This is a genomic window from Janthinobacterium sp. 75 (assembly GCF_004365495.1).
Lineage (GTDB): Bacteria > Pseudomonadota > Gammaproteobacteria > Burkholderiales > Burkholderiaceae_D > Janthinobacterium.
Genome location: NZ_SORD01000001.1, coordinates 4,503,844 through 4,618,495, shown reverse-complemented (window position 1 = coordinate 4,618,495; position 114,652 = coordinate 4,503,844). Strand labels below are relative to the sequence as shown.

98 protein-coding genes and 2 tRNA genes (1 of these 100 cut by a window edge) are annotated in these 114,652 nt (G+C 63.0%); 71 read left to right on the top strand and 29 right to left on the bottom strand.

Annotated features, from left to right (window positions below):
* Positions 1–29 precede the first annotated feature (29 nt).
* The 6 genes from C8C89_RS20980 to C8C89_RS20955 all read left to right on the top strand — a co-directional run bounded on the left by C8C89_RS20980 (position 30) and on the right by C8C89_RS20955 (position 7,199).
* Positions 30–941: a patatin-like phospholipase family protein gene (locus tag C8C89_RS20980; protein WP_101480717.1), complete on the top strand. Its 912-nt coding sequence runs from the start codon at positions 30–32 to the stop codon at positions 939–941.
* A 59-nt stretch (positions 942–1,000) separates the two neighbouring features.
* Entirely contained in the window at positions 1,001–1,405 is a 405-nt protein-coding gene (locus C8C89_RS20975; RefSeq protein ID WP_034757420.1) for a heme-binding protein, read from the top strand.
* Positions 1,406–1,700: 295 nt separating this feature from the next.
* Positions 1,701–2,879 (top strand): glutamine-hydrolyzing carbamoyl-phosphate synthase small subunit, encoded by a 1,179-nt coding sequence (carA, locus tag C8C89_RS20970; RefSeq protein WP_101480718.1) that lies wholly within the window; start codon positions 1,701–1,703, stop codon positions 2,877–2,879.
* On the top strand, positions 2,872–6,111 hold the full coding sequence (gene carB, locus C8C89_RS20965; protein WP_101480719.1) for a carbamoyl-phosphate synthase large subunit: 3,240 nt from the start codon (positions 2,872–2,874) through the stop codon (positions 6,109–6,111). The genes carA and carB overlap by 8 nt, the downstream gene beginning before the upstream one ends.
* A gap of 168 nt (positions 6,112–6,279) precedes the next feature.
* Positions 6,280–6,756 carry a transcription elongation factor GreA gene (gene greA, locus C8C89_RS20960; RefSeq protein WP_010397233.1) on the top strand — a complete coding sequence of 159 codons (477 nt, stop codon included), beginning with the start codon at positions 6,280–6,282 and terminating at the stop codon, positions 6,754–6,756.
* Positions 6,756–7,199 (top strand): DUF4149 domain-containing protein, encoded by a 444-nt coding sequence (locus tag C8C89_RS20955; RefSeq protein ID WP_208327802.1) that lies wholly within the window; start codon positions 6,756–6,758, stop codon positions 7,197–7,199. The genes greA and C8C89_RS20955 overlap by 1 nt, the downstream gene beginning before the upstream one ends.
* A gap of 194 nt (positions 7,200–7,393) precedes the next feature.
* Here the strand turns inward: C8C89_RS20955 and C8C89_RS20950 are convergent, their stop codons facing one another.
* Entirely contained in the window at positions 7,394–7,864 is a 471-nt protein-coding gene (locus C8C89_RS20950) for a YhbY family RNA-binding protein (protein ID WP_010397237.1), read from the bottom strand.
* Positions 7,865–7,906: 42 nt separating this feature from the next.
* Here C8C89_RS20950 and C8C89_RS20945 point away from each other — a divergent pair, with 42 nt between their 5' ends.
* The 6 genes from C8C89_RS20945 to C8C89_RS20920 all read left to right on the top strand — a co-directional run bounded on the left by C8C89_RS20945 (position 7,907) and on the right by C8C89_RS20920 (position 13,321).
* Complete coding sequence (locus C8C89_RS20945) at positions 7,907–8,590, top strand: RlmE family RNA methyltransferase (RefSeq protein WP_101480721.1); 684 nt, start codon at positions 7,907–7,909, stop codon at positions 8,588–8,590.
* Positions 8,591–8,793: 203 nt separating this feature from the next.
* Positions 8,794–10,677, top strand: coding sequence for an ATP-dependent zinc metalloprotease FtsH (gene ftsH / locus C8C89_RS20940; RefSeq protein ID WP_071077941.1), 1,884 nt, complete (start codon positions 8,794–8,796; stop codon positions 10,675–10,677).
* Between the two features lie 105 nt (positions 10,678–10,782).
* A complete protein-coding gene (gene folP / locus C8C89_RS20935; RefSeq protein WP_133992314.1) occupies positions 10,783–11,616 on the top strand; it encodes a dihydropteroate synthase in 834 nt (277 codons plus the stop codon).
* Between the two features lie 39 nt (positions 11,617–11,655).
* Positions 11,656–12,993, top strand: coding sequence for a phosphoglucosamine mutase (glmM, locus tag C8C89_RS20930; protein WP_133992312.1), 1,338 nt, complete (start codon positions 11,656–11,658; stop codon positions 12,991–12,993).
* 82 nt (positions 12,994–13,075) lie between these two features.
* A tRNA-Pro gene (locus tag C8C89_RS20925) sits at positions 13,076–13,152 on the top strand.
* Between the two features lie 94 nt (positions 13,153–13,246).
* Positions 13,247–13,321, top strand: a tRNA-Arg gene (locus C8C89_RS20920).
* A gap of 70 nt (positions 13,322–13,391) precedes the next feature.
* On the opposite strand, the gene C8C89_RS20915 is transcribed toward C8C89_RS20920, so the two are convergent.
* Together C8C89_RS20915 and C8C89_RS20910 are read right to left on the bottom strand one after the other, a co-directional pair.
* Entirely contained in the window at positions 13,392–13,571 is a 180-nt protein-coding gene (locus C8C89_RS20915) for a hypothetical protein (RefSeq protein ID WP_133992310.1), read from the bottom strand.
* 109 nt (positions 13,572–13,680) lie between these two features.
* Positions 13,681–14,259 (bottom strand): GbsR/MarR family transcriptional regulator, encoded by a 579-nt coding sequence (locus tag C8C89_RS20910; RefSeq protein ID WP_243858160.1) that lies wholly within the window; start codon positions 14,257–14,259, stop codon positions 13,681–13,683.
* A 117-nt stretch (positions 14,260–14,376) separates the two neighbouring features.
* On the opposite strand from C8C89_RS20910, the gene cydD reads away from it, so the two are divergent.
* The 5 genes from cydD (at position 14,377) to cydX (ending at position 20,771) form a co-directional block, all read left to right on the top strand.
* Complete coding sequence (cydD, locus tag C8C89_RS20905; protein WP_133992308.1) at positions 14,377–16,077, top strand: thiol reductant ABC exporter subunit CydD; 1,701 nt, start codon at positions 14,377–14,379, stop codon at positions 16,075–16,077.
* The gene (locus C8C89_RS20900) at positions 16,074–17,756 is read left to right on the top strand and encodes an ATP-binding cassette domain-containing protein (RefSeq protein WP_133992306.1); all 1,683 of its coding nucleotides are present in this window, start codon (positions 16,074–16,076) and stop codon (positions 17,754–17,756) included. The genes cydD and C8C89_RS20900 overlap by 4 nt, the downstream gene beginning before the upstream one ends.
* Before the next feature lie 120 nt (positions 17,757–17,876).
* Positions 17,877–19,454, top strand: a complete 1,578-nt coding sequence (locus C8C89_RS20895) for a cytochrome ubiquinol oxidase subunit I (RefSeq protein WP_101480728.1) — start codon at positions 17,877–17,879, stop codon at positions 19,452–19,454.
* A gap of 13 nt (positions 19,455–19,467) precedes the next feature.
* Complete coding sequence (gene cydB, locus C8C89_RS20890; RefSeq protein ID WP_133992304.1) at positions 19,468–20,622, top strand: cytochrome d ubiquinol oxidase subunit II; 1,155 nt, start codon at positions 19,468–19,470, stop codon at positions 20,620–20,622.
* A 23-nt stretch (positions 20,623–20,645) separates the two neighbouring features.
* The gene (gene cydX / locus C8C89_RS20885) at positions 20,646–20,771 is read left to right on the top strand and encodes a cytochrome bd-I oxidase subunit CydX (RefSeq protein WP_076570210.1); all 126 of its coding nucleotides are present in this window, start codon (positions 20,646–20,648) and stop codon (positions 20,769–20,771) included.
* Positions 20,772–20,834: 63 nt separating this feature from the next.
* Here cydX and C8C89_RS20880 read toward each other — a convergent pair whose 3' ends face one another.
* Both C8C89_RS20880 and C8C89_RS20875 read right to left on the bottom strand, forming a co-directional pair.
* Positions 20,835–21,047 (bottom strand): hypothetical protein, encoded by a 213-nt coding sequence (locus tag C8C89_RS20880; protein ID WP_133992302.1) that lies wholly within the window; start codon positions 21,045–21,047, stop codon positions 20,835–20,837.
* Between the two features lie 122 nt (positions 21,048–21,169).
* Positions 21,170–21,400 carry a hypothetical protein gene (locus tag C8C89_RS20875; RefSeq protein ID WP_101480731.1) on the bottom strand — a complete coding sequence of 77 codons (231 nt, stop codon included), beginning with the start codon at positions 21,398–21,400 and terminating at the stop codon, positions 21,170–21,172.
* A gap of 114 nt (positions 21,401–21,514) precedes the next feature.
* Between C8C89_RS20875 and C8C89_RS20870 the strand changes: the two genes are divergently transcribed.
* A complete protein-coding gene (locus C8C89_RS20870; protein WP_133992300.1) occupies positions 21,515–22,234 on the top strand; it encodes a hypothetical protein in 720 nt (239 codons plus the stop codon).
* Positions 22,235–22,236: 2 nt separating this feature from the next.
* Here the strand turns inward: C8C89_RS20870 and C8C89_RS20865 are convergent, their stop codons facing one another.
* Both C8C89_RS20865 and C8C89_RS20860 read right to left on the bottom strand, forming a co-directional pair.
* A complete protein-coding gene (locus C8C89_RS20865; protein WP_133992298.1) occupies positions 22,237–22,611 on the bottom strand; it encodes a DUF1294 domain-containing protein in 375 nt (124 codons plus the stop codon).
* A 59-nt stretch (positions 22,612–22,670) separates the two neighbouring features.
* Complete coding sequence (locus C8C89_RS20860) at positions 22,671–23,237, bottom strand: methylated-DNA--[protein]-cysteine S-methyltransferase (protein ID WP_101480734.1); 567 nt, start codon at positions 23,235–23,237, stop codon at positions 22,671–22,673.
* Between the two features lie 95 nt (positions 23,238–23,332).
* Here C8C89_RS20860 and C8C89_RS20855 point away from each other — a divergent pair, with 95 nt between their 5' ends.
* Positions 23,333–24,082: a nucleotidyltransferase domain-containing protein gene (locus tag C8C89_RS20855; protein WP_133992296.1), complete on the top strand. Its 750-nt coding sequence runs from the start codon at positions 23,333–23,335 to the stop codon at positions 24,080–24,082.
* On the opposite strand, the gene C8C89_RS20850 is transcribed toward C8C89_RS20855, so the two are convergent.
* Entirely contained in the window at positions 24,079–26,313 is a 2,235-nt protein-coding gene (locus C8C89_RS20850) for a TonB-dependent siderophore receptor (protein WP_133992294.1), read from the bottom strand. The two genes, C8C89_RS20855 and C8C89_RS20850, sit on opposite strands and share 4 nt — an antisense overlap.
* A gap of 72 nt (positions 26,314–26,385) precedes the next feature.
* On the opposite strand from C8C89_RS20850, the gene C8C89_RS20845 reads away from it, so the two are divergent.
* Positions 26,386–26,625, top strand: a complete 240-nt coding sequence (locus C8C89_RS20845) for a hypothetical protein (RefSeq protein WP_133992292.1) — start codon at positions 26,386–26,388, stop codon at positions 26,623–26,625.
* A 9-nt stretch (positions 26,626–26,634) separates the two neighbouring features.
* On the top strand, positions 26,635–27,483 hold the full coding sequence (locus C8C89_RS20840; RefSeq protein ID WP_133992290.1) for a hypothetical protein: 849 nt from the start codon (positions 26,635–26,637) through the stop codon (positions 27,481–27,483).
* Between the two features lie 3 nt (positions 27,484–27,486).
* On the opposite strand, the gene C8C89_RS20835 is transcribed toward C8C89_RS20840, so the two are convergent.
* From C8C89_RS20835 to C8C89_RS20825, 4 genes are all read right to left on the bottom strand, one after another.
* Complete coding sequence (locus C8C89_RS20835) at positions 27,487–27,885, bottom strand: hemerythrin family protein (RefSeq protein WP_101480738.1); 399 nt, start codon at positions 27,883–27,885, stop codon at positions 27,487–27,489.
* 249 nt (positions 27,886–28,134) lie between these two features.
* Entirely contained in the window at positions 28,135–28,290 is a 156-nt protein-coding gene (locus C8C89_RS27075) for a hypothetical protein (protein WP_160309290.1), read from the bottom strand.
* Between the two features lie 151 nt (positions 28,291–28,441).
* Positions 28,442–28,627, bottom strand: a complete 186-nt coding sequence (locus tag C8C89_RS20830) for a hypothetical protein (RefSeq protein ID WP_133992288.1) — start codon at positions 28,625–28,627, stop codon at positions 28,442–28,444.
* 127 nt (positions 28,628–28,754) lie between these two features.
* Positions 28,755–31,292 (bottom strand): sulfite reductase flavoprotein subunit alpha, encoded by a 2,538-nt coding sequence (locus C8C89_RS20825; RefSeq protein WP_133992285.1) that lies wholly within the window; start codon positions 31,290–31,292, stop codon positions 28,755–28,757.
* 244 nt (positions 31,293–31,536) lie between these two features.
* Between C8C89_RS20825 and C8C89_RS20820 the strand changes: the two genes are divergently transcribed.
* The 3 genes from C8C89_RS20820 to C8C89_RS20810 all read left to right on the top strand — a co-directional run bounded on the left by C8C89_RS20820 (position 31,537) and on the right by C8C89_RS20810 (position 35,066).
* Positions 31,537–32,637, top strand: a complete 1,101-nt coding sequence (locus C8C89_RS20820) for a branched-chain amino acid aminotransferase (RefSeq protein ID WP_101480740.1) — start codon at positions 31,537–31,539, stop codon at positions 32,635–32,637.
* A 197-nt stretch (positions 32,638–32,834) separates the two neighbouring features.
* Positions 32,835–33,551 (top strand): ribonuclease, encoded by a 717-nt coding sequence (locus C8C89_RS20815; RefSeq protein ID WP_133992283.1) that lies wholly within the window; start codon positions 32,835–32,837, stop codon positions 33,549–33,551.
* A gap of 102 nt (positions 33,552–33,653) precedes the next feature.
* Positions 33,654–35,066 carry an MFS transporter gene (locus tag C8C89_RS20810; protein WP_133992281.1) on the top strand — a complete coding sequence of 471 codons (1,413 nt, stop codon included), beginning with the start codon at positions 33,654–33,656 and terminating at the stop codon, positions 35,064–35,066.
* A 10-nt stretch (positions 35,067–35,076) separates the two neighbouring features.
* On the opposite strand, the gene C8C89_RS20805 is transcribed toward C8C89_RS20810, so the two are convergent.
* Entirely contained in the window at positions 35,077–36,711 is a 1,635-nt protein-coding gene (locus C8C89_RS20805) for an acyl-CoA synthetase (RefSeq protein WP_133992278.1), read from the bottom strand.
* Between the two features lie 126 nt (positions 36,712–36,837).
* On the opposite strand from C8C89_RS20805, the gene C8C89_RS20800 reads away from it, so the two are divergent.
* The 12 genes from C8C89_RS20800 to bla all read left to right on the top strand — a co-directional run bounded on the left by C8C89_RS20800 (position 36,838) and on the right by bla (position 48,114).
* On the top strand, positions 36,838–37,539 hold the full coding sequence (locus C8C89_RS20800) for a Crp/Fnr family transcriptional regulator (RefSeq protein ID WP_101480744.1): 702 nt from the start codon (positions 36,838–36,840) through the stop codon (positions 37,537–37,539).
* A gap of 62 nt (positions 37,540–37,601) precedes the next feature.
* Positions 37,602–38,225, top strand: a complete 624-nt coding sequence (locus C8C89_RS20795) for a hypothetical protein (protein ID WP_133992276.1) — start codon at positions 37,602–37,604, stop codon at positions 38,223–38,225.
* Positions 38,226–38,245: 20 nt separating this feature from the next.
* Entirely contained in the window at positions 38,246–38,632 is a 387-nt protein-coding gene (locus C8C89_RS20790) for a DUF2946 domain-containing protein (RefSeq protein ID WP_243858158.1), read from the top strand.
* 83 nt (positions 38,633–38,715) lie between these two features.
* The gene (locus C8C89_RS20785) at positions 38,716–39,312 is read left to right on the top strand and encodes an SCO family protein (protein WP_101480747.1); all 597 of its coding nucleotides are present in this window, start codon (positions 38,716–38,718) and stop codon (positions 39,310–39,312) included.
* A 19-nt stretch (positions 39,313–39,331) separates the two neighbouring features.
* Positions 39,332–39,808 carry a copper chaperone PCu(A)C gene (locus C8C89_RS20780; RefSeq protein ID WP_180338414.1) on the top strand — a complete coding sequence of 159 codons (477 nt, stop codon included), beginning with the start codon at positions 39,332–39,334 and terminating at the stop codon, positions 39,806–39,808.
* Positions 39,809–39,931: 123 nt separating this feature from the next.
* Positions 39,932–40,609: a CerR family C-terminal domain-containing protein gene (locus C8C89_RS20775; RefSeq protein ID WP_133992272.1), complete on the top strand. Its 678-nt coding sequence runs from the start codon at positions 39,932–39,934 to the stop codon at positions 40,607–40,609.
* Positions 40,606–41,814 (top strand): multidrug effflux MFS transporter, encoded by a 1,209-nt coding sequence (locus C8C89_RS20770; protein WP_133992270.1) that lies wholly within the window; start codon positions 40,606–40,608, stop codon positions 41,812–41,814. Before C8C89_RS20775 ends, C8C89_RS20770 begins: the two co-directional genes overlap by 4 nt.
* A 122-nt stretch (positions 41,815–41,936) precedes the next feature.
* Positions 41,937–43,283, top strand: coding sequence for a DUF3422 domain-containing protein (locus C8C89_RS20765; protein WP_101484470.1), 1,347 nt, complete (start codon positions 41,937–41,939; stop codon positions 43,281–43,283).
* A 104-nt stretch (positions 43,284–43,387) separates the two neighbouring features.
* Positions 43,388–44,878 carry a hypothetical protein gene (locus C8C89_RS20760; protein ID WP_208327743.1) on the top strand — a complete coding sequence of 497 codons (1,491 nt, stop codon included), beginning with the start codon at positions 43,388–43,390 and terminating at the stop codon, positions 44,876–44,878.
* Positions 44,879–44,941: 63 nt separating this feature from the next.
* On the top strand, positions 44,942–45,334 hold the full coding sequence (locus C8C89_RS20755; protein WP_101480751.1) for a BlaI/MecI/CopY family transcriptional regulator: 393 nt from the start codon (positions 44,942–44,944) through the stop codon (positions 45,332–45,334).
* Positions 45,331–47,091, top strand: a complete 1,761-nt coding sequence (locus C8C89_RS20750; RefSeq protein WP_101480752.1) for a M56 family metallopeptidase — start codon at positions 45,331–45,333, stop codon at positions 47,089–47,091. The genes C8C89_RS20755 and C8C89_RS20750 overlap by 4 nt, the downstream gene beginning before the upstream one ends.
* A 60-nt stretch (positions 47,092–47,151) precedes the next feature.
* Positions 47,152–48,114: a subclass B3 metallo-beta-lactamase gene (bla, locus tag C8C89_RS20745; RefSeq protein WP_243858155.1), complete on the top strand. Its 963-nt coding sequence runs from the start codon at positions 47,152–47,154 to the stop codon at positions 48,112–48,114.
* A 5-nt stretch (positions 48,115–48,119) separates the two neighbouring features.
* On the opposite strand, the gene C8C89_RS20740 is transcribed toward bla, so the two are convergent.
* On the bottom strand, positions 48,120–48,443 hold the full coding sequence (locus tag C8C89_RS20740; protein ID WP_208327742.1) for a tetratricopeptide repeat protein: 324 nt from the start codon (positions 48,441–48,443) through the stop codon (positions 48,120–48,122).
* A 73-nt stretch (positions 48,444–48,516) separates the two neighbouring features.
* Complete coding sequence (locus tag C8C89_RS20735; protein ID WP_101480753.1) at positions 48,517–49,503, bottom strand: zinc-dependent alcohol dehydrogenase family protein; 987 nt, start codon at positions 49,501–49,503, stop codon at positions 48,517–48,519.
* A 128-nt stretch (positions 49,504–49,631) separates the two neighbouring features.
* Here C8C89_RS20735 and C8C89_RS20730 point away from each other — a divergent pair, with 128 nt between their 5' ends.
* From C8C89_RS20730 to C8C89_RS20720, 3 genes are all read left to right on the top strand, one after another.
* Complete coding sequence (locus C8C89_RS20730) at positions 49,632–50,543, top strand: LysR family transcriptional regulator (RefSeq protein ID WP_133992264.1); 912 nt, start codon at positions 49,632–49,634, stop codon at positions 50,541–50,543.
* A 55-nt stretch (positions 50,544–50,598) separates the two neighbouring features.
* On the top strand, positions 50,599–52,704 hold the full coding sequence (locus C8C89_RS20725; protein ID WP_166674814.1) for a TonB-dependent siderophore receptor: 2,106 nt from the start codon (positions 50,599–50,601) through the stop codon (positions 52,702–52,704).
* A 147-nt stretch (positions 52,705–52,851) separates the two neighbouring features.
* Positions 52,852–54,021: a heparan-alpha-glucosaminide N-acetyltransferase domain-containing protein gene (locus tag C8C89_RS20720; RefSeq protein ID WP_133992262.1), complete on the top strand. Its 1,170-nt coding sequence runs from the start codon at positions 52,852–52,854 to the stop codon at positions 54,019–54,021.
* A 23-nt stretch (positions 54,022–54,044) separates the two neighbouring features.
* On the opposite strand, the gene C8C89_RS20715 is transcribed toward C8C89_RS20720, so the two are convergent.
* A complete protein-coding gene (locus C8C89_RS20715) occupies positions 54,045–54,575 on the bottom strand; it encodes an isochorismatase family protein (protein WP_133992260.1) in 531 nt (176 codons plus the stop codon).
* A 56-nt stretch (positions 54,576–54,631) separates the two neighbouring features.
* Positions 54,632–55,549 (bottom strand): LysR family transcriptional regulator, encoded by a 918-nt coding sequence (locus C8C89_RS20710; protein WP_133992258.1) that lies wholly within the window; start codon positions 55,547–55,549, stop codon positions 54,632–54,634.
* Positions 55,550–55,670: 121 nt separating this feature from the next.
* Between C8C89_RS20710 and C8C89_RS20705 the strand changes: the two genes are divergently transcribed.
* The 3 genes from C8C89_RS20705 (at position 55,671) to mmsB (ending at position 59,461) form a co-directional block, all read left to right on the top strand.
* A complete protein-coding gene (locus tag C8C89_RS20705; protein WP_101480758.1) occupies positions 55,671–56,888 on the top strand; it encodes an ABC transporter substrate-binding protein in 1,218 nt (405 codons plus the stop codon).
* 143 nt (positions 56,889–57,031) lie between these two features.
* A complete protein-coding gene (locus tag C8C89_RS20700; RefSeq protein WP_101480759.1) occupies positions 57,032–58,546 on the top strand; it encodes a CoA-acylating methylmalonate-semialdehyde dehydrogenase in 1,515 nt (504 codons plus the stop codon).
* A gap of 9 nt (positions 58,547–58,555) precedes the next feature.
* Positions 58,556–59,461, top strand: coding sequence for a 3-hydroxyisobutyrate dehydrogenase (gene mmsB, locus C8C89_RS20695; RefSeq protein WP_133992256.1), 906 nt, complete (start codon positions 58,556–58,558; stop codon positions 59,459–59,461).
* On the opposite strand, the gene C8C89_RS20690 is transcribed toward mmsB, so the two are convergent.
* On the bottom strand, positions 59,458–59,850 hold the full coding sequence (locus C8C89_RS20690; RefSeq protein ID WP_101480761.1) for a DUF1090 family protein: 393 nt from the start codon (positions 59,848–59,850) through the stop codon (positions 59,458–59,460). The genes mmsB and C8C89_RS20690 overlap by 4 nt on opposite strands.
* Before the next feature lie 136 nt (positions 59,851–59,986).
* Here C8C89_RS20690 and C8C89_RS20685 point away from each other — a divergent pair, with 136 nt between their 5' ends.
* The 5 genes from C8C89_RS20685 (at position 59,987) to C8C89_RS20665 (ending at position 65,893) form a co-directional block, all read left to right on the top strand.
* Positions 59,987–60,823 (top strand): tetratricopeptide repeat protein, encoded by an 837-nt coding sequence (locus tag C8C89_RS20685; protein ID WP_166674813.1) that lies wholly within the window; start codon positions 59,987–59,989, stop codon positions 60,821–60,823.
* Positions 60,820–61,821: a tetratricopeptide repeat protein gene (locus C8C89_RS20680; protein ID WP_133992252.1), complete on the top strand. Its 1,002-nt coding sequence runs from the start codon at positions 60,820–60,822 to the stop codon at positions 61,819–61,821. Before C8C89_RS20685 ends, C8C89_RS20680 begins: the two co-directional genes overlap by 4 nt.
* A gap of 68 nt (positions 61,822–61,889) precedes the next feature.
* The gene (locus C8C89_RS20675) at positions 61,890–63,104 is read left to right on the top strand and encodes an AGE family epimerase/isomerase (protein WP_101480764.1); all 1,215 of its coding nucleotides are present in this window, start codon (positions 61,890–61,892) and stop codon (positions 63,102–63,104) included.
* Entirely contained in the window at positions 63,101–64,021 is a 921-nt protein-coding gene (locus C8C89_RS20670; RefSeq protein WP_133992250.1) for a carbohydrate kinase, read from the top strand. Before C8C89_RS20675 ends, C8C89_RS20670 begins: the two co-directional genes overlap by 4 nt.
* Before the next feature lie 231 nt (positions 64,022–64,252).
* Positions 64,253–65,893 (top strand): sensor domain-containing diguanylate cyclase, encoded by a 1,641-nt coding sequence (locus tag C8C89_RS20665; protein WP_166674812.1) that lies wholly within the window; start codon positions 64,253–64,255, stop codon positions 65,891–65,893.
* A gap of 51 nt (positions 65,894–65,944) precedes the next feature.
* On the opposite strand, the gene C8C89_RS20660 is transcribed toward C8C89_RS20665, so the two are convergent.
* Together C8C89_RS20660 and C8C89_RS20655 are read right to left on the bottom strand one after the other, a co-directional pair.
* Positions 65,945–67,033, bottom strand: coding sequence for a LacI family DNA-binding transcriptional regulator (locus C8C89_RS20660; protein ID WP_133992246.1), 1,089 nt, complete (start codon positions 67,031–67,033; stop codon positions 65,945–65,947).
* A complete protein-coding gene (locus C8C89_RS20655) occupies positions 67,017–68,930 on the bottom strand; it encodes a glucokinase (RefSeq protein WP_133992244.1) in 1,914 nt (637 codons plus the stop codon). The genes C8C89_RS20660 and C8C89_RS20655 overlap by 17 nt, the downstream gene beginning before the upstream one ends.
* 345 nt (positions 68,931–69,275) lie before the next feature.
* On the opposite strand from C8C89_RS20655, the gene C8C89_RS20650 reads away from it, so the two are divergent.
* From C8C89_RS20650 to ugpC, 5 genes are all read left to right on the top strand, one after another.
* Positions 69,276–70,562 carry a carbohydrate porin gene (locus tag C8C89_RS20650; RefSeq protein ID WP_101480769.1) on the top strand — a complete coding sequence of 429 codons (1,287 nt, stop codon included), beginning with the start codon at positions 69,276–69,278 and terminating at the stop codon, positions 70,560–70,562.
* 315 nt (positions 70,563–70,877) lie between these two features.
* Positions 70,878–72,131, top strand: a complete 1,254-nt coding sequence (locus tag C8C89_RS20645) for an ABC transporter substrate-binding protein (RefSeq protein WP_035817882.1) — start codon at positions 70,878–70,880, stop codon at positions 72,129–72,131.
* A 115-nt stretch (positions 72,132–72,246) separates the two neighbouring features.
* A complete protein-coding gene (locus tag C8C89_RS20640; RefSeq protein ID WP_010397323.1) occupies positions 72,247–73,131 on the top strand; it encodes a sugar ABC transporter permease in 885 nt (294 codons plus the stop codon).
* On the top strand, positions 73,128–73,997 hold the full coding sequence (locus tag C8C89_RS20635; RefSeq protein WP_101480770.1) for a carbohydrate ABC transporter permease: 870 nt from the start codon (positions 73,128–73,130) through the stop codon (positions 73,995–73,997). The genes C8C89_RS20640 and C8C89_RS20635 overlap by 4 nt, the downstream gene beginning before the upstream one ends.
* A gap of 9 nt (positions 73,998–74,006) precedes the next feature.
* Positions 74,007–75,116 carry a sn-glycerol-3-phosphate ABC transporter ATP-binding protein UgpC gene (ugpC, locus tag C8C89_RS20630; RefSeq protein ID WP_101480771.1) on the top strand — a complete coding sequence of 370 codons (1,110 nt, stop codon included), beginning with the start codon at positions 74,007–74,009 and terminating at the stop codon, positions 75,114–75,116.
* 70 nt (positions 75,117–75,186) lie between these two features.
* Here the strand turns inward: ugpC and C8C89_RS20625 are convergent, their stop codons facing one another.
* From C8C89_RS20625 to C8C89_RS20605, 5 genes are all read right to left on the bottom strand, one after another.
* A complete protein-coding gene (locus C8C89_RS20625; RefSeq protein WP_166674811.1) occupies positions 75,187–76,215 on the bottom strand; it encodes a ParB/Srx family N-terminal domain-containing protein in 1,029 nt (342 codons plus the stop codon).
* 25 nt (positions 76,216–76,240) lie between these two features.
* Positions 76,241–77,458, bottom strand: a complete 1,218-nt coding sequence (locus C8C89_RS20620) for a hypothetical protein (RefSeq protein ID WP_208327741.1) — start codon at positions 77,456–77,458, stop codon at positions 76,241–76,243.
* A 121-nt stretch (positions 77,459–77,579) separates the two neighbouring features.
* The gene (locus C8C89_RS20615; protein WP_133992240.1) at positions 77,580–78,602 is read right to left on the bottom strand and encodes a Gfo/Idh/MocA family oxidoreductase; all 1,023 of its coding nucleotides are present in this window, start codon (positions 78,600–78,602) and stop codon (positions 77,580–77,582) included.
* A gap of 28 nt (positions 78,603–78,630) precedes the next feature.
* Positions 78,631–79,617 carry an inositol 2-dehydrogenase gene (iolG, locus tag C8C89_RS20610; RefSeq protein WP_133993582.1) on the bottom strand — a complete coding sequence of 329 codons (987 nt, stop codon included), beginning with the start codon at positions 79,615–79,617 and terminating at the stop codon, positions 78,631–78,633.
* Positions 79,610–80,476 (bottom strand): MurR/RpiR family transcriptional regulator, encoded by an 867-nt coding sequence (locus C8C89_RS20605; protein WP_071077880.1) that lies wholly within the window; start codon positions 80,474–80,476, stop codon positions 79,610–79,612. Before C8C89_RS20605 ends, iolG begins: the two co-directional genes overlap by 8 nt.
* 300 nt (positions 80,477–80,776) lie before the next feature.
* On the opposite strand from C8C89_RS20605, the gene C8C89_RS20600 reads away from it, so the two are divergent.
* From C8C89_RS20600 to cobA, 11 genes are all read left to right on the top strand, one after another.
* The gene (locus C8C89_RS20600) at positions 80,777–81,781 is read left to right on the top strand and encodes a sugar ABC transporter substrate-binding protein (protein WP_133993580.1); all 1,005 of its coding nucleotides are present in this window, start codon (positions 80,777–80,779) and stop codon (positions 81,779–81,781) included.
* 171 nt (positions 81,782–81,952) lie between these two features.
* Positions 81,953–83,074, top strand: a complete 1,122-nt coding sequence (locus C8C89_RS20595) for an ABC transporter permease (RefSeq protein WP_101484474.1) — start codon at positions 81,953–81,955, stop codon at positions 83,072–83,074.
* A gap of 3 nt (positions 83,075–83,077) precedes the next feature.
* Positions 83,078–83,863, top strand: coding sequence for an ATP-binding cassette domain-containing protein (locus C8C89_RS20590; RefSeq protein WP_101480775.1), 786 nt, complete (start codon positions 83,078–83,080; stop codon positions 83,861–83,863).
* An 8-nt stretch (positions 83,864–83,871) separates the two neighbouring features.
* Positions 83,872–85,818, top strand: a complete 1,947-nt coding sequence (iolC, locus tag C8C89_RS20585) for a 5-dehydro-2-deoxygluconokinase (RefSeq protein WP_133992238.1) — start codon at positions 83,872–83,874, stop codon at positions 85,816–85,818.
* A complete protein-coding gene (iolD, locus tag C8C89_RS20580; protein ID WP_133992236.1) occupies positions 85,815–87,644 on the top strand; it encodes a 3D-(3,5/4)-trihydroxycyclohexane-1,2-dione acylhydrolase (decyclizing) in 1,830 nt (609 codons plus the stop codon). The genes iolC and iolD overlap by 4 nt, the downstream gene beginning before the upstream one ends.
* Before the next feature lies 1 nt (position 87,645).
* A complete protein-coding gene (gene iolE / locus C8C89_RS20575) occupies positions 87,646–88,560 on the top strand; it encodes a myo-inosose-2 dehydratase (protein ID WP_133992234.1) in 915 nt (304 codons plus the stop codon).
* Positions 88,557–89,354, top strand: coding sequence for a 5-deoxy-glucuronate isomerase (gene iolB, locus C8C89_RS20570; protein WP_133992232.1), 798 nt, complete (start codon positions 88,557–88,559; stop codon positions 89,352–89,354). Before iolE ends, iolB begins: the two co-directional genes overlap by 4 nt.
* Before the next feature lie 14 nt (positions 89,355–89,368).
* A complete protein-coding gene (locus tag C8C89_RS20565; RefSeq protein WP_133992230.1) occupies positions 89,369–90,868 on the top strand; it encodes a CoA-acylating methylmalonate-semialdehyde dehydrogenase in 1,500 nt (499 codons plus the stop codon).
* 73 nt (positions 90,869–90,941) lie between these two features.
* Complete coding sequence (locus C8C89_RS20560) at positions 90,942–91,580, top strand: ANTAR domain-containing protein (protein WP_133992228.1); 639 nt, start codon at positions 90,942–90,944, stop codon at positions 91,578–91,580.
* Positions 91,581–91,749: 169 nt separating this feature from the next.
* The gene (locus tag C8C89_RS20555; protein WP_133992226.1) at positions 91,750–92,940 is read left to right on the top strand and encodes a CmpA/NrtA family ABC transporter substrate-binding protein; all 1,191 of its coding nucleotides are present in this window, start codon (positions 91,750–91,752) and stop codon (positions 92,938–92,940) included.
* A 14-nt stretch (positions 92,941–92,954) separates the two neighbouring features.
* Complete coding sequence (gene cobA, locus C8C89_RS20550; RefSeq protein WP_133992224.1) at positions 92,955–93,725, top strand: uroporphyrinogen-III C-methyltransferase; 771 nt, start codon at positions 92,955–92,957, stop codon at positions 93,723–93,725.
* A gap of 2 nt (positions 93,726–93,727) precedes the next feature.
* Here cobA and C8C89_RS20545 read toward each other — a convergent pair whose 3' ends face one another.
* Positions 93,728–94,729 (bottom strand): cyclase family protein, encoded by a 1,002-nt coding sequence (locus C8C89_RS20545; protein ID WP_133992222.1) that lies wholly within the window; start codon positions 94,727–94,729, stop codon positions 93,728–93,730.
* A gap of 108 nt (positions 94,730–94,837) precedes the next feature.
* On the opposite strand from C8C89_RS20545, the gene C8C89_RS20540 reads away from it, so the two are divergent.
* The 5 genes from C8C89_RS20540 (at position 94,838) to recD (ending at position 108,063) form a co-directional block, all read left to right on the top strand.
* The gene (locus C8C89_RS20540) at positions 94,838–95,728 is read left to right on the top strand and encodes a LysR family transcriptional regulator (RefSeq protein WP_133993578.1); all 891 of its coding nucleotides are present in this window, start codon (positions 94,838–94,840) and stop codon (positions 95,726–95,728) included.
* Positions 95,729–95,868: 140 nt separating this feature from the next.
* Complete coding sequence (locus C8C89_RS20535) at positions 95,869–98,907, top strand: CHASE domain-containing protein (RefSeq protein ID WP_133992220.1); 3,039 nt, start codon at positions 95,869–95,871, stop codon at positions 98,905–98,907.
* A 75-nt stretch (positions 98,908–98,982) separates the two neighbouring features.
* Positions 98,983–102,432, top strand: coding sequence for an exodeoxyribonuclease V subunit gamma (gene recC, locus C8C89_RS20530; protein WP_133992218.1), 3,450 nt, complete (start codon positions 98,983–98,985; stop codon positions 102,430–102,432).
* Positions 102,429–106,100, top strand: coding sequence for an exodeoxyribonuclease V subunit beta (recB, locus tag C8C89_RS20525; protein ID WP_133992216.1), 3,672 nt, complete (start codon positions 102,429–102,431; stop codon positions 106,098–106,100). Before recC ends, recB begins: the two co-directional genes overlap by 4 nt.
* Positions 106,090–108,063 carry an exodeoxyribonuclease V subunit alpha gene (gene recD, locus C8C89_RS20520; protein WP_243858153.1) on the top strand — a complete coding sequence of 658 codons (1,974 nt, stop codon included), beginning with the start codon at positions 106,090–106,092 and terminating at the stop codon, positions 108,061–108,063. The genes recB and recD overlap by 11 nt, the downstream gene beginning before the upstream one ends.
* Position 108,064: 1 nt before the next feature.
* Here the strand turns inward: recD and C8C89_RS20515 are convergent, their stop codons facing one another.
* A complete protein-coding gene (locus C8C89_RS20515; protein ID WP_101480788.1) occupies positions 108,065–108,727 on the bottom strand; it encodes a thiol:disulfide interchange protein DsbA/DsbL in 663 nt (220 codons plus the stop codon).
* A gap of 198 nt (positions 108,728–108,925) precedes the next feature.
* Between C8C89_RS20515 and C8C89_RS20510 the strand changes: the two genes are divergently transcribed.
* Positions 108,926–110,851, top strand: a complete 1,926-nt coding sequence (locus C8C89_RS20510) for a methyl-accepting chemotaxis protein (protein ID WP_133992214.1) — start codon at positions 108,926–108,928, stop codon at positions 110,849–110,851.
* Positions 110,852–110,879: 28 nt separating this feature from the next.
* Here the strand turns inward: C8C89_RS20510 and C8C89_RS20505 are convergent, their stop codons facing one another.
* Positions 110,880–111,779, bottom strand: coding sequence for a LysR substrate-binding domain-containing protein (locus tag C8C89_RS20505; RefSeq protein WP_101480790.1), 900 nt, complete (start codon positions 111,777–111,779; stop codon positions 110,880–110,882).
* Between the two features lie 120 nt (positions 111,780–111,899).
* Here C8C89_RS20505 and C8C89_RS20500 point away from each other — a divergent pair, with 120 nt between their 5' ends.
* On the top strand, positions 111,900–112,832 hold the full coding sequence (locus C8C89_RS20500) for a DMT family transporter (protein ID WP_101480791.1): 933 nt from the start codon (positions 111,900–111,902) through the stop codon (positions 112,830–112,832).
* On the opposite strand, the gene C8C89_RS20495 is transcribed toward C8C89_RS20500, so the two are convergent.
* Complete coding sequence (locus C8C89_RS20495; protein WP_035826880.1) at positions 112,833–113,711, bottom strand: serine hydrolase; 879 nt, start codon at positions 113,709–113,711, stop codon at positions 112,833–112,835.
* A 422-nt stretch (positions 113,712–114,133) separates the two neighbouring features.
* Between C8C89_RS20495 and C8C89_RS20490 the strand changes: the two genes are divergently transcribed.
* A protein-coding gene (locus C8C89_RS20490; protein WP_101480792.1) for a histidine kinase crosses the window boundary here: on the top strand, positions 114,134–114,652 show its beginning. It continues 744 nt past the right edge of the window; the window shows 519 of its 1,263 coding nt (coding positions 1–519); it begins with the start codon at positions 114,134–114,136; its stop codon lies beyond the right edge, outside the window.

The following is a 114,652-nucleotide window of genomic DNA, read 5'->3' as shown; positions in this document are numbered from 1 at the left end:
ACTGCCGCGCGCAGTTCTCTTCTGCCATTATGTTTCCTAAACGCCTGACCCTGCTTGCCCTGGCCGCCTTTGTGCTGGCCGGTTGCGATACCACCGCCCCGAAACCCGTACAAGTATTGACGCCACCCGAGCCCATCGTCGTGGCGCCGCGCAAGATCAAGATCGGCCTGGCGCTGGGTGGCGGCGCGGCACGCGGCTTTGCGCATATCGGGGTGATCAAGGCGCTCGAATCGCAGGGCATCCATGCCGACATTGTCACCGGCACCAGCGCCGGCAGCGTCGTGGGCGCCTTGTATGCGGCAGGCAACTCCGGCTTTGCCTTGCAAAAGATGGCCTTTGACATGGACGAGGCGGCCATTTCGGACTGGGCCTTGCCCCTGTTCGGCAAGTCGTCCGGCGTACTCAAAGGCGAAGCGCTGCAAAGCTATGTCAACAAGGCTGTCGGCGGCTTGCCCCTGGAAAAGCTGAAGATTCCGTTTGGCGTGGTGGCGACCGACCTGAAAAATGGCCAGCCGATCCTGTTCCAGCGTGGCAACACCGGCATGGCCGTGCGCGCCTCGTCGGCAGTGCCCGGTGTGTTCCAGCCCGTGACGATAGCCGGCCACACCTATGTCGATGGCGGCCTGGTCGCTCCCGTGCCCGTGCGCTTTGCGCGCGACATGGGCGCCGATTTCATTATCGCCGTGAATATCTCGTCGCAAACGGATACGCAAAAGGCCATCAGCTCGATGGAGGTGATCATGCAGACGTTTGCCATCATGGGCCAGCGCATCAACCAGTTCGAGCTCAAGGATGCGGACGTGGTGATCCAGCCCAGCCTGGGCACCATGAAGGGCAACGATTTTAACAGCCGCAACCAGGCCATTCTGGCGGGTGAGCAGGCGACGTTTGCCGTCATGGCGCAGCTCAAGCAAAAGCTGAAAGCCAAACGCGAGCAGTAAGCGATAGCGCTGCTGCGCATTTCGTATACAATTTTGATTCAACATAACAAGGATGCACCATGCAATCGAAACCGATTTTGACCCTGGACGACGTAAAGAAAATCGCTGCCGCCGCCGAAGCGGAAGCGGTCAAGAATAACTGGGCGGTCACGATCGCCATCGTCGATGACGGCGGCCACCTGCTGTGGCTGCAGCGCATGGATGGCGTGGCGCCGATCTCGTCGCACATTGCCCCATCGAAAGCCAAGACGGCGGCACTGGGCCGCCGCGAGTCGCGCATCTATGAAGAGATGATCAATGGCGGCCGAGTATCATTCCTGAGCGCGCCGGAAATCGACGGCTTGCTCGAGGGCGGCGTGCCCATCGTGTTTGATGGTCACTACGTGGGCGCCGTTGGCGTCTCGGGCGTCAAGTCGGCGGAAGACGCGCAAATCGCGAAAGCCGGTATTGCTGCGTTAGTGTAATTAATAGGCGCTATAGCCTTGCAAGCCGCCCCGCGCAAGCCGGGCGGCTTTTTTCATGGGGCGGTGGATTTATGCTGCTGTGCAAAAAAATGCCGGCCATTCCACATTTTCTTCCTTGTGGAAAAGCTTCCTTTTGGTTATAATTCAAAGGTTTAGCCAATCACACATATACCGTAGCGACTACCCATCCCCTCATTCAAAATGACCGTTGAAACACCCTGAGTGCATCTGGCTCGGGTATCTAGGCGGTCGGTCTGACGTGGCGCAGCTACGGTAACTTTATCAGGAGTTGCCCTTGCCGCCATTTTTTTCTGGCCCTGCCGTTCCAGCCATATTAGCGCTTGCTGATGGAACGATCTTTAAAGGTTTTTCGATCGGTGCCGCCGGTCATACCACGGGCGAGGTTGTTTTCAACACCTCCATGACCGGGTATCAGGAAATCCTTACCGACCCAAGCTATTGCCGCCAGATGGTCACCCTGACCTATCCGCATATCGGCAATACGGGCGTGAATCCGGAAGATGTCGAGTCTTCCAAGGTACACGCCGCTGGCCTCATCATCCGCGATCTGCCATTGCTGGCATCCAATTTCCGTTCCACCCTCTCCCTGTCCGATTACCTGAAAGCTGAAAATATCGTCGCCATCGCCGGCATCGATACACGCAAGCTTACGCGCATCCTGCGTGAAAAAGGTGCGCAGGGCGGCGCTATCCTGGTCGGTACGCAAGGCAACGAGCCATCCGCCGCGCAAGCGCTGGAACTGGCCCGTTCCTTCCCTGGCCTGGCCGGCATGGACCTGGCCAAGGTGGTATCAAGCAAGACTGCCTATGAATACCGCGAAACGGAATGGACCCTGGGTGCAGGCTATGGCCAGCTGGCGGACGCCGACGCGAAATACCACGTGGTCGCCTTCGACTACGGCGTCAAGCGCAACATCTTGCGCATGCTGACGGCACGCGGCTGCAAAGTCACCGTGCTGCCTGCGCAAGCGAGCGCTGCCGACGCCCTGGCTTTGAACCCGGACGGCATCTTCCTGTCGAACGGCCCCGGCGACCCGGAACCGTGCGATTACGCCATTGCGGCGACCAAGGAATTGATCGAGAAGGGTATCCCGACCTTCGGCATCTGCCTCGGCCACCAGATCATGGCGATCGCTTCCGGCGCGAAAACGTTGAAGATGAAGTTCGGCCACCACGGCGCCAACCACCCGGTACAAGACCTGGAAACCAAGCAAGTCTTGATTACCTCGCAAAACCACGGTTTCGCAGTCGACGCGGCAACCTTGCCTGCAAATTGCCGCGTGACCCATGAATCGCTGTTCGACGGCTCCCTGCAGGGCTTTGCCCGCACGGACAAGCCGGCCTTCTGCTTCCAGGGCCACCCTGAAGCGTCGCCGGGCCCGATGGATGTTGCTTACCTGTTTGACCGCTTCATCAACTTGATGGCTGCGGAGGAGAAAAAGAAAAATGCCTAAACGTTTAGATATTAAAAGTATTCTGATTATTGGCGCTGGCCCGATCGTGATCGGCCAGGCCTGCGAATTCGATTATTCCGGCGCGCAAGCGTGCAAGGCCCTGCGCGAAGAGGGCTATAAAGTCATCCTGGTCAACAGCAATCCTGCGACCATCATGACGGACCCGGAAATGGCCGACGTGACCTATATCGAACCGATCACCTGGTCGGTCGTTGAGCGCATCATCGCCAAGGAGCGTCCTGACGCCATCCTGCCGACGATGGGCGGCCAGACGGCGCTCAATTGCGCGCTGGACCTGTTCAACAATGGCGTGCTGGCAAAATACAACGTCGAGCTGATCGGTGCGTCGCCGGAAGCCATCGACAAGGCGGAAGACCGTTCCAAGTTCAAGGACGCGATGACCAAGATCGGCCTCGGTTCGGCCCGTTCCGGCGTGGCGCACTCGATGGAAGAATCGTGGGCCGTGCAGCGCACGCTGGGCTTCCCGACCATCATCCGTCCATCGTTCACCATGGGCGGTTCCGGCGGCGGCATCGCCTACAACGAAGAAGAATTCGAAACCATCTGCAAGCGCGGCCTGGAAGCCTCGCCGACGAAAGAGCTGCTGATCGAAGAATCGTTGCTGGGCTGGAAAGAGTACGAGATGGAAGTGGTGCGCGACAAGGCGGACAACTGCATCATCATTTGCTCGATCGAAAACCTTGATCCGATGGGCGTGCACACGGGCGACTCCATCACGGTGGCTCCTGCGCAAACCCTGACGGACAAGGAATACCAGATCATGCGCAATGCCTCCCTGGCAGTGCTGCGCGAGATCGGCGTCGACACGGGTGGCTCGAACGTGCAATTCTCGATCAACCCTGTCGATGGCCGCATGATCGTCATCGAGATGAATCCGCGCGTATCGCGTTCGTCGGCCCTGGCATCGAAAGCGACGGGTTTCCCGATCGCGAAAATCGCCGCCAAGCTGGCCGTCGGTTTCACCCTGGACGAGCTGCGCAATGAAATCACGGGCGGCGCCACGCCGGCCTCGTTCGAGCCGTCGATCGATTACGTCGTCACGAAGATCCCCCGTTTCACGTTCGAGAAATTCCCGACCGCCGACCACCACCTGACGACGCAGATGAAATCCGTCGGCGAAGTGATGGCCATAGGCCGTACCTTCCAGGAATCGTTCCAGAAAGCCTTGCGCGGCCTGGAAGTGGGCGTGGACGGCATGAATGAAAAGACCAAGGACCGCGAAAAGATCGAAGAAGAACTGGGCGAGCCCGGTCCTGAGCGCATCTGGTACGTGGGCGATGCGTTTGCCCAGGGTTTCACCCTGGAAGAAGTGCACAACCTGACCAAGATCGACCCATGGTTCCTGATACAGATCAAGGAAATCGTCGACCTGGAACTGTGGCTGGACACACAGAAGCTGGACAACCTGGACAAGAACACCCTGTACAAGTTGAAACAGAAGGGCTTCTCGGACCGTCGCCTGGGCTTCCTGCTGCAGACATCGGACACTGCCATCCGCGCCAAGCGTCACGAGTTGGGTATCCGTCCCGTCTACAAACGCGTCGACACCTGCGCGGCGGAATTCTCGACCGACACGGCGTACATGTATTCCACGTACGACGAAGAGTGCGAATCGAACCCGACCGACAAGAAAAAGATCATGGTGCTGGGCGGTGGCCCGAACCGTATCGGCCAGGGTATCGAGTTTGACTATTGCTGCGTCCACGCTGCCCTCGCCATGCGCGAAGACGGCTATGAAACCATCATGGTCAATTGCAACCCAGAAACGGTTTCGACCGACTACGATACCTCGGACCGCCTGTACTTCGAGTCCCTGACCCTGGAAGACGTGCTGGAAATCGTCGCCATCGAAAAACCGGTGGGCGTGATCGTGCAGTACGGCGGCCAGACGCCATTGAAACTGGCGCTGGATCTGGAAGCGAATGGCGTGCCTATCATCGGCACTTCGCCCGACATGATCGATGCGGCCGAAGACCGCGAGCGTTTCCAGCAAATGCTGCACAAGCTGGAACTGCGCCAGCCGCCTAACCGCACCGCGCGCACGGAAGCCGACGCTCTGGCGCTGGCGCAGGAAATCGGCTACCCGCTGGTCGTGCGTCCATCGTACGTGCTGGGCGGCCGCGCCATGGAAATCGTCCATGAGCAACGCGACCTCGAGCGCTACATGCGCGAAGCCGTCAAGGTATCGCACGATTCGCCCGTGTTGCTGGACCGCTTCCTGAACGACGCCATCGAGTGCGACGTCGATTGCATCTCCGACGGCGAAACCACCTTCATCGGCGGCGTGATGGAACACATCGAACAGGCTGGCGTGCACTCGGGCGACTCGGCTTGCTCCTTGCCACCGTACTCGCTGTCGCAAGAAACCATTGATGAGCTGAAACGCCAGACGGCGCTGATGGCCAAGGGCTTGAACGTGGTCGGTCTGATGAACGTGCAATTCGCGATCCAGAAACAAGAGATCGATGGCGAAATGAAAGACGTCGTCTTCGTGCTGGAAGTCAATCCACGCGCTTCGCGTACCGTGCCTTTCGTGTCGAAAGCCACCGGTTTGCAGCTGGCGAAGATCGCCGCCCGCTGCATGGTCGGTCAGTCGCTGGCTTCGCAAGGCATCACGCAGGAAGTCGTGCCGCCATACTTCAGTGTCAAGGAAGCCGTGTTCCCGTTCGTCAAGTTCCCGGGCGTGGACACCATCCTGGGCCCTGAAATGAAATCGACGGGCGAAGTCATGGGCGTGGGCCTGACGTTCGGCGAAGCGTTCGTGAAATCGCAACTGGGCGCCGGCGTGAACCTGCCAAAATCGGGCAAGGTCTTCATCAGCGTGAAAGCGTCGGACAAGCCGCGCGCCGTGCAAGTGGCGCGTGATCTGGTCGAGTCCGGTTTCACCGTGGTCGCCACCAAGGGTACCGCGGCCGTGATCGCTGCTGCCGGCATCGCCGTCACGCCAGTGAACAAGGTGATCGAAGGTCGTCCGCACATCGTCGACATGATCAAGAACCATGAAATCGTGCTGGTGATCAACACCGTGGAAGAAAAGCGCAGCGCCATCGTCGATTCGCGGGCCATCCGCACCTCGGCCCTGGCCTCGCGCGTAACGACCTACACGACCATCGCCGGTGCGGAAGCGGCCGTCGAAGGCATCCGTCACCTCGATGAGTTGCGTGTGTACGATTTGCAAGGCCTGCACAAGACCCTGCAGCAAGCTGAATAGTCCGCGTGTCATTTGCAGTGGCCGCCGTTAGGCGGTACACTGCATACTTATCAACCACAGAGTTCCGTGCAGAGCAGCGCGCGGCCTCTGTGGTTTTCACTTGGTAAGTCCGTTAAGCGCGACAAAACGCTGCAACGGCGCCGATAACTAGCAGATAGTAGAGATAACATGACCTCAGTCCCATTGACCAAATACGGCGCAGAACTTCTGAAGGAAGAGCTGCATCATTTGAAGACCAAGGAACGCCGCATCGTCATCGATGCGATCGCCGAAGCGCGCTCGCACGGAGATTTGTCGGAAAACGCCGAGTACGATGCCGCCAAGGAACGTCAGGCCTTCGTCGAAGGCCGTATCGCCGAGCTCGAAGGCAAGCTGGGCGCAGCGCAAATCATCGACCCGACCGCGCTCGACGCGGAGGGCCGCGTGGTGTTTGCCTCCACCGTGAACCTGGAAGACCTGGAATCGGGTCAGAAAGTCACTTACCAGATCGTGGGCCTCGATGAAGCCGACCTGAAAAAGAACAAAGTGTCCGTGACGTCCCCGATCGCCCGCGCGCTGATCGGCAAATACGCCGGCGACGTGGTGGAAGTGCAGGCGCCGTCCGGCCCGCGCGAATACGAAATCCTGGAAGTACTGTACATTTGATGCTGAACCGCGTGCGCCTCCTCGTTGCCACCCTGTGGGCGGGCAGCCTGTGGACCATCGGCTTCATCGTGGCGCCGACCCTGTTTGGCACCTTGAGCGACCGCGTGCTGGCTGGCAATATCGCCGGCAGCATGTTCCGCGCCGAGGCCTGGCTGTCCATCGCTTGTGCCTTGGTGTTGCTGGCCTTGCTGCAATGGGGCGCGGGCGCGCTGGAGCTGAAACGCCGGCGCCTGCTGGCCGCGCTGGTGCTGTCCATGCTGGTGTGCGCGCTGCTCAGCCATTTCGGCATCTCGCCCCTGATGGCTGAACTCAAGGCGCAAGCCCCGTCTGGCATCATGGACGAAGCCATGCGCAGCCGCTTCGGCATGCTGCATGGCGTGTCGACCCTGATCTTTGCCGTGCAAAGCTTGCTGGCGGGTGTGCTGATCTGGAAACAGCAGTAATCGCTGCCGTGCTTGTCGGATTACGCACTGCGCGCTAATCCGACCTACATGACAATACGTAGGTCGGACTAGCGAGGCCGTAGGCCACGCGTCATCCGACGCCGCAGCGGCAATAAAAAAGCGGAGCAGGGGATATCCCGTGCTCCGCTTCTTGTTTCAAGCCCGGCAGCCTTGCGGTTGCCGGGTGAACAGGCTTACTTGCTGCCCAGTGCGCTTTTCTTGGCGCTTTTCTGACGTGGCTTGGCACGCTTGATGGAACCGCCTTCGGTAACGCGCTCATTGCCCTTGATCATGACTTTCGTCACGCTGGGGCGCTTGGTGCCGCTGGCGCTGGCCTTGACGATGGTCACTTCGCGCATGCCTTTGCCGGCGCTGACCTTCTCCTTAACCACTTCTTTTTTCGGACGGTAGATTACCAGCAGTTTGCCAATATGTTGTACCGGGGCGGCGCCGAGATTGCCGCAAATCGTATCGTACATTCCGACGCGGGCTTCGCGGTCGTCGCCGAACACGCGGACTTTAATCAGGCCGTGCGAATCCAGGCCAAGGTCGATCTCTTTGAGGACAGCAGGTGTCAAGCCCGCTTCGCCAATGATGACGATAGGCTTCAGCGCGTGTGCTTCGGCGCGCAGTGCGCTGCGCTCTACGGGTGTAAGTTTTAGCATAATAATATTTAGTAATTCCCTTAAAAGCAGTATTCTACGCGAATGGCAAAGAAGAAATTAAACAAAAACTGGTTGCACGACCACATAAATGATCCTTATGTGAAGTTGGCGCAAAAAGAGGGCTACCGCGCCCGGGCAGCATACAAGCTCAAAGAAATCGATGAAGACGAAAAACTGATCAAACCTGGCCAGGTGATTGTCGACCTTGGTTGTACTCCAGGCAGCTGGGCCCAGTACACGCGGCGCAAGCTGGCTGGCAAGGACGGCGGCGGGGTCAATGGTACCCTGATTGGCCTGGACATGCTGGAAATGGAGCCGATCGCCGACTTCCACTTCATTCAGGGCGACTTCCGCGAGGCGCGCGTGCTGCGCCAACTGGAAGTGGTGTTGCAAGGGCGCAAGGTTGACGTGGTCCTGTCGGACATGGCGCCCAACCTGTCGGGCATCGCCACTGCGGACGCCGCGCGCATGGAACACCTGATCGACCTGGCCATCGAATTTTCGCAATTGCATTTGAAACCATCGGGCGTCTTGCTGGTGAAATGCTTCAAAGACATGGGTTTCAGCCAGATCGTGGAAAAATTCCGCGCTGAATTCAAGGTCGTGGTGCAGAAAAAGCCCAAGGCTAGCCGCGATAAATCGTCGGAAATCTTCCTGATGGGCCGTGGAATCAAGAATCCCCTGAAAAATGCCGTGCAAGAAGATGATTCCGCCCTTGATATTTAAGAGGGAATCCGCACATGGGAACGAGAAGTGCAGTAGCGTCTGATGGCATAAAAGCCTAAATTGTTTATACTGCATTTTTTTTGCGTGAACGCGGTTTTTTCGCGCGCACGGATCGGCGGGCTTTGGCACGGCCCGCTTATTGCGAGTAAAATCGTGTTTCTAGCTATTGGTAAAGAGATGCGCACTGCATCCAAGGAGTCTTCGTGAATAACATGTTTTCCAAATCTGCCATCTGGGTAGTCGTATTGCTGCTGTTGTTCATGCTGTTCAAGCAATTCGACAGTCATGGCGCCACAGGCGGCAGCAAGGCCATCGCTTATTCCGATTTGCTGGATGAAGTCAAAGCCAAGCGCGTCAAGGATGTCGTGATCGAAGGTTCGTCGATCACCGCCAAGCTGATGGACGACACCAAGGTGCGTACCACCGCCACCAGCCTCGACAAGGGCCTGATCGGCGACCTGCGCGACAATGGCGTGCATTTCGATGTGCGTCCGCCTGAGGAAGCGTCGTTCCTGCAAACTATTTTTGTATCCTGGTTCCCCATGCTGCTGTTGATCGGCGTCTGGGTGTTCTTCATGCGTCAGATGCAAGGCGGCGGCAAGGGCGGGGCATTCTCGTTCGGCAAGTCGAAGGCGCGCATGATGGATGAAGCCAGCAACACCGTCACCTTCGCCGATGTCGCCGGTTGCGATGAAGCGAAAGAAGAAGTCAATGAAGTGGTCGACTTCCTCAAGGATCCGAGCAAATTCCAGAAACTGGGCGGCCGCATTCCCCGCGGCGTGCTGATGGTCGGTCCTCCGGGCACGGGTAAAACCCTGCTGGCGCGCGCCATCGCCGGCGAAGCCAAGGTACCGTTCTTCTCGATTTCCGGTTCTGACTTCGTGGAAATGTTCGTCGGCGTGGGTGCTAGCCGTGTCCGCGACATGTTCGAGAACGCGAAAAAGCATTCGCCATGCATCATCTTCATCGATGAGATCGACGCTGTCGGTCGTCACCGCGGTGCCGGCATGGGCGGCGGCAATGACGAGCGCGAACAGACCTTGAACCAGTTGCTGGTCGAGATGGACGGTTTTGAAGCGAACTCCGGCGTGATCGTCGTGGCCGCCACCAACCGCGCCGACGTGCTCGACAAAGCTTTGCTGCGTCCGGGTCGTTTCGACCGCCAGGTCTCGGTCGGCTTGCCCGATATCCGCGGTCGCGAGCAGATCTTGAACGTGCACATGCGTAAAGTGCCTATCAGTACTGACGTGAAAGCCGATATTCTGGCCCGCGGCACCCCCGGTTTCTCGGGCGCCGACCTGGCCAATCTGGTCAACGAGGCAGCCCTGTTTGCCGCCCGTCGCAGCAAGCGCCTGGTGGAAATGGCTGACTTCGAAGATGCAAAAGACAAGATTTACATGGGTCCTGAGCGTAAGTCGATGATCATCCGCGAGGAAGAGCGTCGCAATACGGCTTACCATGAGTCCGGTCATGCGGTGGTGGCCAAGCTGCTGCCGAAGGCTGATCCCGTGCATAAAGTGACGATCATGCCGCGCGGCTGGGCCCTGGGCCTGACCTGGCAATTGCCGGAACACGACAACTTGTCCGCCTACAAGGACAAGATGCTGGAAGAAATTTCCATCCTGTTCGGTGGCCGCATCGCCGAAGAGATTTTCGTGGGACAAATGTCCACCGGCGCGTCGAACGACTTCTCGCGTGCCACCAAGCTGGCCCGTTCCATGGTGACCCGCTTCGGCATGTCCGACAGCATGGGCGTGATGGTCTACGAAGACAGCGAAAACGAAGGTTTCTTCGGTGGTGCCACCAAAACGATTTCGGAAGCGACCCAGCAAAAGGTCGATGCTGAAATCCGCAACATTCTCGACAAGCAATATGCTTTGGCGCGTACCTTGCTGGAAAGCAACCGCGACAAGGTCGAAATGATGACCAAAGCCTTGCTGGAATGGGAAACCATTGATGCAGAGCAAATCAATGACATCATGGCCGGCCTGGAGCCGCGTCCACCGAAAGTCATTCCACCACGCCGCAATGCGGGCGGTGATAGCGGCACAGGCGGCATTTCGCCTAACGTGACGGCGCCAGCCTGATAGCGACCACTGCTTGATCGGTGGCGTGAAATAAAAGGGTAAGGAGCAATCCTTGCCCTTTTTCGTTGCCGCAGCAGTTTTTTCCCGACGACTACAAAGATTCACATGCGACACTATTTGCAATTCGGCCGTTTCGGTTTCAACCTGCAGGGCACGCAGGCGCTGGTGATGGGTATCCTGAATATCACGCCCGATTCCTTTTCCGATGCCGGCCAGTACCAACACCTGGAATTTGCCCTCTCGCGCGCGGAGCAGATGATAGTCGACGGCGTCGACATCATCGATATTGGCGGCGAATCGAGCCGTCCCGGCGCGCTGCCGCTGCCGCTGCAGGACGAGCTGCAGCGCGTCATGCCGGTGCTGTACGCCTTGCGCGACTGCGGCAAGCCCCTGTCCGTCGATACATATAAACCCGAAGTGATGCGCGAAGCCATTCTGGCGGGTGCCGACATGATCAACGACATCAACGGTTTCCGCGCGCCGGGCGCCATAGCGGCCGTGCAGGATAGCGATTGCGCGCTGTGCATCATGCACATGCAAAACGTGCCAGTAACCATGCAAGCCCAGCCCCAATATGAGGATGTGGTGCGTGAAGTCATCGACTTCCTGCGCGAGCGCATAGCGACGATGACGGCCGCCGGCATAGACCGCGAGCGCCTGTGCGTCGATCCCGGCTTTGGCTTCGGCAAGACGGTGGAGCAGAACTATGCCTTGCTGCGCGCCACGCGCCAGTTGCGAAGCGAGCTGGACCTGCCCGTGCTGGCCGGCCTGTCGCGCAAATCGATGATAGGCGCCGTGACGGGGCGTCCCGTCGAGCAGCGCCTGGCGGGCAGCGTTGCCGGTGCGCTTGCTGCGGTAGCGCAAGGTGCGGAAATTATCCGCGTGCATGATGTCGCTGAAACCGTCGATGCACTGAAGGTCTGGCGCATGGCGCACTGAAGCTGTAAGATTCATTATAAACAACAAAAAGAGAAATATATGACGCGTAAATATTTTGGCACCGATGGTATTCGCGGCCTGGTGGGCACGGCCCCGATCACCCCCGATTTCGTCATGCGCCTCGGTTATGCGGCCGGCATGGTGCTGGCCAAGTCGCAGGGCGGCAAGGCGCGCCCGACTGTGCTGATCGGCAAGGACACGCGCATTTCCGGCTACATGCTGGAAGCGGCGCTGGAAGCTGGCCTGTCGGCGGCCGGCGTGGACGTGATGCTGGCCGGCCCCATGCCGACGCCGGCGATCGCCTACCTGACGCGGGCGCTGCGCCTGTCTGCCGGGGTGGTCATTTCCGCGTCGCACAATCCGTATCACGACAACGGTATCAAGTTCTTTTCCGGCCAGGGCACCAAGCTGCCCGACAGCGTGGAACTGGAAATCGAAGCGGCGCTCGACGAGCCCATGGCCTGCGTGCCATCCGACAAGCTGGGGCGCGCCAAGCGCCTGGACGATGCCCAGGGCCGCTACATCGAATTTTGCAAGAGCACCTTCCCGAACGAACTGGACTTGCGCGGCCTGAAGATCGTCGTCGATTGCGCGCATGGCGCCGCCTACCATATCGCGCCGCACGTGTTCCATGAGCTGGGCGCGGAAGTCATCGCCATCGGCAACAAGCCCGATGGCTTCAACATCAATGCGGGCTTTGGCGCCACGGCAACCAAGGCCATGGCCGAAGCCGTCGTCGAGCACGGTGCCGATCTCGGCATCGCCCTCGATGGCGACGCCGACCGGCTGATCATGTGCGACGCCACGGGGCGGCTGTATAACGGTGACGAGTTGTTGTATATCATGGTCAAGGACCGCCTGGCGACGGGCCCCGTGGCCGGCGCTGTAGGAACGTTGATGACTAACATGGCGCTGGAAGTGCTGTTCAAGCAGCAGGGCATCGGCTTTGCGCGCGCCAAGGTGGGCGACCGCTATGTGCTGGAAGTCATGAAGGAAAAGGGCTGGATACTGGGCGGCGAGGGCTCCGGCCATTTGCTGTGCCTGGACCGCCACACGACGGGAGACGGTATCGTCTCCGCGCTGCAAGTCTTGTCCGCGCTCAAACGCAGCGGCCAGAGCCTGCAGCAATGCCTGGCCGAACTGGTGCTGTTTCCGCAAACCCTGATCAACCTGCGCGTGGCGCCCGGTTTCGACTGGCAACAAAATGCCGCCATGGTGGCCGAGAAAGCATTGGTCGAGGCTGAGCTGGGCGACACAGGCCGCGTGCTGATCCGCGCTTCGGGCACCGAACCGCTGATCCGCGTGATGGTCGAGGCGAAAGATAAAGTGCAGGCCGAGAGCATGGCGCGCCGCATTGCCGATAAAGTCGCCGCGTGATAGGCAGGAACCGATAGTTATTTCCATCTAATTCGTCTATGGCAATTGACGAAATTGGGTGGGGGCGTTATTATCTTGTCTTCGGAGTGTGGCGCAGCCCGGTAGCGCACCTGGTTTGGGACCAGGGGGTCCAAGGTTCGAATCCTTGTACTCCGACCAAAGTCATAAGCGGGCTGTCAGAAATGACAGCCCGTTTTCTATTCCGCGCAGGCATTTCATTGCTAGCGCGCATGGATTAAAATACTGCACCTCTCCGCCCATCGTTCAACGGATAGGACAACGGTCTTCTAAACCGTGAATGGGGGTTCGATTCCCTCTGGGCGGACCAGTTTCATACTGGCCACGGCTTGCGCCATGCGGCCGCATCCTTCTCTCTTCCTGTCTATACGCACGCGGCCTTATGGCTGCGCAAACAGCACCACGCTCAGCAAATACAGCAGCGGCACCGCGCACAGCAGCGCAGACAATACGGACAATACTTTCTTGCTCGCCAGGCGTGCCAGGCGCAGCCTTTCACGCGCAGGCAAATGCTGGCGGATCAGGTCGCGCGCGCGTGGCTGGAATGGGGATTCATGCATGGAAGCTCCTTCGCAAGGGTGGCGGTGGTGCCAGCCAGCATAGCGAGAGAGGCATAAAGACGGTGTAAAGAGTCGGGCGCCGCGTGTATGCGGCGTGTAAACGCTGCGCTTATTTCTCGCTGTCGTCGGGACTCTTGCCAAACAGGCGGTCCTTGGCATTGAGCAGCTTTTGCACCTTGGCGCCCATTTTCATCAGTTGCGCCATCGATTCGGGCGACAGGCGCTGCAAGTCGTCGAACCAGGTGTTGGCCAGGTCGACCAGTTCATACATTTCGCGCATGCGCTCTTGCGCATACTGGTCCACGGGTTCCGTGGCCGGCGCCAGCAGCGATTCGCGCAGCACTGTCAGGGTGGGCGCCACTTCGCGGCGGCGGCGTTCGGCGGCCACCACGCGGAAGATTTGCCACACATCGCCCAGCGAGGAAAAATATTCGCGCCGGTCGCCGGGGATGCGCGACTGGCGGATCAAGCCCCAGCCCTGCAATTCCTTCAAACCGATGCTGACGTTCGAGCGTGAAAAACTCAGGTGTTCCGCGATTTCGTCCGCGTGCAAAGGAAGCTCCGAGACAAACAACAAGGCGTACACTTGTCCCACCGTACGGTTAAAGCCCCAGCGGCTGCCCATCTCGCCGAAATGGCTGACAAAGGTCAGGATCAGCGGCGTCATGTGGATATTTTGAGTTTTCATAATTATCTGAATTTTTTCACGCCACACCCGCAGGGTCAATTGATTTATGTCATGTTTCGCAGTATTATACAAAAAAACGAATTTACAGAAAATTCTGAAAACTCAAAAAGTTTAGAGATGCCTTCCACGCCACTATCCTTGCCCCGCTTTATTCTTCCCCGTGTTGCCAGCCTGGCGCAAGGTGGTGCCGCCTTGCTGTGGCTGCCGCAAGCGGCCTTGCTGGCCTGGGCCGTGCAAGCCATGCTCGACGGTGCGCCCTGGCGCGCGGCCCTACTGCCGGCCGCTGGCGTGCTGCTGCTGGGCGTGCTGCGCGCCGGCTGTGAAGCGTGGGGCGCGCGGCGCATGTATGCTGCGGCGCGCGAGCACCTGTCCAGCCTGCGCGGGCAAGTGGCGCAGGCGCTGGCGCGCCGTTCGCCGCTTGACCGCCAGCGCGCGCAGTCGGGCCAGGCGGCCAGCGTCATCGCCGAGCAGGCCGAAGCCATCGTGCCGTATCTGGTGCGCTACAAGCCCGCGCGCTGGAAGGTGATGCTTGTGCCCCTCGTGATCCTCTCCGTGGTGACGCCGCTGTCATGGATTGCCGCCTTGATCCTGCTCATCGCCGCGCCCCTGATTCCCGTCTTCATGGCCCTGGTGGGCATGGGCGCGCAAGCGGCCAGCCGCGCGCAGATGGTGGAAATGGGCAGCATGAACGCCTTTCTGCTGGACCGCCTGCGCGGTCTGGCCACCTTGCGCGCGCTCGATGCCGTCGACGCCACGGCCGCAAGGCTGGATGTCTCGTCGCAATCCGTGCGCCGGCGCACGATGGTGGTGCTGCGCATCGCCTTCCTGTCGTCCGCCGTGCTGGAATTGTTTTCCGCGCTGGGCGTGGCCATGGTGGCGGCGTTCATCGGTTTCTCCTTGTTGGGCAGCATCAATTTCGGTATCTGGGGTCGGGAACTGAGCCTGGGGCAGGGCTTGTTCATCCTGCTGCTGGCGCCCGCATTCTTCGAGCCGCTGCGCGAACTGGCCGCCGTCTGGCACGACAAGGCGGCCGGCGAAGCGGGCTTGGCCGGCTTGCACGACTTGGCGGGGGAGGGCGTGCCCTTGCCTGGCGCCGGGGTGGCAGTTGCTGCCGTTTCTGCCGCCGCCATGGCGGTGGCGCCACCTCCCGCCGTCGAGATCCATCAACTGCGCTTTGCCCACCCTGGCGAAGCGCCCGTGTTCGAGCAGTTCAAGCTGACTGTGCGCGCCGGCGAGCACGTGGCGCTGGTGGGCGCCAGCGGCGCCGGCAAGACCACCTTGCTGTCTTTGCTGGCCGGCTTGCTGCCCGTCAGCGGCGGCGAGATCCGCATCGGCGGCGTCCGGCTGAATGACAGCACCGTCAATACCTTGCGCCAGCGCATGGCCTGGATGGGCCAGCGTCCCCACGTGTTTGCCGCTTCCGTCAGCCAGAACGTGACTCTGGGCCGCGTCGGCGCAAATGCCGCGCACGTGACGCAGGCGCTGCACCTGGCCGATCTGGCCGCCGTGGCGCAGGCGCAGCCGGCCGTCATGCTCAGCGATGGCGGCCAGGGCTTGTCCGGCGGCGAGGCCGTGCGCCTTGCGCTGGCCCGCGTGGCTCTGCATCCGCACGCCGATTTGCTGCTGGTCGATGAACCGACGGCCCACCTGGACAGCGAAACGGCGGCACGCGTGACCGATGCCTTGCTGGAATTGGCCAAGGGCAAGACGATGATCGTCGCCACGCATGACCCCGTGCTGGCTGGCCGTTTGCAGCGCACGGTGCAGGTTGATGCGCAGGCGCAAGTGCAGGAGCATAAGGAAGAAGCGCGCGCATGAAAAATTCACTTGTAGCGAACCCTGTCCTGCGGCAATTGCTGCTGGCCCAGCCGGGCAAACTGATCGGTGGCGCCATGCTGGCGGCCCTGACGGCGGTGGCCGGCATGGCCTTGCTGGGCCTGTCCGGCTGGTTCATTACGGCCACCTCTATCGCTGGCTTGCACGCTTCGACGGCCGTGCTGTTCGATGTGTTCGGTCCTTCGGCCGGCATCCGCCTGCTGGCCATCGGCCGCACGGGGTCGCGCTATGCGGAGCGCCTCGTCACGCATGACGCCACATTCGCCGCGCTGGCCAGCATCCGCGTGCAGCTGTTCCGTGGCTGGTCGCGCCCGGAAGCGGCCAGCCGCTTGCTGCGCCAGCCGGCCAAACTGCTGTTCCGCCTGACGGCCGATATCGATGCGCTCGAAGCGCTGTACCTGCGCCTGCTGGTGCCAGCCTTCACGGCACTGTGCGCGGCCTTGCTTGCCGGCGTGGCGCTGGGCGCGATGCAGTGGCAGCTGGGCCTGGGCCTGGCTGCGTGGCTGCTGGCCGCCGGCGGGGGCATCAGCTGGCTGGTCGCGCGCGCTGCCCGCCGCCCAGCCATCGTGCGCTCGCGCGCCATCGAAAAACTGCGTTCCGGCACCATCGACCTGGTGGCGGGCCAGACGGACCTGGTCATGGCGGGGCGCATCGACGCCCAGTGCGCCGCGCTGGGGCAGATTGATCGCTCGCTGGCGCAAGCCGATTTCGCCCTGCAGCGCCTGGAGACGGCAGCTGGCGCCGCTTACGGCGTGGCCGGCAGCGTGACCCTGGCCGGCGTGCTGCTGGCCGTGGCCGCGCTGGTGCAGCAGCAGGCGCTGAACGTGCCGCTGGCAGCCCTGGCCCTGCTGATCGCCCTGACGGCCGTGGAGCCGTTTGCGGGACTGCGCCGTGGCGCCCTGGAAGCGGGCCGCATGCTGCTGGCCATGCGCCGCCTGGCGCCGCGGCTCGATGCTCAAGAGATCGCCGCTCTGCCGGTTGACAGCGCGCCGGGCTTGCGCCTGGAACATGTCAGCGCCGCGCATGCGGGCAGCAATGTCGCCATTTTGCATGACGTATCGCTGCACATCGCGGATGGCGAAAGAGTGGCCTTGATCGGTCCCAGCGGCGCGGGCAAGTCCACCTTGCTGGCCATCGCCGCGCGCGAGCTGGCGCCGTTGTCGGGCAAGGTGAGCGCGCCGCGCGCCTGCCTGTTTACCCAGAAAACGGAACTGTTCCAGGACAGCCTGCGCGATAACCTGCGCCTGGCCGACCCGTCCGCCAGCGATGCGCAGCTGTGGGCTGCGCTGCAATCTGCCGGCCTGGACGAGGAAGTGCGGGCTTTCGCGGGCGGCCTCGATACCTTGCTGGGCGAAGGCGGCCTGGGCTTGTCTGGCGGGCAGGCGCGGCGATTGGCACTGGCGCGATTGTTCCTGCACGAATCGACCTTGTGGCTGCTGGACGAAGCCACCGAGGCGCTCAATGCGCAGGTGGCAATCGATGTCCTGCAGCGCCTGCGCGCGCGCAGCGACGGACGTACCTTGCTGATCGCCACCCACTTGCGGCGCGAAGCGGCGCTGGCGGACCGGCTGGTCAGCCTGCGCGATGGCCGCGTCGTGGCTGACGCGCACCGTGGCACGCAAGCCTTCGAGGCGGCGCTGGCCGGCTTGCGCGGCGATTGAAGAAGAATAGGGGAGCCACAGGCGGCGCTGACTGACAATTTTACAACACCGGCGCCAAGCGGACTACAGCAGATAGATGCCAAGTTTACAATCACAGTAGGGACACACCAAGGAAATCATATGGACTTCGATATTGTCGCTTTATCCAGACTGCAGTTTGCGCTGACAGCTCTGTACCACTTTATATTCGTTCCGCTGACGATAGGCCTGTCAGTGATCCTCGCCATCATGGAGACGGTGTATGTGATGACGAACCGCCCCATCTGGCGCGACATGACCAAGTTCTGGGGTGTCTTGTTCGGCATTAACTTCGCCATGGGCGTGGCGACGGGCATCGTCATGGAATTCCAGTTCGGCATGAACTGGAGCTATTACAGCCATTATGTGGGCGACATTTTCGGCGCGCCGCTGGCCATCGAGGGCTTGATGGCCTTCTTCCTGGAAGCGACCTTCGTCGGCCTGTTCTTCTTCGGCTGGGACAAGCTGTCGAAGCGCGGCCACCTGGTCACGACCTGGCTGGTGGCCATCGGCTCGAACTTTTCCGCCCTGTGGATACTGATCGCCAACGGCTGGATGCAAAATCCCGTCGGCGCGGCCTTCAATCCACAGACTATGCGCATGGAAGTGACGGACTTCGGCGCCGTGCTGACAAATCCTGTAGCACAGGCGAAATTCGTGCACACCGTGTCGGCTGGCTATACGGCTGCGGCGATTTTCGTGCTGGGTATTTCCGCCTGGTATTTGCTGAAAGGCCGCCACGTGCAGCTGGCCAAGCGCTCGATGACGGTGGCTGCCTCGTTCGGCCTGGCCGCCGCGCTGTCGGTGGTGGTGCTCGGCGATGAAAGCGGCTACCTGTCGTCCGAACATCAAAAGATGAAGCTGGCCGCCATCGAAGCCATGTGGACCACGGAGCCGGCGCCTGCCGCCTTCACGGCCTTCGGCTTCCCTGACGCGAAAGCGCGCGAGACGCATTACGCCGTGCATATTCCGATGGTGATGGGCTTGATCGGCACGCGTTCGCTGACGACGGAAATCCCCGGCATCGAGCAATTGGTCGATCGCGGCGAGCTGCTGATCCAGGATGGCATCAAGGCGTATGACGCGCTGCAAACCATCCGCAGCGTGGCGCCAGGCAGCCCCGTGCCGCAAGAGGCGAAGGACATGTTCGAGTCGAAAGGCCAGTCCATGGGTTATGCCCTGTTGCTGAAACGCTATGTCGATGATCCGCGCCAGGCCACGCCCGAGCAGATCCGCAAGGCCGCGCTCGACACCGTGCCGCCCGTGGCGCCATTGTTCTGGTCCTTCCGCGTGATGGTTGGCCTGGGCATGTTCTTTATCTTGCTCACTGGCACGTTCTTCATCCTGTCGACGCGCCGCACCCTGGACAAGCACCGCTGGCTGCTGAAGCTGGCCGTATTCGCCATCCCGCTGCCGTGGGTGGCGATTGAAGCGGGCTGGATCGTGGCCGAAGTGGGCCGCCAGCCGTGGGTGATCGAAGGCGTGCTGCCAACGGCCGTGGCTGTCTCTAACCTGGGCGCTTCGACCCTCTTGATCACGATTGCCGGCTTTGCCGCCATCTACACCGTGCTCTTGGTTATTGAAATGAAGCTCATGCTCAAGGCCATCCGCAAGGGGCCGGAAGAGAAGGCGCCGGCCCCCGTGCCAGCGGCCGCAGCCATTCATACTCAACGCGCCTAAGGAGGGCCAGACCATGATTTTGCATGAAATGATTTCTTACGAAACCCTGCGCCTGATCTGGTGGCTGCTGATCGGCATCTTGCTGGTGGGCTTTGCCATCACGGACGGCTTCGACCTGGGCACGGGCATCTTGCTACCCTTCGCCGGCAAGACGGACCTGGAACGCCGGGTCATCATCAACAGTATCGGCCCCGTATGGGAAGGCAACCAGGTGTGGCTGATCCTCGGCGGCGGCGCCATCTTTGCCGCCTGGCCGCAGCTGTACGCCGTCTCGTTCTCGGGTTTTTACCTGGCCATGTTCGTCATCCTCGTGGCGCTGATCGTGCGTCCCGTGGCCTTCAAATTCCGCAGCAAGCGCGAAGACCCGCGTTGGCGTGCCCGCTGGGACGCGGCCCTGTTCGTGGGCGGCTTCGTACCGGCCCTGATCTGCGGCGTGGCGATAGGCAATGTGCTGCAGGGCGTGCCGTTCCGTTTCTCGCCAGACATGCACATCTTCTATGACGGCAGCTTCTTTGCGCTGCTCAACCCGTTCGCCTTGCTGTGCGGCCTCGTTTCGGTAGCCATGCTGGTGATGCACGGCGCCACCTGGCTGCAAGTGAAAACGGACGGTGCCGTGTCTGACCGTTCGCGCCGCTACGGCAGCGTGGCGGCGATTGCGACCGTCGCACTGTATGCACTGGCCGGCGTGGCCCTGTGGCTGTGGGTCGATGGCTACCGCGTCACCAGCGCCGTCGTCGTCGATGGCCCGTCGAACCCCATGCTGAAAACGGCGGAAGTGCACGTGGGCGCCTGGTTCCTCAACTTTGCCGCTCATCCGTGGACCTGGATCGCCCCTGCGGTGGGCCTGCTGGGCCCCTTGCTGGCCTTCGCCTTCCTGCGCGCGCGCCGCGAAGTGCCTGCCTTGCTGGCCAGCGCGGCCAGCATCGCCGGCATCATCCTCAGCGTGGGTGCGGCCATGTTCCCGTTCATCCTGCCATCGTCGATCGATCCGCGCGCCAGCCTGACGGTGTGGGATTCATCGTCCAGCCACATGACCCTGTTCATCATGCTGGTCGTAACGGCCGTCTTCATTCCCCTCATCGTGGCTTACACGACCTGGGTATATAGAGTGCTGTGGGGTAAGGTTGACGGCAAAGCCATCGAAGACGAAACCGGTCACGCTTACTAAGAATTAACGAAAAGGAAATAATTATGTGGTATTTCGCCTGGATACTGGGTCTTCCGCTGGCGGCGACGTTCGCCGTGCTCAATGCGATGTGGTATGAAGTTGCCGATGGCGACACGACGCCCGAGCAGTACCGCGACACGCCCAAATAGGCGCGTGTCGGCTTGACTGGCCCCGCCTGGCGCAAGCGTGCGCGGCGGGGCTTTTGCTTTCTATTAAAGCAAAATGAATTCGCCGCGGATGCGCAGCTTCATGCCGCGCGGGGCGTCGGCGCCCGCCGCCACGGCCCAGGCCGTGATCCATTGCGCGCAGCGTTGCCGCTCCGCCGCATCGTGCAAGCGCTGCAAGCGCGCATCGGCCTGGTCGATGCGTTGGGCCAGGTACAGGCGCTGGTTCATGGGATCCGTCTTTTTGCTGTAATGCTGCATGGCAATTCCTTTCCGCGTGGTAACTTCGTTTGCTCATGGCATAGCCATGTACGCGGGGGCGGGGCGTCTGGATTCAGTTCAGGCAAAAAAGCCACCGCAAGGGTGGCTGGTCGGGTGTGCTCTCAGGCTGGCGCCTTGCTGGCCGGTTTGGGGGTGGCAATGGCGATCGGGTCGCTGGCCGGAAAGCTTTCTTTCAGTGCTTCATCGAGCGCTTGTTCGGCATGGCTTTCGCTGGCCGGCGTGGGCGAATCGCGTTCTGGTGGCGGGGTGGGCGTGGTGGCGGCGTTGGTGCTCGAATGCATGGTAATCCCCTTGCGGTGGTGCGCCTCGCGGCCGGGATGACCATGGCGCATGCTGATGTTTCCAGCCTAGCACATCGCGCAAAAAGAGCGCGCCCGCTGCGCCTGCGGAAGGGAAGGATGACGGCGTCTGCTACACTGCGCTCCACATTTATCGACGGAACTGCCATGACTTCGAACTCCCTGCCGTACCGCGCCACCGCCTTTGACGCCTGTGCCTGGCTGGCGCAACAGACGGGCACCCCGTGGACCCTGGCGCGCCTGCTGGAGCAGGGCGGCTTGCCATACGTCTGGCTCGATTACAGCGACGAGTGGGCCGAACTTTTCCATGACGGCGTGACGCGCTACGCGGCGCCCGTCGTGTTCATCGGCGACAAGGAGCACCTGGCCTCGGGTGCAGACGATGTGTGGCTGCGCTTTACGCGCGACTCCGGCAATATCGCCATCGAACTGAAGGCACCGGGCTTGCGCGTGCCGGTAGATGGCTTGCATTTCCAGGAACGCGATCTGCTGCGTTTGCTCAAGGACTTGCAGCATCCGCAGCCGGCAGAGGCCGAGATTGACAAGGCGCCGGTGGTCTTGCCCAGCGCCTTGAAGGGCCTGGGACGCGAACAGATTTTGATTGCCTTTGCCGGCGTGGGCAAGGTCAATCTGGACCAGGGGCTGGCCAGTGGCGTAGGCATCTTTGGCGACGATGGCGCGCGCGTGCGCAAGAATTCGCGGGGCGGCAAGAACAGCCACCTGTGGCATCCGGTGACGTTGGCATTCGGCTTGCACGATGTGCATCGGGTGCCGATGGCGCACCTGAAGAAGGCGTTCGCCACGCAGCCCTTGCTGCGCGAATGGAAGGCGGACTGGCTGGAATCGCTGCGCCTGCTGGGCGAGTGAGCTTACAGCTCGATGGGCGCCACCTCGGTGCCGATGTCGGGCGCCGCGTAATGCATGCTGAAATACACGAAAGCGCCGATATTGAGGGCGACCGTGATCCAGAACAGGATGCGGAACGAGCGCTTGCTGGACTTGTGGCGCAGCCATTGCTGGGCCAGCACGGCCCCCGGCCAGCCGCATAGCAGTCCCAGCAGTAGCAAGGTGCGTTCCGAGGTGCGCCAGCGGCCCTGTTTGGCAGCCGACTTGTCGATCGCATAGGCAACGAAGCAGCTCAGGCTCAGCACGCCATACACGAGGGCGACCAGGGCGGGAATGTGGAAAAAGAACGTGGCCAGTAAATACAGAGCGACAAAGAACAGGATGACAAGGTAGGGCATAGGATGTGCAGACTTGAGCGGAGGGCGTGAGTATCCCACACGGGGAGCGATATTGCCGCCTAAAACAAACAGCCTTGTGCCGTATCCACATGCACGGCGCGGCGCCTGGCGTGGCCCGTCTTCAGCGCTTCGCGCTCGCTGGACAAGGAAATGCCTTCCAGTGCCAACAGGGTTGCCTTGGCATGCAGGCCGCCCGCAAAACCCGTCAGTTCGCCCGTGGCGCCGATGACGCGGTGGCAGGGGGCGATGATGGAAATGGGGTTCTTGCCGTTGGCGGCGCCCACGGCGCGCACGGCGGCGGGGCGGCCGATCTGGCGCGCGATCTCGCCATAGCTGCGGGTTTGGCCATACGGTATCGTCAGCAGCGCGCGCCAGACTTCTTGCTGGAATGGCGTACCGGAAAAATCGAGCGGCACATCAAAGCATTGCAGCGTGCCGGCAAAATAGGCGCGCAGCTGGCGTGCCGTTTCCTGCAGCACGGTGCAACCGTCATCGACGCGCATCTGGCCCAGGCGCACGCGGTTCGGCGTGTCGTTTTCCCACAGGATGGCGGCCAGCGCCGCCCCGCGCGCCACCAGGGTCAGCTCGCCCACGGGCGAGGGCACCACGAGGCAGTCGTATTCCATGTTTCTTCCTTGGATCAGATGGCGCCAGTGTAGCAGGATGGCGGCATGCCGCGTATTGCGTGTAGGATGGCGTTTTTCGGCACGGAGCACTTGCTGTGACAAACATTGCCACTTATGACGCCATCCGCGCGATTGCCTTGCGGCTGGTGCAGGAACACTACCCCACGGCCGTGGCGGCCATCATCGGCGGCTCGTTCGCCACGGGCCGGCAGACGCCCACTTCCGATATCGACTTGCTGCTGCTGTTCGAGCACGTCGATTGCGCCTGGCGCGACACCCTTGTCGCCGAGGGACGCACGGTGGAACTGTTCGGGCATGACCAGGGCACGTTCACGTACTTTTGCCAGGAAATGGATGCACCGGGCGGCACGGTGCCGCTGGCGATGATGGTGGTGGAAGGGGAAAATATCCTCACTGGCAGCGATGCCTACGCCCGGCTTCACGCGCTGGCGCAAGGCATCGTCGTGGCCGGGCCGCCCGTGCTCCAGCTCGACAATGTGCAGCGGCGCCGCTACGCCATCACCACCGGGCTGGAAGACCTGGTCGACAGTCGGCACCCGGGCGAGGCGCTGGCCATGGCTTGCCAGCTGTATCAAGCGCTGGCCGACCTGCACCTGCGCGCGGCCGGCGAATGGAGCGGCGGCGGCAAGCACCTGTTCCGCCGCCTGCAGGCATTCGACGCCGATGTCGCCGCCCAGCTCGATGGTGCCCTGCGCCTGGTTGCCAGCGACTTGCCTGCCGGCCAGCGCGCCTTCGAGCAGCTGAGCGCCGTCGTGCTGGCGCCCGTGGGCGGACCCTTGCTGGAAGGATTTACCTTGCCCGCACCCGCCCACTGGCGTGCTTAGAATACCGTGCGCACGGACAGGCTGATGTTGCGCGGCTCGCCCCAGAACACGCCGTCGAAGAAGCCCACGTTGCGGTAGTACTTTTTATCGAGCAAGTTATTCACGTTCAGCTGCACGCTGGCGTGGCTGTTGAGCGCGTAGCTGGCCATGGCGTTGACCAGCGCATAGCCCGCTTGCGGGATGTTGGTGATGGTTCCTGATGGCGGGCGGCCGTACCACGATTCGCTGTAGGTGGCGCTTTGCGCCGTCATGCTGGCGCCTGCTTTCAGGCCAGCCAGGCGGCCGTCGAAGCGGAAGCTGGTGGCCAGGCGCAGCAAATGGCGCGGTTGCGTGGTGGCGGCGCGGCGGCCATCGGCCTCGGCCGCGTGCAGATAGGTGTAGCCGCCGCTCGCTTCCCAGGCGGGCGTGATCTGGCCGGAGACGTCGAATTCCACGCCCTTGGCCGTGATGCCGGCGCCATTGGCCACCATGGCCTGGCCACCGTCGGGCAGCAAAAATCCTGGCGGCACGCTGCGGTCGAGTTCCGCCAGATTCTTTTTCTTCGTGTGAAACACGGCGGCCGACGCGTTCAGCTTGCCTTCATAGAATTCGCCCTTGATGCCCAGTTCCGCATTGTCGCCCGTTTCCGGCGCCAGGAACTGGTTGTTGCGGTCCTTGCTCGATTGCGGGTTGAACAGCTGCGTGAAGCTGGCGTAGGCCGAATATTGCTTGTTGATATCGAACACGGCGCCCACATACGGCGTGACTTCATTGCGCGTTTCCGTAAAGTCGCCGCTGCCCGTGTACACGCCTTGCGTATTGTAGTTGCGCGTATCCGTGCGGTAAGTGCTGCTGCGCGCGCCGATGATCACGTGCAGCGGGTCGGCCAGGCTCAAACGCGTGGCCACATAGCCGCCCGCCAGGCGCGTCACGGTTTCCGTGTGCGCGCCGTCCGGGTGGAAGACGGGGCGGGGGATGTTGCCCGTCCAGCTGCGGTAATCGGGGATAAAGGCCGGGTAATTGATTTCCGCCTCGCCGCCCAGCGAGCGGGCGCGCTGGTTGCCGCCGTTCCAGCCGGCGATGGCCGTATGCTTGCGTCCCAGCAAGGTGAACGGTCCGCTGGCGTAGACGTCGAAATTGTCGCTGGTATTCTTGCCCGCGCCCCAGGCGCCCGTCCACAGGCGCATGCCTGCACCGGTGGCCGGGTCGGGGTAACCCGCGCCCGCGTAGGCGACGGTGGTGCGGTTCGTGCTTTCCGTGCGCGCATAACCGAGGTGCATATTCCAGTTGCCGGGCAGGCGCTGGTCCAGCGACGTGAACAGCGTATGCTGCTTGTTGGCCCAGGTGCTCCATGGCGTCGTGAAACTGGTGTTGCGCGGCAAGTTGGCCAGGCTGCCATCCGCATTCCAATAGGGCACGGCACCCCAGGTGGCGCCTGTCGGCTTGTTGTCCTGGAAGTCGACGCCGGCCGTCAGCAGGGTGCCGGGACGCAAGTCCGCCTCGACGATGAGCATGCCGACTGTCTTGCGCTCGTGATACATATCCAGGTAGGAATCGCGTTTTTGCCAGGCCAGGGCCGTGCGTGCGCGCACGCTGCCTTCGGCGTTCAGCGGCGTGGACAGGTCGGCCTCGAAGCGCTGGTCATCCCAGCGTCCCATGATGAGTCCGGCGCTGGCCTGGAATTCCTTCGTCGGCCGCTTGCGTATCATGTTGATGGTGGCCGACGGATCGCCCGTGCCGCCCATCAGGCCGGTGGCGCCGCGCACGACTTCGATGCGGTCATACAGGATGGTGTCTTGCAGCGGCGCATTGCCGCCGCGCGCCATGCCGTCGATCTGGAGATTGTTGATGCCGAAGCCGCGCGCATAAAACGTCGTGCGCTCCGTGTCGTTCTGGCCTACCTGAATGCCCGTCGTCTGCGCCAGTGCCTGGTCCAGGCGCACAGCGCCCAGGTCGTCGAGCAACTGGCGTGTGATGATGCTGACCGATTGCGGCGTTTCGCGCAGGGACAGGTCCATGCGCGTGGCGCTGCGCGCTTCGCCTGCCGTGTACGATTGCGTGCCTTCCGTAGTCGCCGTCGACTGGCCCAGGACGGTGACGGCCGGCATGGTCACATCGGTCGCAGCGGCGTCGGTGGCCTGTGCCGGCAGGGCCACGCCGGCGGCAAGACTGAGCAGGCTGATGTGTAATAAACGGGGCAGGGGGCGCAAGGCGGGCTGGCGCGAAGTAGAGAGTTCGGTAGTCGATTGCATTATTTTCCTGGCATATTTTTAGTCGTGTTTTCCTATCTCGTCTGGCGAAGTGCGCAGTAGCTGGGGGATGGCATGACGCTGGCCCGTGGTCTGGCTTGGATAGCAGTTCCACCGCAAGGCCCGGCGCGAACGGGTAGTGGAAAAGAAGGGCGCGCGATTTCCGTCGCATTGCGAATAGGAATCATTATCAATATAGATGATATTTGCTACATAATCAAGCGAACGCACCAAAAGAGTGCAGGCAGGCCAGAAGCGGCGCATTGGCTGGCCTTCTGCGATAATGCGGGGCTGATAAAATATTTTCCTTATTGAAAGAAATGCATGCGTACATGGATCGCTTGTGCCGGATGGTTGTGTGTCGTGTCGCTGGGCCAGGCCCAGGAGCACGCGCCGCCGCCAGCTGTTCCCGCGCCGCTGCAGAGCGCCAGCATGCCGCCCGCCATTGATGCCGTGCCTGGCACATCTGCTGCGCCGACGCTGCCGACGGTGCCGGCGCCCGCAGAAGACGCCTTGCCCTCGCAAACGGTGACGATCACGGCCAACAGCGACGCCAAGGCGCCGCGCATCCGTTTCACGGCGTACCGCGAGAGTTATCTGACGGCCAGGAAGGTGTGGCAAGTGTCGAGCGGCAGTGTGGTCATGGCCCTGCGCCTGATTCCGGCCAAGCTGAGCGCCACCATCGACGATGTGCGCGTGGCCCTGCAAGGCAATGGCGCCCCTGTGCCGATCAAGGTGTCCGACGGCGGCGTGTTTGTCGTGCCGCTCAATGAGGACATTGCCGCGCAGGATGGCACGTTCCTGGTGAACAAGGGCAGGGGCGAACTGACGGCAAATATCGTGCTGCAGCCGTCCGTGGCGCGCGATGCGTGGAATGTCACGCGCGTGGGGCAAGTCCTGCGCGACGCGCGGCGCGCCGTGCGGGCCATCACGCCGTGGTACAAGCGGCCGTTCGCCAGCGATGTGCAATCGCTGGCGTTTTGCGCGGCCGAGCGGGGCAGCGCCTTGCAGTTGATGGATGGTGAACAGCTGATCGCTACCTTGCCCATGCACGAGCCGGCCGTCAACGACATCAACCAGCCCGTGTTTTGCAAGATTTTCGACGGCGAAGACAAATACCCGGGACACTACCGCGTGGTCTTGCCCGAGCAAGCCACGGTGCTGCTGCTGTAGTGTCTAGTTCGGCTGGCGCTGTACCAGCTCCAGGGCCGCCGCCAGGGCCAGGTCCATGGTGGCCTGATGAAAGATCAGCCATTGCGGCAAGAGCGATAGCGCATGGCGCCCCTGTTCCAGGTCGCCTTCATCGACGGCGGCCCACGCATGGTGCAATCCGCTGAGCACGCGCGCATGCTGTTCGCGGTGGTTGGCCAGCGAGGGAAAGGCGATTTGCTCCATCAAATCCTCCTCTTCGCGGAAATCGCGTTCGACGGCCGCAATCAGGTCGCGAAACGCCATGCTGAAATGCTGGTCGCTCAACTGCCCCAGCCGCGCAAGTTCTTGAAACAGCGCCTCATGCGCTTCGTCAATGGCGGGAACGCCCAGCGCCATCTCATCCTTCCAACCCGATATACCCATGCCGATGCTCCCGGTTAAGTCCGTCGCGATGTGGAGCGGACTGTTCCAGTGTGGGCGCAGCAAAGGTGGAAATCCATGATCTGGATCAAAAGTATGGCGAAGTGGAGAAAGTGTGGGCTACTGATCAATTTCAACAAAAAGTGGGGAACAAATTCCCACGTGCTACAAGGCGCTTTTGGAACGTGCATGCCACTAGCGAGCGCCGCTGAAAAACGCCGTCAGCAGCGCTTTCTCAGGCCCGCGTATTACTTAGTGCTTGGGCCAGTGGGCCCACAGGGCCTGCGCATCGACATTCGGCACCTGCAATTGCTGCCCGGCCGACAACTGCATGGTATCCCTCAACACGAGGGGGGCGAGCATCAAGGCCGACAGGGCAAGGCAGGCCAGCACTTTAAGCGTCAACATGGTCGTCTCCCGGTGTCCCGGTGGCGGCGCGGGGATGCGGCGCCTGCCGGTCACTTCCTTATGTACTACCATGCTTGCAGTTTAGTTCATCTGATTGTAATTTCAACTTATTGCTGTGATGCACCGCACCAGTTCGCCTATTGCCAGGGTCTTATTTTGCCTTGCGGCGGCGCCGCGGCTTGTCTGTTGGCGGAAGAAAGGAATCGAACCACACCTGCGTCAACTGCTGCGTATTTTTCGCCGCTTCACGCTTGACGGCGGCCGTGGCATGGCCGCGTGCCGTGCTGGCGATGCGGTTAGCGGCGCTCAGGTACATGCTCATCCAGGGGTTCTTCATGGCTAGTCTCGCAGAAAGTGGGTGGGGCGGCGCTTGTGCCGCGATGTCCCCACTCTAATCCGATGGCTGGCGCTGACTGTGCGCCCGCCCACATAGCCGGGCGGCGCCGGCAATGTGCTGAGGCAGATCAATACACGTCGCGGCGGTAGCGTCCGGCCGCCAGCAGGGCGTCGAGACCTTCCTGGCCCAGCACTTCTTGCAGTACAGCATCGATGCCAGCCGCCATGCCTTGCAGGCTGCCGCACACGTAGACGATGGCGCCTTGCGCAAGCCAGTCACGCAGTTCATCCGCGCAGGCGCGCAGGCGATCCTGCACATATTCACGTTTGCCACCTTCCTTGCCATCGCGCGAAAAGACGCGGTCCAGGCGTGCCAGGTGGCCAGTGTCGAGCCAGCCTTGCAACTCTTCGCCGCAGACGCTGTCAAAAGCTTGCTGGCGCTCGCCGAACAGCAGCCAGTTGCGTGCCAGCCCCGCCCGCCGGCGTGCGCGCAGGTGCGCCCGCAGGCCCGCCAGGCCGGAACCGTTGCCAATATAGATGCAGGGCACGTCGACCAGGGCGGGCGCGAAGGCGGGATTGGCTTGCAGGCGCAGGCGGATGGTGGCGCCCGGCGGCGCGAAGCGCGTCAGCCAGCCGGAACAGAGGCCAAAGCCCTGGTTGTCAATGCCCGCATGGCGTTCCTGGCGCACCAGCAACTGCAGTTCGCCGTCCGATGGCAGCGAAGCGAGCGAATAGCTGCGCGGCGCATATTGTGCAAAATGTGCGTCGCCCTCGCTGCCGTCCGCGTTGCACCCGATGATTTCGGCCAGCGCACCCGCTTCCCAGGTGGCTTCGGCCGGGCCTGTCAAGGTGATTTCATGCAGTTCGCCGCCCAGGCTGCCCGGGTTGAGCAGCACGCGGCGCAGCAAACGCCACTCGTCATATGACGCGTCTTCCTGCACGCCGATGGCGTCGATGGCGCTGCCGCTGCAGCGGGCCAGCGCTTGCGACCAGTCGGCCAGCGCGTTCGCGTCGTGTTTGTCGACTTCGATCAGGGGGAACAATGGCGTTGCGCCCAGCGTTTGCAACTGTTGCGCCAACGCATGGCCAAAGCCGCAGAAGGCGCTGTAATGGCGGTCGCCCAGGGCCAGCACACCCACTTGCAATCCAGCCAGCGGCGTGCCCGATGTTTGCTGCAACAGGCGCGCGAAGCGGCGCGTGCCGTCCGGCGCCTCGCCTTCGCCAAAGGTGCTGGCGACGATCAGGGCCCGTTCGTACTGGCGCAATTGTGCGGGATCAAAGCGGTCCAGCGATTGCACATCGACGGCCACGCCCGCCTGCTGCAGGGCGCGCGCGCTTTCCAGCGCCAGGCGCTCGGCCTGGCCCGACTGGCTGGCGTAGGCCACCAGGGTGACCAATCCAGTATTTTTCTTGCCCGTCGCGCCGGCGCCCAGCATGGCCCGCTGCGCCTGCACAGCCCGTTTTGCCTTGCGGCGGCCCAGGTACAGCATCCAGCCCGTGATGGCGAACAGGGGCAGGCCCAGGCTGGCCACGGTGACGATGATGCGGCCCGGCAAGCCGAAATACGTGCCCATGTGCAGCGGATAAATGATGTTGACGAGGCGCGCTCCCAGCGCCTGCTGGCTGTACGGGTCGTTTTCCGTGACCGTGCCATCGGCCGGCAGAATACTCATGCGGCTGCGCGCCCGCTCGTGCGGTGCATCGCTGGCCAGCCACGTGAATTGCACGGCTTCTCCGGAACGGGTGGGCAGGCGCACCGTGGCCAGGGTCCAGCCGGGGGCGTGCTGCTGGAAACTGCTCCAGGCCAGGCCGATGTCGACGGCGGGCGATTGCTCCTTGGGCGCGCCTTTCTTGCCTGGTGCTTGCGCCACCCGTGGGGGCTTGCCTGCCCAGGCGTCGATGTTGTCGCGCACCACGTCATAGCTCCAGTAAATGCCCGTCAGGGTCAGTGCCACGTAGACGAGCAGGCACCAGGTGCCGGCCACGGCGTGCAAGTTCCACAGGAAGGAGCGGCCTTTCAAGGCCGGGTCGACGGTCAGCCAGGTGCGCCAGTCCAGCGGGCGGCGCGGCCAGCGCAGGTACAGGCCGGACAGCGCCAGGCCGAGCAGGCACAGCGCCAGCGCGCCCGCCACTTGCCGGCCCGGATCGCGGGGCAGCAGCAGCCAGCGGTGCAATGACTCCGTCCACTCGAAAAAGCCCGCGCCCGCCAGCGCCGGCCGGGTGGCGCCCGTGTACGGATGTACATAGATGGACTCGCCACGCCGCTGGCCATTCTTCGGCATGAAGAACAGGCGCGGCGCGGCGCCTGCCTGCGCATACACGGTGATGGACGCCACGCGCTGGCCGTGTTCGGCTGCGGCAATGCTGCTCAGCTGGGCGGGCGTCAGCGGCGCGCGGGTTTCCACGGCCACATGGCGCACGCCGGGATTCATGATATCGAGCAATTCCTCCTTGAAGGCCAGGGTGGCCCCGCTCAGGCCGATGATCACCAGCACCGTGCCGGCCGTGATGCCGATGAACCAGTGCAGTTGAAACCAGACCTGCTTCCAGCTCCAGTGCCAGCGCCTTTGTTGCGGCGCGGCGGCAAGCGGGCGCTGCTGGCGGGTATCCGAAGCAGCGTCAGCGCTGGCGCGCAGCTGGGGTTGTGGAAGGGCGGAGGTCGTCATGGCGGCTTTCGATAGCGCTGCCATGCGGGGCGTCAGGCATGGCAGGGAAGAAGGAAGGCTGACATATTAACGCAAACGAGAATCATTCGCAAATGATGGTGTGCATTTTCGCGGGGCGGGGCCGTCGTCTTGCCCATCCTCCTGCCCATCCCTGTCTGGCCATCCTCCTGGCCATTCTCGTTTGCCTGATCGGGCGCCAGAGGCGCTACAATAGGGATACTGTTCACTAGTTACCATTGCTGCCATGACCACTTCCACACCGAATCTCGTCGTCACTCCATCCGCCCACCCCTTGTCCGACGCCGAGCGCGCCGCGCGCATGGTCAGTCCCGCCTTCGGCCGCATCTTCACGGACCACATGGTGGTAATTCCTTACCGTGATGGCAAGTGGCAGCAGGGCGAACTGAAGGCTTACGGCCCGCTGATGCTGGACCCGTCCGCCTCGTCCCTGCACTATGGCCAGGCCATTTTCGAAGGCTATAAAGCGTTTGCCCAGCCCGATGGCAGCATCAAGACATTCCGTCCAGAACAAAATGCCGCGCGTTTCAACCGTAGCGCCGCGCGCCTGGCCATGCCGGCCATCCCTGTCGAGCTGTTCCTGGAAGCGGGCGACGCGCTCATTTCCCAGGATCGCAACTGGGTGCCGAAGAACACGGGCGAGAGCCTGTACATGCGTCCGCTGATGATCGCCACCGATCCTTACCTGGGCGTGCGTCCATCGGAAGAATACCTGTTCGTGCTGTTCGCCTCGCCGGCCGGCGCCTATTTCCCGAAAGGCGTGAAGCCTGTCACCGTGTGGATCAGCGAAGACTTCGTGCGCGCCGCGCCGGGCGGCACCGGTGAAGCCAAGTGTGCAGGCAACTACGCGGCCAGCCTGATGGCCCAGTCGCAAGCACAAGAGAAGGGCTGCGACCAAGTCGTGTGGCTGGACGCCGTGCACCGTGAATTCATCGAAGAAATGGGCGGCATGAATTTGTTCTTCGTCTACAAGGATGGCGAGAAAATCACCGTCGTGACGCCGGAACTGACGGGCACCTTGCTGCCAGGCATTACCCGCCGCAGCCTGCTGGAAATGGCCAAAGACCTCGGCTATGCCACCGAAGAGCGTAAATTGTCCGTCCAGCAATGGCGCGACGACATCGCCTCGGGCCGCATGACGGAAGTGTTCGCCTGCGGCACGGCCGCCGTCATCACGCCCGTGGGCGTGGCCAAGGCTAACGGCTTTGAAATGACCATCAACAACAATGAAAACGGCGCCGTCACCCTGGCCCTGCGCGAAGCGCTGCTGGGCTTGCAGCATGGCACGGCTCCTGATACGCATGGCTGGATGCACACCGTTTGCTAATAGATGTCACCTGACCAAACCTACTGCGCGTCGCGCTTTGCGGCCGGCGATGCTCACCGTACTAGAGTACGGTTGCGCTTCTCGGCCACAAATCACTGACGCTCGCTACGGTTTTGTCAGGTGTCGTGACTGATGTTGTTCGTTTTGACCCCGCCGGCACTTTGTTGTCGGCGTTTTTACATCTTGAAGGAAATACGATGAAAATTCGCTCTGTCTTGCCCGCGCTGGCCGCCATTTTCCTCAGCCTGTCGGCCGGTGCCGTCCACGCGGCCGACGCCACCTGCGCCATTCCCCGCAACGTCAGCTACTACGATTACGACGTCAAGCCGTCGGACGAGAAAAACACCTGCTACAAGCAAAGCACGAACGTGCCCACTGATTCCTTCATCCTGGCGCTGTCGTGGTCGCCCGGTTTTTGCGACAGCCAGCGCCGCCGAGGCGAAGTGTCGAAAAAAGCCGCCTTCCAGTGCGCCGAGAGCAACCACTTCGGCTGGATCGTGCATGGCTTGTGGGCGCAGTCGGCCAATCCGGCCACCTGCGAGGATATTTCCGTGACGCCGCCGCGCAAGACGGAGCTGCATCCGCGTTACTGCAAGGGCAATCTGCCGAAGCTGGCGCCGTCCGAGATCTTGCCCTACATGTGCATGCAGCCCGGTGAAGCCTTGCTGCAGGGCGAATGGGAGAAGCATGGCGCCTGCGATTTCGCTACGGCCAAGGAATATTTCGAGAAAGAACGTGAATTGTTCCAGGCCTTGAAATTGCCGGACAGCACCATGCCAAAGAATGAGCTGTTCCAGTGGATGAAGCAGCACAACCCGCAACTGAAGGGCCGCTGGCTGGGCTATGAAAAGCACTCGGGCGAGTTGCGCATCTGTTATTCGAAAGAGTACAAGGTCATCGACTGCCAGAAGTGATGCAGGGGAATTGGCGGGCCTGCCCGGCAGAGTCCATCCATCCATGCTAGTGTCTTGCCTGCGGCGAGTTGCCGCGCACGCTAGGCATGACGAACAGGCAACATGATGAAGCAGAAAAACGGGGCGCAGCCCTTCCTCGTGGGCGAGGACGGCTTGCCGCCCGATGCCCGGTTATGGGCCATGCTGGCGCTGGCCATTGGTGTGGGCATGGCCTCGCTCGATACGGCGATCGCCAACACCGCCTTGCCGGCCATCGCCAGCGAGCTGCACACGACGCCGGCCGCTTCCGTCTGGATCGTGAATGTGTACCAGTTGGCCATGGTGGCGACCCTGCTGCCGTTTTCCGCCCTGGGCGAGATCGCCGGCTACCGTCGCGTGTTTATCTCCGGCATGTTTTTATTTACCCTGGCATCGCTCGCTTGCGCACTGGCCTGGTCCTTGCCGTCGCTGGTGGTAGCAAGGTTTTTTCAAGGCGTCGGCGCCAGCGCCATGATGAGCGTCAATACGGCGCTGCTGCGCGCCCTGTACCCTAAACATTTGCTGGGCCGCGCGTTCGGCAACAATGCGCTGGTGGTGGCTGTCGCGTTCGCCATCGGGCCCACGGCCGCCTCGCTGATCCTGGCGACGGCGTCGTGGCCGTGGCTGTTCGCCATCAATGTGCCGTTGGGCGTGATCGGCTTCTTCCTCGCCAGCCGCATGCTGCCGGCGACAAAACTCTCAGGGCACACGCTCGATGCGCGTACGGCGCTGTACAACGTGGGCGCCTTCGGCTTGCTCATTTTGCTGTTTGGCGATGCTGCCCATCACGCGTCCAGCGCCGTCCTGCTGCCGGAACTGGTGGCCGTGGCCGTGTTCTTTGTCTTGCTGCTGCGCCGCCAGGCGGGGCACGTGGCGCCCATGTTGCCCATCGACCTGTTTCGCCGCCCCCTGTTCCTGCTGTCATCGCTGACGGCCATCTGCACGTTTGCCGCGCAAGGACTGGCCTTCGTCTCGCTGCCATTCTATTTTGAAGTGACACTGGGCCGCTCACCCGTCGAGACGGGTTTTTTGATGACGCCTTGGGCCGTGCTGGTAGCCGTGATGGCGCCCGTGGCCGGGCGTTTGAGCGACCGTTATTCACCGGGCGTGCTGGGCGGCATCGGCCTTGCTGCGCTGGCCGGCGGCTTGCTGACATTGGTGTGGATACCGGCCCATCCGAGCGCTTTTGACATCGGCTGGCGCATGGCCTTGTGCGGCATCGGTTTCGGCTTTTTCCAGGCGCCCAATTTGAAAGCCATCATGGGCAGCGCGCCGCCCGAACGGGCTGGCGGCGCCAGCGGCGTGGTAGCCACGTCGCGCCTGATCGGACAGGCCACGGGCGCGGCGCTGGTCGCGTATTGTTTTACTGTTTCCGCCGCCAAGGGCACGACCTATGCGCTGTGCCTGGCGGCAGGATTCGCCGCCGTGGCCAGCATCGCCAGCTTTTCGCGCCTGGTGGTGGCGCAGCCGGCATGGCCGCAAGGCAGGCGCGACTGACGGGGTTGGGTCAGACGTCGATGGCCTTGTCTGACTGCATGCGCTTGCGCAACTCGAACTTCTGGATCTTGCCCGTCGAGGTGCGGGGCAGGGGGCCAAAATAAATGGCCTTCGGCACCTTGAAACCGGCCAGGTTGTTCTTGCAAAAGGCGATCAATTCCGCTTCCGTCACGGTGCCGCCTTCGCGCAGTTCGACGAAGGCGCATGGCGTCTCGCCCCATTTCTCGTCCGGCTGGGCGATGACTGCGGCGGCCAGCACCTGCGGGTGGTGGTACAGCGCATCTTCCACTTCCACGCTGGAAATATTCTCGCCTCCGGAAATGATAATGTCCTTGCTGCGGTCCTTCAGCTTGATATAGCCGTCCGGATACATGACGCCCAGATCGCCCGTGTGGAACCAGCCACCGGCGAATGCTTCCTGCGTCGCCCTTTCATTCTTCAGGTAACCCTTCATGCAGATGTTGCCTCGGAACATGATCTCGCCGATCTGCTCGCCGTCGGCCGCCACGTGCTGCATGGTTTCCGGGTCAATCACGGCGACCGCGCTTTGCAAATGGTAGCGCACGCCCTGGCGCGACTTTAATACCGCCCGCTCTTCCTGGCTCAAAGCCGCCCATTCGTCCTGCTCGGCGCAGATGGCGGCCGGGCCATATACTTCCGTCAAGCCATACGAGTGGATCAGATCAAAGCCCATGGCTTCGATCTTTGCCACCATGGCCGCTGGCGGCGGCGCGCCGGCCACCATGCCGCGCACTGACCAGTCGATTCCTTCGCGCCAGTTGGCGGGCGCGTTGGCCAGGGCTGCGTGCACGATGGGCGCCGCGCAATAGTGGGTGATGCGCAATTCGCGCATCAGGTCGAACACCAGTTTCGGCTCGAACTTGCGCAGGCACACGTTGACGCCGGCGCGCGCGGCGATGGTCCACGGGAAGCACCAGCCATTGCAGTGGAACATGGGCAAGGTCCACAGGTAGACGGCATGCTTGGGCATGTCCCACTCTAATATGTTTGACAGGGCATTCAGGGCCGCGCCCCGGTGATGGTAGACCACGCCTTTGGGGTCGCCCGTGGTGCCGGACGTGTAGTTGAGGGCGATGGCATCCCACTCATCTGCTGGCGGCTGCCAGTCGTAATCGGGGTCGCCGCTGGCCAGCAAGCTTTCGTAGTCGAGGTCGGAAAAAGCCTCCACTTCCGGTCCCAGCACGTCATTGACCTGGATCACGCGCAGACCCGGGATCTGCGCCGCCATCTGGCGCGCCAGCTCGGCAAACTCCGTGTCGGCCAGCAAGACTTTCGCCTGGCCGTGGCGCAGCATGAAGGTCAAGGAGGCCAGGTCGAGGCGGATATTCAGTGCGTTGAGGACGGCGCCGGCCATGGGCACGCCAAAGCTCGCTTCCACCATGGCGGGCGTGTTCGGCAGCATCACGGCCACCGTGTCGCCCGTGCCCACGCCCAGCTTGATGAGGCCGGAGGCCAGGCGGCGCGTGCGCGCATACGTTGTGCGCCAGGTCTGGCGCACGGCGCCATGTGCAATTGCCAGGCGATTGCCATATACTGCGGCTGCCCTGGCGATATAGTCGAGCGGGGTGAGGGCGGCGTAGTTGGCGCTGTTTTTGCCGAGGCCGGTGTTGAAATCAGGTGTCATGCTTGTCTCCTGGTAAATAATATTGGCACTGGAATTCTGTAGCTCCCTGTTTCGGGATTGATACCGGCAGCATAGCACCGGCACTTGGAAATCACTGTCATCTTAGTGACAGGTCTGAAAGATGGAATGGATAGCAACGATAGTGTAGACCGTGCGGTGCCTGAACTCGATAGCCACGACTGGTTCAAGGCCCTCGATACGCGGCATCAGGCTCTGTTGCGCGCCGGCAGCGTGCTCCGGCATTACGAGGCGGGCGCCTTCATCACGCGGCGCGGCGAACCGTCGGCGCACTGGATAGGCGTGCACACGGGTTTGATCAAGCTGGCCGTCTACAACGCCGATGGGCGCGGCGCCACGTTTTCCGGCGTGCCGGCGGGCGGCTGGTGCGGCGAGGGCAGCGTGCTCAAGCGCGAACTGCGCCGCTATGACGTGGTGGCCGTGCGCGCCGCGAACATCATCCTGGTGCCGGTGGAGCTGTTTCATCTTCTGCTGGCCGAAAGCTTGTCGTTCAATGCCTTCGTCATCCGCCAGCTGAACGAACGCATGGGCCAATTCATCGCCACCATCCAGAACCAGCGCCTGCTGGCCGTCGACGCGCAAGTGGCGCAAGCGATCGCGCAGCTGTTCCACCCCATGCTATACCCGCGCACCTCCAGCGTGCTTGAGCTGTCGCAGGAAGAAATCGGTTTGCTGACCGGCATTTCGCGCCAGAGGGTGAACCTGGCCCTGGGCCGTCTTGCCGAATTGAAGCTGATCAGCATTGCCTACCAATCCATCCGCGTGGTGGACCTGGACGGCTTGCGCCGCTACGGCGTGGCGTCGCTGTGATGACAGACTGTTTGCGCGATGTGTGGCATGCTAATGGCTTGTTCACCAGATTGACCTGACGCATGGCCCTCGTTTCCGATCATCCCTTGCACTTGCTGGGCTTGCGCTTTCCGCTCAGGCTGCGCGTGACCGTGCGCCAGGGTTTTGTAACCTTGCACAATGAAATCACCACCAAAAAACTGGGCAGCGGCGACAGCTTTGTCGTGCCCGCTTTCTTGCGCTTTGCCTGCGACGTGATGCCGGGGCGAGGCAAGCCGGCCGTGTTCACCCTGGCGCTGGAAGGCGACGCGCCGGAAGGCAGCCACGGCGGCGGCAAGCGCTGGAGCCAGGCGCTGGCGCAGCACATCTTTGATACGCCGCAAGGCAAATGGACGGCGGCGCGTCTGGCGGCCCTGTGGCAAGTGACGCCGCACAAGGCCAGGGCGCGCCTGTTTGCCGAGGGCGAGGCTTTGCTCAGCCTGGTGCGCGAACAGCGCCTGGCGCACGCGCTGCACACGGCGGCCCAAGCGGGCGCCGGTGGCGAAGGCGGCGAGCGCGACCTGGCGCAAGTGGCGGCCGGTTCCGGTTTCGCCTCGATCCCCGCGTTTTGCGACGCCTGCGTGGACGTGGCGGGCGTGCGCCCCAGCCTGTTCCTGCGGGGACAGGTGGGCGCGCTTGCGCAACGCGAAAGCCATACTCCGCTATAATCGGAGGCATGGGATCTTTATTGAAGCGCAAACAGTGGCATCTGTGGTTCGCCTGCCTGGCGATACTGCTCAATGCGCTGTCGCCGTCCCTGTCATATGCGTTTGCCTCGCTGCACGCGAACGCGAACAATGCCGCCGTCGAGATTTGCTCGGCCAGTGGCGCCGTCTACACGCAAGCGGACCTGGCGCCAGCCGTCAAATCCACCACCGATTCCGTTTTGCACCACATCGAGCACTGCCCGTTCTGCATGAGCCATGCGGGTAGTGTGGGCCTGCCGCCGCCGTCATCATCGCCGCTGGCCGTCATCACGGGCCACGACCACTATCCGCCCCTGTTCTACCAGGCGCCCCGGCCCCAGTTTGCGTGGCTGGGCGCCCGCCCGCGCGGCCCGCCCGCGCTGGCCTGAGCATCGCTGTTCTGCCTGCCGCACTGCGGCAGGGCATCTATCTCTTAATTTGTATTCACTATGCCCATTGGGCTGGAATTACCATGAAACGTCGTCTTTTCCTTCTCGCCGGCACGGCGGGACTGCTCACGCTTGCCGCTTGCGAACAAGCACCGAAACCCCATTACAACGGTCTGGACTTGACGGGAGGCGATTACAAGCCCGACTTCAAATTGAGCGGCCCCGATGGCAAGGTCTACACCCTGGCCGATTTCAAGGGCAAGTATGTGATGGTCTTCTTTGGCTTCACGCAATGCCCGGACGTGTGCCCGACTGCCCTGTCGCGCGCGCTGGAAATCCGCCAGAAACTGGGCGCCGATGGGGATAAACTGCAAGTGATCTTCATCAGCATCGACCCCGAGCGCGACACGCCCGAGTTGCTGGGCGAATACATGCGCGCCTTCGATCCCAGCTTCCTGGGCTTGCGCACGGACCCGCAGGCAACGGCGCAGACGGCCTTCAACTACAAGGTCTTTTACCGCCGCGTGCCCAGCGGCAGCTCGTACACGATGGACCACACGGCCATCAGCTATGTGCTCGATACCGAGGGGCGCATGCGCCTGGGCTTGAAACACCAGCTGACGGGCGACGAGTGCGTGCAAGACATCAAGACCCTGATGAAATCGAAATACACCTTATAACAACACCGAGGAAATAATCATGACCCATTTGAAAACCCTGCTGGCCACGGCCCTGACCGTGCTGTCTTTCTCCGCCGTCGCACAAAACAGTGTGCAGATTACCGACCCGTGGGTGCGCGCCACCGTGCCGCAGCAAAAAGCCACGGGCGCCTTCATGCAGATCACGGCACCGAAAGCCATGCGATTGCTGGAAGTGCGCTCGCCCGTGGCCGGCGTGGCGGAAATCCATGAAATGAGCATGACGGACAATATGATGCGCATGCGCCAGGTCAAGGAAATCGCCTTGCCGGCCGGCAAAGCCGTCGAACTGAAGCCGGGCGGCTACCACGTGATGCTGCTGGAACTCAAAGGGCAAGTAAAGGCGGGCGACAAGATCCCGCTGACCCTGGTGCTTGAGGGCGAGGACAAGCACCGCGAAACCATCGAAGTCAATGCCGTGGCACGTCCGCTGGGTGCGACCTCGACTTCACCCGCGATGCCCGCGATGAAACACTAACTCTGCCGCAATGCGCTTGAAAAGCCCGGTGCGCCGGGCTTTTTTGCGTCCATTTGAAAGTTAAACGGCTGTTTGATACAATGGAGGGCAATATTAAACAGCTGTTTAAATAATGGGAATGGCATGACGGAACAGATGGAAAACGATAAGGTCGGCGAACCGGCGCGTGCGCGTATCCTGCAGGCGGCGGCGGACCTGTTTGCCGAGGAGGGCTACAAGGCCGCGTCCGTGCGCAGGATATGCGAGGCGGCGAGGGTCAATGTGGCGATGGTCAATTACTATTTTCATAGCAAGGAAGAGCTGCACCTGGCCGCCTTCGACCATGCGCGCGAGCTGGCGCGGGCCTCGGCCGCCGACGTGGCGGCCGCCAGCGCGAGGGCGCAGCTGCCGCCTGTGGAACAGTTGCGCCTGGCCATCGAGGCGTTGGTGTCCGATATGCTGCGCTCGGGGTCGGCGTCGCTCTTCAGCCGCCTGGTGGCGCGCGAACTGATCGAACCGACGGCCGCCATCCACAAGCTGGCCGAACGTAATGTGCGCCCGCAGCATGCCTTGTTCACGGGTTTGATCCGTGGCGTGGTGGGGCCTTCCATGCCGGCGGACGTGGTGCAGAAATGCGTGTTCAGCGTGATCGGCCAGGCCGTGTTCTATGCCCGTTCGCGCATCGTGCATGAACTGGTGGTGCCGGAAATGACGTATGACGAGGCGGGCATCGCCAGCATCGCGCGCCATGTGTCGCAATTCTCGCTGGCGGCCCTGGCTGGCTTGCGCCGCCAGTGTGACGATGCGCAGGCGGGCGCATGAAGGCCCGCAACCTGACCCTGGTGCTGGCCGGCCTGGCCATGCTGGGCCCGTTCGCCACCGATACATTTTTGCCATCATTTCCCGCGATCGGCATGCATTTCGACGTCAGCAGCGTGCTGGTGCAGCAAACCCTGAGCGTCTACCTGGCCGCCTATGCCTTCATGACCTTGTTCTACGGCACCTTGTCCGACTCCTTCGGCCGCCGTCCCGTGATCCTCGCTTCCCTGCTGATCTTTGCCGTCGGCTCCATCGGCGCCGCGTTTGCGCCCAGCTTTGGCTGGCTGCTGTTCTTCCGTGGCATGCAGGGCGCCTCGGCGGGAGCGGGCAGGGTAGTCGGGCAAGCCATCGTGCGCGACACCCTGTCGGGCGCGGCCGCGCAAAAGATGCTGGCCAATATCATGATGGTGTTCGGCATCGCGCCCGCCATCGCCCCCATCATCGGCGGCTGGCTGCACGTGGCCTATGGCTGGCAATCAACGTTCGTGTTCACCTTTTCCGTCACGGTGCTGCTGGCGTTCGCTTGCCTGAAAGGCTTGCCGGAAAGTTTATCCGTCGAGCAACGCCAGCCTTTCCATCCAGGCAACATCGCGCGCAATTACTGGCTGGCGTTGCGCCACCGGGCATTTCTCTTGCGTTCGCTGGCCGTGGCCTTCGCCTTCGGCGGTTTCGCCCTGTACATCGCGTCCGCGCCGCATTTCATCCTGGAATTGCTGCGCCTGCCGGAAACGGCGTTTGGCTGGATGTTCATCCCCATGGTGGCCGGTTTGGTGCTGGGCTCGGCGCTGTCGGGCAAGCTGGCCCATGCTGTGAAAAGCACCGTGCTGGTGCGCTGGGGCTTGCTGGCCATGGCCGCCACGGGGGCGATCAACATAGGCTACAACCACTGGTTTAGCGCCAGCATCCCCTTTGCCGTCGTGCCGGTGATGCTATACGCCTTCGGCATGTCGCTGGCCTTGCCGGGCATGACCATGTCCACGCTCGACATTTTCCCGCAGATGCGGGGCCTGGCCGCCTCCTTGCAAAACTTCGTGCAAATGCTGGTGTTTGCGCTGGTGTCCGGTTTTGTCGCACCCTTGCTGTTCGACAGTGCCTTCAAGCTGGCGCTGGGACAGGCTTCGGCCGTGGCGCTGGCCGCCGTGTTCTGGTGGCTGGGCAGCCGCCAGGCGGCGGGGCAGGGCGCATCTGCCATTATTAAAACAATATGATAGGCCTTGGAAAATAGTGGCATGCTTCCTGCTTTGTTACACTGTGACAATCAGACCCGTGCTGCGGGCGCCAAAGCACGCGCGCGGGTCTAAGCAGTTTTGCAACTTTACCTTTGGCTATCATGCACTTGATTAACTCCAGTTTGAACCACGCCTTGCGCGTGCCGCTGGCTGCGGAAATCCACTCGCGGCCGTTTTTGCAGCTCGATGCCCCCGAGCTGATCACCCATCTGGCCGTCTACAAGGATGACAGCGCGGCACCGGGCGCGTCGAATATGGCGGCCCAGCACGCCACTTTGGCTGCCCTGTGCACGCATTTCGGCGTCACGCCCCCGACCACCGAAGCCAAGTATTTTTATTACGACTTTGGCCGTTTCCGCCTGAAATGGGAATGCCACACGGAATTTGCCACGTTTACCTTCGCCGAACATGGGGGCGCCGCCTTGCCGCTGGAGCAGGCGTTCGAGCGCATGCCGTTGGAACAGTTGCCGCAGCAATGGCTGGCGGGCTTGAAGGGCAAGCTGATGGTGGCCGCGCACGTGGTGCTGGAGCAGGCGACGGAGCCCGCCGAGATTTTCATGCAGGATTTGTCACGCGTATTCGAGGGCAATACCCTGGCCGGCAGCAAGGTGTTGCAGGGTGGCGAATTGTGGACGGACTTCACCATCCAGTCTGACGGCTTCAGCCGTTTCGTCATCCGCGATGCGGGCATGCGCTCGCAGCAGTCGGGCCGTTTGGTGCAGCGCGTGCTGGAAATCGAAACCTACCGCATGATGGCATTGCTGGGCTTGCCCTACGCCATGCAGGCGGCGCCATCCTTGAACGCCATCGAGAACGAACTGGCGACCTTGGCCGCCGCCATGGTAGACACCGATGACGCGCCGGGCCTGGCCAAGGGCGACGAGGGCCTTGCGGAGCAAGCCTTGCTTGACCGCATCACGCGCCTGGCGGCCCGCATTGAAAAGCTGTCACTTGACAATAGCTACCGTTTTTCTGCCTCGAAAGCCTACATGGGCCTGGTCAAGGCGCGCATCGAGGAATTGCGCGAAGTGCGCATCGAGGGTATTCCCACGGTCGAGGAATTCATGGATCGCCGCTTGACGCCCGCCATGAATACCTGCGAAGCGATGGCCAGCCGACAGGAAGCGATGGCGCAGCGTATCGCCAACACGAATGATTTGCTGCGCACGCGCGTGGGCATCGTGCAGGAATTGCAAAACCGGCAAATCCTGCAATCGATGAACGCCCGCGCGGCGCAGCAGCTGCAGCTGCAGCAAGCGGTGGAAGGCCTCTCCGTGGCGGCAATCTCGTATTACGTAATCGGCCTGTTCAGCTACACGGGCAAGGCGGCCAAGGTGATGGGCTTGCCCGTGAACCCTGAAATCCTCGTCGGCGCCCTGGTGCCCTTCGTGGCGGCCGGCGTCTGGCTGGGGCTGCGGCGCATGCACCACAAGCTGCACGCGCACTGAGCGGGACGACAGGGGGGCAACATTTTTGCTATCTTCCGGCATTCGACCGTCAGGTGTTCTGAAAAGGAAAATGCGTGCTACCGAATGTTGGAGATGTTTACTGTGTGTTTTCGTCCGAGCTGCAGCAATATGTGGCTTGCCAGGTCACCCGCATCAAGGATGCGTCCTCGTCCAGGCCGCTCGCTGCCGTGCTGGAGCTGGACTGGAGCGGTGACGCCTTGCCCGATGCGGCGGCCGTGCAAGCCATGCAGCCGCTTGTGTGCGACTATTTCTTCTGGAATAAGCGCCACGATCACTGCTATGCCACGGCGAATGTGCCGCCTGGACATACCCTCGTTGGCAATATCGCGCCGCTGGTCGATGTGGAAGTCAATAGCTACCGCAGCGGCTGGAACGTGGGGGATAGCGTTGTACGCCAACGCCGCTGGGAGCGCATCGATCCGGTGCGGCGCCAGCAGTTCAAGGCAGCGTCGCGCGAGCATGAAGTGACGCTCGGCGGCCAGGCCTTCCGGCAGGATGCGACGAAAATCAATGACAGCGTCTTGCAGGCGCTGGGCGACATGTCCGAGCTGGAGCAACTGCCTTGCCTGATGTCGATCGAGACTGGTGACGGCACGCAGGCATTGATGGAGTTTATCCAGGGCAATCCCTTCATCAATGAACTGCACTGGCAATCATCGACAGTGCATGTGCTCGATTTCAGCGGCAGCGGCCTGGAACGCCTGATCCTGCAGCCCGATGGCGTCACCAGCCTGGTCTTGAACAAAGGCTTGAGCCTTCTCGCGCTGCGCAGCGCGCCGTCGCCGTCGTTGCGCATCGACGATGGCGCGGATGGCCGCCATCTGACACTCCAGTGTACGCACGCGCTGCCGCCGTTCCACGGTCTCGACCGGCTGGGTGGCCTGTCGCTGGTGAGCATGAAAGAAGTTGATTTGGCACAAGTGGCACAGCGCTTTCCTCATCTGACGGCCTTGCGGATCTGGGGCAAGCCGGGGCTGGCGTCGCATATGAGCAGCCTTGCGCAGCTGACCCAGCTGCAAATGTTTACCACCTATGATCTGTTCGGTTTCAAGGCGGAGGACTTTCCTCTTGCCACACAATTGCCGAAGCTGGGAACCCTGAGGATGACCAGCTTGCCCGCCGATGCGGCCAAGGTCATCAAGGCCGGTTACAAGAAAGCGGCGGCGCTGGGACTGGACTTATCGGTGACCAAGGCGCGCAAGCCGGAATGGCTGGCTGAAAACCTGCTCAACCCCTTCCGCGACTGGGATGGCCGCGAGCATATTTCTCCCGCGTATGCGAAAAAGGCGGCACTGGCCTACAAGAACATGCTGGCCGTGACGCGCAGCATCGATGCCGCCATGGAGGCAACGGCCGCCACTGCGGCGCTGGAGGCCATGGTCGCCGCCTATGTGGACGCCTTCAACAAGATGGACCGGCGCTCTGGCATCATCGAGACGGTGGAACGCGAGGAAATTTACGTGGTGCTGGTGGCGTTGCTGGCTCAGCTGGTACAGCAGCTGGGAGAGCAGGGTGCGGCGCTCGTCGACGAAGCGGCCTTGCTGGAGTTGTTCGACCATTTGCGCGATTTTTAGCTCCTTTCGCTCTCTAGAAAAAAAGTTCTAGACAATCGATTCTAGAATGGGTATTCTGGCTGCATGTTAAAAAATACTTCCACCCCCCATCCCACGGCCGCCGAACTGGACTTGCTGCGCATCTTGTGGCAACGCGGTCCTTCCGACGCCCGGGCCGTGTACGACGCCCTGGCTGCAGAGCGTGCCGACGCCAGTTACGCCACCGTGCTGCGCCAGCTGCAATTGATGCATGGCAAGGGACTCTTGAGCCGCGATGAAAGCCAGCGGCCGCAGTTGTATGCCGCCGTCGACGCGCAGGAAAAGTTGCAAACCAGTTTGCTCAAGGATTTGATCGGCAAGGTGTTTTCCGGTTCCGGCAAGGCGCTGGTGCTGACGGCGCTGCGTGAACACGTGAGCGACGCGGAACGCCTGGAAATTGAAAAGGTACTGCGCAGCAAGGATGGCAAGGCGCCATGAACCTGGACATGCGCTTGGGCATAGAGTTGGGCAACCTTGTCCCGGCGCTGGGCTGGGTCTTGCTGTACTTTGTCTGGCAGGGCGTGATCGTCGGCGCCGTGTCCGCTGTCCTGCTCTGGCTGCTGCGCCACGCCAGCGCGCGCTGGCGCTATGCGGTCTGCGCGCTGGCGCTGCTGCTATGCCTGTGTATTCCCTTGCTTCATCTGCTTACTCTCCTGTCTGGCACATCGCTGGCCCAGTTGCCGATGGCCGCGCCGCCCGCCTGGCGCGCCGCGCTGCAAGCGTGGATGCCGGCCCTGGTGCTGGCCTGGAGCGCGGGCGTTGGGCTGATGAGCTTGCGCCTGTGCCTGGGCCTGGCATGGGTCGGCAAGCTGCGCCGCCAGGCAGTGGCCGCGCCGGCCATCTGGCAGACGCGCCTCGATGCGCTGGCGCTGCGCATGGGCTTGCGCGGCAGTCAGCAAGTGCCGCTGAAGCTGCACGCGGGACTGTCCAGCCCCGTGACCGTGGGTTTCTGGCGCCCCGTCATCCTGCTGCCAGCCGCCTTGCTAAGCGGCATGCCCGTCGCCCTGCTCGAGGCGCTGCTGGCGCATGAGCTGGCGCACGTGCGGCGCTGGGATTACCTGGTCAATCTGCTGCAAAGCGTGGCCGAGGCGCTGCTGTTCTTCCATCCAGTCGTCTGGTGGCTGTCGGCGCGCATGCGGGCCGAGCGCGAACAGGTGGCCGACGCCCTGGCTGCACAGGCACTGCAAGACCCGCAGCAGCTGGCCACGGCGCTGCATGCGCTGTCCTTGCACGCTGCCACGCCGAGCCAGCCCGGCTTGCTGATGTCGGCCCGGGGCGGAGCGCTGCTGACGCGCATCGAACGCCTGATGGCGCCCGGCCCCGACACGGCCGGCTGGAAACTGGCCGTGCCCGCCTTGCTGCTGGCCTGCGCCACCTTGCTGCTGCAGGTGCAGGGCAAGCCTGCCGTCAGCGGGGCGACCCTGGCCGAGGCCGCCGCCGGCATGCTGGCCTTGCCCGTCAGCGCGAAACATATGCTGGTGTTCGACGACGCCAGCGGCAAGGTATTGATGGCGAAAGATGCGGACGCCGTCGTGCCCATCGCTTCGATCACCAAGCTGATGACGGCCATGGTGGTGCTGGACGCGGGCCTCGACCCGGATGAACAGCTGCGCATCGTGCGCGCCGATGGCGACTCTTCGCTGCAGCGCCACAGCCTGCTGGCCGACGGCGTGGCCGTGTCGCGCGGCGCGCTGTTGCAACTGGCGCTGCTGCCGTCCGAAAACCGCGCCGCCGCCGCGCTGGCGCGCACCTATCCGGGTGGCAGTGCGGCGTTTCATCAGGCACTGCAGGCGAAGATCCACAGCCTGGGCCTGGTGCGCACCACCCTGACGGACCCGGTCGGCAGTTCTCCCGCGAATACCTCCACGGCCAGCGAGGTGGCCAAGATCGTGGCGGCCGCCGCGCGCTATCCGGACATTGCCCGCATCACTAGCCACCCGCAGGCCAGCGTGGCCGTCAATGGCAAGACGCGCACCCTGCACAACACGAATCCGCTGGTAGGCGGCAAGGGCTGGGACATTTTGCTGTCCAAGACGGGCAGCAGCCACGAGGCGGGCAGCTGCCTGACCATGCGCATGCGCAGCGGCGGCAAGCACGTCACCGTGGTGCTGCTGGACGCCGATGGCGCGCAGCGGCGCTCGCTCGACGCCGGACACATCCGCGACACCCTGGCCGACAGGACTGGCCGCATGTAGTGATACCCCCCCCGGGCGCGCCAGTGCGGGCGCCCTTCTTTTTACACTCTGGAGATGAAGATGACACTATTGGCGAAGTTGATGCTGGCTACGGTTGCGACCATGGCGGCAGGTACGGTGCAGGCGAAGACGCCGGCACCGGTGCAGGATAAACCGGTCAATTGCGATAATTGCAAAGAATGGAATGCGCCCGTCAAGCCGTTCAATATCCATGGCAACAGCTGGTATGTGGGCACGGCCGGTCTGTCCGCCGTGCTGGTGACGAGTCCGCAGGGCCATATCCTGCTCGACGGCGCGCTGCCGCAATCGGCACCCCTGATCATCGCCAGCATCAAGGCGCTGGGTTTTCGCATCGAGGACGTGAAATACATCCTCAATTCGCATGCCCATTGGGATCATGCGGGCGGCATCGCCGCGCTGCAGCGGGCCAGTGGCGCCACCGTCATGGCCAGCGCAGCGGCGGCCCCGGTGTTGCAAAGCGGCACCAATGGCAAAGATGATCCGCAGTACCAGGCCGATCCCGTCGTGCACGTTGCCAAGATAAGCAAGGTCAGCCTGGTGGGCGAGGGCGATACCGTCAAGGTGGGCCCTTTGACCTTGACGGCCCACATGACGCCGGGCCACACGCCCGGCGGCACGACATGGACCTGGACGTCGTGCGAAGGCCAGCGCTGCCTGGATGTGGTGTATGCGGATAGCCTGAACCCGTATGCCAGCGGCGATTTCCGCTATACGGGCAAAGGCGCGGGCAAGGGTGGCTCGCCTGACGTTTCGGCCTCGTTCGAAGCGAGCATCGCCAAGGTGGCTGCCTTGCCATGCGACATCATCATCCCCGTGCATCCGGGCACGACGGACGTGCTGGGCAAGGCGGCCAAGCGCAGCGGCACGGACAATCCCCTGATTGACGCCAACGCCTGCCGCGCCTATGCAGCCGAAGCGGGCGGCATGCTGGCCAAGCGCCTGGCGAAAGAACGGGGCGTTGCGTTACCAGCCGAAGCCAAAGACGCCGCGCACGCGCATTAATCGTTTTACTCTGCCGCCTGCTGCTGTTTTTGCAGGCGTTTCAGGAACACCGTCATTTCCTTGACGGCTTGCAGGTCGCCTTTCTGCTGGGCCACAGTCACGCCCGTTGTCCAGGCGGCCTGCGCTTCGTCCAGCCGGCCCAGCTGCTGCAAGGCCTTGCCCAGCAGTTTCCAGGCGGCGGAATAGCCCGCTTGCTGTTGCGTCGCCTGCGCCAAGTGCAGGGCTGCTTGCCCGGCGTCATGCTCTTTCAGACAGGCGTCGGCCAGGCCGAAGCGCAGCAGGGCGCTGTCGCGTCCCTGCGCCAGCAGTTTTTCCAGCTTTTCACGCATTCCCGGCCTCATCTTGATATGCAAGTATATTCTTGCATATTAACGCTTCGGCCTGCAAGTAACAAGCCGGCGTTCAATTGGCCACATCCACCACCAGCTTGCCGCGCGCGCTGCCATCGATTTGGGCTACATGCGCATCGTGCACCGTGCGCAAGCTAAAGCGGCGTGGATCAAGCCGCACCCGCAGCTTGCCCGCGTCGATCAGCTTGTTAGCTTCGCGCAAGATCGCGCCATGGCGCGCATGGCCCTCGCCGCTCAACAGGGGCAATAAGGTGAACACGCCCGAGTAGCTGGCCGCGCGCGCCGTCAGCGGGCTCAGGGCGAACGTGCCCCAGCCCAGGCAACTGACGACATGGCCACCATAAACCTTCGCTGCCCGGAAACTGGCGTCCAGGGTGGCGCCGCCCACCGTATCGTAGACGATGTCGAAGCCGGCGCCGCCCGTGTGTTCGGCCACGTAGTCATCCACCGTGCTGGTGCGGTAATCGATGAAGCGCGCGCCCAGCGCCTCGATGGCAGCGCGGCTGGCGGCGCTGCCCGTGGCATACACCGTGGCGCCAAAGGTGAGCGCGAGCTGCACGGCCATGTGCCCAACGCCGCCCGCGCCGCCATGCACCAGTACGGTGTCGCCCGCCTTCACATGGGCGCGGTCGACCAGCCCTTCCCAGGCCGTGATGAAAACGAGGGGCAGGGCGGCCGCTTCGCGCATGCTCAGCGCTGGCGGCACGGGCGCCAGCAGGGCAGCGTCGAAGACGCCGTACTCGGCTAGCGAGCCCTGGACACCTCCGATGCCGCCCGCCATGCCATAGACTGTTGCGCCAACGTGAAAAGTCGTCACGCCCTCGCCCACGGCCGCCACCGTGCCGGCCACGTCGATGCCGAGGATGGCGGGCAGGCGGGGCCGGGCGTGCGGGGCGGTGCCGGCGGCGATTTTCGTGTCCAGCGGATTGACGCCGCTGGCGGCGATGCGCACGAGGACTTGGCCGGGGCCGGGCTGTGGCAAGGGCAGGTTTGCTATGGTCATGGGGGCGGCAAAGGTGGTGAGGACGAGGGCTTGCATGGGGTTCTCCTGTGGTTGATGCCCCAGTCTAGGCGGCGACGGCACAAAGAAAAACGGGGCGCGGCCCGATGCACTATTTCAGTATCGTGGATAATCGCCGGCATCAAGGAGTTCACAGGGAGACAGAAATGGACAGGCTGGAAGCGATGCAGGTGTTTTGCGCGGTGGTCGAGGCGGGCGGCTTCAGCAAGGCAGCGCAGCGTCTGGGCATCTCGACCTCGTCCGTGACGAACCAGGTGGCGGCGCTGGAAAAGCATTTCGGCGTACGGCTCTTGCAGCGCACCACGCGCAGCATGTCGCTCACGGCTGAAGGCCTGCAGTGCCATGCGCAGGCGCGCCAGATGCTGGCCGACATGGCGGCGCTGGAAACGAGCCTGCTGCAGGCGGCCGCGCGGCCATCGGGCAGCTTGCGCGTGGATATGCCCAGCAGCATCAGCCGCAACCTGGTGGCGCCCGCCTTGCCCCGCTTTATCGCCGCCTATCCCGACATCGCCCTGCGCCTGACGGTCAGCGACCGCCTGGTCGACATGGTGGAAGAGGGCGTCGACGTCATGCTGCGCATCGGCGAGCCGCAGGATTCATCGCTGGTGGCGCGCAGCCTGCTGGCAATGGATTATCTGTGCTGCGCCTCGCCCGCCTTTGTCGCCCGGCATGGCATGCCGCAGTCGCCACAGGAACTGGATCAGTTTTCCTGTCTGCATTTCCTGTACCCGAAATCGCGCCAGGTGCGGCCCTGGCTGTTCCAGGACGGGGGCGCGGGTGAACCGTATGCCCACACGCCTGCGGCCACCCTGGCCTTCGACCATATCGAATCGATGATCGCCGCCGCCCAGGCCGGTTGTGGCATCGTCCAGGCGCTGTCCGTCTCCGTGCTGCAGCCGCTGCGCGAGGGCAGCCTCGTGCCAGTGTTACTGCCGTTTCGCACGCGGGGACCCGATTTGTGGGCGCTGTTCCACCCGCGCCAGCTGCGTGCGGCCAAGGTGCAAGTGTTCGTGGATTTTTTGGCGCAGATCTTCCGGGAAGGCTTTAATGGGAATTGATTATCAATTATAATGCAAGTCTATTGCATTAATTTGCGCTATTGTCAGGTATCCCATGTCCTTGTTTTCACGCCGCCCCGTGGCGCTCCTGCTGGCCGCTGCCAGCCCCTGGTCACTGGCAGTCGACAGCGCCGCTGCCGATTCCGCGCCGTCCGACGCTGTCGTCACCGTCAGTGCGCAGCGCCAGCATTACCGCAGCCTGTCCGCCACGGGCGCCACCAAGACGGATGCCTTGCTGATGGACTTGCCGCAAAGCGTGCGCGTGCTGAACAGCGACCTGCTGCGCGACGCGGGCGTGACGACACTGGCCGGTGCGCTGGACCTGGCCAGCGGCATCGCGAAGCAAAGCCCGCTGGGCGGCCTATGGGACAGCTACGCCATGCGCGGCTTCACGGGCGATCCGAATTTCGGTTCCGACTACATGGTCAACGGTTTCAGTTCCAGCCGGGGCTACAACGGCATGCGCGACGCCGGCAACACGCAGAACGTGGAAGTGCTGAAAGGCCCCGCTTCGGCCCTGTATGGCCGGGGCGAGCCGGGCGGTACCGTTAATATCACGACGAAAAAGCCGAAGTTCGCACCGGAATACAGCGCCGATGTTGCCCGCGGCAGCTTCCGCACGCGCCGCGCCGCGCTGGACTTGACGGGGCCCTTGAGCGAGACCATCGCCTACCGCCTGAACGCGGCGCATGAAGAAGGACACAGCTTCCGCGATACCTTGAAAGTCGAGCGCAGCCTGTTTTCTCCCTCCTTCCTCTGGCTGGTGGGCGAGCACACGACCGTGTCGTATGAAATCGAAGCGGTGCGGCAGCGCGCGCCGTTCGACCGGGGCGTGGTGGCCGTGAATGGCAAGCTGGGAGCCGTACCCGTCTCGCGCTTCCTGGGCGAACCGGACGACGGCCCCATGACGGTCAAGTCGCTGGGGCAGCAGCTATTTATCCACCACGCGCTGTCCGACGACTGGACGTTGCAGGCAGGTGCCTCTTATCGCGACAGTGCATTGAACGGCTATTCGACCGAGGCGAACAAGCTGCTGGCCGATGGCCACACCCTGAACCGCCAGCGCCGCCACCGCGATTTTTCGGCCACCGACGTGTCGGCCCGCGTTGAATTACTGGGCAAGTTCAGGACTGGCGCGCTGGCGCACGAGGTGCTGACCGGTGTCGACGCCTATCACTTCGACGACCATCGGGTACAGCTGCGGCGCAATCCATCGGCCGCCAATGCGTATGCCATCGATATTTTTGCGCCCGTGTATGGCGGCAAGGCCGCTCCGCTGGCCCTGTCCATCGACACGCAGGAAGGGCAACAGGCACGCGGCCTGTATGTGCAAGATCAACTGGACCTGGGCGCGCGGTGGAAGGCGCTGGTCGGCGTGCGCCGAGATACATACACGCAGGACGTCACGAACAATCGCCTGAACGTGAGCAACCGCCAGTCGCTGTCGGCCACCAGTCCCCGCGCGGGCCTCGTCTACCAGCCGTCAACAACATGGTCGCTGTATGCGAGCGTGGCCAAGGGCTTCCGGCCCAACAGCGGCATCAGCATAGACAACCAGGCCTTCCCTGCAGAGCGCAGCCGCTCGTATGAGCTGGGCGCGAAGCTGGATACGGGCAAACTGACGGGCACCGTGGCCGTGTACGACATCCGCAAGAGCAATGTGCTGACGACGAATCCCGCCAACACGGACTTCGCGATTGCAGCGGGCGAGGTGGGCAGCCGGGGCCTGGAACTGGACGTGTCGGGCGAAGTGGCGCGCCGCTTGCGCGTCTCGGGCGCCTATTCGTACACGGACGCCACCGTCACGCGCGGCGACAATACGATTTTGACGGGCAGCCGCTTCGCCAACGTGCCGCGCCACAGCGCCAACCTGCTGGCCACGCAGCAATTCGCGCTCGGTGCTGGCACGGCCAGCGTGGGCGGCGGGGTGCAGTACGTGGGCGAGCGCCTGGGCGACGTCGCCGTCAGCAGCAGCTTTACCCTGCCGGCCTATACGACGGCCAGGCTGCTTGCTTCCTATTCGCCGACTGCGAAGCTGCGCCTGGCTTTGAGCGTGGAAAACCTGTTCAACCGCAGCTACTATGCGAGTTCCTATAGCCAGCTGTGGGTGGCGCCGGGGGCGGAGCGCACGGTGACCCTGAATGCGCATTACAGGTTTTGATTTGCTAAATGCCGGGGCATTGTTTAGAACCATCAGCATAAAGCTGGGGTCAGACCCGACGGGTCTGACCCCGGATTTTTGCCTGTGCGGCAAGTGACGTCTACGACACTCCAACGCACCAAGGCACCAATACATAGACATAAACTAATGACTGTTTCCACATCCCTAAATTCCCCCGTCACCCTGCGCACCCGCATCGCCGTCATCGACGTCATGCGCGGCCTCGTCATGCTGATCATGCTGTTCGACCATGTGCGCGAAACGGTCTTCCTGCACCACCAGGTCGGCGACCCGATGGATGTGGCCAGCGTCGATCCGGCCCTGTTCTTCACGCGCCTGGCCGCGCACTTTTGCGCGCCCATGTTCGTCTTCCTGACGGGCTTGTCGGCCTGGCTGTATGCGCATCCGGCCGCCGGCCCCCGCAGCGCTGCCGGCTTTTTGTTCAAGCGGGGCTTGCTGCTGGTGGTGCTGGAACTGGTGTTCGTCAACTTCGCCTGGAGCGGGGCGTTTCCGCCAGCCGTGCTGTATTTGCAGGTGATCTGGGTCATCGGCCTGGCCATGATGGCGCTGGCCGTGCTGCACCGGTTGCCATTGAAAGTGCTGGCGCTGCTGGGCGTGGCGATTATCGCGGGACAGCATCTGTTGACTGGTTTGCGCGCGGAAGAGGGCAGCTTTGCTTATTATCTGCTGACGGTGCTGCTGCAACGTGCTTATCTGGTGGCGGACGGCGCCATGAAAATCAAGGTCAGCTATCCGCTGCTGCCGTGGATAGGCGTGATCGTGCTTGGTTATGCGGCCGGACCCCTGTATGCGCGCAGCCGTTCGCCGGAGGGGAGAAGACGCCTGCTGCTGGCGCTGGGCGGTGGCAGCTTGCTGCTGCTGGCCGTGCTGCGCGGCTTCAATCTGTATGGCGAAACCCTGCCGTGGGTGGCGGACGAGACGGCCGTGCGCACGGCCATGAGCGTGCTGAACTTCACCAAGTATCCGCCTTCGCTGGACTTTTTGCTGTTTACCCTGGGCCTGGGCCTGCTGGGCCTGGCCTGGCTGGAAAGCGTCGACAACTGGTTTACACGGGCTTGCGCCACCTTTGGCGGCGCGCCCATGTTTTATTATCTGCTGCACCTGTATCTGCTGCTGGCCATCGGCATCACCTTGACGGCGGTGCTGGGCGCCAATCATGGTGCCCGCTATGGCGTCGAACATATCTGGCAAGTGTGGCTGATCGCGCTGTCCCTGATGCCCTTGCTGTACTTTCCCTGCCGCGCGTTTGCTAATTACAAGCGCACGTCGAAGCAGGCGTGGGTGCGTTATTTCTAGGCTAGTCTATTGCGTGAGAATGGCTATTTGATCAGCGCCAGCACCTCGCGGAAACGCGGGTGCTTGCAGTCGCGCAGCCATTCAAAGGCCAGCATTTCCACCGTCACCAGATGGGCGCCCAGCTTGCCCAGGCGGGCCAGTGCCGCATCGCGGCTGGCGCCCTGGCGCGAACCGACGGCATCGATGGCGATGATCACCTCATACCCCAGCTCCAGCAGGCCGATGGCCGTCTGCAACATGCACACATGGGCTTCGCAACCCGTGACGACGATCTGTCTGCGCCCGGTGGGCAGTATGGCTTGCAAGCCGTCGGCACAGGCGCCGAAATGCGTCTTGTGCAAGGTCTGTTCGCACAGGGCGGCGATTTCTTCCACGTTCGGTCCCAGTCCCTGGCGGTTCTGTTCCGTGCCCAGCACGGGCACGTCGAGCAGGCGGGCGATCTTTGCCAGGCGCAGGTTCTGCGCCAGCACCAGGCCCGCATCGTGGATGGCCGGCATCAAGCGCCCTTGCAGGTCGACAATGACCAAAACAGCCTGGTTCGCATCCATCAGCATGGCATTCTCCTTTATTTACGCGGTAAGTGGCGACAGTGTAGCGCGCCGCAGCTTGCTTAAGCGGGCCAGCTGGGGCTGGCCGCGTCTCCCATCAGGTAGGCGTGATTGAGGTCGATGGCGGTACGCAGGTAATTCCACAGGGCGCTGACCCTGGCGATATTGCGCCGTTCGCTCGGTGAAATCATCCAGAAGGCGCGCAGCAAATCGATCTCGCCCTCGAGCACGGGTACCAGTTCGTTCGACTGCTGGGCCACGAAGCAGGGCAGGATCGCCAGCGCCTGGCCCGCGCGCGCCGCGTGGTATTGCGCGATCACGCTGGTGCTGCGAAACGCGCGCAGCGAATCGGGCGCCACATTGTCCATGTAGCGCAGCTCCGCGCTGAAGACCAGGTCGTCCACGTAGCCGATGATGGGGTGCTGCGCCAGTTGCGCCACGCTGGTAATGGGCGCGTGGCGCGCCAGGTAGGCCGGCGTGGCATACAGTTTCAAGCGGTAGTCGGACAGCTTCGTCACGACATACGGGCCAGAGAGGGGGCGCTCGATGGAAATGGCCACGTCCGCCTCGCGCTTGGACAGGCTGACGAAACGGGGTACGGCGATCAGGTCCACGCTGATGTGCGGGTATCTCCCGCAAAACTGCGCCAGGTGGGGCGCCAGCACGATGGCGCCGAAGCCCTCGGTAGCGCCCAGGCGCACCTGGCCCGACAGCAGGCGGTTATGTTCGCCCAGTTCCTCGGTGGCGGCAAACACCGTGCTTTCCATCGTTTCCGCGTATTCCATCAGGCGGTGGCCCTCGGGCGTCAGCTGGTAGCCCACGTAGTTGCGGTCGAAGAGCTGCGTGCCCACCTGCTCCTCGAACTTGCGCATGCGCCGCGACACGGTGGAATGGTCGATGCCCAGCTTTTTCGCCGCATCCACCAGGCCAGCGCTGCGCGTCAGTTCCAGGAAGACCCGTACATTGTCCCAATCGAGCATGGCAATCCCTCTCTGTGCATTTTTGCAAAGGAATTATGCATTAATTTCACTTGAGTGCATATTTTTACACATGCAGAATGCATCTAAACATATAAGAAAACCCATCCACCTGGAGACACGCATGAAAAAAACCGTACTGGCCATGGGCGCGCTGGCGCTTTCCCTTTCCTTTGGCGGCGCGCAGGCGCAGATTTCCGATGGCGTCGTCAAGGTCGGCATCCTGACCGACATGTCCGGCCCGTATTCGGCCATGGGCGGGCGCGGCTCCGTCGTCGCCAGCCAGATGGCCGTCGAAGATTGCCTGAAAGCCGAATGCAAGGGCATGAAGATCGAAATCCTCTCGGCCGACCACTTGAACAAGGCGGACATCGCCGCCTCCAAGGCGCGCGAATGGATAGACCGCGACAAGGTCGACGCCATCGCCGATCTCACCAACTCCTCGGTGGCCCTGTCCGTGCAAAAGCTGATGAAAGAGAAGGGCGGCATCGCCATGTTCAGCGGCCCTGCCACCGGGCGCCTGACGAACGAGGATTGCTCGCCGAACGGCTTCCACTGGATGTTCGATACCTATTCGCAGGCGGCCGGCACGGCGGCGGCACTGACTAAATTAGGGCAGAAATCGTGGTATTTCGTCACCGTCGATTATGCGTTCGGCCATTCGCTGGAAAAGGATGCCAGCGAAGTCGTCAAGCGCAATGGCGGCACGGTGCTGGGTGCCGTGCGTCATCCGCTCAACGCGTCCGATTTCTCGTCCTTCCTGGTGCAGGCGCAAGGCTCGAAAGCGCAGGTGATCGGCCTGGCCAATGGCGGCGCCGACACGGTATCCGCCATCAAGCAGGCGCGCGAATTCCGCATCGGCAGCGGCAAGGACCAACGGCTGGCCGCCTTGCTCGTATTCCTCTCCGACGTGCACGCGCTGGGGCTGGAAACGGCCCAGGGCCTGGTCTACGCGGACGGTTTTTACTGGGATTTTGATGACCGCAGCCGCGCCTTCGCCAAGCGTTTCGAGGCGCTCAACAAGGGCGCCAAGCCAACCATGGTGCAGGCGGGCGTGTATTCCAGCGTCTACCACTACCTGAAATCGGTGGCGGCCGCCAAGAGTGACGACTCGAAGATCGTCGCCCAGAAAATGCGCGAACTGCCCATCAAGGATGCCGTCATGAACAACGCCTCCATCCGTCCCGATGGCCGCGTCATCCACGACATGTATCTGGTGCAGGTGAAAACCCCGGCCGAATCGAAAGGCGCGTGGGATTACCTGAAGGTGCTGTCTACCATCCCCGCCGACCAGGCCTTCAAGCCTATGGATGCGGCCGCGTGCAACCTGGTCAAGAAATAATTTTCGGCTGAGCAGCAGAGGGCCGGGGTCAGTTCCTTCGGAATCGGAATTTCCCCCACTGGGGGAAATTCCCCCGGCGGGTCTGACCCCAGTACTCATTTGCTCAGCCGCACCCTATGAATATCGCACACCCGGAGCAAACCATGAACCAAGCACTCACCCAAGTCCCAAGCATCCCCCTGCATATCGGCGGCAAGCACCACGCTTCAATCAGCACCGAGTGGCGCGACGTCGTCAACCCGGCCACGCAGGAAATCGTCGCCAAGGTGCCGTTTTCCACGCCGGACGAAGTCAAGCTGGCCGTCGCCACGGCCAAGGAAGCATTCAAGACGTGGCGGCATACCCCGCTGGCCGCGCGCATGCGCATCATGCTCAAGTACCAGCACCTGATCCGCGAAAATATCGGCACTCTGGCCGCACTGATCACGCGTGAGCACGGCAAGACCCTGCCCGACGCGGAAGGGGAAGTCATGCGCGGCCTGGAAGTGGTGGAGCACGCGTGCTCGATCGCCACCCTGCAGCTGGGAGAAATTGCTGAAAACGCGGCCACCGGCGTCGATGTCTACAATATCTACCAGCCGCTGGGCGTGGGTGCCGGCATCACGGCCTTCAACTTCCCCGTCATGCTGCCGTGCTTCATGTTCCCCATCGCTATCGCCTGCGGCAATACTTTTGTCCTGAAACCGTCGGAGCAGGATCCGTCGTCGACCATGTACCTGGTCGAACTGATGTACCAGGCGGGCTTGCCGGCCGGCGTGCTGAACGTCGTGCATGGCGGTGCCGACGTCGTCAACATGCTGTGCGACCATCCCGACATCAAGGCCGTGTCCTTCATCGGCTCCACCCACGTGGGCACGCATGTGTACCGCCGCGCCAGCGAATCTGGCAAGCGCGCGCAATCGATGATGGGGGCGAAAAACCATTGCGTGGTGCTGGCCGACGCTAACAAGGAACAGGCGATCAATAACCTGATCGGCGCCGCCTTCGGCGCGGCCGGCCAGCGCTGCATGGCCAATTCCGTGGTGGTGCTGGTGGGCGAGGCGCGTTCCTGGCTGCCGGAAATCGTCGCCCGCTCGCAAGCGTTGAAAGTGGGGCCGGGCAGCGACCGCACGGCGGACCTGGGGCCGATGGTCTCGAAAGCGGCCATGCAGCGCGCCGAAAAGCTGATACAGGCGGGCGTGGACGAAGGCGCGGAATTGCTGCTGGACGGCCGTGGCCTCAAGGTGGCCGGCTACGAGGGCGGCAACTTCATGGGGCCGACGATTTTCTCGAAGGTGGCAGCATCGAATTCCGTCTACACGCAGGAAATCTTCGGCCCCGCCATGTGCGTCGTCGAGACGGAAACCCTGGACCAGGCCATCGCCTTCATCAACGCGAACCCGAACGGCAACGGCACCTCGATCTTCACCTCGTCCGGCTGGGCAGGGCGCAAATTCCAGAACGAGATCGACGTGGGGCAGGTGGGTATCAACGTTGCCATACCCGTCCCTGTCGCCTATTTCAGTTTTACGGGGTCGCGCGCGTCGAAACTGGGCGACCTGGGCCCGAACGGCAAGCAAGCCTTGTACTTCTGGACGCAGACCAAGACCGTCACGGCGCGCTGGTTCGCCCCGGACGACGGCGGCAGCGGCGTCAATACCACCATTTCGATGAAATAAGGGGCGGTGATGAGCGCAAACATCGTTTTTATCGGCCTCGGCAACATGGGGCTGCCCATGGCGCAGAACCTGGTGCGCGCCGGCCATGCGGTCACGGGCTTTGACTTGCTGCCGGCCAGCGTACGGCAGTTTGCCAATGGCGGCGGCCTGGTGTCCGATGACCAGGCGGCGGCGATCCAGGCGGCCGACATCGTCATTACCATGTTGCCTGCCAGCCGCCACGTGCTGGGTGCTTATTTGGGTAACCCTTTGGGTGGGACTGGCATCCTGGCGCAGGCGCGGCCCGGCACCCTGCTGATCGACTGCTCGACGATCTCCACCGAAGCGGCGCGCCAGGTGGGCCGCGCTGCGCGGGAGAAGGGCATGCCCATGCTGGATGCGCCCGTCTCGGGCGGCACGGCGGGCGCCACCAACGGCACCCTGACCTTCATGGTGGGCGGCGAAGAGTCCGCGCTGGCGGCGGCGCGACCCTACCTGGAGATCATGGGCAAGGCGATTTTCCACGCGGGCGGCTCGGGTTGCGGCCAGACGGTCAAGATCTGCAACAACATGCTGTTGGGCATACTCATGATCGGCACCAGCGAAGCGATACGCCTGGGCGTGGCCAATGGCCTGGACCCGAAGGTGGTGTCGGACGTGATGGCGAAAAGCTCGGGCCGCAACTGGACCCTGGAAGTGTACAACCCGTGCCCCGGCGTGGCGGAGAACGTGCCCGCGTCGCGTGGCTACACGGGCGGCTTTGGCGTCGACCTGATGCTGAAAGACCTGGGCCTGGCCGTGGAAAGCGCGCTGGCCAGCGGTGCGAGCGTGCCGCTGGGCGCCTTGTCGCGCAATTTATATAGTGTGCACAGCAAGGCGGGAGCGGGCGCGCTGGATTTTTCCAGCATTTATCAACTGCTGGGGGAGAAAGCTTAAGGCTGTTGTGCCTGCAGGGCGGCCAGATCCGCCCTGGCTTTTTCCAGCTTGCCTTCCAGCTTGGCGATCTTTTTCGGCTGTTTGTTCGCTTCCTGGGCCAGGCGCAGCGAACGCTCCGTCTGGTTCACCTTCGCCTGCGCCTTCAGCACCTTCTTGTTGTGACGTTCGACCAGCATGTTGTCGCGGCAGTGGGCGTTGACTTCGTCGAGCGCGCGCGTGAGGCCCGCGACCTTGTCGGACAAGCCCTGTTCCTGCGCCTGGCGCAATTCGCTGCGGATGCTTTCGCGCTTGGCGGCGCAGCCCGTCAGTTGGGTGTCGGCGGCGCTGGCAGTGGCGCTGGCGGCGAGGGCGACGAGCAAGGTCAAGGCGGTTTTCGATAGGCGATTCATGGCGTTCCTGGGGAGGTTGGTTTAGTTGATGCAATGTAAGCCTGCCGGCGTACCCTGTCAAACTTCCCGTGCAGTGCGCGCCTCCCGTGCGGGGCATCGGCTACCATGCGTATTTTCTTCCTCCCGACTCCCCCGCATGCACAAGAATTTGATTCCGCTGGCGCTGTTGCTGCCGCTGGCAGTCCTGGCGCAAACTTCCCCCACTTTGCTCGACCTGCAGTTGCTGGCCATCGAAGCGCGTGCCGATGCGCCGGCCAGGGACCCGGCCAATATCGCCGCATTTGCCGAGACACGGCGTGCTGCCGAAGCGGGCGATGTGGTGGCGCAGCTGGAACTGGCACGCAAGCTACAGCTGGGCGTCGGTGCGCCGCAAAGCACGGCGCAGTCGATGGCCTGGCTGCGCAAGTCGGCCGAAGGCGGCTATGCGCCGGCACAAGGAGACATGGGACTGGCCTATACCGTAGGCGGCAAGGTGCCCATCGACCGCGTGCAGGGCGAGTACTGGCTGCGCAAGGGCGTGGCGCAAGGCGACGTACTGGCGCAAACGATTCTGGCGCTGGAGTTCATCGACGGCGGCAGCAGTGCCGAAGAACAGGCGCTGGCCATCATCTGGCTGAAGGCGGCGGCAGAGCAGCACTTTGTTCCTGCCTACAATGCGCTGGGCGAGCGCCTGATGCGGGTGGCCACGGACGATGAACAGCGCAGCGAGGCCTTCGCCTGGTATGACAAGTCGGCGCGTGAAACGGATCCGGCGGGCATGCGCAACCTGGCCCGCGCGCACGAGCTGGGCCTGGGTGTGAAACAGTCGGACAAGTGGGCGCTGATCTGGTATGAACGGGCCGGATGGAGCGGCGACCTGCCCGCCATGCGGCGCATGATTGACGTGTATGTCAAAGGCGAACTGGGACAACAGGCGAATACCGAAGAGGCCGCCGAATGGCGCGGCAAGCTGGCTGAGAAGGAAAAGAAATGAAGACTATCCTGTTCATCTTGAGCCTGACGCTGGCGCAGCCCGTGCTGGCGCAGCAGGCATCCACCAAAGCACCGCGCCAGCATCCGGCGCTGGCCGAATTCGATATGTCCGGCCTCGATGACATGCGTGCGCGCGTGCAGGCCGTGATCAACCGCCCAGCCGACCTGTCGCCGGACAAGGTCGCCGCCTTCGAGAAGGCGCGTATCGCTGCCGAAGGGGGCGACACGGTCGCCCAGCTGGACCTGGCGCAACTGCTGCACGAAGGCGAGGGCACGCCGCGCGACCGCGACCTGGGTCTGGCGTGGATGCAGAAATCGGCGGAAGGCGGTTATGGTCCGGCGCAGGCTTTCCTGGGCGTGGCGTACACGCTGGGCCAGGGCATGGCAATCGACCGCAAGCTGGGCGAATACTGGTCGCGCAAGGGTGCAGCGCAAGGCGTGGAGCTGGCCAATTTCACGCTGGCCATGCACTTCGAAAACATCCGCAGCAGCGTGGAAGAACAGGCGCACGCGCTGCACTGGCTGAAGTTTTACGCCGAAAAGGGCTTCATCCCCGCCTACAATGAAATCGGCTACCGGCTGATGATGACGGCGCACGATGACGCGCAACGCAAGGAAGCATTTGGCTGGTACATGCAGGCGGCCAAGGTGCTCGACCCGCCCGGCTTGAACAATGTGGCCTACTCGTACGAAGTGGGGCAGGGCGTGCCGCAGAGCGACGAGGCGGCTTTGGGCTGGTACGAAATGGCTGCCATCGCGAAAAGTCCACCGGGCCAGACGGGCTTCGCGCGCCTGCTGGAGCAGGGCCGTGGCGGACCCACCCGGCAGGGGCCGGCGCCAGCGCCGTTCACGCTGTACCTGCTGGCCGCGAAGCAGGGCGATGTGGAAGCCATGGAACGGCTGGTCCAGGTGTACGCTAAGGGTGAACTGGGACAGCTGGCCGATCCCGCGCAGGCGGCGCTGTGGCGTGAAAAGCTCAGACTGGCCAAGACCCCCTGACTGGGCATGACGGAGTGGGGGCGGCATGCTATCATCATTGTTATCGATAACAATATGAAGAGACATTCATGAATCCCGATTTCCGCTCCAGGGAAATGCTCGAAAAGCATATCCTGCACACAATGCACTTTTATCACCCGCGCGCCATCGATGCGAGCGGCGGCTTTTATCACTTCTTCCGCGATGACGGCACGGTGTATGACGCCAGCACGCGCCACCTGGTCAGCAGTACGCGCTTCATCTTCAATTACGCCATGGCTTACCGCCGTTTCGGCGACGACGATTACCAGGCGGCCCTGCGCCACGGCGTGGCCTTTTTGCGCGACGTGCACCGCGATCCGGTCACGGGCGGCTATGCTTGGCAACTGAAATGGCAAGACGGCGGCAAGACGGTGGAAGACGGCGCCAACCACTGCTACGGCCTGGCCTTCGTGCTGCTCGCGTATGCGCACGCCTTGCAAGCGGGTATGCAGGAAGCACGCGCGTATCTGGACGAGACGTTCGAACTGATGGAGCAGCGCTTCTGGCTGCCCGAACACGGCCTGTATGCGGACGTGGCCAGCGCCGACTGGGCCACCCTGGACGGCTACCGGGGCCAGAACGCCAATATGCACGCCTGCGAAGCCATGCTGGCCGCGTTCGAGGCGACGGGCGAAGCGCGCTACCTGCATCGCGCCGAAACCCTGGCACACAATATCACCGTGCGCCAGGCCGGCCTGGCCAATGGCATGATCTGGGAGCACTACAAGTCCGACTGGTCGATCGACTGGGACTACAACCTGCACGACAAGAGCAATATCTTCCGCCCTTGGGGCTACCAGCCCGGCCACTTCACGGAATGGGCCAAGCTGCTGCTGATCATGGAGCGCCACGCCAAGTTCATGGCTGGCCCGTCCGACTGGCTGCTGCCGCGCGCGCGCGCCCTGTACGACACGGCGCTGGCCAAGGCCTGGGATGGCGTGCATGGCGGCATCCACTACGGCTTCGGCCCGCACGATGAAATCTGCGATGGCGACAAATACTTCTGGGTGCAGGCGGAAAGCTTTGCGGCCGCCGCCGTGCTGGCCGCGCGCACGGGCGACGACGCCTACTGGCGCAGCTACGACAAGATCTGGGACTACAGCTGGACGCATTTTGTCGACCATGAACACGGCGCCTGGTACCGCATTTTGACTCCGGAAAATCGCAAGATCAGCGACGAGAAAAGCCCGGCCGGCAAGGTCGATTACCACACCATGGGCGCCTGCCATGAAGTGCTGAACGTGATTGGTGGTGCCGCATGAACGCCACTTTCCCTCCTTTTGTTTCAGCCGGCGAAGCGCTGACGGATATGCTGCGCACGGGCGCGGATACCTGGAGCAGCCAGGTGGGCGGCTCGACCTGGAACGTGGCGCGCGTGATGGCGCGCCTGGGCGTGCCCAGTGCCTTTGCCGGCGCCGTCAGCCTCGACGTCTTCGGCGATGCGCTGGCAGCGGCCACCAAAGCGTCGGGCCTGGACATGCGCTTCTTGCAGCGCCGTGCGAAGTCGCCGCTGCTGGCCATCGTGCACGAACTGCATCCACCCACGTATTACTTCATCGGCGACGACAGCGCCGACCTGCATTTCGACGCGGCGCTCTTGCCGGCCGGCTGGATGCAGGGGGCGCAATGGGTGCATTTTGGCGGCATCAGCCTGGCGCGCGAACCGCTGGCGGGCAAGCTGGTGGCGCTGGCGCAGGAACTCAAGGCGGCTGGCGTGAAAATCAGCTATGACCCGAATTTCCGCGTCATGATGGATGAGCGCTACGACGCCACCCTGCGCCGCATGGTGGAACTGGCTGACGTCGTCAAAGTGTCGGACGAAGACCTGGCGGGCCTGTTTCGCCACGATGATATCGATGGCGCGTTTGCCGTGCTGCGCGGCTGGAATCCGCAAGCCACGTATCTGTATACGCGTGGCGCGCAGGGCGCCGCCCTGTACCAGGGCGAACAGACATGGCAGGCGGCGCCGCCCGTCATCGAGGTGGTCGACTCGGTGGGGGCGGGCGACGCCAGCATCGGCGGCTTGCTGTATAGCCTGATGTACCGGCCCGATGCCGATGGTGGCCAGCACTTGCGCTTCGCCGTCGCGGCCGGTGCGGGCGCCTGCCTGGCCGCTGGCGGCTCGCCGCCCTCCGTGCAATTGGTGGAATCCTTGCTGGAGCGCACTATATTGGGATGATGTGGGCATGGTGTGTGTATTCAGCAGCGCCAGTGCGCCCTTCTTGCAATAAAAGGCGTAAGATTTGCTTTCTTGCCATGTCAAGAGCCTGTCCCTGGAGTGCATTCATCTGCGGGGACAGGCTGCAAGTCATGGGCTGAAAAATATGCCGTTCCTCCCAGTGCCATGCATGGCGCTACCTGGCCGGATCTGTGCGCTTTACAGAGCATGGGCGCTGAGAAGGAAGTCCGCATGCATAAGGTCCGGAAATTTTTCAATCCCAGGAGCTTTAAATTCAAGATGGCTGTGCTTGTGGGCGTGCTGGTGCTGTGCGCGACGGGTTCTGTTGCGCTCACATCGCTCTCTGTCGCGCAAGGGCAGATGGCATCCGTCATCGGCAATCAGCAATATGCCTTGCTGGCCAGCGCGGCCGCATATATCGACGACGATTTGAATGCGAAGAAAGCACTGCTCAGGGTGCTGGCGGAAGGGCTACCCGCGGACGTGGTTGAACATCCGCAGCGCATGCAGGCATTTATTGAAAATCATCCAAGCCTGCGCGAGGAATTTTTCAATCTCGTCGCCTTTGATGCTACGGGAAAATTGATTGCCAGCATGAATGACCGGAGCGTGGTCGGCAAGCTCAATTTCGCCACGCGTGACTACTTTATCGATACCGTCAAATTCAGGGAGGGCGTGATATCGCGTCCATTCAGGAGCATGCTGTCGGGCAAGCCCATCGTGCTGGTAACCGAACCGATCTATGACGAAGCCGGTCAATTGCGGTATATCATCGCTGCCGGTATCAATTTGCAAAGCCCCACATTTTTCGGCCAGTGGGAGCAGCTCAAGCCGGGGAAGAGCGGCTATCTGTTCATGTTGACCCACGACGGCACGATCCTCCACCATCCTGACCCGGCGCGCGTCCTGAAGCGGGTGAGTGAGGAAAAGGGTGGGGCGACGCCTTCCACCGTGGCTGCATTGCGTGGATTCGACGGCTGGATGCAGGGTAAAACCAAGCTGGGCGTGCAGGCAATTATCACGTACAAGCATTTGCGCGCGGCAGATTGGATCATCGGCGCCGTCTACCCTGAAAGCGAGGCATTCACGCCGATCACCGATATTTATGCCAAAGTCATCATTGCTTCGTCAGGCGTCGCCTTGCTGGCCAGTTGTGCCGGCTGGTTCGCGGTGCTGCTGCTCTTGCGCCCCTTGGGCGATCTGGGCCGACATGTGGCGAACATACGCTCAGGCAATGCCGATATTGAGGTTTTTGATATCGCCCGCAAAGACGAATTCGGAAAGCTGAGCCGTGCATTCTATGCGCTGTCGCTGCAGAGGGAGGCTGCGGAGAGCAACCTCGCTGCTTTGGCGCGCACTGACATGCTGACCGGCCTGCACAACAGGCGCATGTTTGACGAGGCGCTGGCTGCGGCATTGACGCGTGCCCGGCGCGCTGGTATGGGCCTGGCGCTGGCTTATCTGGATATCGATTATTTTAAATCAATAAATGACACATATGGGCATGGCATCGGCGACCTGGTATTGATTGAATTTGCCAAACGGCTCAAAGCTTGCATCCGGGCCTCGGACACGGTGGCACGCCTTGCAGGCGATGAGTTTGTGATCATTTTTGAACAACTAACGGATCAGTCCGAACTCGCGATACTGGGCAAGAAAATCGTGCAAGAGATGGTTGTGCGCTTTGATTGCAGCGGTATCGGTCTGCATGTCGCCACCAGTGTCGGCCTGGCGTTCTGCGCCCGGGGCGATACGACGGAAGAGGCTTTATTGACGGCGGCCGATACGGCGCTCTACAAGGCAAAAAGCGCTGGCCGCAACGGTTATGCCATCACTTCGGTCGGCAGCCTCGCCTTGACCGAGGCGCTGTAGGGCCGGGTGCGCCGGCAAGGCGAGTGACTGGCATCGCCTGTTCTGGCAGCGTCAAGGCCTGCGCTGGCCTTTTTCCGCCGGCGGCGCAAATCTACCCGACGATGCCCGCTCTACCAGGGTAAATTCCATCAATCGATGCGTGGCCGGCACGGTTTCCCCCGCGCGGCGCTGGCGTATCTCTTCGATGACGAGATTGACGGCGGCGCGCGCCATATCGGCAATGGGCTGGTGGATGGTGGTCAGCTCGGGCCAGACGGTGCTGGCGACGGGTGTGTCGTCGAAGCCGCACACGCTCAATTGCGCCGGTACCTGCAAGCCCATGCCGTGCGCCACGGCCAGGGTGGCGGCGGCCATGTCATCGTTGCTGGCGAAGATGGCGCTGGGGTACGGTTGTTGCGCCAGCAACTGGCGTGCCGCGTCGAGACCCGAACGATAGGTAAAGTAACCTTGCGCCACCCTGTGCGGCGGCACCTGCAAGCCCGCTTCCCGCATGGCGTCCTCGAAGGCCTGGCGGCGTAGCAGGGCGGGCGTATGCGCCGGATCGCCTTCGATGAAGCCGATGTCGCGGTGGCCCAGCGCGAGCAGATGGCGCGTCATGGCCAGCGCGCCTTCGTAGTCGTCGATGCGCACGGCCGACACATCGGGCGAGGGGCGCGCCGTGGCAACGGCGATGGCGGGGATACCCATCTGATTCAGCTGCGCCAGCACTGCGGGCGAATCGCACAGGGGCGGCGGCACCAGGATGCCATCCACGCCGGCCGCCACCAGGCAGGCGATGCCGGCGCGCTGGCTGTCCAGGTCTTCGCAGCGCTCGAGCAGCAGCTGGCCGCCGCCCTGACGGCATTGATCCATGGCGCCGACCAGGAATTCACTGAGGAAGGCGGCGCTTGGGTTGCTGTATAGCAAGCCGATGCGCAGGGTGCCTGTGCGGGCCGCCCTGGCCGCCAGGTTGGGTTGATAGTGCAGGCTGGCGATCGCCGCCTCGACCTTGTCCCGCGTGGCCGTGCTGACGCTGGCGCGTCCGTTGATGACGCGCGATACCGTCATGGCCGACACGCCTGCCACGCGCGCCACGTCATGCACGGTCGCGCCGCTGGCGGTATCGGGGGCGGCGTGCGCCGCCTTATTCGAGGTGGCCACCGAATTTCAGCTTGCCGCTGATGCGCATGCCGTGCAATTGTCCCTCTTCCAGTTCGGCGGCGCTGGTGCGCTGCGCCGTGTCGCGCCGCGCCAGTCCCACCGACAGGATATCGAGCATCATCAGCTGCAGCAGCCGCACGATCATGGGCACGAAATTGAGGTTGCCCTCCGGGTGGTTCAGGGTCAGCAGCACGTCGGCCAGCTTGGCCAGCGGCGAACCGCTGGCGGTAATGGCCAGCACGCGCGCGCCGCAGCCCTGCGCCACCTTGACGGTGCGCAGCAGCTCGGGCAGGGCGCCCGAGCGGGAAATGACCAGCGCCACGTCGCCGGGCTTGAGCATGGCGGCGCTCATTTCCTGCGCCTGCGGATCGGCAAAGAAGCTGCTGATGATGCCCAGGTTGAGCAGCTTCTGCTGCATGTCATCGGCCACCACGCGGGCGCTGCCCACGGCCAGCAATTCCACGCGCTGCGCGCCGCGCAACAGTTCGATGGCAGCCGTCAGCGCCTTCACGTCGAGCATGTCGCGCAGTGCCAGCGCGGCCGAGGCGTTATTGCCCAGCACCTTGCGCGCCAGTTCGGCGTCGGAGTCCGAAATCTCCACATGGCAGTGGGCCACCGTGATGGCGCCGCCCGTCAGGCCGGAAGCGAGCTTCAATTTGAAGTCGGCCAGGCCCTGCACGCCGATCGAGCGGCAAAATCGCATCACGGTCGGCTGGCTGACGCCGACCCTTTGGGCGATCTCGGCGATCGGCAGGGTCAGCATGGCGTTTGGCTCCTTCAGCACCCAGTCGGCCACCTTGCATTCCGAGGGGCTCATGCGCCCGCGCGCCTGGCGTACGGATTCAAGCACGGGTGCGCCGGAATGGGCGCGCTTGAGCTTTTGCGCCAGGATGGCGGCGATGCCCAGAAAGGTCGGCAGTTCGGCTGTGATCAAGAAAGTGGGGATCTGCGCCAGGTATTCGTTCAGGCGGCCCTTTTGCTCGAAGCGGGCACGGAACTGCGACTGTTCGAACAGGGGCCCCAGGCGCGGCACGATGCCGCCGCCGATATAGATACCGCCCAGCGCACCGAGGGTCATGGCCACGTTGCCGGCGATGGAGCCAAGGATGGCGCAAAAGCAGTCCACCGCTTCGATGCAGACGTCGCATTCATTGTTCAGGGCACGGCTGGTGATGTCGGCTGCCAGCAGCGGTAGGGCATCGGGCTTGCCGGCGCGCTCTGACAGGGCGCGGTAGATCAGTTCCAGCCCGCGCCCGGAGGCGAGACGCTCGGCCGAGACGTGCGACAGCTCGCGCCAGGCGAAGGACAGCACGTCCATCTCGCGCTGGTCGCAGGGCGCGAAGCTGACGTGGCCGCCTTCGCTGCCCAGCGCGATCCAGCGGTCTTCGGCCGGAATCATGCCCGATACGCCCAGGCCCGTGCCCGAACCGAGCAGGCCGATGACGCTGTCGGCGCGCGCCATGCCGCCACCGATCTGCAGGCGCTGGTCGGGCCGCAGATAGGGCAGGGCCATGGCCAGCGCCGTGAAGTCATTCACCACCAGCAAAGTATCGAGGCCCAGCGCGGCGCGCATGGCCTCGATCGAGAAGAACCAGTGATGGTTCATCATGCGGATATTGTCGTCGTCGATGGGATTGGCGATGGCAATGGCCGCATGGCGCACGCGTGCCGAACCGGCGGCGCGCGCCTCGCTGCTATCCATATAGGCGGTGATGGCGTCGAGCAGCGAAGCATAGTCGTCGCAGGGCAGCACGGCTACCGCTTCCAGGTGGCCCTGGCGGGTTTCGAGCACGAAGCGGGCATTGGTGCCGCCGATGTCGGCCAGCAGGCGTGGCCCTTCACTGAAACGCTCCGCCGGATCGCTGCCTGCTACTTCCATTTTTTCATCAATTTTCATGGCGGTGCTTTGTCTCGTCTGCGTGCGCGGTCGTGGCGGCGCACTATCGTTATGGGCAAAAACCAAGGATTTTAATTCGTATACGTGCCGCGTGCCGAAAAATGCAGGGTGCCTGCGCAAATGCCTGTCCACTGTGCCAGATAGGTGGGCGGCAGTGGAAAAAACAGGGCAGTCAAGCCGCACATCAGTACGCAAATAAAGTGTCGCAGAGTAGTCGTAGGATTACAACATAATATGTTGATATTTGTTCGTAGTATAGTTACTATGTCCCTGCTGGAAAGAATTCTGGCCAGTACATTCGGCCACGAATGACTAGATAAAAAATAACTACTGAGGAGACTTACCATGCTGCATAGCACCATGTTGAAGGCCGTGTTGAAAACGCTGCCAGCTGCCATCGTCTTAGCCATCGCCAGCGGTTCCGCTGCCGCCGACCCAATGTACCCAAGTGATTCCGAAGGCTTCCATGGCTACCTGCGCGCTGGCGCCGGCAGCAATACATCGGGCGACGGCGGTTCGCAAGGCTGCTTCGGCCTGGGTGGCAATACCATGAAATACCGTCTGGGCAATGAGTGCGACGCCTACACGGAATTCGGCTACACCAAGTCCGTCGCCAAGTCCGGCGGCGTGAACTACCTGGCCACCATCTGGGTCAATGCCTACGCGCCAAATTCCGATTTCGGCGACAACAAGCTGGGCATCGTCAAGGCCTATGTCGAAGCGCAGGGACTCGATTTCCTGAACGGCGGCACGGCCTGGATCGGTAAGCGCTTCTACTACCGTCCTGACATCCACATGCTGGATCTGCAATACATCAACATGAACGGCACAGGCGCCGGCCTGGACCGCATTCCTGCAGGCCCGGGTAAATTCTCGTATGCCTTCTTCAAGGACAACGATATCAATACCGTGTCGCCGACCGGCGTCGTGAGCACCAAGTCTGCCGTGCGCCAGAACTTCATTTTCGGCGAAATTCCCGTCAATGAAAACGGCACGCTGGACCTGGCTGCGACCTACATCATCGGTGAAGGCAAGGACAACGACGCTTTTGGCCAGAAACACAATGGCTGGCAGTTGTCGGCATTCCACCGTCAAGGTAAAGTATTTGGCGGCGGCAATACCTTCGGCGTGCAATACGGCGTCGGTCCTGGCACCGGCAAGGGCGCGCAGTTCGGCGCTTCGGGCGACACCAATTTCGGTTCGGACGTGAAACGCACGCGCATCTTCAATGACATGGCGATCCAGCCGATGGCCAACTTCGGCATGGAATTCGTCGCCCTGTGGCAAAAAGACGAGTCGAATGCCACCGGTTCCTCGACCTGGACCTCGGTTGGCGTGCGTCCCGTGTACGCGTTCACCGACAACTTCAAGCTGGTGGGCGAACTGGGCACGGACCGCGTAACGCAAGCGGGCGGCCTGCCAGCCAAGCGTTTGACCAAGCTGACCATCGCACCGACGATTTCCGCCGGCCCTGGCCTGTGGTCGCGTCCTGAACTGCGCGCTTTCGTCACCTACGGCAAATGGAACGATGCGGCCACCGCGTCGGTCAACGCATCGAACAACGGCGGCCCGATCTATAACAACAATACCAGCGGCACGTCGTATGGCTTCCAGGTAGAAACCTGGTTCTAAACACCGAACCAAACCTGTTGCGCGGCGCGCTTTTCGGCCACACATGAGTGCCGCGCGCGACGGTTTTGTTCAGCGTTGATGTTTGTAAGTGCAGATCAACCTGGCGCATCCTTCGCGGATGTGTTTTTGGCGCCGCCCCGTGATATAAATACAATGTAAGCATGTCATGGATCACGGCGCCGTCTTTTCACTGATGATGATGCCCGTTTGCAAGCGGGTCTGAGCACAAGAGCGCCGGTACAGGCGCACTATCACCTTTTTCGGCCACCGTATGCCGAAGCCCCCTAAAAGCTTGATCAAAAAAGGAATGTGGAGATGAAACTGAAATTCAAGATTACCCAACTGGCCGCACTGACCACCCTGGCATTTGCCGGCAGCGCTTTTGCAACCGACGTGGAAGTGTTGCACTACTGGACCTCCGGCGGCGAAGCGAAGTCCGTGGGCCAGTTGCAGCAAATCGTGAAGGAAAGCGGCTTTGGCTGGAAAGACTTCGCCGTGGCTGGTGGCGCTGGCGAAAACGCCGCGACCGCGCTGAAAACCCGCGTCATTTCCGGCAACCCGCCAACGGCCGCTCAGATCAAGGGACCATCGATCCAGGAATGGGGCGCGGAAGGCGTGCTGGCCAATATCGATGATGCAGCCATTCCAGGCAAATGGGATGCCGTGCTGCCGAAAGTTGTCGCCGACATCATGAAATACAAGGGCCATTACGTTGCCGCCCCTGTCAACGTTCACCGCGTCAACTGGATGTGGGTGAATCCGGAAGTGCTGAAAAAGGCCGGCGTGGCCACCACCCCGACGACCTGGGATGCGTTCTTCGACGCGGCCGAGAAAATCAAGAAATCGGGCGGCATCGCGATTGCCCACGGCGGCCAGCCATGGCAGGACGCCACCGTGTTTGAATCCGTCGCGCTGGGCGTGGGCGGCACCGAATTCTACAAGAAGGCCATCCTCAAGCTGGACCAGAAGGAATTGACCGGCCCGACCATGCTCAAGGTGTTCGACACCCTGGGCAAGGTGAAGACCTACATCGACAAGGATGCGGCCGGCCGCGACTGGAACCTGGCCACTGCCATGGTCATCAACAACAAGGCCGGCTTCCAGTTCATGGGTGACTGGGCCAAGGGCGAGTTTACGGCTGCCGGCAAGGTGCCGGGCAAGGATTACCTGTGCGTGGCAGCGCCTGGCACGGACAAGGCCTATACCTTCAACATCGATTCGTTTGCCATGTTCACGCAAAAGGATGCGAATGCGAAGAAAGGGCAGATCGCCCTGGCCAACGCCATCATGAATCCGAAGTTCCAGTCGATCTTCAACCTGAACAAGGGTTCCATCCCCGTGCGTTCCGGCGTTTCCAAGGACAAGTTTGACGCTTGCGCCCTGAAATCGATGGAAGACATGGATGCCACCAACAAGACCGGCGGCCTGGTGCCATCGTTCGCCCACGGCATGGCGCTGCCATCGGCCACCCAAGGCGCCGTGACCGACGTCATCGCCAAGTTCATGAATACCAACATGAGCTCGAAAGACGCGGTTGCAGCTTTGGCCAAAGCGGCAAAAGTGAAGTAATCACGCCGGCGCCGGCACTCCCGCCGGCGCCCGCAGTATCGCATGCATCGCAGGCGCCCGCCCTGGCGTTCGTCCAGGCCGGCGCCACACGCAGTTTTACTTCTACGGCTGTCCTATGTCCATACGCAAGCAATTCGACCGATGGATACCGCAGATGGTGCTGGGCCCCACGCTCATCGCCAGCTTGGTATTTGTCTATGGTTTTATCTTTTTGACCGGTTGGCTGTCGCTGACCGAATCGCGGCTGATGCCGAACTACGAGTTCGCCGGCCTGGTGCAATACGTCGAGCTGTTCGACAATGAGCGCTGGTGGACCTCGCTCAAGAACCTCGGTATCTTTGGTGTCCTGTTCATCGGTTGCAGCATCGCCATCGGCCTGTTCCTGGCGATCCTGCTGGACCAGAAAATTCGCGCCGAAGGCGCGCTGCGCGCCATCTACCTGTATCCGATGGCGCTGTCCTTCATCGTCACCGGCACGGCCTGGAAATGGATGCTCAATCCCAGCCTGGGCCTGGAAAAAGTCATGCACGACTGGGGCTGGACGTCGTTTACCTTCGACTGGCTGGTGAACTCCGACATGGCCATCTACACGGTGGTGATCGCCGGCGTATGGCAATCGTCGGGCTTTGTCATGGCCCTCTTCCTGGCCGGCCTGCGCGGCATCGATGATGAAATCATCAAGGCGGCGCAAGTCGATGGCGCGTCCTTGCCGACGATCTACTGGCGCATCGTGATTCCCGCCATGCGTCCCGTGTTCTTCAGCGTGCTGCTGATCCTCGCGCATATCGCCATCAAGAGCTTCGACCTGGTCATCGCTTTGACCGCCGGCGGACCTGGCAATTCGTCGTCCGTGCCGGCCATCTTCATGTACCAGTTTTCCTTCACCCGCGGCCAGCTGGGCCTGGGCTCGGCATCGGCAATGATGATGCTGGCCACCATCGTGGCCGTGCTCGTGCCGCTGATGTACCTGGAAACGCGCAGCGCAAAGGCGATGAGATGACACCTACACGTAATAATCGCCTCACCCTCGGACGGGTGGTTGTATACCTGCTGCTGATTCTGTTTGCGGTGTACTACATCGTGCCCCTGTACGTGACCCTGTCGACGTCGTTCAAGTCGCTCGACGAGATCCGCAGCGGCAACCTGCTGGCCTTGCCGCACGTGTGGCAGTTCGAGTCCTGGTCCAAGGCCTGGTCTTCGGCCTGCACGGGCGTCACCTGCGACGGCATGCAGCCGTTCTTCTGGAACTCGATCAAGATGGTGATTCCCGCCGTGCTGATTTCGACCTTCCTGGGCGCCTTCAATGGCTATGTGTTCGCGCACTGGCGCTTCCGTGGTTCGGAAATCCTGTTTGCCGCCTTGCTGGTGGGCTGCTTCATTCCGTTCCAGGTGGTGATCCTGCCGATGGCGCGCCTGCTGGGTGAATTTGGCCTGGCCAATACCACCACGGGCCTCGTTTTCGTGCATGTGGTGTACGGCACGGCCTTCACGACCCTGTTCTTCCGTAACTACTATATCGGCGTACCGGAAGAACTGATCAAGGCAGCGCGCATCGACGGCGCCGGCTTCTTCCTGATCTTCCGCAAGATCGTGCTGCCGATTTCGGGTCCGATTTTCGTCGTCTGCATCATCTGGCAGTTCACGCAGATCTGGAACGACTTCCTGTTCGGTATCGTTTTCGCCAGCGGCGATTCGCAGCCGATCACTGTGGGCTTGAACAACCTGGTCAACACGTCCACGGGCGTGAAGGAATACAACGTCAACATGGCCGCCGCGGTGATTGCCGCGCTGCCGACCCTGCTGGTCTATCTGGTCGCAGGCCGTTATTTTGTGCGCGGTCTGACCGCAGGCGCAGTCAAAGGTTAAGGAAATAATATGTCCAGTTTATCGATACGCGGTATCCGCAAGGTGTACACGAATGGCGTCGAAGTCCTCAAGGGCATCGACATCGAGATCAAGGATGGCCAGTTCCTGATCCTCGTCGGCGGCTCCGGCTCCGGCAAATCGACCTTGCTCAACATGGTGGCCGGCCTGGAGAGCGTCACCTCGGGCGAAATCCTCATCGACGGCAAGGTCGTCAACGACCTGCCGCCGAAGGACCGCGACATCGCCATGGTGTTCCAGTCCTATGCACTGTATCCGTCGATGACGGTGCGCGAAAACATCGCGTTTGGTTTGAATGTGAAAAAAGTGCCGAAGGCCGAGCAGGAAGAAATCGTCGCCCGTGTCGCCGAAACCCTGCAGATCACGCACTTGCTCGACCGCCGTCCGGCGCAGTTGTCGGGCGGCCAGCGGCAGAGGGTCGCCATGGGGCGCGCCATTTCGCGCAAGCCCTCGCTGTTCCTGTTCGACGAACCGCTGTCGAACCTGGACGCCAAGCTGCGCGTGGAAATGCGCGCCGAGATCAAGCTGCTGCACCAGCGCCTGAAGGCCACCATCGTCTACGTCACGCATGACCAGATCGAGGCGATGACCATGGGCGACCTGATCGCCGTCATGAAGGATGGGGTGGTGCAGCAACTGGGCACGCCGCAGGAGATCTACGACAATCCGGCCAACCTGTTCGTGGCCGGTTTCATCGGCTCGCCATCGATGAACTTCATCACCGTCAAGCCTGTCATCGAGGGCAACGAGGTGTTTGTCGCCATCGAGAATGCGGGCAAGAGCATGCGCCTGGCCCTGCCATTTGCCGCCGACAAGCTGCGCAGCTATGCGGGCCGCGACGTGATCCTGGGCGTGCGCCCGGAGCAAATCACGGACATGAGCAGTGCGCACGGCGACGTAGGCCAGGAACTGGGCTGCCTGATCGACCTGGTCGAGCCAACCGGCCCCGATACCTTGCTGACGACGCGCCTGAACGGTGCTGCCGTGACTTGCCGCACGCATCCGCGCGAAGCCGTGCTGCCGGGGCAGACCATGCAACTGTCGTTCAACCTGTCGAAGGCGGCCATGTTTGATCCGGCCAATGGTGAACGCATCGCGTAAGCAGTATCTGCATAGATAACGGTCCGCCTGTCAGCTGACAGGCGGGCCGTTGTTGTTTACGCCGGCGCGCCTATTTGGCCAGCGATTGCTTGTACGCGATGGCGTAGCGCAGCTTGCCCGTCGGCGTGACCAGCTCGTCCAGCGCCCCCTGCTTGAACACACCCGTCCAGCCCAGCGTTTGCGCCGTCATGCCGCCGCTGACGATATCGGCCGCCTTCAGGCCCGCCATCGCCATCGATGCGCTCCTGATGGTGCCCATGTAGCTGCTGGCATCGCGCATGTCGGTCTTTGCCAGGTCAATGCCGGCCTGCTTGCGCAGCCAGTCTGCCCAGTAGAATTCGAGGAATTCCGTGGCCTTCGATGGCACCACGTAGCCGGCGTCGCGCGTGAAGTAGACGAGCGAGCGGTATGGGTCATTGTCCAGTGCTTTCAAGCCGATGGAGGCCGGCAGCTGGCTGGTATTGATGGCCTTGTTGCTGCCATCTTTCAGCCAGACCTTGTTTGCCTTCTTCATCTGCGTCCAGAACTCGTCTTCATTGAGCTTGCTGAAATTGTCCGTCACCTTGACCCACACTTTCAGCGTATGGTTCTGGCCATCGTCTGCATCCCAGAAAGTGGAAAACGTATGGTGGCCATCGGTCAGGTACAGGGTGCCGCGCGGGCCGATCACGACAGTCTTCATGTCATGCGGACGGCTGCCCACGGCCGCCTTGCAGCGGTAGGCGGCCGGTGGCGCGGCCAGGGTGGCGCCGGCCACATTGGCCGTGTTGGGCAAGACGTCGCCCTGGCCATTGGCTACACACAGGTCGGCGAACTTCTTTGGTTTGGCGATGTCGGCGATGTGCTTTTCTTCGGCGGCATAGCGTCCCAGCTTGTAATACACCTGGTCGTAGCCGATGGCCGGCTGGGTGGGATGCAGTTCATCGAGGCGCACCTGCAGAATGCGCGGATGCGCTGCGCTGCCCACCACGGTGGCCATCAGCGCTTGCTGGCGCGCGCCGAGCGCCGCTGCCGTGGCGACGGCCGCATCCCTGGCCCACGCCACATTGCTGAAGGACAGGGCCAGCAGCAGGGCGCTGGCAGTGTGCGTCGTGTGCATGCGACTCTCCATTATCGTTTGCGCCTCATTCCAGCAGCGCGCTGGGCACGCGCGGCGACGACATCAGGTCACGAAAGGCAGCCCAGTGCTCGGCACGCGTGGCGCCCTGGCGTTCGACATAGGCTTTCGCCATGTCCTGGCCCAGGTTGTAATTGATGACATAAGCACCCATGGCATCGTAGAACTGCAGGCGTTGCGCGGATTTTTCGGCCGGATACAGGCGCACATTGACCAGCCATTCCAGTGCTTCTTCGCGCGTGATGCTACCTTCGAGGTACTGGCGCGCGATGTCGTTGTCGGCGTAGCCGAGTTTGGCCAGCAGCGCATTGAGTTGCGCATAGCGGGGCGCCAGCGCGGGATCGAGGCCGGCCAGCGGGTACAGCACCTGCTGCTCGAAATTCAGTCGTTCCGCATCCGTAAAACTCAGTTCGATGCCGTAATTGGCCGTGCCTTCGGCGATCAAGGATTGCGGCGAATACAGCGGATAAATGCAGTACTCCATCCAGCCCTTGCCGCGCACCAGGTCGCGCTCCAGCAGCACATTGTAGACATGGTGGCCCGGATAAGCCTCGTGGCAACCGAGGTCGACCGCACGGTCTATATACACGGGCAAGTCCGTATTGATCTGGATCACGCTCTGGTAATTGCCCTTGTACCAGTTGTAGCCGCTCCAGGGTTTATCTGTCACAAATTCCAGCACGAAATCTTCGCCTTCGGGCAGGGCGATGTACTGCAAGGTGCGCTCGCGGCCCGCGCGGATGGCCGCATCCATGACGGCGCACAGCTTGTCCGCGGGAATGACGAGTTGCGCGCGCAAGGCGTTGACCCTGTCGCTCACCGTGCCGTCGCCGGGCAGCAGGGCATCGATCTGCGCCACCAGCCGTTCGTACCAGGCACGGTCGTGGTGCGGTGAGACAGCGTCGTACAGGCGCGTGCTTTCCGTATCGAAATCGAGGCGTGCGCCTTGCAGCATGTCCACCTTGGCCAGTACGGCTTGCAACTGCTTGCGCAGGTTGAGGGCGCGCAGGCAGTGTCCGTCAGCCAGCAGGGCCAGCGCTTCATGCGCAGCAGCCTTGATGTCGCTCAAACCCTGTTGCTGTTCGACCGCTTCAGCCTGCCAAACGGGCGGGCCGTAATAGGCGTCGACATACGAGGCATCGTGCTGGCCCATGGCCAGGACCAGCTTGACGTAGCGTTCGGCCACGTGGGAAAGAATAGGGGAATGGCTGTCGTTGATCGTCATGGCGGCGCGGCAAGGGCGGAAATGGTCAGGCGCTTATTGTATAGCGCAATGCCAGGGGCGGTTTCACTGATGGGCTGCGCCTGGCGGTGCAGCCCGTGCAACCATGTCCGCTGGCGGCCTCCTAGAACTCGACCGGGCGTCCTGCGCGCATCGCTTGCGTCATGGCCAGGCCGATGCGCGTCGCTTCTGTCGCGTCGTGCAAGGTCAATGACAGGATGCGCCGGCCCAGCGCCGCATCGGTAAACACCTGCGCCTCGATCAGAAAAGCGTCAGCGAAGCGGGCATAGAAGTCTGGCGTGCATTCATTGCGTACGCCATGCGCATCCGAGATTTCCACGCGGTTCAGGCGCGGATTGCTGCCTACGGCCAGGCGGCCGCCCGTGCCGAACACTTCCGTCAGGGTTTCATGGCCATGCGCCATGGTGCGCGACGCCATGAAGCTGGCCATGCTGCCATCGGCAAACTCGACCGTTGCCAGGCCATTGTCGACGTCGCCGTACGCCTGCAAGCCCGTGTGGATGGCGTTGGTGCCGCTCGCATACACGCGTTTGGGCACGGGGTTGCCCAGCAGCCAGCGCGCCAGGTCGATATCGTGCACGCTGCAATCGAGAAAGATGCCGCCGCTGGTGGGGGCGAAGCGCATGAAGGCGCCGCTGGGGTCGTTCTGGTCGCAGGTTTGCGAACGGACTAGATAGGGCTTGCCGATCAGGCCCTGGGCGATCTTTTGCTGCGCGTCATGGTAGCTGGCGTCGAAACGGCGCACGAAGCCGATCATGATGGTCAGCTGCGGATGGCGCGCCGCTTCCGCCTCTACTTTCAGGCAGTCGGCCAGGTCCAGCGACAGCGGCTTTTCGCAAAACACGTGCTTGCCTGCGCGCAGGGCGGCGATGATCTGCTCCGCATGCAGCGAGGTGGGCGTGACGAGGAACACGGCGTCCAGGCCGGGGTGGGCCAGCAGGGCATCATAGTCGGCATAGCCGGTGGTGACGCCCAGCTGGCTGGCCGCCCAGTCGAGTTCGGCCGGCACCGGGCTGCAGGCGGCCACCACCTCGGCGTTGGGCACGCGCTGCGCCAGGTTGATGGCGTGGCGCTGGCCCAGTCGGCCCAGGCCGACGATGCCGACTTTTAATGTTGGGGATGACATGGTGTCTCCAGATATTTTTATTATTGGTTTATAAGTTGACTACGCGCTGTTCGCGCCACGACAGCGTGGCCGCCTCGGCCAGTTCCAGTGCCTTCAAGCCATCATGGACGGTGGTGCGCAGCGGCGTGCCGTGGCTGAGGGCGTCAAAGAAATGCGCCATTTCCTGCGCGTATGCGACGCGATAACGTTCCAGGAAAAAATCTTCCGGCTTGTCCACGCTGACGTGGACAGCACCATACGCCGTCACTTCCGTCGGCTTGTGGTTGCCCGCCTGCAGCATGCCGGTACTGCCCAGCACTTCGAAGCGCTGGTCGTAGCCATACGCGGCACGGCGCGAGGCATTGATCTGGCACAAGCGTCCTTTCGCCGTGCGGATGGTGACGACGGCGGTGTCCAGGTCGCCCGCCTCGCCTATGGCCGGGTCGACCAGGCAGCTGCCCGTCGCGTGCACGCTGACGGCTTCATCGTCGAGTATCCAGCGGAAGATGTCGAAATCGTGGATCAGCATATCCTTGAAGATGCCGCCCGAGACCTTGATGTAGCTCACGGGGGGCGGGCCCGGATCGCGGCTGGTAACAATGAGCAGCTCCGGCGTGCCGATTTCGCCCGCTTCGATACGTGTCTTGACGGCATTGAAGGTGGGATCATAGCGGCGCTGAAAGCCCAGCATGCACATGACCTTGGCTTCCTTGACGGCGGCGGCGCAGGCGCGTGCCCGGTCTAGCGTCAGGTCGACGGGCTTTTCGCAAAAGATGGCCTTGCCAGCAGCGGCCGAGCGCAGTATCAGGTCCGCGTGCGTGTCCGTGCTGGAAGCGATGACGACGGCCTTGACGGCCGGGTCGGCCAGTGCCGCTTCCACGGTGGCACTGCTGCCGCCGTGCAGGCCGGCCAGCGCGGCGGCCGCTTCCTGGTTGACGTCAACCACGTACTTGAACTGTACGCCGGGTTGGGCGGCCAGATTGGCCGCGTGGATTTTGCCGATGCGTCCGGCGCCGAACAACGCTACTTCAATCATCATGTTCTCCTGGGGTGTGGATTTCTTCGATGTCGAGCTCTAATTTGTATGCCAGCGCGATGAATAGCGCCTGGCACAGGCAGATGGTGCTGGTCAGCGAGCGGAAAGCGAAGGCGCTGCCCTCGGTGACGGTCAACAGCGCGTCGGCGGCCCGCGCGAGCGGCGCCAGCTTGCTGTCGGTAATCACCAGTACCTTGGCGCCCTTGTCTTGCGCTGCCTTGATGCACTGCTGGGTTTCCTTGCCGTAAGGCGAGAAACTGATGGCGATCGCCACATCGCGTTCGCGCACGCTGCGCATCTGCTCGCGGTGCATGCCGCCCAGTCCGCTAATCAGGTGCACGCGCTTGTCCGTGTGTTCCAGCGCGTAGGCGATGTAGGAGGCGATCGGAAACGACCGGCGTACGCCGATCACATAAATATTTTCAGCCTTGAGCAGCAGGTTGACGGCCGCTTCCAGCTGCGCGTCGTCGAGGCCGGCGGCCAGGTCGTCGAGGCCGGCACGGCTGGCGCCGACGAATTCGCGCGTCAGGTCGCCTGCGCTGAGCGCGGCGTCGCGCGTGGAAATGAGCTTGCGGATGCGCTGCTGGTAGTCGGGCGTGGCGCCGGCCTGGTCTGTGTATGCCTGGCGGAACACATCTTGCATTTCACTGAAACCCGTGTAACCGAAGCGCTGCGCGAAACGTACGATGGCCGATGGCTGCACGTCGCAGGCGGTGGCGATATCGCTGATGCGCTCAAGCATCAGGCTGGCGCGGTGCTTTTCGATGTATTGGGCGATGACTTTCAACTGGCGCGACAGATTGTCGTACTCGGCGGCAATGTGCTGCATCAGCTGTTCGATGGGGGCGGTGGCTGCCATGTTGTTTCCTTTGTGCTCTATGTACTGACTGGGCCGCGATGGTCGATGCACGCGGCTGGTTCTGGCGAGAATTATAGGAGTGAATCCAGAAAATAGAAATGATTTTCTATTTAAATATATTTTGAAAATTTTATTGCATTTGTCTTTTTTGTGGCCTAAGCTGTGCGCAGTGCATCGGGTCTTGCCGGTTTTCCGGTTCCCCGCTGACACGCGACAAAAGCTGGCAACTATAAAAATTAATCCTTCAAGGAGACATTCATGCAAAGCAATAAGCGTAAGGGATTTCTGAAGAGCCTGGCCATGCTGGGCCTCGGCCTGGGACTGGGTCTGGGCATGAGCGCCAGCCACGCGGCGGGCGAGAAATTCGTGTTGATCAGCCATGCGCCTGATTCCGATTCCTGGTGGAATACGATTAAAAATTCCGTCAAGCAAGCAGGTGAAGACTTCAATGTCACCGTTGACTACCGCAACCCGCCGAATGGCGACCTGGCCGACATGGCGCGCCTGGTCGAGCAATCGGCAGCCCGCAACTACGACGGCGTGATCGTCAGCATCGCCGACTTCAGCGTGCTGCAAAAACCGCTGGGCCTTGTCGCCGCGAAGAAGATTCCGTTTGTCACGATTAATTCCGGCACCCTGGCGCAAAGCGAGCAGCTGGGCGCCGTGATGCACGTGGGCCAGCCTGAGTACGAGGCTGGCAAGGGTGCCGGCGAAAAAGCCAAGGCGGCCGGCATCAAGTCCTTCGTCTGTGTTAATCACTATGCGACGAATCCATCGTCGTTCGAGCGTTGCCGGGGATTTGCCGAGGCCATCGGCGTCGATTTCAAGGCCGCCACCCTGGATGTGGGCGAAGATCCCACCACCATCGAAAGCAAGTTGAGCGCCTATCTGCGCAACAACCCGAAAACCCAGGCCGTGCTGGCGCTGGGGCCCACCTCGGCCCACGCTTCGCTGAAAGCATTGGAAAAAATGGGCTTGAAGGGCAAGATGTGGTTCGCCACCTTTGACTTGTCCGATGAAATCTCGAAAGGCATCAAGGATGGCAGCATCCAGTTTGCCATCGACCAGCAACCCTACCTGCAAGGCTATATCCCCGTTGCCGTGCTGGCCATCATGAAGCAGGACAAGACCACGGACCTGGCCAAGGTACGCGAAAAGCTGATCAATAACGCCAAGTTCAAGGCGCGCCTGGCCGAATATGGCCTGGCACCGTCGTATGGCCCGCGCCATATCGGTTCCGGTCCTGGTTATGTCACCAAGGACAATATCGGCAAGGTGGAGAAATACGCCGGCCAGTTCCGCTAAGCCCCCGCTTTTCAATTCCACCAATACCTTAGTCGTTGTCCCCGCGCGCAGGCCATGCTTGCCGGCGCGCGGGTCCTGCCGCCCTGGAATGGTTGTTTAGGCTGGCAGGTTGCTATAAAACAAGGGAGACATAGCATGAGTACCGTGAAATTAAGCGTGAAGCAGGGTGGCATGGCCGCCTCGGGCACGCCGCCGCAAAAGCAGGGCGCCGATGAACGCGTGGGGCAGGTCAGCTGGCTCAAGCGGCTGTTCAGCCGCCCGGAATTCGCCTCGATCTCGGGCGCCATCCTGGTGTTCGCCTTCTTCATCCTGACGGCCGGCGACTCTGGCATGTTCAACCTCGACGGCGTGATCAACTGGGCGCAAGTGGCCGCCTACCTGGGCATCATCGCCATCGGCGCCTGCGTATTGATGATCGCCGGCGAATTCGACCTGTCGATCGGCTCCATGATCGGCTTTGCCGGCATGATGATCGCCATCCCTTCCGTCTACTTCCACTGGCCCGTGTGGGCCGCCATCCTGTTCGCCTTTGCCGGTTCGATGGCGCTGGGCTGGCTCAACGGCTACCTGGTCATCAAGACGCGCTTGCCGTCGTTTATCGTCACCCTGGCCTTTTTGTTCATCCTGCGCGGCCTGACCCTGGCCCTGTCCATCATGTTTGCCAACCGCACCATCGTCAGCGGCATCGGCGCGCTGGCCGCCGACGACTGGCTGGCCCTGACGCTGTTCCATGGCGAAGTGGGCACCTCGCTGTTCGCCTGGATGGCCAAGGCGGGCTGGATCACGGCGCTCGACAATGGCGCGCCATTGGTCAAGGGCATACCCAAGGTCATCGTCTGGTGGGCCGGCCTGGCGCTGGTGTCCGGCTTCGTCCTGGCCCGCACCCGCATCGGCAACTGGATTTTCGCCGTCGGCGGCGACGCCAACGCTGCCAAGAATGTGGGCGTGCCCGTGAAAACCATCAAGGTATCGCTGTTTGTCTTCACCGCTTTCTGCGCCTGTTTGTTTGCCACGCTGCAAGTATTTGACGTGGGATCGGCTGCCGCCGACCGCGGCATGCAGAAGGAATTCGAAGCCATCATCGCAGCCGTCATCGGCGGCGCCTTGCTGACGGGCGGCTACGGTTCCGTCGTCGGCGCCTGCTTCGGCGCGCTGATCTTTGGCGTGGTGCAGATCGGCATTACTTATACCAACATCAATTCGGACTGGTTCCGCGTCTTCCTCGGCGTCATGCTGCTGATCGCGGTACTGTTCAACAACTTTGTCCGTGCCCGCGTCACGGAAGCGAGATAAACCATGAGCGAATACATCCTTGCGCTGGAAAATATCAGCAAACGTTTCGGCTCCGTCATCGCCCTGCAAAACGTCACCCTGCGTTTGAAACCGGGCGAGGTGCATTGCCTGCTGGGCGACAACGGCGCCGGCAAGTCGACCCTGATCAAGACCCTGGCCGGCGTGCACCGGCCCACCAGCGGCGACTACCTGGTCGACGGCAAGAGCGTCAGCTTCAATTCGCCGAAAGAGGCGCTGGACCTGGGTGTGGCCACCGTCTACCAGGACCTGGCGCTGGTGCCATTGCTGTCCGTGGCGCGCAATTTCTTCATGGGGCGCGAGCCGATCAGGAAAATGTTCGGCGTGCTGCCCGTGATGGATATGGAGTACGCCGCCACCACGGCGCGCGACAAGCTGGCCGACATGGGCATCATGGTGCGCGACCCGCACCAGGCCGTGGGCACCATGTCGGGCGGCGAGCGGCAATGCCTGGCCATTGCCCGCGCCATTCACTTCGGCGCGCGCGTGCTGATCCTCGACGAGCCGACGGCCGCGCTGGGCGTGAAGCAGTCGTTCAATGTGCTGAAACTGATCTACAAGGCGCGCGAACGGGGCTTGTCCGTGATCTTTATTACCCACAATGTGCATCATGCCTATCCCGTGGGCGACTCGTTCACCCTCTTGAACCGGGGCAGGTCGCTGGGTACCTACACCAAGGAAACCGTTTCCAAGGACGAAGTACTCGACATGATGGCGGGCGGTGCGGAAATGCAAACGCTGATGGCTGAACTCGACGGTGTCACGATTTAAGGATAACCATGAATAACCCGACACAATTTGCCCAGGGCCGCGCGCTGGACGTGATTTGCCTGGGCCGCCTGGCGGTGGACCTGTATGCGCAGCAGATCGGCAGCACCCTGGAAGACGTGACGAGTTTCGCCAAGTACCTGGGCGGCTCGTCGGCGAATATCGCCTTCGGCACGGCCAGGCTGGGCTTGCAGTCCGCCATGCTGTCGAAGGTGGGCGACGACCACATGGGGCGTTTCCTTACCGATACCTTGTCGAAGGAAGGCTGCGACGTCAGCCATGTGGGCATCGACCGCGACCGCCTGACGGCCCTCGTCATGCTGGGCATCAAGGATAAAAACACCTTCCCCCTGATCTTCTACAGGGAAAATTGCGCCGACATGGCCATCGACGCGTCGTCGGTGGATGCGGCCTTCATTGCGTCGAGCAAAGCGCTCCTGATCACCGGCACGCATTTCTCTACGAGCGCCATGCACGCTGTCAGCACGCAAGCCCTGAAATTGGCCCGTGCCAACAACGTGCGCACCGTGCTCGACATCGATTACCGGCCCGTGCTGTGGGGCTTGTCGGGCAAGGCGGACGGCGAAACGCGTTTCGTTTCCAACGAAGGCGTGACCCGCCACCTGCAGGCGATCCTGCCGCAGTTCGACCTGATCGTCGGCACGGAAGAGGAATTCATGATCGCCGGCGGCGGTGCCGATATCATGGCCAGCTTGCGCGCCGTGCGGGCCGCCACCCTCGCCACACTGGTGGTCAAGCGGGGCCCGCTGGGCAGCGCTGTCATCGACACGACCATTCCGCACAGTCTCGACGAAGCGTACAACTACCGTGGCGTGCGCGTGGAAGTGCTGAACGTGCTGGGCGCCGGCGACGCTTTTCTTTCCGGCTTCTTGAAAGGCTGGCTGCGCGGCGAGGATTACGAGGCGTGCTGCCGCTATGCGAATGGCTGCGGCGCCCTCGTCGTGTCGCGCCACGGTTGCGCGCCGGCGATGCCGTCGCCAGTCGAGCTCGACTATTTCCTGGCCAATGCGGCGAAACTGACGCAGCCGGACCAGGATGCGACCCTGTCGCGCCTGCACCGCACGACTGTAGCGCGCAAGCAATGGGATGAGTTGTGCGTGTTTGCGTTTGATCATCGCACGCAGTTCTTTGAGCTGGCACAACAAACGGGCGCAGCCGAATCGCGTATCTCGGCTTTGAAGCAATTGATGGTGCAAGCCGTGGCCCAGACGGAAACGGCCTTGCAGCTGGCTGGCAAGACGGGCGTACTGATCGATGGCCGCTATGGTGTCGATGCGCTCAACGATGCGACGGGGCGGGGCTGGTGGATAGGCCGTCCCGTGGAATTGCCGGGATCTAATCCGCTGCAATTTGACTGGGGCCGTTCCATCGGTTCGCACCTGCTCAGCTGGCCAAAGGAACACGTGATCAAATGCCTGGTGCAGCTGCACCCCGATGATGCCGTGGAAAACCGGCTGGAACAGGAAGCGCAGATCAAGGCCCTGTATGACGCGGCGCAAGTGAGCGGTCACGAACTGTTGCTGGAAGTGATACCGTCGGACGCCTTGCCGCAGAGTGACGATACCGTCTTGCGCGCCGTCAAGCGCCTGTATAACCTGGGCATTTACCCCGAATGGTGGAAGCTGGAAAGCATGTCGGCCCGGCAATGGCAAGCCATCGATGCCCTGGTGCACGAGCGCGATCCCTATTGCCGTGGCGTCGTCTTGCTGGGCTTGAATGCTCCGATCGAAAAACTTGCCGCCAGTTTTGACCAAGCCAGTGCCAGCACGACCTGCCGCGGCTTCATGGTAGGACGCACCATCTTCCAGGAACCGAGCCGCCGCTGGCTGGCAGGCGAACTCGACGATGCGGGCCTGATTGCCGCAGTGCGCGCCAACTTCGAACAGCTTATTGGCCTGTGGCAGCGTACGCGCAAGCACCTGGAGCGTGCAGCATGAGCGCCACGATCAGATTGACCATGGCGCAGGCGCTGGTGCGCTACCTGGCTGCCTTGCGGGTGGAAGGGGGCGAACCATTATTTGGCGGCGCCTTCGCCATCTTTGGCCACGGCAATGTCGCTGGCCTGGGCGAAGCGCTGTACCAGTATCGCGACAGCTTTCCCACTTACCGCGCCCACAACGAACAGGCGATGGCGCACTCGGCTATTGCGTATGCGAAAGCCCACATGCGCCGGCGCATGATGGCCGTCACCAGCTCCATCGGCCCGGGCGCCACGAATCTGTTGACGGCCGCCGCCCTGGCGCATGTGAACCGCTTGCCCGTGCTCTTGCTGCCAGGCGACGTGTTCGTCTCTCGCGCACCGGACCCGGTGCTGCAGCAGCTGGAAGATGCCACGGATGGCAGCGTGTCGGTGAACGATGCCTTCAAACCGCTATCGCGCTATTTTGACCGCATCGTGTATCCGGAACAGTTGCTCACCGCCTTGCCACGCGCCATTGCCGCCTTGACGGACCCGGCCGCCTGCGGTCCCGTGACTTTGTCTCTGCCGCAAGACGTGCAAACGATGGCGTATGACTATCCGGCCGACTTTTTCGAGCCGAGAGTCGTGCGTTTCCGCGCCGTGCCGCCGGTGGAATCCGAACTGGAAGAAGCGGCGCTGCTATTGAAAAATGCGAAACAGCCGCTAATCGTGGCCGGTGGCGGTGTGCTGTACGGCAAGGCCAGCCCCGCCCTGCAGGCGTTCGCCGAGCGCCACGGCATTCCCGTGGCGGAAACCCAGGCGGGTAAAAGTTCCTTGCCGTGGGACCACCCTTTGCAGCTGGGCGCCATCGGCGTGACGGGCTCGCCCGCCGCGAACGCGCTGGCGGCGGACGCGGACGTGGTGCTGGCCATCGGCACGCGCCTGCAGGATTTCACGACCGGCTCGCATTCCCTGTTTGCGCAGGCGCAGTTGCTCAGCCTGAACGTCAACAGTTTTGACGCGCTGAAACGCCGTGGCCTGGGCTTGCAGGCGGACGCGACGCTGGGCTTGCAGGGACTGTCGCGGCTGCTGGGGAACTGGAACAGTGCGGGCCACTGGCTGGACCGTGCGCAGCAGGCGGGCAATGCCTGGCGCGCGACAGTTGCAGGCATCACCGGCCAGCGCGAGGTGGCGGGCTTGCCGTACGACGGTGAAGTCATCGGTGCCGTGCAGCGTTCATCCAGGGATTCCACCACCCGCGACATCGTCGTCTGCGCGGCAGGCACCTTGCCGGCCGAGCTGCACAAGCTGTGGCGCACCAGTACACCGGGCGGCTACCACATGGAATACGGCTATTCGTGCATGGGCTATGAAATCGCCGGCGGCCTCGGTGTCAAGATGGCCAAGCCGGATGCCGAGGTGATCGTCATGGTGGGCGATGGCAGCTATCTGATGATGAATTCGGAAATCGCCACTTCCGTCATGCTGGACAAAAAGCTGATTATTGTCGTGCTCGACAACCGCGGCTATGGCTGCATCAACCGCCTGCAGCAGGCGTGCGGCAATGCCTCGTTCAACAATATGTTGCCCGACAGCGCACCCGTGGTCGACTTCGCCCTGCATGCGCAATCGCTGGGCGCCTTGAGCGAACACGTGGACTCGATTGCTGAACTGGAACAAGCCATGCTGCGCGCCCGCGCCGCCTCGCGCACCTACCTGATTTGCATTAAGACGGACGACACGCGCACGACAGAAGAGGGTGGTTGCTGGTGGGAAGTGGCCGTGCCCGAGGTGTCCACCCAGCCAGGCGTGCAAGCTGCGCGCGCCCGTTATGAACTTGACCGCCTGAAACAAAGGAATTGAGATGAACACTTGGAATGTCAAGATCGGCATTAACCCGATCTCGTGGATGAACGACGATTTGCCAAGCCTGGGCGGCGAAACGCCCCTGGAGACAGCGCTGAAAGAGGGCGCCGAGATTGGCTACGTGGGTTTCGAGCTGGGCAACAAGTTTCCCAAGGATGCCCCCGCGCTGAATGCCGTGCTGCGCAAGTATGGCCTGGCGTGCGTGTCCGGCTGGTATTCGGGCCGGCTGGCGCACCGCTCGGTGGAAGAAGAGATCGCTTCCGTAGCCTCGCATTTACGCTTGCTTGCCGACAGCGGCGCCAGCGTCATGGTCTACGGCGAAGTGGCCGACGCTATCCAGGGCGAAGCCCGCCCCCTGTATAAACGTCCACGTTTCCAGACGCAGCAGCAATGGCAGGCATATGCGGACAAACTGACGGCCTTTGCCGCCCACCTGCTGGCGCATGGCGTGCGGCTGGCCTACCATCATCACATGGGTGCCTACGTGGAAACCCCGGCCGACGTGGATCAACTGATGGCCTTGACGGGGCCGGAAGTGGGCTTGTTGTTTGATACGGGTCATATCACGTTTGCCGGCGGCGACGCGGTGGCGGTGTTAAACAAGCATATCGATCGCATCTGCCACGTGCATTGCAAGGATGTGCGCCCCAACGTGGTGAAACTGGCCCGCAATGGCCACTGGAGTTTCCTGCAGGCTGTCATCAATGGCGCCTTCAGCGTGCCTGGCGACGGCTGCATCGACTTTCCGGCGATCCTGAGGCGTTTGTATCGGCACGGCTACGAGGGCTGGCTGGTGGTGGAGGCGGAGCAAGACCCGGCCGTCGCGCCCAGTTACCAGTACGCCAAGATGGGCCACGATTACCTGGCCCAGCTCGTCGGCGCCATTCCCCGCCTGGGCCGGGAGGCAGCATGAGCCCGCTGCTGGTCAAGGCGCGGCCTGGCGCCACCATCGTCGAGGTCACGCCCGAGTCGGCAGGCTGGACGCATGTGGGCTTTGCCGCGCACCGCCTGGCTGCAGGGGAACAGTTGCATCTGGACACGGGCAGCCGCGAGCTGTGCATCGTCGTATTGACGGGCACGGTCACCGTCCAGGCGGGCGAGCAGAGCTGGGAAGCCATCGGCGGGCGCGCCAGCGTCTTCGAGGACCGCTCGCCATATGCCGTGTATGTCCCCCTGGAGGCGAAGGTCAACATCACGGCGGTGGACGCCGCCGAAGTGGCCTTGTGCAGCGCGCCAGCCACAACGCACCGCCCGGCACGCCTGATCGAACCGGCCACCATGACGCGCTCCGTGCGCGGCAAGGGCGCCAATACCCGCTATGTGTGCGACATCCTGCCGCAGACGGCAGAGGCCGATGGCTTGCTGGTGGTGGAGGTGCTCACGCCGTCCGGCCACTCGTCCAGCTATCCGCCCCATAAACATGACAGCGACAACGTCCCGCTGGAAAGTTCACTGGAAGAAACGTATTACCACCGCCTCAATCCCGAGCAGGGCTTTGCGTACCAAAGAGTCTACACGGATGACCGCTCCATCGACGAGGCCATGGCAGTGGAAAACCACGACGTGGTGATGGTGCCCAGGGGTTACCACCCCGTGACCGTGCCGTATGGCTATGACGGCTATTACCTGAACGTGATGGCCGGCCCGAAACGCGTGTGGCATTTTAAAAACGACCCGGCCCATGAGTGGCTGATGAATACCAAATAATCGAGGATCCCGCTATGACAACGCAACAGATCGGCCACTTTATTGGTGGCAACCCCATGGCTTCGCGCTCCGAGCGTACGAGCGACGTCTTCAATCCCGCCACAGGCGCCGTCACGGCCAAGGTGTCGCTGGCGACTGCCGCCGAGCTGAACGCGGCCGTGGCCGCTGCCCACGCGGCCTTTCCCGCCTGGTCGCAAACCTCGCCCTTGCGCCGCGCGCGGGTCATGTTCAAATTCAAGGAATTGCTGGAAGAACATGCGGATCAATTGGCCGCCCTGATCACGGCCGAGCACGGCAAGGTGTTTACGGATGCCAAAGGGGAAGTGACGCGCGGCATCGAAGTAGTGGAATTTGCCTGCGGCATTCCGCAAATGATGAAGGGAGAGTACTCGGAACAGGTGGCTGGCGGCATCGACGCCTGGTCCATCCGCCAGGCGCTGGGCGTCTGCGTCGGCATCACGCCCTTCAACTTCCCTGTCATGGTGCCGATGTGGATGTTCCCCATGGCGATTGCCTGCGGCAATACCTTTGTCTTGAAACCGTCCGAGCGGGACCCGTCGGCCAGTCTGCTGCTGGCCCAGCTGTTGACAGACGCGGGCTTGCCGGACGGCGTTTTCAACGTGGTGCAGGGAGATAAGGAAGCGGTGGACGGCTTGCTGCACCACCCGGACGTGCGCGCCGTCAGTTTTGTCGGCTCCACGCCGATTGCCGAGTATATTTATGCCACCGGCTGCGCACAGGGCAAGCGCGTGCAAGCCTTGGGTGGCGCGAAAAATCACATGGTCGTCATGCCCGACGCGGATATCCCGCAAACGGTAGACGCCCTGATGGGCGCCGCCTTCGGTTCGGCGGGCGAGCGCTGCATGGCCATTTCTGTCGTCGTGGCGGTGGGCAATGTCGCCGATCAGCTGGTCGAAGCGCTGGTGCCGCGCATCGCGGCCTTGAAAATCACGCAGGGCATGGATTTACAAGCGGAAATGGGTCCTGTCGTCACGCAAGTGCACAAGGAAAAGATCGCCGGCTACATCGCCACGGGCGTCAAGGAAGGCGCCAGGCTGGTGGCCGACGGGCGCGGCTTCGTGCTGCCGGGCCATGAAAATGGCTTTTTCCTCGGCGGCAGCCTGTTCGACCATGTCACGCCGGAAATGACCATCTATAAAGAGGAAATCTTCGGCCCCGTGCTGTGCATCGTGCGCGTGCCCGATTTCGCCACGGCGCTCGATCTCGTCAATGCGCATGAATACGGCAATGGCACGGCGATCTACACGCGCGACGGCAACACGGCGCGCGAATACACGCACAGGGTGCAAGTTGGGATGGTCGGCGTCAACGTGCCCATCCCCGTGCCGATGGCCTTCCACAGCTTCGGCGGCTGGAAGCGCAGCCTGTTCGGCGACCACCACGCGCATGGCCCGGAATCGGTGCGCTTCTATACGAAGCAGAAGGCTGTGACGCAGCGCTGGCCAGCCTCCACGGCCGCCGGTGCCGAATTTGCCATGCCGACCCTGAAGTAAGGCATAGAGCGCCATCTGGTTCGCTTCTTGCTTACTGCAATGGTTAATTGTTTAGCCATTGCAGAATGCTCCCATGACGTCCAGCCGTACCCAGCCTTTGCGCATCGTTGTCGTCAACACCATCGTCGAGCACGGCGTGCACGCGGATTCGGCATTGGCTGCCCAGGTGCAGCGCGGCAATGCCTTGCGCATCGGCTTGCTGGAATCGGGCTTTGACATCGTCGCTTCCTTGCCAGCCGACCTCTACCTTCCCGAACGCATTGCGCAGCTGCAGCCTGACCTCATCATCATCGATGCCGAATCGGACGCGCGCGACGTGCTCGAGCACATCGTCATCGCCACGCGCGACGAGCGCCGCCCCATCGTCCTGTTTACGGAAGACGGCGCCACGGCCAGCATCGACGCGGCCATGGCGGCCGGCGTGTCCGCCTATATCGTGGCCGGCTTGCATGCCGAGCGCATCTTGCCCGTGCTGAACGTGGCGCTGGCGCGCTTCCGCCAGGAAGAAAAATTGCGCGCCGAATTGCTCGACACGCGGCACAAGCTGCTGGAACGCAAAGTGATCGAACGGGCCAAGGGCCTGTTGATGACGCATCAGGGCTTGACGGAAGAGCAGGCATACCAGCGCTTGCGCAGCATGGCCATGAACAAGAAACTGAAGCTGGCGGACATTGCCCAGCGCATCCTCGACGTGGAGGATTTGCTGGGATGACCCGTCCATTTCCTGACACATGCTGGTGCAGTGCACCATCGCGGTGCGTTGCCAGCCTTTCTGAACAGGGCGTATATTTGGCTCAGTCTAGGCACGGTCCTTGCTGCTGGACGGGGAGAGCCTTGCCCATGGTGGCGCGGAAAAACAGTATTTATCATCAAGGAATAGTATGACGGCGCAAGTGGGCAAAGAGGCAGGGCATGGCTCCCAGGTGATGCGGACCCTGTCGCCGGAAAAACAGACGCTACGCATCGGCTATCTGCCGCTGACCGATTGTGCCTCGCTGGTGATGGCCTCGAAGCTCGGCCTGGACGAGAAATATGGCATCAAGATCGAACTGAGACGCGAGATGTCGTGGGCCGGCGTGCGCGACAAATTGAACAACGGTGAACTCGACGCCGCCCACGTATTGTACGGACTCGCATATGGCGTGCAGATGGGCATCGGTGGGCAGCAGCGCGACATGGCCGTATTGATGAACCTCAATCATAGCGGCCAGGCCGTGACATTGTCTGCGGCGCTGGCGCGCGAGGGTGCCCACGATGGTCCCACTTTGGCGCGGCATATGCGCACCGTGGCGCGGCCTTTTGCGTTTGCGCATACTTTTCCGACCGGCAACCACGCGATGCTGCTGCAATACTGGCTGGCCGCGCATGGCATCGACCCGCTGCGCGACGCGCGCGTGATGACGGTGCCGCCATCGCAAATGGTGGCGTCCCTGCGCGCGGGCCAGATGGACGGTTTTTGCGCGGGCGAACCGTGGGGCTACAAGGCCATCGTCGACGGCGTGGGCGTGACGGCCGCCACCAGCGGCGCCATCTGGCCCGACCATCCGGGCAAGGTGCTGGGCACCAGCGCCGCATTTGCGCAGGCGCATCCGAACAGCTGCCGCGCCCTGATCGCCGCCGTGCTCGAGGCGGGGCGCTGGATCGACGCCAGCGATGCCAACCGGCTGGCCATGGCGGCCACCCTGGCCGAGCCCGCTTACTTGAATACACCGCAGGAAATGCTGGTACCGCGCATGCTGGGCCATTATCAGGATGGCCTGGGCAAGACCTGGGACGAGGCGCACTGTGTGAAGTTTTATCAGGGCGGCGCCGTCAATTTCCCCTACCTGTCCGACGGCATGTGGTTCATGACCCAGCACCGGCGCTGGGGCTTGCTGCGCGACGAGCCCGATTACCTGTCGGTGGCAAGGCAGGTGAACCGCATCGACCTGTATCGCCAGGCGGCGGAAATGACGGCCACGCCCTTGCCGCCATCTGCCCTGCGCAGCTCTACCCTGTGCGACGGCGTGGTGTGGGATGGCAGCGCGCCGGAAGCGTACGCGGCATCGTTTGCCATCGGCCATTTTTTCTGATTGGAGAGTGCATCATGGCACAACAGGGTAGCGTGACACTTGTCGGCGCGGGGCCAGGCGATCCGGACTTGCTGACGATCAAGGCCGTGAAGGCCATTGCACGGGCCGACGTGGTGCTGATCGACGACCTCGTCAACCCGGCCATCCTCGCGCATGCGGCACCTGGCGTGCGCGTGGTCGAGGTGGGCAAGCGGGGCGGCTGCGCGTCCACGCCGCAAGCCTTCATCGAGCGCCTGATGCTGGCCGAAGCCCGCGCCGGACTGCATGTGGTGCGCTTGAAAGGGGGCGACCCCTATCTGTTCGGGCGCGGCGGCGAAGAGCGCGCCTACCTGCACAGCCACGGCGTGGCCGTCGAGGTCATACCCGGTATCAGCAGCGGCCTGGCCGCGCCATCGGCCATCGGCGTGCCGCTGACGCACCGCAGCTGGAGCCAGGGCGCGATTTTCGTCACGGGCCACGGCAAGGATAGCGCCTCCGAACCGAACTGGGCGGCATTGGCACAAAGCGGCCTGACCCTGGTCATCTACATGGGCGTGGCGCGGGTGGCGGCCATCCAGGCGGGCTTGCTGGCAGGCGGCATGGCGCCGGGCACGCCGGTAGCCGTGGTGCAGTCGGCCAGCTTGCCGGCGCAGCGCCAGTTGCTGAGTACCTTGCACGCCTTGCCGCACGACTTGCTGGCGAGCGGCCTGGGCAGCCCCAGCATCATCGTCGTGGGCGACGTGGTGCGCTGCGCCGATGCCTGGGATGACCACGGCGCCGCTACCTTGCAGGCCGCTGCCGTCTGACCCTAGCGGATCGGCAGTGCCACTGGGCGGATGGGTGCCGCGTCGCCGCCGCGAAATTTCAGCGAGGCGCCGATGAAGGCAAACTGGTAGACCTTGTCGCGCGACAGCGCTTCCAGGTCGACCAGTTCCATGATGGGCGTGCCCTGCTGCGCCAGCAAATAGGTGTGCACGGGCAGGTAATTGCCCGCCACTTCGGAGGGGAACGCTTCGAAACTGAGGTTGTCCGCCCCCACCACCATGGCGCCGCCATCTTCCACGAGGAATTTCGCCGCATCGAGCGACAGGCCGGGGGGATTCGCCATGTACGCTTGCGCCTGCTCATAGTGCTGCATGCGGCCCGTGCGTATCAGCACCACGTCGCCCTTTTCCAGCGTGACCTTCTGATGCGCCAGCGCCGCGCGCAGGTCCTGCCGCGTCACCCGGTAATTGTCGGGCAGTTGTTGCAATCCCTTGGCCACGGCCACGTCGATCAGCACACCGCGTGCGACGATGGGCGGCAGCTTTTCAGCGCCTGTCACCGTCCAGCCCCGGTCACCCAGGTATTGCGCTTCCGTAAAACCATTCCAGATCTTGCCGTTCAGGCCGAAGTGGTTGAGCGCGTCGATATGCGTGCCCATGTGCGCATACATGGACACGGCCGAGCCAGTGTAACTGACGTGGCGGTTCATCTGTTCGCCCACTCGCATCGAGTCGGCCACCACATTGCCTTTCGGCGTGTGCGTCATCCACATCTGGTAGGGTGGATCGCCGGCCGCCTGCCAGCTGGGCATGCCGATATGGAAATCGACGGCCAGGTCATAGCTCTTGCCGCCATCGATGCGCGCCAGGACGGCGGTGCGCGAGGCCGGCGTCATCAGGTTCAGGCGGCCGATTTCGTCTTTCGGCCCCCAGGGGCTGATGCCCACTTCAGGCAGGGCGGCGGTGGCCGGCGTTGCCTGTGCTGTGCCGGCCAGGAGGGCCAGCAGCAGGGGCACGGTTGTTAACGGGGAAGGGACGGTGAACATGGGGTGCTCCTTGTGTCAGGTGAAGAAAGAAGCCAGCATCATATTGTTTTTCATTTGCATGATAATCAGCGATAAAATAATAAGATATTCAACTGCAAGGAAAGAATGATGGATGTCCTCGCGCACATGCGCGTGTTTCGCAAGGTGGTCGAGCGTGACAGCTTCAGCAAGGCGGCGCTGGACCTGAGCCAGTCGGCGGCGGCCATCAGCAAGCAAGTGCGCCAGTTGGAGGCGCGCTTGGGCATCGTGCTGCTGGTGCGCACCACGCGGCGCATGAGCTTGTCGGACGGCGGGCGCGCCTACTATGTGGAATGCTGCCGCCTGCTTGACGAGGTCGATGCGCTGGAACTGGCTACGCGCGGTAGCGTCGGCAAGGTGGCGGGGCGGCTGCGCGTGAATGCGCCGCTGTCGTTTGGCTTGAAAGTGCTGTCGCCGCTGCTGCCGGATTTCATGGCCCGCTATCCGGAAGTCAAGCTCGAACTGACGCTGGACGACCGCCTGCGCGACGTGGTGGGCGAGGGCTATGACGTGTCGCTGCGCATCCGCGCCGCGCTGGCCGATTCGTCCTTGGTGGCGCGCCGCCTGGGGGACGTCGAGCAGATGATTTGCGCGGCGCCCGCCTACCTGGCGCGGCGCGGCACGCCGCTGCGGGCGCTGGATCTGCATGACCACGATTGCCTGGCCTACCGCCTGGCCGACAGCCCCGGCGTCTGGCAGCTCGATGGCCCGGAAGGAGCGAGCAGCATCGTGCTGCCCGTACGTTTTTCCGCTGACAGCAGCCTGCTGCTGGCCGACATGCTGGTGGCGGGCATCGGCGTGGGCGCGCTGCCATCGTTCGTCGCCGCGCCGCTGCTGGCCAGCGGCGCCCTGGTGCGCGTGCTGCCGTCGCACGGCATGGCCAGGCGCGGCGTGTATGCCTTGACGCCCGACGGACGCCATGTGCAGGAAAAAGTGCGCGCCTTTTGCGACTTCCTGGCGGGGGTGCTGCAGACGGCATAGGGACGCGGTGTTTTCCAGGGCAACCATCGCGCACGCTTTTTTTCGTCCACAAGCGCGTCGGGCAGGGGCTTTGATAGTATCCTCGTACTTGCTGGGCTGCCTGCACGGCCCATTCGAGGAACCGGAATAAGCGATTGACAATGCACACTTTGAGCAAGGGCGGGGCGGGATCAGGCATCAGGATATGGGCAGGCGGCCTGCTGCTGGCGTTGGCGGTGGGCGGCGCCCTGTACGCTGGCGCGGCGCGCACGGTCAATGACGACGCCGAACAGCGTTTCGACAATCTCACGCATGACGCCCAGCATAGCCTGGCCACGCGGGTGAAAAGCTATGCCGACCTGCTGCGCGGCCTCGAAGCCCTGTTCCGCACCAGCGAGCATCTGACGCGCCGCCAGTTCCACGATTACGTGGCCGGCCTCGATATCGCGCGCCAGTTTCCCGCCATCGAATCGGTCAATTATGCGGTGGCGCTGACGCAGGCACAGCGCGCGGCCTATGTCGCCGAGGTGCGCCGCGACTCCAGCCTGTCGCCGCGCGGCTATCCGGCCTTCACCATTCGCCCGCCCGGCGAGCGGCCGGAATACACCGTGCTCACTTACCTGGAGCCCGATTCGCTGCTGCCAGAACGCATGGGCGTCGATATCGGCGCCAACCCGCTGGTGGCGCAGGCCCTGGCGCAGGCGCGCGACAGCGGCGAGCTCAGCGCATCGGGACAGGTGATCATGATCAAGGGCCCGCCCGCGCATGTGGGCCTGGGCATGCGCTTGCCCGTATACCGCAATGGCATGCCGCAAGGCAGCGTGGCCGAGCGCCGCGCCGCTTACCAGGGGTCAGTGGGTATCGGTTTTGGCGTGGCGCAGCTGGTGCACAGCGCGCTCGAACGCAGCGCACTGGAACCGCTGCACCTGACCCTGTACAGCGCGGTCGAACCTTTGCCGGCCCAAGGCGTCCTGCGCATCACGCCGCAGGATCGTTTGCTGTTCAACGATGACGGCGATCTGGCGATACCGCCGCCGCAAGCGGGCAGCGATGCCACATATTTTGACCAAGTCCTGCCCATCGTATATCAGGGAGGACTGTGGAAAGCCCATTTCCGCGTACGCAAGGTGGAGATGTACAGCGGCTTTGACCGCTATTTTCCATGGCTGGCGCTGGCCGTCGGTGTGGCCGGCACCCTGCTCATTTACGGCTATATCTTTACCCTGTACCGTTCGCGACGCAACGCGGTGGCGCAGCGCACCCTGCTCGATACGGTACTCGACAGCGTCGACGCCTACGTCTACATGAAGGATGCCGACCTGCGCTACCGCTACGTGAATGCGCGCACGGCGAAGATACTGGGCCGTTCGGCGGAGCAGCTGATAGGTCGTCAGGATGGCGAGTTGATGCTCGGCGATGCGGCGGCGGCCGCACAGCTGACCGAACGCCAGGTGTTCGACAGCGGCACCAAGTTCGTCGGCGAGGAGCGCTTCGTCGATGCGCAGGGGCAGGTGCATCACTTGTGGAGCGTGAAGGTGCCGCTGGGATTGCCCGGTCCCGTCACTGGCCTGATCGGCCTGTCCACCGACGTGACGGAACTGCATCGTCTGAAAGAGCAGGCCGACGCGGCCAGCCAGGCCAAGAGCGACTTCCTGTCGAACATGAGCCATGAAATCCGCACGCCGATGAACAGCATCATCGGCATGGCGCACCTGGCGCTGAAATCCGTGGCTGACGCGCGCCAGCGCGACTATCTGCAAAAAATATTCCATTCGGGCCAGCACTTGCTGGGCCTGATCAACGATATCCTCGATTTTTCCAAGATCGAGGCAGGCAAGCTGGAACTGGAAGTGCTGGACCTCCGGCTCGACACCCTGCTGGCAAACATCGCCAGCCAGCTCGGCGATGCGGCCGCCGTCAAGGGATTGACGCTGCAGTTCGATATCGCACCCGAGCTGCCGCAGCGCTGGCGTGGCGATCTGCTGCGCCTGGAGCAGGTCTTGCTGAACCTGACCAGCAACGCCATCAAGTTTTCGGACAATGGCAGCATCTTCGTGCGCGTGCGCCAGTCCGAGGAGCGCGGCAGCCACGCCATGCTGCGCTTCGAGGTACAGGACCGGGGCATCGGCATGAAGCAGGAAGAGGTGGCCCAGCTGTTCCGATCCTTCCACCAGGCCGACCCGTCGACCACGCGCAAGTATGGCGGCAGCGGCCTGGGGCTGGTGATCAGCAAACAGCTGGTTGAACTCATGGGCGGCAAGGTGGGCGTGTACAGCCAGCCGGGCCTGGGCAGTACCTTCTGGTTCACGGCGCGCCTGGAGAAAAGCGCGCAGGCGGGCGACGAGCGCATCGCCGAGGTGGAGCCCGAAGTATTGGGCGTGATCCGCGGCGCATCCATCCTGCTGGTGGAGGATAACGTCTTCAGCCAGCAGGTGGGCTGCGAATTGCTGGAGGATGCCGGCGCCACTGTCTGCGTTGCCTGCAATGGCCGCGAAGCGCTGGAATTGCTGGCACACCAGCGCTACGACTGCGTGCTGATGGACGTGCAAATGCCGGAGATGGACGGCTTCGAGGCGACGCGCCGCATCCGCGCCGACCCCAGGCTCAGCGGCCTTTTGGTGATCGCCATGACGGCCAATGCGGGCAGCGAAGACCGTGCCCGCTGCCTGGCGGCCGGCATGGATGAATTCGTGACCAAGCCGATCGCCCCGAATCTGCTGTTTCACTTGTTGGCGAAATGGTTCCGCCTGCGCGGTGGCATCGGCAGCATCGGTCATGCGCGCACGGGCGACAGGCTGGCGGCCGTGCCGAAAGCGCCGCGATCGGCCGCATCGCTGGAATTGCGCGATACGGCCATCCTTGACCTGGCCACCCTGGCGCTCACGTTCAGCAATGACGCCGTGAAGATGCGCAAATACACCCAGCTGTTTCTCGATACGGCGCGCGACGGCATCGCCGAAATGGAGCAGGCCATGGCGCTGGAAGACCTGGGCCGCCTGGCCGACCTGGGACACCGCAGCAAATCGTCGGCGCTGGCCGTGGGCGCCCATGCTTTCGCCAGCCTGTGCACGTCGATCGAAGGCTTGCGCCTGGGCGGCGACCTGCCGCAGGCGCGCGCCCTGCTGACGGCGCTGGAACCGGCTCTGGCGCAGGTGGCAGAACAAATTTCACTGGAATTTGTCGCCAGCGACTCCCCCTGACGCAGGCAGCGGCGATAATATGCCTTTGACGTTTCTGGCCACCCGGCCGGAGACGCGGCAACCCATCGGATCAGCATGCATACTCCCGTCACACCCGGCCTCCTCATCCTGCATGGCAACCAGCTGGAACAGCTGCGCGCCGCCGTCTTCCAGTGGCTGCGCCAGCATCCGCTGGCGCCCCTGGAAACGGATATCTTCCTGGTGCAGTCGAACGGCGTGGCCGAGTGGCTGAAGATCGCCCTGGCGGAGGAGATGGGAGTCTGCGCCGCCACGCGCATCGCGCTGCCGGCGCGCTTGCTGTGGGAAAGCTACCGTGGCATGTTGGGGCGCGAGCGCGTCCCGCGCGTGTCGCCATTCGATAAATCCCCGCTGACCTGGCGTTTGATGCGCCTGTTGCCCTCCCTGCTGCCCGACCCGGTGTTTGCGCCGCTGCGCTACTTCCTTGCCGATGGCGATTGCGAACGCCGGCTGCAGCTGGCCGAGCGCCTGGCCGACTTGTTCGACCAGTACCAGGTGTACCGCGCCGACTGGCTGGCTGATTGGGCGGGCGGACGCGACCAGTTGCGCACGGCGCGCGGCGAATCTATCCCATTGAAGGAAGACCAGCGCTGGCAGGCGCAGTTGTGGCGTGCCGTGTCGGCTGACGTCGAGGCCTTCGAGCGCGACACGGGCCGCGCCGACATTCACGACGCCTTCCTGGCGGCGATCGCCGCCGGCGAGCCGCCTGCCAGCAAGCTGCCGCGCCGGGTGGTGCTGTTTGGCGTGTCGGCCTTGCCGTACCAGACCTTGCAGGCGCTGGCCGCGCTGGCGCGCTACACGCAGGTGGTGCTGGCCGTGCCCAACCCGTGCCAGTTCTACTGGGGCGACATCATCGACGGGCGCGACTTGCTGCGCGCGGAAAACAAGCGCCAGCGGCAGCGCAACGGCACCGATCTGGCGCAAATTCCGCTCGAAGCGCTGCATGCGCACAGCCATCCGTTGCTGGCCAGCTGGGGCAGGCAAGGGCGCGATTTCATCCGCATGCTCGACGAATTCGACGAACATGCGCAAGCCGAGGGGCGCGACGACAGCCTGCGCATCGACCTGTTTGGCGAGGAAACGGGCGAGACTCTGCTGCAGCAGGTGCAGGTGGCCATCCGCGAACTGCGCCCGCTGGCCGAGCACGAGCAAACGCCGCCCGACGTCGGCGACCGCTCAATCGAATTTCACGTGGCGCACAGCGTGCAGCGCGAAGTGGAAGTGCTGCACGACCAGCTGCTGGCCATGTTTGCGCACAGCGCCGAGACGGGCTTGCGTCCGCGCGACGTGGTGGTAATGGTGCCCGATATCGATACCTTCACGGCCGCCATCCACGCCGTCTTTGGCCAATACCGGCGCAATGACGAGCGTTTCATCCCGTTCGAGATCGGCGACGTGAAGGACCGCAGCGTCAACCCGCTGCTCGTCGCGCTCGAGTGGCTGTTGCAACTGCCGCAGCAGCGCTGCCGCCAAAGCGAGGTGCGCGACCTGCTCGACGTGCCCGCGCTGGCGGCCCGTTTCGGCCTGCAGCCGGACGACCTGGCCACCCTGGGCGCCTGGATCGAAGGGGCGGGCGTGCGCTGGGGCCTGGATCAGGCGCACCGCGCCGGCCTCGGTCTGGGCGCGGCCGGAGAACAAAATGCGTGGATCTTCGGCGTGCGGCGCATGCTGCTCGGCTATGCCAGCGGCAGTGGCGCCAGCTTTGGCGGCATCGAACCGTATGCGGAGGTGGGCGGTCTCGATGCGGCGCTGGCCGGATCGCTGGCGCAGCTGGTCGAGGCGCTGCTGCACTGGCGCACCGTGCTGGCCAGCGCCTGCACGCCAGCCGAGTGGGGCGTGCAGGCGCGCGCGCTGCTGGCCGCTTTTTTCGATGCCGACGACGAAGGCGACCGTTTGACCCTGGCGCAGCTGGAAGGCGCCTTGCAGGGCTGGCTGGAAACCTGCGAGCATGCGGGCTTTGTCGAGCAGGTGCCGCTGTCCGTGCTGCGCGTGGCGTGGCTGGGCGCGCTGGACGAGCCGACCCTGAACCACCAGTTTGTCTCCGGCGGGGTGACCTTCTGTACCCTGATGCCGATGCGCGCCGTGCCGTTCCGCGTCGTGTGCCTGCTGGGCATGAACGATGGCGACTTTCCGCGCCGTGCCCAAAAGGCGGATTTCGACTTGCTGGCGCTGCCCGGTATGGCCCGCCCGGGCGACCGCTCGCGCCGCGACGATGACCGCTACCTGATGCTGGAAGCCTTGCTGGCCGCGCGCGACAAACTGTACCTAAGCTGGGTGGGGCGCAATGTGCGCGACAATTCCGAGCAGCCGCCGTCCGTGCTGGTGTCGCAGCTGCGCGATTACCTGGCCGCCGGCTGGTCGCTGGACCGGCACCTGGCGTCGCTCACCACCGAGCATGCGCTGCAGCCATTCAGCCGCCGCTACTTCGAGGCGGACGGCCTGCTCACGTATGCGCGCGAATGGCGCGTGGCCCATGCCGATGCCGATACGGTCGATGCGGATGCACAGGCCGCCGTGCTGCCGCTGGGGCCTTACGAGCTCGATCCCGGCACGCGCTTGAAACTGGGCGAGCTGGCCAGCTTCCTGCGCCAGCCCGTCAAATATTTTTTCCGCCGCCGCTTGAGTGTGCACTTTGCCGACGCGGCCATGCTGGGCGAGGATGAAGAGCCGTTTGGCCTGAATGCGCTCGAGCGCTATCTGCTGGAAGACACCATGCTGGACGACGGCGGCGCCGTCGAAGCGCTCGATGACGTGCGCGCGAGCCTGGAAGCGCGCGCAGGGAAACTGGCGCGCGAAGGGGTGCTGCCCATCGGCCTGATCGGCCAGCAAGTACAGGCGCAATTGGTCGAGGCGCTGGTGCCCGTGCGCAGCGCGTGGCTGTCCTTGCGCGCCTCGTTCCCGCTGGCGGCCGACAAGCGCGCCATCAACCTGCCGTTTGGCGAGCTGCAGATCGACGACTGGCTCGATAAATTGTGCAGCAACGGGCAGGAAACGGCCTGGCTGATGCAGATTTCCTCGAAGGTGACGGACAAGGGCGGCCAGGCACGCGGCGACAAGCTGATGCTCATGTGGCTGCGCCAGCTGGCCGCCGCCGCCCTCGGCTTTCCCGTCACCGGCTACCTGGTGGCGCGCGACGCCATCGTCAGCATGGCGCCGCTCGATCCGGCCACGTCGCGCGAAGCCCTGGCCACTTTGCTGGCGCTATGGCGCGAAGGCATGAACCATCCCTTGCCCACGGCATGCAAAACGGGCCTGGCGCTGGTGCAGCAGGGCGACCCGCGCGCCGTGTACGACGGCGGCTTTGACATGTCGGGCGAGCGCGATGAACTGTGCCTGGCGCGCCTGTGGCCCGAGTTTTCCGCGCTGGCCGCCGAGGAGGCATGGGAAGACTGCACACGCGAGCTGTATGGCCCGCTGGCCGACTGGCTGCAGCAACATATTACGATTGACCCGATCACGATGGACCCGATCAGCGCGCCCAATGATGGTGCGGGAGAAGAACAATGACGAGCCATTTGCTCAACCCCCTGGCATTCCCGCTGCACGGCTCACGCCTGATAGAAGCCTCGGCCGGCACCGGTAAAACCTGGACCATCGCTGCGCTGTACGTGCGCCTCGTTCTGGGCCATGGCGACGACGACAGCCGCTTTACCCGTCCGCTGCTGCCGGCCGATATCCTCGTGATGACGTTTACCCGCGCCGCCACGCGCGAATTGTCGAACCGCGTGCGCGAGCGCCTGATCGAGGCGGCCGCTTATTTTCGCAATGAGTTCCGTAACGAGTCCGGCGGCAGCGATCCCTTTCTCGATGCCTTGCTCGAGTCGTATCCGGACGAGAGCGAGCGGCAAAAGGCCGCGCACCGGCTGATGCTGGCCGCCGAGACGATGGATGAAGCGGCCATTTTCACCATCGACGCGTGGTGCCAGCGCATGCTGCGCGAGCATGCGTTCGACAGCGGCAGCCTGTTCGATGAAGAACTGGTGAGCGACGAGCAAGCCCTGTTCGAGGATGCGGCCCATGATTACTGGCGCCAGCAAGTCTATCCCTTGCCGCCGCAGGCGCTCGACGTGCTGCTGGCCTGCTGGCCCGACGTGGGGGCGCTGAAGAAAGGCGCGCGCGATCTGGCGCGCCGCGCGGATATCATGGGTATGGCGGACGAAGAACCGGTATCGGCACTGATCATGCGCGAACAGCGTGCGCTGGCCGCGCAGCTGGCCACCCTGAAGGCTGGCTGGATCGAGCGCGTGGACCGGATGGCCGCGTGGATCAACGACCAGCGCGCCGCCAATCCCAAGTGTTTTAACGGCGTCAAGATGAAGCCGGACAACCTGGCGAAGTGGTTCGACGGCTTGCGGCGCTGGGCGCAAGATCCCCTGTTGCTGCAGCCGGCCATCACGGCCAAGGCGTGGGAGCGCTTGACGCCCTTCGGCATCGAGGATGCGTTTGCCAAGAGTTTCACGGCGCAAGTGCCGGAGTGCTTCGAACATACCGAGGCGCTGGGGATCGCCCTGGCGGCTTTGACGCCGCTGGCGCACAAACTGCACCTGCATGCGGCGGCGGCCATCGCGCGGCGCATGGACCAATTGAAGCGCCAGTCACGCCAGTTCGGCTTTGCCGACATGCTGCAGCGCCTGCATGACGCGCTCGCTGGCGAGAATGGCGCGGCCCTGCGCCAGCGCATCGTCGACCAGTATCCGCTGGCGATGGTCGATGAATTCCAGGACACGGCGCCGGCGCAGTACCAGATTTTTAACCTGCTGTACCGCATCGCCGACAACGATCCGGCCCTGGGGCTGTTCCTGATCGGCGACCCGAAACAGTCGATCTACGGCTTTCGTGGCGCCGATATCCAGAGCTACCTGGCGGCGCGGCGCGCCACCGCTGGGCGCCACTACCAGCTGGGCACCAACTATCGCTCGACGGCGCCCCTGGTGGCGGCTGTCAACCAGCTATTCCTGCATGCCGAGCGCGCCGAAGTGCCGGCCGGCGCTTTTCGCTATCGTAGAAATGGCGACAATCCGCTGCCGTTCGAAGCCGTCGATGCCAAGGGCCGCGCCGAGCACCTGGTGAACGCCGGCGGCCCGCTGCCGGCGCTGCTGGCGGCCTGCGCCAGCGATGAAGGGCTGCGCGGCGAGAGCTACCGCGAGTATTTCGCACAGCATTGCGCGGAGCACATCGTCGCCATGCTGGCCGATGCGCAAGCCGGTTTCGCTGGCCCTGACGGCTTCGTGCGGCTGCAGCCGGCCGATGTCGCCGTTCTCGTGCGCGACCGCAAGGAAGCGGCGGCCATCCGCCGCGCGCTGGCGCGCCGCCGGGTCGCCAGCGTCTACCTTTCCGACAAGGATTCCGTCGTCGACAGCGAGGAGGCGCAAGACGTGCTGCGCTGGCTGGCGGCGCTGGCCAATCCCCTCGACGGGGCGCTGGCGCGCGCCGCGTTTGCCACGCGCACCATCGGCCTGTCGCTGGGCGAACTGGCGCGCCTGTCCAGCGACGAACTGGAATGGGAGCGCCGGGTCGAGCAACTGAAGGCCTTGCACCTGATCTGGCAGCGCCAGGGCGTGCTAGCTATGCTGCGCCGCTTCATCCACGAACTGCAGCTGCCCGCCATGCTGCTGCAGCAGACGGGCGGCGAGCGGCGCTTGACGAATCTGCTGCACCTGGCCGAACTGCTGCAATCGGCCAGCCGCCAGCTCGATGGCGAACAGGCGCTGATACGCTGGCTTGCCGAGCAGATTGCCGGCGAAGGCGAGGGCGGCGACGAGCGCGTGCTGCGCCTGGAAAGCGATGCTGAGCTGGTGAAGGTCATCACCGTGCATAAATCCAAGGGCCTCGAATACCCGCTGGTCTATTTGCCGTTCGCCGTCACGGCGCGCAAGGTGGATAAGCGCAACCGCAGCTTCTTCGAGTATGCGGGCGAAGACGGCGAGCGCCGCCTCGACCTGTCGCTGTCCGACGAGGCGATGGCAGCGGTCGAAGAGGCGCGCATCGAGGAAGACCTGCGCCTGCTGTACGTGGCCCTGACACGCGCGCGCCATTTCCTGTGGCTGGGCGTGGCCGCCCAGGCGGCGCGCAAGGCTGGCGAGAATACCTTGCACGAATCGGCGCTTGGCTACCTGCTGACGGGGGGCGACAAGCTGCCGTCCGGGCAACTGCTGCTGCGCTGGCAGCAGGTGGCGGGCGATTGCGACGCCATTTATGTCACTTCGCTGGCGCAGCCCGATGCCTGCACGGTGCTGGACCGCGTCGAGCGGCGCCCCGAGTTGCGGCCCGCGCCCGTGTTCGCGGGCGAATTCGAGCGCGACTGGTCGGTGGGCAGCTTTACGTCGCTGACGCGCCAGATCGGCGCCGTGGCTGCCCCCCACGTGCCGCAGCGGGCATTGGAAGAGACCTTGCTGGAAGACGGCGCCAGCGTGGCGGCCGTATCGCCGCTGCAGGCGGGCGACGCCCCGTGGCACCGCTTCCCGCGCGGTTCCGTACCCGGCAATTTCCTGCACGAGCAGCTGGAATGGATGGGCGGCGAAGGCTTTGATAGCATCCACGACGACAATTTCAATACGCGCCTGGCCGCGCGATGCGAGCGGGCGGGCTGGGGACACCGCCAGGAAGATGCCATCGCCTGGCTCCGGGAAATCGCCATCACGCCGCTGCCCCTGCTCGACGCGTCGCTGTCGCAGCTCGATAGCACACTGTCCGAGATGGAGTTCTGGTTCCCCAGCGAGCATTTGTCCACCGGCGCGCTCGACCAGTTGTGCACGCGTTTGCTGCTCGATGGCGCGCCGCGCCCCGTGCTGCCGCGGCGCCAGCTGCACGGCATGTTGAAAGGCTTTGCCGACCTGGTCATCGAACGCGATGGGCGCTACTGGGTGCTCGACTACAAGTCGAATGCGCTGGGCGCCAACGATGCCGCCTACCACACGCAAGCGCTGGCGTCCGGCATGGCGCAGCACCGCTACGATATCCAGGGCGCCATCTACATGCTGGCCCTGCACCGGCTGCTGAAAAGCCGGCTCGGTGATGCCTACGATCCTGCCGAGCACCTGGGCGGCGCGATCTTCCTGTTCTTGCGCGGCATCGCGAATGCGGATACGCATGGCTGCTACTGGCTGGCGCCGCAGCTGGAACTGCTGGACGGCCTCGATCAACTGTTAGAAGAAACGGAACACCATGCAGCATAATGAGCAGATGGATGCCTTGCAAATGAACGCCTTGTTCAGCCATGTCGACGGCATCGCCGGGGCGGGTCATCTGCGCCGCCTGAGCGCCGCCTTCGCGCGCTTTATCGCCAGCCTGGACGACCATGCATCGGATGCACCCGCCGTGGCCGTGGCCTGCGTGGTGCTGTCCGAGCTGGAAGGGCGGGGGCACAGCTGTTTGATGCTGTCTGACCTGGCCGGCGAACCGTCGCAACTGCTGGGTTGGAGCGAGGAGCTGTGGCATGGCGTGCTGGCCGTTTCCGGCCCGCTGCCCGCATCGCTCGAGGGCTGGCGTGCGCTGCTGGCCGGCGCGCCGCAGGTGTGGCAAGTGGGTGCGCCAGATGTGCGCCAGCCGCTGGTGCTCGACGGCGACCGCCTGTACCTGCGCCGCTACTGGCGCGACGAGACCCTGGTGGGCGAGAAAATCGCCGTGCGCGCGCAGGATTTGGGCAATCCGCCGCTGGCGCAGGTGCGCCAATGGCTCGATATCCTGTTCGACCAGCCGACGCAGGATGGTGGCCCGGACTGGCAAAAGGTGGCGTGCGCCATCGCCCTGCGCGGCAAGGTGGCCATCATCACGGGTGGCCCCGGAACGGGCAAAACCTATACGGTGGCGAGCCTGTTGACCTTGCTGTTTGCCGTTTCGCCGCAGCCGGAGCAGCTGCGCATCGCGCTGGCCGCACCCACGGGCAAGGCGGCGGCGCGGTTGAAACAGTCGATCGACAAGGCCCTCGAAGGGCTGGCGGCGAAGGCGGGCGATGCGCTGCCCTTGCTGGAACTGGCGCGGCGCATGGGCGCGGCGCGTACCCTGCATAGTTTGCTGGGCGCGCGGCCCGATACGCGCGCCTTTGCCCACCACGCGGGCAATCCGCTCGACGTCGATGTGCTGATCGTCGATGAAGCGTCGATGGTGCACCTGGAAATGATGGCCTCGGTGCTCGATGCCTTGCCGGCGACGGCCATCTTGATACTGCTGGGCGACAAGGACCAGCTGGCATCGGTGGAAGCGGGCGCCGTGCTGGGCGACTTGTGCCACGATGCGCAGGCGGGCGGTTACACGCCGTCTACCATCGCGTATGCGCAGGCGGCCAGCGGCGTCGCCATTCCGCCCGCCTTCGCGGGAGCGGCGGGCGCGCTGGCGCAGCAGACGGTGATGCTGCGCCACAGCCACCGTTTCAGCGGCCCGATTGGCGAACTGGCGCTGGCCGTGAATGGCGGCAGGCCCGATCTCGCCAAGGCCTGCTTCGCTGGCGACAGCGGCGGCCAGCTGGCGTGGACGGTGCCGGCGCAGCAGGAGGACGTACTGCGCCTGGCCTTGCGCGGCAGAGTCGACGCGCCGGGCGGCTACCAGCCTTACCTGGCACTGGTGAATGCCGGTGAAGCGGCGTACGCGCAGCATGACGACTGGGTGCGCGCCGTGCTGCACGCTTTTGAAGCGTTCCGCATCCTGTGCGCCGTGCGCGAAGGCGAGTGGGGCGTGGCCGGCTTGAACACGGCCATCGAGCTGCGCCTGGAAAAGGAAGGTCTGATCCGCCGCAGCGAGTGGTATGTGGGCCGCCCCGTGATGGTCACACGCAACGACTATGGCACGGGCGTGTTCAACGGCGACATCGGCCTGACCTTGCGCGACCCTGCGCGGCCCGGTTCCCTGCGCGTGTATTTTTTGGAAGGCGAGAATGTGCGCAGCGTGCTGGCCACGCGCTTGCGCCATGTGGAAACGGCGTTCGCCATGACGGTGCATAAATCGCAGGGCTCGGAGTTTCGCCACACGGTCCTGGTGCTGCCGCAGGAAGGCGGCGCCATGCTGGCGCGCGAACTGGTCTACACGGGCATCACGCGCGCGCGCGACTTCTTTACCCTTGTCTCGCCCACGCAGGCCGTGCTCTTCGACGCGATCTTGCGCCGCACGCAGCGCGCCAGCGGGCTGCGGGGCTTGATCGGCTGATTTACTTCGCCAGCTTCGCCTTCGCCACCAGCGCCTGCACCACTTGCAGGGTCGCTTGCTCCACGCCCTGGCGCGGCAAGCCCGTGTTGGCGCCGGCGACCATCGATGGATTGGTCAGGTAGCGCCCGCCCACGATCAGGGTGGGCGTGCTGTCGACCTGGTAGCCGGCGGCCAGGCGGGGCAGGTTTTTCAGCTTGGTCTGCACGCCAAACGACTGGTAGGCGCCTTCGAAGGCGGCTTTGTCCAGGCCATTTTTCAGCGCCCAATCGAGGTTGTCCCTGTCGCTGGCCAGGCGCTTGCGCTCCACATGCCAGGTGTGCATGACTTGCGCGTGCAGCGCCTCTTCCTTCTTCAGCGCTTCCAGGGTCAGGAACAGATGCGCTTCCGGATCATTTTCCGGCGTGTGCGGTAAATGGATGCGGCGGAACGACACGCTGGCGGCATTCTCCCTGACCCAGCGCGCCAGGCCCGGCTCCAGCGCGTTGCAGGCGGGGCAGTGGTACATGAAAAATTCGATCACTTCCACCTTGCCCGGCGCCGCCTGCACGGGCTGCGGCGTGGCCAGCACCAGATAATCGGCGCCCTGCACGGGCGCTTGTGGCGAGGCGATGGCGCTGGCGGCGGCGAAGCTGGCGCAGGCCAGGAAGACGTGGTGCAAACGCATGGAAGCTCCTTGGAAAAATTGATTTTGAGGCAATCATGGTAGAGCATTAATGATTGATGGTGTTGCATTGATGTAATAAACGTTTATTATTCCGAATATTGAATAATAATGTTCCGATTTTTGTGTGAAAATACAAAAACGGGGTGACGGGCGAAAGCGCTGTGTCATACCATCAAACTCAAAAACCAGGAGTCCATCATGTTGTCTTCCCTACGCACGCGGTTGGTGCTCATCTGTGTGGCCATCGTCGTGCTGTCCATGCTGGCCTTGTCGCTCGCCAATTACCTCACCACGCGCAACAGCATGCTGGCGTCGTCCGACCAGCAGATGCAGCAGTTGCTTCAAAGCCAGTCGGCCGTGCTGGCCCAATGGGTCGATGGCAAGAAAAAGGTCATGGCATCCGTCGTCATGTCGGCCGAGACGCCTGATCCGATGCGCGCCTTCCAGATCGCGGAAAAGGCCGGCGATTTTGCGGAAGTGTTCATCGGCTATGCGGACAAGCGCTCCGTGTTTACCCATCCGGGCCGCCCGGCCGATTTCGATCCCACCGCGCGCGCCTGGTACACGGACACCGTCAAGGCAGGCGTGCCGATGCTCACGCCGCCGTATGTGGACGCGGCCAGCCACAAGCTGGTGGTGTCGTTCACGGCGCCCGTCGGCCCAAAAGGGGCACTGGCGGGCGTGGCGGGCGCGGACGTGTTGCTCGACACGGTGATCGCCAACGTGGTGGCGATCAAGCCAACACCGCACAGTTTTGCCTTCCTGGTCGACCAGAGCGGCACCATCATCGCTCATGCCAACAAGGACCTGAGCCTGCAGCCGGTGGCGAAACTCGATGCCACGCTGTCGGCCGCGCAGGTCAACCGGCTGGAAAACACGCGCACGAGCGATGCCGTGCGCCTGAACGACCGCGATGGCAAATTGTATGTCACACGCGTGGCGGGCACCGACTGGCTGCTGGCCGTGGTACTGGATCAGCAGGAAGCCATGCAAGCCTTGCAGACGATGCTGACGGCGGCCACCGTCACAGCGGCGCTGCTGACCGGACTGGCGGCGCTGCTCTTGTCGCTGCTGGTGTTCAAAATGCTCAAGCGCCTGGAACTGGTGCGCGACGCGCTCGACGATATCGCCTCCGGCGAAGGCGACCTGACGCGCCGCCTCGACGCTTCCGGCGTGGATGAGCTGGCGCAGATTGCCGGCGCCTTTAACCGCTTCATCGACAAGATCGCCGCCGTGCTGGTGAAAATCCGCACGGCCAGCGAATCGGTGAAGGTCTCGTCGATGGAAATCGCCGCCGGCAACCAGGACCTGTCGTCGCGCACGGAACAGCAAGCGAGCTCGCTGGAAGAAACGGCCGCCTCGATGGAGGAGTTGACCAGCACGGTCAAGCAAAATGCCGACAATGCGCGCCAGGCCAACCAGATGGCGCAATCGGCGTCCGGCGTGGCCAGCAAGGGCGGGCAAGTGGTGGCGCAGGTGGTCGATACCATGGCGTCGATCAACGATTCGTCGAAGAAGATCGTCGACATCATCAGCGTCATCGACGGCATCGCCTTCCAGACGAATATCCTGGCCTTGAACGCGGCCGTGGAAGCGGCGCGCGCAGGCGAGCAGGGACGGGGCTTTGCCGTGGTGGCGACGGAGGTGCGCAGCCTGGCGCAGCGCTCCAGCCAGGCGGCCAAGGAAATCAAGCTGCTGATCGACGATTCAGTGGACAAGGTCGATTCCGGCGCGCGCCTGGTCGACGAGGCTGGCGCGACGATGCAGGAAATCGTCGACAGCGTGCGCCGTGTGACCGACATCATGGGGGAAATCACGGCCGCCAGCGTCGAACAAAGTTCGGGCATCGAACAGGTGAACCAGGCGATTGCGCAAATGGACCAGGTGACGCAGCAAAATGCGGCCCTGGTGGAAGAGGCTGCGGCCGCCGCGGAAAGCCTGCAGGACCAGGCCAGCACCCTGTCGCAGGTGGTGGGCGTGTTCAAGCTCGATGAAGCACAGGTTGCCGTGGCGCAGCCAGCCAGGCCCGTGGTGCGCGCACCCATCGCGCCGCGCATCGCCAGCCGCCCCGCAGCGAGGGCTGTCGCCAAGCCCGAGCGCAGCGAGGAGTGGGAAACGTTTTAAGGCAGTTTACGTCCGTTTAAGTCAGCGTTTAAGCGCGGCGGGGCGCCAGGGTCGGCGCCATCTGCCGGGCCACCTCGAAGAAAGCATCGGTGGCTGGCGTGTTCTGGCGCCTGTCGCGCACGGCCAGGCCCACCTTGCGGCTGACGGGCGGGTTCAAGGGCAGGGCCAGCAAGTCCGGATACTGCTCGCGCAGGCGCTGCGGCAGGGCCAGTTCAGCCACGATGGACAGGCCGTCGCCGCGGCTGACCATGTCGAGGATGGTGATCACCTGGCTGATGCGGTAAGGAACATTTGGCTGCAAGCCCGCGTTGGCGAACAGCGGTTCGATCAGGCAGGCGCAGCCTGCCTCGGACATGATGAATGGCCCTTCGCACAATTGGGCCAGGGTGATGGTGCTTTCGCTGGACAGCGGATGGCTGCGCGGCACCAGCGCCATCATCTGGTCTTCCACCAGCGGCGCCGTGTCGAAGCGCTCGTCGGGCAGCACGACGAAACCCACATCCACGCGGCGTTCGCGTATCCATTGCACCACCTCGTGGTCGGCGCCTTCGTCGATGCGCAGGGCTATGCCCGGATAGCGCAGGCGGAACTGCGCCGTGATGGCCGGCAGCAGGTTTAATGACGAGGTGGGGCCGAAGGAACCGATGCGCAAGCTGCCCTGGCGCTGGCCCAGCACATCGGCCGCTTCCTGGCGCATGGCTTCCGACAAGCCGAGGATTTCACGCGCGCGCACCAGCAGCTGGCGGCCCACGTCCGTCAGCTCGGCCGAGGCCTGGTGGCGTACTATCAGGTCCACGCCCATCTCCTTTTCCAGCGCCTTCAAGGCGTGCGAGACGGCCGACTGGCTGATGCCCAGCTGCGCGGCGGCGGCGGAAAAGCCGTGCAGTTCGGCCACCAGGGTAAAAATTTCCAGTTGCGTGAAGGTCATGGTGTGGTTTCTTTGTGTTATGAGTATTTACTCATTATTTCATGAGCTGTTATTAGTATTAATATATAAGTATACCGCACGTGCAGCGTCCGCTGTACAAGCGACATCATAGGACTTTCCATGCGTACTTCCGCCGTACCCTCAGCCGCCTTGCCCTCCGTGCAATCGCCGCTCGTCTATATCAAACTGATTTTCGTCGCCCTGTTCTGGGGCGGCACTTTTATCGCCGGGCGCGTGCTGGCGCAGCAGATGCCACCCATGACGGCCGCCAGCGGGCGCTTCGGCGTGGCCGTGCTGCTGCTCGTCGTGCTGGCGTGGAAACTGGAAGGGGGCTTGCCACGTCTGGACCGCAAGCAGCTGGCGACGACGGCGGCGCTGGGCCTGACGGGCATTTTTCTCTACAACCTGTGTTTCCTGGCGGCCCTGTCGCGCATGCCGGCCGGGCGCACGGCCCTGTTCGTGGCCTTGAACCCCATCGTCACGGCGCTCGCCTCGGCCATGCTGTTTCGCGAACGCCTCGGTTCCTTCAAATGGCTGGGCATCATGCTGGCATTTTGCGGCACGGCCATCGTCATCACGCGCGGCGACCTCGCCGGCGTGCTGCACGGTACGGGCGGCGGCATCGGCATGGGCGAAGTGTTCATGTTTTGCGGTATTTCCAGCTGGGCCGCCTATACCCTGATCGGCCGGGTGGCGCTGAAGGGCCTGAGCCCGATTGCCGCCACCACGTATGCGTCGATGTGGGGCCTGGCTTTCCTGCTGGTGGGGGCAGTGGTGGAATTCCCGAGCGTGCCGTGGCACAGCTTCGGCTGGCAAGTGTGGGCCGCCATCGCCTATCTGGGCGTGTTCGGCACGGTGATCGGCTTTGTCTGGTATTACGAGGGCGTGAAAGCGCTGGGGCCGTCGCGCACGGCCGTGTTCAACAACCTCGTGCCCGTGTTCGGTATCGTGCTGGCGGCGGGGCTCTTGGGCGAGCCGGTGCTGGCCTCGATGCTGGTGGGCGGCGCGGTAACGATTGCCGGCGTGGTGATGACCAACCGGCAAGCGAAATAGTTATTTTGCGCGGCGGCGCTTGCTCGGTTTTGCCGGCGCCTTCTTGTGGCGGCTGACGGAAGCGCGCATCACTTTCGGCTCTTCGATGCCGTTCTCGGCCGCCAGCATGCGGCGGATGTTGACGGCGTCCATGGCGCGCACGGAATTGGCGCGCGCGTTGAGCAAGATCATGGTGGCAAACTTGCCGGCCGACTTGATGCGCATGATCAGGCAGCGGCCCGCTTCATTCGTGTAGCCCGTTTTCGACAGGCCGATATCCCAGCCCTTGGCGCCCACCAGGCGGTTCGTGTTGTGGTATTCCACGTCGCGTCCCTTGATCTGGATCACGTCCTTCGAATCGGTGGTGATGCGGCTGATTTCCGGGTAGCGTGAGGCGGCCACGGCCATCTTGACCAGGTCCGCTGCCGTCGACTGGTTGTTCGGCGACAAACCCGTCGGCTCTTCGATGACGGTCTGGCGCATGCCCAGGGCCTTGATCTTGGCGTTGACGGCCACGGCAAACGCTGTCGGGCCGCCGGGGAAGGTGCGCGCCAGCGAGGCGGCGGCGCGGTTGTCGGATGACATCAGCGCCAGTTGCAGCACGTCGTGGCGGCTCAGGGTGGCACCAACGGGCACGCGCGAAGTGCTGTGTTTCAAGGTGTCGACATCTTCGCGGTCGATGCTGATCTCTTCCTGCATATTGGCCTTGGAGTCGAGCACGACCATGGCCGTCATGAGCTTGGTCAGCGAGGCGATGGGCACCACCACGTTGGAATTTTTTTCAAGCAAGACTTTGCCTGTGCCATCTTCGACCACCAGGATCGACTGGGAACCGAAGGGCACGGCGATGGCCGCTGTCGAAAGCGTCATCAGCACCGCGGCGAACATTTTTTTGAGCATGGGATTGTAATGGGAAGCAGTTTTGGGGCGCCATCGAGGGCGCTGCGCGCAAATCCGGGACAGACCTGCGCGGGAACGCGGCGTGTATCTCGGAGGCAATATTTGCCAAGAGTAGACAATACCATTAAAAATATTGCGATGTCTACGGCACACTGGCCGCGCAAGCCGCTTTGCGGCGCGAAACGTGAAAATAATCGCGATCCGGCATGTAACTATTGCCTCACTGAAAATTGTCGCCGTATTATTGATTTCATTAAAGAAATCTAATATTCTTTCTGCAATCTTGCTGCGCATCATATAAGGCAGGTCGCCATCGTCGCTGGTACCCGCAAAATCGTGCCTGGTCATTTCCCCCTGTGCGCCTGCCCATCCCGCCCCCAAACTGCGTTCATGCATGTTGAACTTATCGAGGAGAACGCAATATGTGGGGAAAAATCAAGCAATTGCACCAGCAAATGGACGACGACGCCATCCTGGTGCTGGAATCGCCCGACGCCGCTGCTACCTTGCCGGCCGGCTACCGGCGCTATATCGGCGAGCGACTGGCCACCATGTCATGGATAGAACGTCAGCAATTCCGTGAGTTCCTGTTGAAATACCGCGGCGCCCGCTTCTACAAGGCGGCCGCCAAGCTGCTCATTCCCTTCACTGCGGTAGGCGTGCTGCAGCAACTGCTGTGGCCGGAAAAGCTGAGCTGGCTTGTATCGCTGGTGTTGAGCAACCTGATCGGCTTTTCGCTCGCTTGTGGCCTGATGGGCGTCTGGTTCAACTACCGCATGCTGGTGGCAAACAGGTCATTCAAGCCCTTGCTGCGCATTTTGCTTGCGTGCATGGGCGGCCTGGCTGTCGGTATGGGCGCGGCGACCATCTTCAGCGACCGGCCCATGCTGCTCTCGCCGGAGAAGCTCGCGCGCAACCTGGGTATCGCCCTGCTGGTGGTG

Bases quoted from the DNA above. Each gene is read 5' to 3' on its own strand.
- C8C89_RS20980 (WP_101480717.1), top strand. From the start codon at position 30: ATGTTTCCTAAACGCCTGACCCTGCTTGCCCTGGCCGCCTTTGTGCTG.
- C8C89_RS20975 (WP_034757420.1), top strand. From the start codon at position 1,001: ATGCAATCGAAACCGATTTTGACCCTGGACGACGTAAAGAAAATCGCT.
- carB (WP_101480719.1), top strand. From the start codon at position 2,872: ATGCCTAAACGTTTAGATATTAAAAGTATTCTGATTATTGGCGCTGGC.
- greA (WP_010397233.1), top strand. From the start codon at position 6,280: ATGACCTCAGTCCCATTGACCAAATACGGCGCAGAACTTCTGAAGGAA.
- C8C89_RS20955 (WP_208327802.1), top strand. From the start codon at position 6,756: ATGCTGAACCGCGTGCGCCTCCTCGTTGCCACCCTGTGGGCGGGCAGC.
- C8C89_RS20950 (WP_010397237.1), bottom strand. From the start codon at position 7,864: ATGCTAAAACTTACACCCGTAGAGCGCAGCGCACTGCGCGCCGAAGCA.
- C8C89_RS20945 (WP_101480721.1), top strand. From the start codon at position 7,907: ATGGCAAAGAAGAAATTAAACAAAAACTGGTTGCACGACCACATAAAT.
- folP (WP_133992314.1), top strand. From the start codon at position 10,783: ATGCGACACTATTTGCAATTCGGCCGTTTCGGTTTCAACCTGCAGGGC.
- glmM (WP_133992312.1), top strand. From the start codon at position 11,656: ATGACGCGTAAATATTTTGGCACCGATGGTATTCGCGGCCTGGTGGGC.
- C8C89_RS20915 (WP_133992310.1), bottom strand. From the start codon at position 13,571: ATGCATGAATCCCCATTCCAGCCACGCGCGCGCGACCTGATCCGCCAG.
- C8C89_RS20910 (WP_243858160.1), bottom strand. From the start codon at position 14,259: ATGAAAACTCAAAATATCCACATGACGCCGCTGATCCTGACCTTTGTC.
- cydD (WP_133992308.1), top strand. From the start codon at position 14,377: ATGCCTTCCACGCCACTATCCTTGCCCCGCTTTATTCTTCCCCGTGTT.
- C8C89_RS20900 (WP_133992306.1), top strand. From the start codon at position 16,074: ATGAAAAATTCACTTGTAGCGAACCCTGTCCTGCGGCAATTGCTGCTG.
- C8C89_RS20895 (WP_101480728.1), top strand. From the start codon at position 17,877: ATGGACTTCGATATTGTCGCTTTATCCAGACTGCAGTTTGCGCTGACA.
- cydB (WP_133992304.1), top strand. From the start codon at position 19,468: ATGATTTTGCATGAAATGATTTCTTACGAAACCCTGCGCCTGATCTGG.
- cydX (WP_076570210.1), top strand. From the start codon at position 20,646: ATGTGGTATTTCGCCTGGATACTGGGTCTTCCGCTGGCGGCGACGTTC.
- C8C89_RS20880 (WP_133992302.1), bottom strand. From the start codon at position 21,047: ATGCAGCATTACAGCAAAAAGACGGATCCCATGAACCAGCGCCTGTAC.
- C8C89_RS20875 (WP_101480731.1), bottom strand. From the start codon at position 21,400: ATGCGCCATGGTCATCCCGGCCGCGAGGCGCACCACCGCAAGGGGATT.
- C8C89_RS20870 (WP_133992300.1), top strand. From the start codon at position 21,515: ATGACTTCGAACTCCCTGCCGTACCGCGCCACCGCCTTTGACGCCTGT.
- C8C89_RS20865 (WP_133992298.1), bottom strand. From the start codon at position 22,611: ATGCCCTACCTTGTCATCCTGTTCTTTGTCGCTCTGTATTTACTGGCC.
- C8C89_RS20860 (WP_101480734.1), bottom strand. From the start codon at position 23,237: ATGGAATACGACTGCCTCGTGGTGCCCTCGCCCGTGGGCGAGCTGACC.
- C8C89_RS20850 (WP_133992294.1), bottom strand. From the start codon at position 26,313: ATGCAATCGACTACCGAACTCTCTACTTCGCGCCAGCCCGCCTTGCGC.
- C8C89_RS20845 (WP_133992292.1), top strand. From the start codon at position 26,386: ATGACGCTGGCCCGTGGTCTGGCTTGGATAGCAGTTCCACCGCAAGGC.
- C8C89_RS20840 (WP_133992290.1), top strand. From the start codon at position 26,635: ATGCGTACATGGATCGCTTGTGCCGGATGGTTGTGTGTCGTGTCGCTG.
- C8C89_RS20835 (WP_101480738.1), bottom strand. From the start codon at position 27,885: ATGGGTATATCGGGTTGGAAGGATGAGATGGCGCTGGGCGTTCCCGCC.
- C8C89_RS27075 (WP_160309290.1), bottom strand. From the start codon at position 28,290: ATGTTGACGCTTAAAGTGCTGGCCTGCCTTGCCCTGTCGGCCTTGATG.
- C8C89_RS20830 (WP_133992288.1), bottom strand. From the start codon at position 28,627: ATGAAGAACCCCTGGATGAGCATGTACCTGAGCGCCGCTAACCGCATC.
- C8C89_RS20825 (WP_133992285.1), bottom strand. From the start codon at position 31,292: ATGACGACCTCCGCCCTTCCACAACCCCAGCTGCGCGCCAGCGCTGAC.
- C8C89_RS20820 (WP_101480740.1), top strand. From the start codon at position 31,537: ATGACCACTTCCACACCGAATCTCGTCGTCACTCCATCCGCCCACCCC.
- C8C89_RS20815 (WP_133992283.1), top strand. From the start codon at position 32,835: ATGAAAATTCGCTCTGTCTTGCCCGCGCTGGCCGCCATTTTCCTCAGC.
- C8C89_RS20810 (WP_133992281.1), top strand. From the start codon at position 33,654: ATGATGAAGCAGAAAAACGGGGCGCAGCCCTTCCTCGTGGGCGAGGAC.
- C8C89_RS20805 (WP_133992278.1), bottom strand. From the start codon at position 36,711: ATGACACCTGATTTCAACACCGGCCTCGGCAAAAACAGCGCCAACTAC.
- C8C89_RS20800 (WP_101480744.1), top strand. From the start codon at position 36,838: ATGGATAGCAACGATAGTGTAGACCGTGCGGTGCCTGAACTCGATAGC.
- C8C89_RS20795 (WP_133992276.1), top strand. From the start codon at position 37,602: ATGGCCCTCGTTTCCGATCATCCCTTGCACTTGCTGGGCTTGCGCTTT.
- C8C89_RS20785 (WP_101480747.1), top strand. From the start codon at position 38,716: ATGAAACGTCGTCTTTTCCTTCTCGCCGGCACGGCGGGACTGCTCACG.
- C8C89_RS20780 (WP_180338414.1), top strand. From the start codon at position 39,332: ATGACCCATTTGAAAACCCTGCTGGCCACGGCCCTGACCGTGCTGTCT.
- C8C89_RS20775 (WP_133992272.1), top strand. From the start codon at position 39,932: ATGACGGAACAGATGGAAAACGATAAGGTCGGCGAACCGGCGCGTGCG.
- C8C89_RS20770 (WP_133992270.1), top strand. From the start codon at position 40,606: ATGAAGGCCCGCAACCTGACCCTGGTGCTGGCCGGCCTGGCCATGCTG.
- C8C89_RS20765 (WP_101484470.1), top strand. From the start codon at position 41,937: ATGCACTTGATTAACTCCAGTTTGAACCACGCCTTGCGCGTGCCGCTG.
- C8C89_RS20755 (WP_101480751.1), top strand. From the start codon at position 44,942: ATGTTAAAAAATACTTCCACCCCCCATCCCACGGCCGCCGAACTGGAC.
- C8C89_RS20750 (WP_101480752.1), top strand. From the start codon at position 45,331: ATGAACCTGGACATGCGCTTGGGCATAGAGTTGGGCAACCTTGTCCCG.
- bla (WP_243858155.1), top strand. From the start codon at position 47,152: ATGACACTATTGGCGAAGTTGATGCTGGCTACGGTTGCGACCATGGCG.
- C8C89_RS20740 (WP_208327742.1), bottom strand. From the start codon at position 48,443: ATGCGTGAAAAGCTGGAAAAACTGCTGGCGCAGGGACGCGACAGCGCC.
- C8C89_RS20735 (WP_101480753.1), bottom strand. From the start codon at position 49,503: ATGCAAGCCCTCGTCCTCACCACCTTTGCCGCCCCCATGACCATAGCA.
- C8C89_RS20730 (WP_133992264.1), top strand. From the start codon at position 49,632: ATGGACAGGCTGGAAGCGATGCAGGTGTTTTGCGCGGTGGTCGAGGCG.
- C8C89_RS20725 (WP_166674814.1), top strand. From the start codon at position 50,599: ATGTCCTTGTTTTCACGCCGCCCCGTGGCGCTCCTGCTGGCCGCTGCC.
- C8C89_RS20720 (WP_133992262.1), top strand. From the start codon at position 52,852: ATGACTGTTTCCACATCCCTAAATTCCCCCGTCACCCTGCGCACCCGC.
- C8C89_RS20715 (WP_133992260.1), bottom strand. From the start codon at position 54,575: ATGCTGATGGATGCGAACCAGGCTGTTTTGGTCATTGTCGACCTGCAA.
- C8C89_RS20710 (WP_133992258.1), bottom strand. From the start codon at position 55,549: ATGCTCGATTGGGACAATGTACGGGTCTTCCTGGAACTGACGCGCAGC.
- C8C89_RS20705 (WP_101480758.1), top strand. From the start codon at position 55,671: ATGAAAAAAACCGTACTGGCCATGGGCGCGCTGGCGCTTTCCCTTTCC.
- C8C89_RS20700 (WP_101480759.1), top strand. From the start codon at position 57,032: ATGAACCAAGCACTCACCCAAGTCCCAAGCATCCCCCTGCATATCGGC.
- mmsB (WP_133992256.1), top strand. From the start codon at position 58,556: ATGAGCGCAAACATCGTTTTTATCGGCCTCGGCAACATGGGGCTGCCC.
- C8C89_RS20690 (WP_101480761.1), bottom strand. From the start codon at position 59,850: ATGAATCGCCTATCGAAAACCGCCTTGACCTTGCTCGTCGCCCTCGCC.
- C8C89_RS20685 (WP_166674813.1), top strand. From the start codon at position 59,987: ATGCACAAGAATTTGATTCCGCTGGCGCTGTTGCTGCCGCTGGCAGTC.
- C8C89_RS20680 (WP_133992252.1), top strand. From the start codon at position 60,820: ATGAAGACTATCCTGTTCATCTTGAGCCTGACGCTGGCGCAGCCCGTG.
- C8C89_RS20675 (WP_101480764.1), top strand. From the start codon at position 61,890: ATGAATCCCGATTTCCGCTCCAGGGAAATGCTCGAAAAGCATATCCTG.
- C8C89_RS20670 (WP_133992250.1), top strand. From the start codon at position 63,101: ATGAACGCCACTTTCCCTCCTTTTGTTTCAGCCGGCGAAGCGCTGACG.
- C8C89_RS20665 (WP_166674812.1), top strand. From the start codon at position 64,253: ATGCATAAGGTCCGGAAATTTTTCAATCCCAGGAGCTTTAAATTCAAG.
- C8C89_RS20655 (WP_133992244.1), bottom strand. From the start codon at position 68,930: ATGAAAATTGATGAAAAAATGGAAGTAGCAGGCAGCGATCCGGCGGAG.
- C8C89_RS20650 (WP_101480769.1), top strand. From the start codon at position 69,276: ATGCTGCATAGCACCATGTTGAAGGCCGTGTTGAAAACGCTGCCAGCT.
- C8C89_RS20645 (WP_035817882.1), top strand. From the start codon at position 70,878: ATGAAACTGAAATTCAAGATTACCCAACTGGCCGCACTGACCACCCTG.
- C8C89_RS20640 (WP_010397323.1), top strand. From the start codon at position 72,247: ATGTCCATACGCAAGCAATTCGACCGATGGATACCGCAGATGGTGCTG.
- C8C89_RS20635 (WP_101480770.1), top strand. From the start codon at position 73,128: ATGACACCTACACGTAATAATCGCCTCACCCTCGGACGGGTGGTTGTA.
- ugpC (WP_101480771.1), top strand. From the start codon at position 74,007: ATGTCCAGTTTATCGATACGCGGTATCCGCAAGGTGTACACGAATGGC.
- C8C89_RS20625 (WP_166674811.1), bottom strand. From the start codon at position 76,215: ATGCACACGACGCACACTGCCAGCGCCCTGCTGCTGGCCCTGTCCTTC.
- C8C89_RS20620 (WP_208327741.1), bottom strand. From the start codon at position 77,458: ATGACGATCAACGACAGCCATTCCCCTATTCTTTCCCACGTGGCCGAA.
- C8C89_RS20615 (WP_133992240.1), bottom strand. From the start codon at position 78,602: ATGTCATCCCCAACATTAAAAGTCGGCATCGTCGGCCTGGGCCGACTG.
- iolG (WP_133993582.1), bottom strand. From the start codon at position 79,617: ATGATTGAAGTAGCGTTGTTCGGCGCCGGACGCATCGGCAAAATCCAC.
- C8C89_RS20605 (WP_071077880.1), bottom strand. From the start codon at position 80,476: ATGGCAGCCACCGCCCCCATCGAACAGCTGATGCAGCACATTGCCGCC.
- C8C89_RS20600 (WP_133993580.1), top strand. From the start codon at position 80,777: ATGCTGGGCCTCGGCCTGGGACTGGGTCTGGGCATGAGCGCCAGCCAC.
- C8C89_RS20595 (WP_101484474.1), top strand. From the start codon at position 81,953: ATGGCCGCCTCGGGCACGCCGCCGCAAAAGCAGGGCGCCGATGAACGC.
- C8C89_RS20590 (WP_101480775.1), top strand. From the start codon at position 83,078: ATGAGCGAATACATCCTTGCGCTGGAAAATATCAGCAAACGTTTCGGC.
- iolC (WP_133992238.1), top strand. From the start codon at position 83,872: ATGAATAACCCGACACAATTTGCCCAGGGCCGCGCGCTGGACGTGATT.
- iolD (WP_133992236.1), top strand. From the start codon at position 85,815: ATGAGCGCCACGATCAGATTGACCATGGCGCAGGCGCTGGTGCGCTAC.
- iolE (WP_133992234.1), top strand. From the start codon at position 87,646: ATGAACACTTGGAATGTCAAGATCGGCATTAACCCGATCTCGTGGATG.
- iolB (WP_133992232.1), top strand. From the start codon at position 88,557: ATGAGCCCGCTGCTGGTCAAGGCGCGGCCTGGCGCCACCATCGTCGAG.
- C8C89_RS20565 (WP_133992230.1), top strand. From the start codon at position 89,369: ATGACAACGCAACAGATCGGCCACTTTATTGGTGGCAACCCCATGGCT.
- C8C89_RS20560 (WP_133992228.1), top strand. From the start codon at position 90,942: ATGACGTCCAGCCGTACCCAGCCTTTGCGCATCGTTGTCGTCAACACC.
- C8C89_RS20555 (WP_133992226.1), top strand. From the start codon at position 91,750: ATGACGGCGCAAGTGGGCAAAGAGGCAGGGCATGGCTCCCAGGTGATG.
- cobA (WP_133992224.1), top strand. From the start codon at position 92,955: ATGGCACAACAGGGTAGCGTGACACTTGTCGGCGCGGGGCCAGGCGAT.
- C8C89_RS20545 (WP_133992222.1), bottom strand. From the start codon at position 94,729: ATGTTCACCGTCCCTTCCCCGTTAACAACCGTGCCCCTGCTGCTGGCC.
- C8C89_RS20540 (WP_133993578.1), top strand. From the start codon at position 94,838: ATGGATGTCCTCGCGCACATGCGCGTGTTTCGCAAGGTGGTCGAGCGT.
- C8C89_RS20535 (WP_133992220.1), top strand. From the start codon at position 95,869: ATGCACACTTTGAGCAAGGGCGGGGCGGGATCAGGCATCAGGATATGG.
- recC (WP_133992218.1), top strand. From the start codon at position 98,983: ATGCATACTCCCGTCACACCCGGCCTCCTCATCCTGCATGGCAACCAG.
- recB (WP_133992216.1), top strand. From the start codon at position 102,429: ATGACGAGCCATTTGCTCAACCCCCTGGCATTCCCGCTGCACGGCTCA.
- recD (WP_243858153.1), top strand. From the start codon at position 106,090: ATGCAGCATAATGAGCAGATGGATGCCTTGCAAATGAACGCCTTGTTC.
- C8C89_RS20515 (WP_101480788.1), bottom strand. From the start codon at position 108,727: ATGCGTTTGCACCACGTCTTCCTGGCCTGCGCCAGCTTCGCCGCCGCC.
- C8C89_RS20510 (WP_133992214.1), top strand. From the start codon at position 108,926: ATGTTGTCTTCCCTACGCACGCGGTTGGTGCTCATCTGTGTGGCCATC.
- C8C89_RS20505 (WP_101480790.1), bottom strand. From the start codon at position 111,779: ATGACCTTCACGCAACTGGAAATTTTTACCCTGGTGGCCGAACTGCAC.
- C8C89_RS20500 (WP_101480791.1), top strand. From the start codon at position 111,900: ATGCGTACTTCCGCCGTACCCTCAGCCGCCTTGCCCTCCGTGCAATCG.
- C8C89_RS20495 (WP_035826880.1), bottom strand. From the start codon at position 113,711: ATGCTCAAAAAAATGTTCGCCGCGGTGCTGATGACGCTTTCGACAGCG.